The following is a 110933-nucleotide window of genomic DNA, read 5'->3' as shown; positions in this document are numbered from 1 at the left end:
ACACCTGGAGAAGACATGCCCGCGATCGCGATCATCGGTGCCCAGTGGGGCGATGAGGGCAAGGGCAAGGCGACGGACCTGCTCGGGAGCAAGGTCGACTACGTCGTGAAGTTCAACGGCGGCAACAACGCCGGCCACACCGTGGTGATCGGTGAGGAGAAGTACGCCCTGCACCTCCTGCCCAGCGGCATCCTCACCCCCGGGTGCACGCCGGTGATCGGCAACGGCGTCGTCGTCGATCTCGCCGTGCTCTTCCACGAGATCGACGGGCTCGAGGCCCGTGGCGTCGACACCTCGACCCTCAAGGTCAGCGCCAACGCCCACGTCATCGCCGACTACAACCGCTCGCTGGACAAGGTGACCGAGCGCTTCCTCGGCTCGCGTCGGATCGGCACCACCGGCCGCGGCATCGGTCCCACCTACGCCGACAAGATGAACCGCATCGGCATCCGCGTCCAGGACCTCTTCGACGAGAACATCCTGCGTCAGAAGGTCGAGGGCGCCCTGGAGCTGAAGAACCAGATCCTCACCAAGGTCTACAACCGTCGCGCGGTCACCGTCGACGCGACGGTCGAGGAGCTGCTCGCCTTCGCCGATCGACTCGCGCCGATGGTCTGCGACACCAGCCTGCTGCTCGGCGAGGCCCTGGACCGCGGCGACGTCGTGCTGCTCGAGGCCGGTCAGGCCACGCTCCTCGACGTCGATCACGGCACCTACCCCTTCGTGACGTCGTCCTCGGCGACCGCGGGCGGCGCCTGCACCGGGTCGGGCATCCCGCCGACGCGGCTGAGCCAGGTCATCGCGATCGTGAAGGCCTACACGACCCGGGTGGGCGAGGGGCCGTTCCCGACCGAGCTGTTCGACGACGCCGGCGAGCACCTGCGCTCGGTCGGCGCCGAGTACGGCACCACGACGGGCCGTCCGCGCCGCTGCGGCTGGTACGACGCCGTCATCGCCCGCTACGCCGCACGGATCAACGGCGTCACCGACTTCGTGCTCACCAAGCTCGACGTGCTCAGCGGACTCGAGCAGATCCCGGTCTGCGTGGCCTACGACGTCGACGGCGTGCGGCACGACGAGATGCCGGCCAACCAGAGCGACTTCCACCACGCGAAGCCGATCTTCGAGTACCTCCCCGGCTGGACCGAGGACATCTCCGGCGCGCGCACCTTCGAGGACCTCCCGGCCAACGCCCGCGCCTACGTGGAGCGGGTCGAGGAGCTGTCGGGCGCGCGGATGTCGGTCATCGGTGTCGGTCCCTCGCGGGCGGCGACGATCGTGCGGCACGCGCTGATCTGAGGTAGCGAGTCCCGACCATCCCGGTGGTCGAGGAGGTCGCTCTGCGACCGTCTCGAGACCTGGCGAGGGGCGGCGGTCTGTCGTCGGGCGGGGTTTCGAGACGCTCGCTGGCGCTCGCTCCTCAACCACCGGCTGACGCCTGCTGCGCTCGCTCCTCGACCACCGTCGTCAGAGGCGGCTGTTGCCGACGTACTCCAGTCGATCGGTGTTGCCGTACCGGTTGAAGCGCGTGCCCCACGCGCCGACGTCGCGGGTCCGGAAGCCGTCGCCGCGTGCGAACGCGACCCGCACGCTGCCCTCGGCGAGCGAGCTCGTCGGTCCGACGATCACGATGTCGTCGCGCCCGTCGCCGTCGACGTCGGACACCCCGACGGCCGGCTCGACCTGCGCCGAGACCGCGAGGCCGTCGGTCCACACGGGCCGCTTGAGGGTGCCGGCGTCGAGGTCGATCACGCCGAGTCGGAGACGGTCGTCGGCGAGAGCGTCCACGACGACGATCTCCTCGCGGCCGTCGCCATCGACGTCGGCCAGGCGCAGCGGGGGAGTAGCCGCCGTGATGATCGGTCGGCTGACACGACGACTCAGCGTGCCGTCGTCGTCGAAGGAGTGCACGGCCAGACGCGAGGAGATCTGCCGTCCGCGGCTGCCCGGGTCGTCGAGGTGCTGCAGCGTGACGACGTCGTCGCGGCCGTCGCCGTCGACGTCGCCGGAGCCGAGCGTGGTGCGATCGGCGTTGGGGGGCCACGACGCCGCCTCGCGCAGCGGTGCGAACTCCGCGCCGTCGAAGCGCGCGACCAGCACCTGGATGCCGCCGGTGTCGAACGCGGCGAGCGAGGTGAAGGCCAGATCGTCGCGACCGTCGCCGTCGGAGTCGACGACGTGGGCGAACAGGTTGCGTCTCCCCGGGTGCGCCAGGGTGGCGCTCAACGAGGCGCCTGAGCTGAGGGTGCCGCGCACCTGGATCGCGCTCCGGTCGGACGGCGTTCGCACCTCGAGGACGTCGAGCGCTCCGTCGTCGTCGAAGTGGCCCGCCACGCGCTGGACGTAGGTGTCGGCGTCGTCGTCGAGCATCGCCGTGCTGGGTGCGGCCAGCGATCGCCCGGTGGAGAGCCAGGTCGTGCTCTCCACGATCTCGCGCTCGGCACCGCCTCGGCGCAGCACCCGGCCGTGGTCGACGCTCACGTCACCGAGTCCGTCGCCGTCGAGGTCGCCGGTGACGCCGGTGGGCGCGGGGGCCGGGTCGGTCGGCGTCTCGGTCGGCGACGCAGGAGCCTCCCCGCTCCCGGCGGTCGGCGACGCAGGAGCCTTCGGGTCGTCGTCGCCGGCGAACGCCCACCATGCGATCAGCGCGACGACGAGCAGCGCCAGCGCCGTGGCGAGGGCGACGGCGAGCGTGGGGACGCCTCGGGAAGGCCACTCCCGAGGTCGGGAGCGTTCAGCGGGCGGCACCTCTGCGCTGGCGGTGGGCGCGAGCGGTGCGCGAGAAGCGGGTGGCGAGGTCGTCTCCGGTGTCGGCGTCGACGCAGGTTCGGAGTTCGGCACCTCGGCCGGGAGGTTCGCGACGGCGGGCGCCGAGGGCACCGCGGCGGCGTCGGCCAGATCGGCGAGCAGGGCGCCGGCGTCGGGGTACCGCCCGGCGGGGTCCTTGGCGAGCGAGCGTTGGAGCACCTGGTTGACCCGTGCCGTGAACTCGTCGCCGCCGAGCAGCTGAGGTACCCGGCCGGTGCGATGGCCCTCGGAGATCTGCGCGTCGGTGCCGCGGTACGGCGGCGCACCACTCAGGCAGGCCCACAGCAGGCAGCCCAGTGCGTACACGTCGGACGCCGGGGTGCCGGCGGCCCCGCCGTCGAGCTCGGGCGCCAGGTAGCTCCACGTGCCGACGATGGCGGTCTGGTGGCCGGCCGGGACCTGGCCGATGCGGTGCGCCAGACCGAAGTCGCACAGGTAGGCGTGGGGCGTGGTCGCGTCGGCGTCCTCCAGGAGGACGTTGGTGGGCTTGACATCGCGGTGCACCACGCCGGCGTCGTGGGCCAGGGCGAGCGCGGAGGCGACCTGCACGCACACGTCGACGGCCAGCCGCGCCGGCATGGGACCGCGCGCATGGATGAGCGCACCCAGGTCGCCGCCGGCGACGTGCGCCGTCGCGACGTAGGTGTAGTCGGTGCCGCCGATGCGCGTGGTGCCATGCGCCAGCAACGGCACGATGTGGGGCGAGTCGAACGCGCCGAGCGTCTGGGCCTCGCCGGCGTGCGGGTGGGCCACGGGCAGGAGCTTCACCGCGGCGTGGGACTGGTCGAGCGTCGAGGCGGCCAAGAAGACCACGCCGGTGCCGCCGTGGCCCAGCGGCGCGAGAAGACGGAAGTCGCCGACGATGTCGCCGACCCGAGGAAGTGCAGTTGCCACGGGCCGCATCCTTCCCCGTGCCCGCGGGATGAATCGCAACGCCCGCGGGCGATTGCGCCCCGCTCGATCTCTACGATGCTGCCGTGAAGACCCTCGTGATCGGAACCGGCGGGCGCGAGCACGCCCTGGCTCTCGCGCTCTCCCGCGATCCCGCGGTGAGCGAGGTGCACGCGGCGCCCGGCAATCCCGGGATCGGTGCGATCGCCACGGTGCACGAGGTCGACCCCGGCGACGGTGCGGCGGTGGCCGACCTCGCGGAGTCGCTCGACGTCGACCTGGTGGTGGTGGGCCCGGAGGCACCTCTCGTGGCGGGTGTCGCCGATCCGATCCGAGCCCGCGGCATCGCGGTGTTCGGTCCGTCGCAGGCCGCCGCGATGCTGGAGGGTTCCAAGGCCTTCGCCAAGGAGGTCATGGCCGTCGCCGGCGTTCCCACGGCGGGTTCCCGCACGTGTACGACGTCCGCCGAGGTCGAGGCGGCCCTGGATGCGTTCGGCGCCCCCTACGTGGTGAAGGACGATGCGCTCGCGGCCGGCAAGGGCGTCGTGGTGACGCGCGATCGTGCCGAGGCTCTGGCGCATGCGGCCGGATGCGACCGGGTGGTGATCGAGGAGTTCCTCGACGGTCCGGAGTGCTCGCTGTTCGCCGTCTGCGACGGGACGACGGCGTACGCACTACAGCCCGCGCAGGACTTCAAGCGGATCTTCGACGGCGGTCTGGGCCCGAACACCGGCGGGATGGGGTCGTACAGCCCGCTGACGTGGGCGCCGTCCGACCTCGCCGAGCGGGTACTCGCCGACGTCGTGCGGCCCACCCTGGCCGAGATGGCCGACCGCGGGTCGCCGTTCGTGGGATGCCTCTACGTCGGGCTCGCGCTCACCGCGGCCGGGCCCCGTGTCATCGAGTTCAACGTGCGCTTCGGAGACCCCGACATCCAGCCGGTGCTGGCCCTGCTCGACTCCTCGTTGGGCGAGTTGCTGCTCGCCGCCGCGCGGGGGCGGCTCTCGTCCGTGGCAGCACCGGTCTTCCGCGACGGTGCCGCGGTCAGCGTCGTCCTGGCCTCGGCCGGGTATCCCGAGTCGTCCTCGAAGGGGGACGTGATCCGTGGGGCGGGCAACGCCGACGGCGTCAACGACGTGGACGTGATCCACGCCGGCACGGCGATCGTCGCCGCGCCCGAGGAGGGCGACCCCGGTCACCGTCATCTGGTCACCGCCGGCGGCCGCGTGCTGGCCGTGCGCGCCGTGGGCTACGACGTCGCCGACGCGCGGTCGCGCGCCTACGCCGCCGCCGACCTGATCTCCTTCGACGGTCTCCAGCGCCGCAGCGACATCGCGGCCGAGCCCCTCGGCGTCGTCGAGGGCGCCTCGATGCTCTGAGGCGCTCACCGGGCCTCCTCGGCGTCCCACTCCTGGTCCGCGGGTTCGCAAGCTCACTCGCGGGGGTGGGTTTCGAGACGTCCTGGCGACTTCGTTCCTCAGTCGCCGGGCTTCCTCAACCTCCCACCCCTGGTCCGCGAGTTCGCACGCTCACTCGCGGGGGTGGGTTTCGAGACGTCCTGGCGACTTCGTTCCTCAGTCGCCGGGCCTCCTCAACCTCCCACCCCTGGTCCGCGAGTTCGCACGCTCACTCGCGGGGGTGGGAGAATGGGCGCTCGTGACCGTCCCGAACGTCCTGGCCACCCGCTACGCCGGCGCCGATCTCGCCCAGATCTGGTCGGCCGAGCACAAGATCGTGCTGGAGCGACAGCTCTGGATCGCGGTCATGAAAGGCCAGCGTGACCTCGGGATCGACATCCCCGACGGCGTCGTGGAGGCCTACGAGGCCGTCGTCGACCAGGTCGATCTCGCCTCCATCGCCGACCGCGAGCGGATCACGCGTCACGACGTCAAGGCCCGCATCGAGGAGTTCTGCGCACTCGCGGGGCACGAGCACATCCACAAGGGGATGACCAGCCGCGACCTCACCGAGAATGTCGAGCAGCTGCAGGTCAAGCAGTCGCTCGAGCTGCTGCGGGACCGCGCCGTCGCGACGCTGGCCCGTCTGGCCCGGCTGGCCACCGAGCACGAGACCACGGTGATGGCCGGTCGCAGCCACAACGTCGCGGCCCAGGCCACCACGCTGGGCAAGCGCTTCGCCACCGCCGCCGACGAGCTGCTGATCGGCGTCGAGCGCATCGAGGAGCTGCTCGCCCGCTACCCCCTGCGTGGGATCAAGGGCCCGATGGGTACCGCGCAGGACATGCTCGACCTCCTCGACGGCGACGCCGACAAGCTCGCGACGCTGGAGCAGCGGGTCGCCGGGCACCTCGGCTTCGAGCGGGTGCTCACCAGCGTCGGTCAGGTGTACCCGCGCAGCCTCGACTTCGACGTACTCGCGGCCGTCGTGCAACTCGTCGCCGCGCCGTCGAACCTGGCCACCACGATCCGGCTCATGGCCGGCAACGAGATCGTCACGGAGGGTTTCAAGGAGGGTCAGGTCGGCTCCTCGGCGATGCCGCACAAGATGAACACCCGCTCCTGCGAGCGGGTGAACGGCCTCGCCGTCGTCACTCGCGGCTACCTCTCGATGGTCGGGGAGCTCGCCGGCGACCAGTGGAACGAGGGCGACGTCTCCTGCTCCGTCGTCCGCCGGGTGGCTCTGCCGGATGCGTTCTTCGCCTCCGACGGGCTCTTCCAGACCTTCCTCACCGTGCTCGACGAGTTCGGCGCCTTCCCTGCGGTGATCCAGCGTGAGCTCGACCGCTACCTGCCCTACCTGGCGACGACCAAGGTGCTGATGAGCGCCGTGCGCAACGGCGTCGGCCGCGAGAGCGCCCACGAGGCGATCAAGGAGGCGGCGGTCGGTACCGCGCTGGCGGTGCGCCAGGGTCAGGCGGAGAACGACGTCTTCGCCAAGCTCGCCGCCGACGAACGGCTCGGCCTCACGCAGGCGCAGCTGGATGCGCTCGTTGCGGAGCCGATCACGTTCACGGGGGCGGCACTGGCCCAGACGCAGGCCGTCGTCCGGGCGGTCGAGGCTCTCGCCGCGCGCCACCCCGACGCCGCCACCTACACCCCCGGCGCCATCCTGTAGCCCTGCGCGTTGACCCGTCTTTACCTGAAGACGGGTCACCCGCCCCGGCTGCGTTGACCCGTCTTCAGGTAAAGACGGGTCAACCTGCAACGGCCGGCCCGGAGCCGGACATGATCAGGGCATGACGACGTCCTCGGGTGACCGCGAGCGCGATTTCGGCGTTCTCTACGCCGAGCACTTCGACGCCGTGCTCGGCTTCGCGCTGCGCCGCACCGATCGCCCCGAGGACGCCGCCGACGTCGTCGCGGACACCTTCCTCGTCGCGTGGCGCCGGTTGGCGCACGTGCCGCCGGGCCACGAGGCCAGGCCGTGGCTCTACGGCGTCGCCCGCCGGGTGCTGGCCAACCAGCGTCGCGGCGGTCTGCGACGAGCCGCGCTCGGGTCGCGGTTGCGCCATGAGCTGGTCCGGATCGTCCCCGATCGCACGGCGGAGTCCGACGGACGGCTCGACGTCGCTGCGGCCCTGCGACGGCTGAGTGCCCGCGACCAGGAGGTGCTCGAGCTGCACCTGTGGGAGCAGCTGGAGCCGCGGGAGATCGCCGAGGTGCTCGGGTTGACGACGGTCGTCGTCCGGCCCCGCCTCTCGCGAGCCAGGGCGCGGTTGCGTTCATTGCTCGAGTCGGACGGCAACGATCCGCCGTCGGGCGGACATCTCTCCTCACGTCAGCCCCACCCAGTCCGGAAGGAGTCGTGATGGGCCACCCCTGGTCGGACGACGAGATCGCCCGCCTCCCCGTCGGCTCGGCCCGGGCCGAACTCCTGGAGGAGATCATGAACAGCACCGATTCCGCAGACCGTTCGGGCCGTCGTGCGGACGTCGAGGCGGACGCGACGTCGCGCCGAGCCACGCGGTGGCTGGTACCGCTCGCCGCGGCCGCCGTCGTCGCCGCCCTCGCCACGGCGCCGGTCTGGTGGCCAGACGGCGACGGAGGACGCGACGGCGAGGTCGCCGCCACGCCGCCCTCCCCCTCGGCGCCCACGGGGGTGGCCTACCGCGCCGTGCTCGTCGACGCGTCGGGATGGACGCTCAACGGCGTCGCCGACGACGCCGACGGCGGCGAGATCGACTACGAACGTGGCCAGGAGAGCCTCGAGGTGCACTGGCGTGAGGCCGGCGACTACACCGGCTACGTCGAGGACCGCAGCGACATCGGCCCCGCGACCGACACCGAGTTGGCGGGTCTGCCGGCGCTGCAGTGGTCCTACGACGCCCGCGACCACACCACGATCCGCGACGTCCAGGACGGGTTCTTCCTCGAGGTGCGCGGCAGCGGCATGGACCTCGGGTCCTACACCGAGCTGCTCGGGCAGCTCAGGATGGCGACCGCCGAGGAGTTCCAGGCCTCGCTCCCCGAGGAGTACGTCACCGACGCCGAGCGCGCCGACGTCGTCGCCGAGATGCTCCAGGGCATCGCGGATGCCGCCGCGCCCAACCCGGTCCGTCCGACTCCGGCGGACGGTTCCGAGCCCGCGCCCATCACCTCGACCGAGGTCGAGCGCTACAACCTCGGCGCGGACGTCGCCGGCACGGTGGCGTGCGAGTGGATCGCGGCCTACGAGTCGGCGCGCGAATCAGGTACGTCGGAGACCCTCTCCCAGGCCCAGCAGGTGCTCAGCACCAGTCGCCAGTGGCCGGTCCTCCAGGAGATGGCCGGCGAGGGCGACTACCCGCGCGTGATCTGGCAGATCTCTCGCCGGGCCCAGACGGGGCAGCCGATCGGGGAGTACGCGCAGGGCGTCTGCTGACCAGCGGCCCCCGGACCGTCCTCGCGGTCGTGAAGCGGCGTCGATCGCGAGGGCCGGGTCGTGGGCCTGAGGACGGAGTCGGGACCGTTCTCGGGCACACGACCCGTGACCGGTGCGGTGCAGCCGGGTGGGCCACCGGATCGCCCGGATCAGGCTCGCGCTTCGCCACCCCAGTTCGCGAGCTTGGCGGCGACGGTGCTGAGGTCGGCGCGCCAGAGATCCTCGGGGCCGGGCGGGATCATGTCGTCCCACTCGATCGCGCCGGAGCCGAGCACGTTGGTCAGCCGCGCGGTGCGGGCGGTGAACCACACGTGCAGGTGCGAGCCGCCGTCACCGATGCGCTGGACGTGGACCCGCGCGATGTGCGGCAGGTTCTCGATGATGCGCACCAGGCGGTTGCTGATCCGGCCCAGCTGCGAGGCGAGCTCGTCGTCCAGACTGCCCATGTCGAGGTGCTCACGAGGGTGCAACTGCAGGACCAACGGCAGTCCCGACGGTGCGCCGCCGTGGGTCAGCACCCACACCTCGTCCTCCCACACGACGGTGGCGGGGTCGAAGCCGGCACACGAGCCGCAGGGCTTCTCGGCGATCTCACCCCACCGGGCGGGCTCGTCAGCCGGTGGTGGGAGCACCTTCGGCGCGATGGCGCCGTCGACGACCTCCCACGGGAAGATGTCCCAGTCGCCGTAGGCCGACATCGGCAGGCGCCCGTCGGGGCCGGCGGCGGCGGTGATGCGGGCGTAGACCTCTTCGGCGGACTCCGGCATGCACCAAACTGTGCCACCCGGCGGACGGCTCAGAACGCGCGGGGTGCGGGCGGCCCGGCACGCCTCGGTCCCGTCGGTCCTGTGCCTGACCGCGACCCTTCAGGACGGCGTGAGGAACACGACCCCCGCGACGGCCGGCGAGCGGCCCGAGCGCCGGTCAGCGTGCCCCCGCGGCCGACCGACCTCCGGGGCCCGGACACGACCGTCACTAGGCTGGCCCCGTGTTGAACATCCCCGCTGCGCCGGTCATCGACGGAGCGCGTCATCTCCACTCCGGCAAGGTGCGCGACCTCTACGAGCTGACGGCGGGCCCACACGCCGGCAACCTGCTGATGGTGGCGAGCGACCGCCTCTCGATCTTCGACTTCGTACTGGAGACGACGATCCCCGACAAGGGCGAGATCCTCACCCGGATGTCGCTGTGGTGGTTCGACCAGCTCGCCGACCTGGTGCCGAACCACATCGTGTCCACCGACGTCCCCGACGTCGTGCGTGGCCGCGCCGTCATCTGCGACAAGCTCGCGATGTTCCCTGTCGAGTGCGTCGCCCGCGGATACCTCACCGGCTCGGGACTTCTCGACTACACCGCGACCGGCGAGGTCTGCGGAGTCGCACTGCCAGCCGGCCTGGTCGACGGCAGCCGGCTGCCCTCGCCGATCTTCACCCCGGCCACCAAGGCCGAGCTCGGTGACCACGACGAGAACGTCTCCTACGAGACGATCGTCGGAACGGTCGGCGCCGAGGGCGCCGCGCAGCTCCGCGACCTCACCTTGGCCGTCTACGGCCGCGCCGAGCAGATCGCCCGGGAGCAGGGGATCATCCTGGCCGACACCAAGTTCGAGTTCGGCGTCTCGACCCGCGGCGACACCGAGACGATCGTGCTCGGCGACGAGGTCCTGACGCCGGACTCCTCGCGGTTCTGGCCGGCCGCGGAGTGGGAGCCGGGCCGTACCCAGCCCTCCTACGACAAGCAGATCGTGCGCAACTGGGCCCTCTCCCCGGAGTCGGGGTGGGATCGCGCCAGTGGCGAGGCACCACCGCCCCTTCCCGAGGCCGTCGTCGAGCGCACCCGCGCGCGCTACCTCGAGGCCTATGAGCTGCTCACCGGCGAGCGGTGGTGACCCTGATGTCGCTCACCCGCCCGACCGTGCGCTTCCCGGTGACAGCGGAGAAGGCCTACGACTACCTGATCGCTCCGGCCAACCGCGCTGCCTGGCAGTCGAGCCTGCGCCGCGTGGAGGACGTCCGCGGCGAGGACGGCGTCGTCGGGCAGAGCTGGACCGACATCACCTCCGCCGGCGTCCGGCCGCGCATGGAGCTCACCGACGCAGACCGCCCGCGCCGCTGGACCGAACGCGGCACGTGGCGCGGCATCGACGCCACCCTCACCCTGCATTTCCAGCCCGTCGACGCGACGTCGTGCGACGTGACCGCGACGATGGCCCTGCGCGGCTACGGCCCGGTCGGCTACCTGCTGGGTCGCGTCGCGCCGCACGCCGTCCGGGTCGACCTGCGCTCGGCCGCCGCGATCCTCGCGGGGTAGTCGGCGTCCGCCTCTGCTCGACGGCGGATGCGGTCGACGCGCAGCCTCACTCCCCGCGTGGACGCCGTCGGGTCGCGCCCCACAGGCCCACGGCGATCCCGACCAGCGCACCCCCGACGCCGACGTGGCGTTGCGACGCCGTCATCTGGTCGTGCACGGCCCATCCGCCGAGGAGATCGGCGGCATCGGCTCCTCCCGAGGCCAGGAACCATCCGCGGGTGTCGGCACCCCGCAGCGCCGAGCCGACCAACAGGCCGCCGATGAGGGCGTCGCGATAGCCCATCGAGCGCAGCAACGTGAGGTGCCCGGTGGCGGTCGGGACCTCGGTCTCTCCCCACCACCGGTTCGCCTGCAGCGGCGCGACCAGGAACGAGATTCCGGATGCGAGCCGGATACCGCCTACGGCGAGGGCAGCGTGATCGATCGGCCTCAGAGATCGCGCGCGCATGGACCGAACCGTAGGCGAAGGCGTGGCGCGCGTCACGCCTCGCTGAGTACGTTGTGCGCGTGACGACCTACAACCTCGCCAGCCTCCTCGAGGGCACCGCTGCCCAGCACCCGGACCGGACGGCCATCGTGTTCGGCAACACCCGCCTGAGCTACGCCCAGGTCGACGGCGCCGCGAACCAGATCGCCAACCTTCTGGTCGAGCGCGGCATCCGGCCCGGTGACAAGGTCGCGCTGAGCTGCCCGAACCTGCCCTACTTCTCGATCGTCTACTACGGCATCCTCAAGGCCGGCGGCACCGTGGTCCCGCTCAACGTGCTGCTCAAGGGCCGCGAGGTGGCCTACCACCTGGCCGACTCCGGGGCGAAGGCGTACTTCTGCTTCCAAGGGACGCCGGAGCTGCCGATCGGGGCCGAGGGGCACGCCGGCTTCACCGAGACCGAGGGTTGCGAGACGTTCTTCGTCATCACCGCCGACCCGGCCGCGGAGTCTCCGATCGAGGGCGCCGAGACGATGGGTCGTGCGATGGCCGGCCAGGCGCCCACCTTCGACGCCGTCGCCACCGACGAGGACGACACCGCCGTCATCCTCTACACGTCCGGGACGACCGGGCAGCCCAAGGGTGCTGAGCTGCGCCACCGCAACATGCGCGACAACGCGCTGGCCGGCGCGGACCTCTTCGGTGCCAGCGTGGAGAAGCCCGACACCTTCCTCTGCGTCCTCCCGCTGTTCCACTCCTTCGGCCAGACCGTGATCCAGAACGGCGGCTTCGCCTTCGGCGGCACCGTGGTGATGCTGCCGCGCTTCGAGGCAGGGCCGGCGCTCGACCTGATGCTGGGTGAGAAGGTCACCTTCTTCGCCGGCGTCCCGACGATGTACTGGGGTCTGCTCGGCGCGCTCGCCGACGACCCGTCGGTCGACGTCTCGACCCTGAAGGAGAACCTGCGCGTCGCCGTCGCGGGCGGTGCGAGTCTCCCCGTCGAGGTGCATAAGTCCTTCGAGGCCAAGTTCGGCGTCACGATCCTGGAGGGCTACGGCCTGTCCGAGACCTCGCCGGTCGCCTCCTTCTCGCGCCACGGCGAGCCGGTGCGTGTGGGCTCCATCGGGACGCCGATCCCCGGCGTGGAGATGAAGCTGCTCGAGCCCGAGACGTGGGACGAGATCGAGTGGAGTGCCGACGCCGTCGGCGAGATCGCGATCAAGGGCCACAACATCATGAAGGGCTACCACGGTCGCCCCGACGCCACCGACGAGGCGATCCAGGACGGCTGGTTCCGATCGGGCGATCTCGGACGCCGGGACGAGGACGGCTGGTACTACATCGTCGACCGCTCCAAGGACATGATCATCCGCGGTGGCTACAACGTGTACCCGCGCGAGATCGAGGAAGTCTTGATGACCCATCCTGCGGTCTCGCTCGCCGCCGTCATCGGCGTGCCGCACGAGAGCCACGGCGAGGAGGTCAAGGCCGTGGTGATCCTGGAGAAGGACGCGGAGATCACCCCCGACGAGCTGGTCGCCTGGGGCAAGGAGCAGATGGCCTCCTACAAGTACCCGCGCATCGTGGAGACGGTGGAGGCCCTGCCGATGACCGCCACCGGCAAGATCCTCAAGCGCGAACTCTCGTGACCCGAGGCCGACTGCTGGCCCTGGCGCTCGCCGTCCTGCTGTTCGCTCTCGGAGCGGTCTGGACGGCGTACGGCCAGGGTTGGCTCGGGGAGGGTGAGAACGAGTCGTGGGCGGTGATCGGGCCGATCTTCGCCGGTCTCGGCGTCGCCCTGGCCATCGTCGTGGTGCAGAACCGCAACCAGCACCGCTAGTGGCACGTCCGGGAAGTTCTGATGCGCTTCGCGCACCCCCGGCACGCACCCCGCGGCGTTGCCGACGCTTGCAAGACAACCCGGTATGGCTGCGCGCCGGCGCCTTGCGCTGCACGCACCGGGAGCACGCCAACCGTTTCACAACTTCTCGGACGCACCACGAGCTCCGAGGCGCTCAGGCGAACGGGTTCGGCAGCGCGCCGGGCAGGCCCGCGAGCAGCTCCCGTGCCTGGCCCGCCACCTTGTGCTCGACGAGCACCTCGTAGCGGGTCGCGACCACCTGGGTGACGGACTGGAAGTCGCGACGGCCCCGGGTCATCGCGTACCCCAGGAGTGCCCAGATCAGGCCGAACAGTGCTCCGACGAGCATCGTCGACAGCAGGGTGGCGAACGCGCTCTCATCGGAGAAGATCACGAAGATCAGACCGACGAAGAGCCCCAGCCACGCGCCCGAGGCCAGGCCGCCGACGGCGACGCGACCGGTGGTGAGGCGGCCGGTGATGCGTTCGATCCGTTTCAGATCGGTGCCGACGATGAGGCAGTTCTGCACCGGGAACTCGTGGTCGGCGAGGTAGTCGACGGTGCGCTGGGCGGCGGCGTAGTCGTCGTAGACGGCCAGCGACTGGGGGAACTGCAGGCTCAGCAGCGATGCGGGGTCCGTCGCCCCAGCGCCGCCACGGGGGCCGGATGTCATGCTCATGTCCTCCAGTGTGCCCGCGCCCCGGTCGCGTCACGCGGCCCCGGAGGGTGATCGCCGTGACACGGAGCGAGGCGGCCGTCGACGGGGCCGGACCCGGCGGCGTCCCAGGCCGTCGAAGGTCACTAGAATGACGCCGTGCCCAAGGTCGTCGTCGACGTCATGCCCAAGCCCGAGATCCTGGACCCGCAGGGGAAGGCGGTGCTCGGAGCCCTGCCCCGCCTGGGGTTCAGTGGCATCACCGACGTCCGCCAGGGCAAGCGCTTCGAGCTCGAGGTCGCCGGCGAGGTGACCGACGAGCTGCTCGCCGACGTCGAGAAGATGGCCGAGACGCTGCTGAGCAACCCGGTCATCGAGAACTTCACGGTGCGGGTCGAGTCGTGAGGGTCGGCGTCGTCACCTTCCCGGGGTCGCTCGACGACGTCGACGCGCTGCGCGCCGTCCGCATCGGCGGCAACGTGGGTGTGCCGCTGTGGCACGGTGACCACGACCTCAAGGACGTGGACGCCGTCGTGCTGCCCGGAGGCTTCTCCTACGGCGACTACCTGCGCTGTGGTGCGATCGCCCGCTTCGCGCCGGTGATGACCGAGGTCATCGAGGCCGCCGGCAAGGGCATGCCCGTGCTCGGGATCTGCAACGGTTTCCAGATCCTGTGCGAGTCGCACCTGTTGCCCGGTGCGCTGATCCGCAACGACCACCAGAAGTTCGTCTGCCGCGACCAGGTGCTGCGCATCGAGAACGCCGCGACCCCCTGGACCTCCGCGTACGCGCAGGGCCAGGAGGTCACCATCGTCCTCAAGAACGGCGAGGGCGGCTTCATCGCCGACGAGGAGACGCTCGACCGCCTCGAGGGCGAGGGCCAGGTCGTGGCGCGCTACCTCGGCACCAACCCCAACGGCTCGCTGCGCGACATCGCCGGGATCAGCAACGAGCGTGGCAACGTCGTCGGGCTGATGCCGCACCCCGAGCACGCCGTCGAGGAGCTGACCGGGGCCGGCACCGACGGCCTCGGCTTCTTCACCTCGCTGGCCGCCGCCACCTTCGTGTGAGACGGGCAGCATGAAGGTCACGCCGCAGAGACTGTTCCGCCGGGTCGCGGTCGCCGAGGCGATCACCTGGGCGCTCCTGCTGACCGGCATGTTCCTCAAGTACGTCACGGAGACCACCGACCTCGGGGTTCGGGTCTTCGGCATGGTGCACGGCGTCGTCTTCATCGCCTACTGCCTGGCCGTCGTCGTGGTGGCCATCGACCAGCGCTGGACGGTGCTCCGTTCGTTCGTCGGTCTGGCTGCAGCGGTGCCCCCCTTCGCCACCGTGCCGTTCGACCTCGCGATGGAGAAGCGGGGGGCCTTCGGCGACTGGCGGCTCCTCGACGGCGAGTCGTCGGCACCGCTGGACCGCCCGGTGTCCTGGCTGCTGCGCAAACCCGCCCAGGGAGCGCTCGCGGCGGTGGTCGTGGTGGCGGCCCTCACCGGCCTCGCGCTGCTGGTCGGGCCGCCCGTCGGGGGCTGAGCCCCGCGACCTTCTCGATGGTCGCAGTCTTCGGTGGCCGAGGGGAGGTCGCTCTCGCCTCCGGTGGTCGAGGAGGTCGCTCTGCGACCGTCTCGAGACCTGTTGGGTCGGACGCCTGCCTTGACCGGCGGGGGTTTCGAGACGCCGTCCCTCGTTCCTCGGGACGGCTCCTCAACCACCGGGGTGGCCTGGCGATCCGGCGATCGGGACGGCTCCTCGACCACCGGGGTGGTCCGGAGATCCGGCGATCGGCACGGTGCCTGGTCAGCGGGCGCGGGCCTGAGCGTTGCCCGGGCGCGCCCCGATGGCCAGCTTGTTCCACGTCTCGCTGTTCACGATGCCGGACGGCGCGAGACCGAGGCGGGACTGGTAGCGCTTGACCAGTGCGATGGTCGGGGCGTCGTAGAGACCGTTCGCCCGCACCGTCGAGCCGACGGCGGCGGCGTTCAGACTGCGCTGCACCCGGCGCACGTAGAGACCGGCGGATCCGACCTTGAGCACCGGGCGGTAGCCGTAGTTGAGCAGCATCATCCAGTCGCGCTTGAACCACCGACCGGCGGCGTCGGGAGCGATGCCGCGCTTCTTCTGCCACTGCCGCACCGCCGCCATGACGTCGGCGTCGTACACGCCGTCGAGTGCCCCGGTGTAGATCGCCTGGGACTGCAGCAGGCACTGCAGCGCCTTGACGTGTTTGGGTGCGGGGCGCGTGGTCGCGGTCGGTCGGGCCAGGGCCGGGTAGTCGGTGAAGGAGATCGTCACGCCGCCGCAGTGTCGCTCGGGCTTGGCGACTGAGCCGGCACCGAAGTCGAGCCAGTTGGAGTCGATGTTGATCCGGACGCCTCCCCACACCTCGTCGTGCCCGCCGCGGTACTGCTTCATCCGGTTGCCGGGCAACCAGCCGTCGGCGCGGATGTAGGACGTCGAGGTGTTGGCGACGCCGTCCCAGCGTGCGATCCAGATCCGGTCGGGGAAGGTGAAGGCCGTGGGGCGGTTGACCCGCGCGTCGTCCAGGGCCTTGATGCCCGATCCGGCGCTGGAATAGACGCCGGCGACGTATCCCTGGGCCTTGACGGTGCTCACCCACGCGCTGACGAACGCCAGCGCGGACTCGCGACAGTTCTTGTTGCCGAGGTTGAAGCCTTCGAGGTCGTACCAGAGGGTGCTGCCCGGCACGATGCCGAGCGCCTGGGCGTCGATGACGCTCTGGTTCGCGTTCGTCTGTCCCTGCGTCCGCGCCTGGGAGTACTTGCCGTTGGCGCCCGGCGTCGGGGAGATCTTGAAGTCGTCCGCGTAGCGCGGGAACCGCGGCTGGCAGGAGGCCTGGGGCCCGAGGATGATGGGCAGCAGCCGCCAGCCGTTGGCCAGCTGGGTGCTCACCCACTGCGGCGTCAGATTCGGCTGGTTGCGACAGGCGCGGGAGTCGCCGGAGATGTAGATGCCCACGGCGAGGAACGGCGAATGCTGCAGCCAGGTGTCCATCGCCGCCTGGGTCGGCGTCAGGCACTGGTCGAAGCCGTAGCCGGTGAAGTCTCCCGGTGTGACCGGGTTCGTGCCCGTGGCCTTGCGGCCCACCGTGACGGCGCGGTCGCGCCCGTCGTCACCGGGGTCGACGGCAAACAGCAGGCCGGCGATCGCGACGAGCGCCGTCGCGAGGATGGCGAGCCGCCACCGGACGTCGGCACCTGCGGAGGCGGTGCTCTCGGTGTCGTCGGTGGAACGGGTGGATGTGCGCGTGCGCGACTGCATGGCGGGCCCCAGGGGAAGGTGGACGAGTCCGTCGGGCCGTCACTCTAACCCGCAGATGTCACTCTGGTCACAGAATGCGGTGCGCCGGTTCGGCTGGACACCCGCGCGCGACACCACCGCCCGCCCCGGTGAGCCGGAGCGGGCGGTGAGGGTCGGTCGCCGTCAGGCCGGTGGCGGGGGCGGGGGCGGGGGTGCCCAGCCCGGAGGCGGCGGAGGCGGGGGCGGCTGCTGTCCCGGCTGGTCGGGGGCCTGCCATTGACCCGGCGCTGCCGGCGGTGCCTGAGGCGGGGCCGGGGGCGCAGGCGGCTGGGCCTGGCCCGGGTACGTCTGACCGGGATGGGTCTGACCCGGGTAGGGCGGCTGCGGCGCGGCAGGCGCCGCCGGGCTCGCCGTCACCAGGGGGCCGAAGGTCTGGCGCACCGGAGGCGGCACGGTGAGGCCGTAGATCGCCAGCGCGGGCAGTGTGACCCAGGCGGCGACGGCCCAGCCGGTGTCGACACCGGCGGCCGCATCGGAGCTGTTGATGATGCCGAAGAGCACCAGCCCCACCACGATCAGCCCACCCCAGAGGCCGAGGAGCATGACGCGGGACTGCGCGGGCCTGCTCAGCAGGGTCAGCGAGAAGCCGGCGATGCCGGCGGCCGCCAGGCTGAGGATCATCGCGGTCACGCTGCTGCCGCTGAAGTCGAAGGAGATCTGGGCGAACAGCAGACCGACCACGGTCAGCGCCGAGAGAGCGGCCGAGACGAGCATCGCCGAGGACGCCGTGCGCACCCAGTTGCCGATCGGGTCGGCGTCGGGCTGCCGCAGTCGGGCCCGGGAGACGGCCAGGGCGCCTGCGGCTCCGAGCAACAGGGTGTAGGTGGGCGGAGCGCCGACGAAGCCGTACCACTTGTCGCCGGGGCTGGAGAAGAACCAGCCGCCGTCGTTATCGGTGCCGGCGAAGAGTGCGATCACCGGCAGCGTGAAGGCCACGGTGACGAACACCCGGCGCCATGAGGGAGCGCCACCGAGCTGGGAGAACGCCGGCCACATCGCGCCGACGGCGGCCGTGAGCACCAGCCCGAACAGCAGCGCCAGGAAGCGGGTGAAGTCGTCGAAGAGGTCGATCTCGTCGGCGATCGCGCCGTAGAGGATCCAGGTCACCGTCATCACCGCGCTCAGGCCGAGCAGCGCGTAGGTCAGATAGCTCGACAGGCTCAGCCACAGCCGATCGTCGCTGTGGTCGGCGGTCTCCTCGGCCGCACGCGGTTGGATCGCCAGCGCCATGCCGGCCAGCGCCATGCCGACGCCCGTGCCCAGCAGCCCCTCCTGGAGATCACCGACGTGGATGAGCTCGTTGATCACGGCTGCGAGCACGCCGGCCGCGAGCGGGATGTTCAGGCCGAGCTTCAGCAGGTGGTAGTGCTTGCCGGTCCACGCCGGGACGGCGCCGGACTTGGCGAGGTACGGCACGGCGAGCGAGAGCACCGCGAGCAGGACGCCGATGATCACCCACCACTGGTCGCCGCCCTTCTTCAGCTCGGCGACGGACCCGCCGAACTCGAAGTCACGCGTGCCGATGCTCCACGACATCCCCAGGACGGCGAAGAGGCAGAACGCCGCCGCGGCGTCGCGGATGTAGTCGCTGATCGGCCAGCCGTGGAAGGGATTCACCTTCGGCGCGAACGGCGCGGGCGCCCCGTACTGGGGTGGCACGGGGTATCCGGGAGCCGGGTGGCCGGGCTGCTGGCCGGACGCGGGGGGTGACCACGTCGGTGGCATCTGCTGGGTCGCCTGGGGGTCGGCCGGCGGCGCGGGTGCGGCCGGAGGCGGAGGAGTGGGCGCCGACGCAGGAGCCGGGGGCGCCGGTGGGGTCCAGGTCTCCTGGGGTGCCGCGGGTCGCGCGACGGTCTGCGCGGACGCCGCAGGAGGAGCCGGAGGTGCCGGCGGAGGCGGGGGCGGCGTAGCCGCGGCTGGCTGGCCGCAGCGCGAGCAGAACGCTGCGCCGTCGGCGAGAGCAGAGCCGCACGAGGTGCAGGCAGTGGACAAGGCGGTCAACCTCCGTGGTGCGTCGAGCGCGCTGTCGCGCCGGATCGGCCCCGTCGCTGGGGTCCGCCGCTAGCGTTCCACTCGCGGACCCTCCGCGGAAGGGTGGGTGCGGGTGAGCGGGGTCGATCGGACAGCGCCGGGCCCGGGGTCATACGGCGGATCCGGCCCCGCGACGAGGGCGGTACGTCGGGTGGCGGCCGGTGCCTGGGCGGTCGCCGGCGGATGCTGGACGATGCAGTTCCTCCTGCCGTGGACGACGTCCGGGCTGCTCTCGCGCTCCTCCCTCGCCGACGCCCACGCTCTGGTCGGCACCGGCCTGCTGGACGGCGTCGTCCCCGCCGCGCTGGTGTGGCTCGCGGCGACGGTGCCGGTGTTCGGAGTCGCGGTCGTCCTCGGAGCCGGCTTCGTCGGAGCCCGCGCCACCGTCGTGCGCGACGGTGTGGGCACGCTCGTCGCGCTGCTGTGCGTCGTCATGGCGGCGACGTTGCCCGGCTCCGCCGGTGGCGTCGATACGGGGCTGGGGCCCGGCGGCGTGGTGGCCGTCGTCGGTGCACTCGCGGCGGTCACCGCACTGACCCTCGACGTCGCGCGTCTGCGTGCCGCGCGCGGCGCACGTGCCGCCTCCGATCCGGGGGTGGTCGTCGCTGCTGTGTTGCTCGGTCTGGTCGCGGCGGGAATCGCCCACCACGGACTGATCCGTCACGAGGTGGGCGCCTCCAGCCCCACCGATGCCGCGCGGCGTCTCGTCGAGGGGGTGCAGGCTCGCGACGGTGTCGCCGTTCTCGCGGTGCTCGCGCCGGCCGAGGCGGCTGCCGTGGTGGATCTCTATCGCGCGAACCGCGACGTGTTGGGTGAGCGCCTGACCCTGGCCGAGCGGCTCGACGTCGAGGTGCGCGACGTCGAGTACGCGACGCCACCCGACCCTGCCGACGGCGATGGGGCGCGAGCCGTCGTCCGTCTGACCGGGGGTACCTACACGGTGCGTGTGGACACCACGGGCCTGCGGGGATTTGTGGAACTCTTCGTCGCGGCCTCGGGCGGGCCGACCTGGACCGGCGAGCTCGCCGACCCCGACCTCGGGTTCCTCGGTCTGTTCGTCGACACCGACCTCGCCGTGACCGCCGTCCGCGACGACGATCGTTGGTACGCCTCGGGCGTCTGGACCGCTCTCGACAGCGTGCTGAGCCTCCTCCCCGGCCGTTGACCCGTCTTTACCTGGAGACGGCTCAACGCCCTGATCGCGGTTGACCCGTCTTCAGGTAAAGACGGGTCAACGCGGAGGCGTCGGGGACGGGCACTAGATTTGCCCCCGGGCTTCGCTCGACACGGTCGCCGTGGCAGCCCAGGACCCCGACCGCGAGCAGCCGTGGGCCGATCTCGGCCTCAAGGCCGACGAGTACGAGCGGATCCGCGAGATCCTCGGACGTCGGCCCACCAGCTCGGAGCTGGCGATGTACTCGGTGATGTGGAGCGAGCACTGCTCCTACAAGTCCACCAAGGTGCACCTCAAGCAGTTCGGCGAGATCCCCCAGGAGACGCCGGCCGGCAAGATGCTCGCGGGCATCGGCGAGAACGCCGGCGTGATCGACATCGGACAGGGCTACGCGGTCACGTTCAAGGTCGAGTCCCACAACCACCCGAGCTTCGTGGAGCCCTACCAGGGCGCGGCCACCGGCATCGGCGGCATCGTGCGCGACATCCTCGCGATGGGTGCCCGCCCGGTCGCGGTGATGGACCCGCTCCGCTTCGGCCCGCTCGACGCCCCCGACACCCGCCGCGTGCTGCCCGGGATCGTCGCCGGCGTCGGCGGCTACGGCAACTGCCTCGGCCTGCCCAACATCGGCGGCGAGGCCGTCTTCGACGAGACCTATCTCGGCAACCCGTTGGTCAACGCGCTCTGCGTCGGCGTGCTGCGGCACGAGGACCTCCACCTGGCCAAGGCCTCCGGCGTCGGCAACCAGGTGATCCTCTACGGCGCCCGCACCGGAGGCGACGGCATCGGCGGCGTCTCGGTGCTCGCCTCGGAGACCTTCGACGCCGACGGCCCGGCCAAGCGTCCCGCCGTCCAGGTCGGCGACCCGTTCATGGAGAAGCTGCTCATCGAGTGCACCCTCGAGCTCTTCGCGGCGGGGGTCGTGGCCGGTATCCAGGACCTCGGCGGCGCCGGTCTCTCCTGCGCCACCTCCGAGCTCGCCAGCGCCGGCGACGGCGGGATGCACGTCGAGCTCGACCGCGTCCCGCTGCGTGACTCCACGCTGGCGCCCGAAGAGATCCTGATGAGCGAGAGCCAGGAGCGGATGATGGCGGTCGTCGAGCCCGACGACGTCGCCACGTTCCTCGGCATCTGCGCCAAGTGGGACGTCGAGGCCGTCGTCGTCGGCGAGGTGACCGACACCGGTCGCCTGCACATCGACTGGCACGGGGAGCGCGTCGTCGACGTCCCGCCCCGCTCGGTCGCCCACGACGGGCCGACGTACGAGCGCCCCTACGCCCGCCCGGACTGGCAGGACGCGCTGCAGGCCGACGGCGCCGAGACGCTGGCCCGTCCGGCCTCGGGAGAGGAGCTGCGCGCCACCCTGCTGCAGCTCGCCGCCAGTCCGAACCTGTGCGACAAGTCCTGGATCACCGACCAGTACGACCGCTACGTGCGGGGCAACACCGTGCTCTCCCAGCCCAGCGACTCCGGCATGGTCCGCGTCGACGAGGAGACCAACCTCGGTGTCGCCGTCTCCACCGACTGCAACGGCCGCTTCGCCAAGCTCGACCCCTACGCCGGTGCGCAGCTCGCACTCGCCGAGAGCTACCGGAACGTCGCCACCGGCGGTGCGCGGCCGCTGGCCATCTCCGACTGCCTCAACTTCGGCTCGCCCGAGGACACCGGCGTCATGTGGCAGTTCGCCGAGGCCTGCCGTGGCCTCAAGGACGCCTGTCTCGAGCTCGGTATCCCGGTCACCGGCGGCAACGTGAGCCTCTACAACCAGACCGGCGAGACGGCGATCCTCCCCACCCCGGTGGTCGCCGTGCTCGGCGTGATCGACGACGTCACCCGACGCACGCCGTCCGCGTGGGCCTCGGTCGAGGGCGACGACGTGGGCGACCGCGTGCTCCTGCTCGGCACCACCCGCGAGGAGCTCAGCGGCTCGGAGTGGGCGCACGTCGTGCACGGCCACCTCGGCGGTCGGCCGCCGGCGGTCGACCTGGCCCACGAGAGCCGGCTCGCCGAGCTGCTCCGCGAGGGTGTCGGCCTGCTGACCTCGGCCCACGACCTGGCCGACGGCGGCCTGGCCCAGGCGCTCGTCGAAGGTGCGCTGCGCAACCTCTGCGGTGTCCGGGTCGACCTCGCCGGCGTGCATGAGGATCCCTTCGTCGCGCTCTTCTCCGAGTCGGCCGGACGCGTGCTCGTCACGGTCGCCGAGGGCGACGTCGAACGCCTCACCGCACTCGCGGACCGGCACGCCGTCCCCGTGGTCGAGCTCGGCACCACCGGTGGCGATGCCCTCGGGGTCGCCGGCCTGTTCGACGTCAACCTGCTCGAGCTTCGCTCGGCGTGGATGGCGACGATCCCCGTCGCGATGGCCTGAACCGCCGCGGCGGGTACCGAAGCCCCTGCGGATCGGGGTTGCGGGCCACTAGCGGCACGTCCGGGAGGTTCTGATGCGCTTCGCGCACCCCCGACACGCACCCCGCGGCGTTGCCAGCGCTTGCGAGACGACCCGGTATGGCTGCGCGCCGGCGCCTTGCGCTTGCACGCACCGGGAGCACGCCAACCGTTTCAGAACTTCCCGGACGCACCACTAGGGTCCGCGTCATGGCCGACCCGGAGCCGACGTACGCGCCCTACGTGCCGCCACCGCAAGCGGGGTACGAGAAGTGGCCGAAGCCGCGTGCGGAGGCCTGGCCCGAGCGTCACGTCGCGCTGCCGACGCCGGAGACCGTCGCGCCTCTGGCCGCGCCACCGCGGGCGGTGCCGCTCGCCTACCGGGCCAGCCTGATCGCGTTGACGCCGGGTGGGCTCTTCGCGCTGGTGATCGCGATGGTCGCCCCGATGGTGATCTGGGTCAGTCACCCGCCCCTCCTGGCCGCCGGCTCGGCCCTCGCCATCGCCGTCGTGCTCGGTCTCGCCGACGCGCGCATGCGCCTCGTCGTCCCCGTGTTGCGCGAGGGCGTGGTCGCGACCGTCACCGGATTCACCGAACGAGCCAGTAGCACCAGCTACGAGAACGTGCCTCTGCGCACAGCGGCCGGGTGGCGCACCCGGTGGTTCAGCTTCAGCGGCCAGGGGCGCATCACCGAGCTGCAGTTCGTCGTCGACGGCCGCGAGGGCGCGCTGCTGGTCAAGGGCGCGCCGTACCAGGGCGGCGTCGTCCTCGCCGACCCGGAGAACCTCGATCGCGCCGTGTGCGTGAGCCAGTTGATGATGGACGTCGAGCCGCGCCCGGACGGTTCGTTCAGCGGACGCGTGCCACCCGCCGGTTGGGTGCTCACCTTCATGACGCTGGATGCGATCGGCGTGCTCCTCGGCCTGATCGTGTGGCAGGTCCTCGCCTGAGAGGTCAGGCGATCGCCAAGCCGATGAGGTCTCCGTGCCGAATGCGGAGCATGCGACGTCGCAGCGTGCTCCGGCTCCCGTTCCTCGCCGCCGGCGGGACGGCGGTGATGACACTGAGCGGCTGCGGCGAGTATGGGAATGTGGCACCTGTGCCGATCTCCGATGCCGGCTCCGGCGCGGATCTGCCCGACGTCCGGCGGGTCACCTACGGCGAGGACGCCAGTCAGTTCGCCGACCTCCACCTGCCCGATGCCTCCATCGGCGACCCGCGCGGCGTCGTCGTGGTGATCCACGGAGGCTTCTGGTCGTCCAGGTACGACCTCTCGCTGGGGACGCCGCTGGCCGTGAGCCTCGCGGAGCAGGGCTGGGCCGCGTGGAACCTGGAGTACCGCCGGGTCGGCGGGGGCGGCGGCGCACCCGCCACCTTCGACGACGTCGCAGCAGGCATCGACGCCCTCGCCGAGGCGGGCCTCCCGCCGTCGACGCTGGAGACCGTGGTGACCCTGGGCCACTCGGCCGGTGGCCACCTCGCTGTCTGGGCCGCCGGGCGCGGGCGCTACGGATGGGCCGACCGGGTTCGACTCACGCACGCGATCTCCCAGGCGGGCGTGCTCGACCTCGTGGCCGGTGCGCGGCTGGGTGGCGGCGCCGTCAGCGCACTGCTGGGCCACGCGCCGTCGTCGGCCGACGAGCGGTACGACCCCGCCCAGCAGGTGCCGCTCGACATCCCGGTGTGGTGCGTGCACGCCCGCGACGACGTCCTGGTGCCGCTGGAGCAGTCCGTCGACTACGTGGCGCGTGCCACGGCGGCAGGGGCCCAGGCCGAGCTGATCGAGGTCGAGGGCGACCACTTCGTCGTCATCGACCCCGGCAGTCGAGCCTGGCGGCAGACCCTCGACCTCCTCGACACGATCGACGGCGGCTGAGGGCCTCGAAACCCCCGCCACCGGTGGTCGAGCTTGTCGAGACCCGGTGAGGCGGGCGCTGGCCTCGACCGACGGGTGGTCAGTCGGGTAGCAACGAGATCTTCTGCCAGATCGAGCGGCTCATGCTGGTGGTCAGCGTCTCCAGGTTGCTGACGGCGTCCAGCACGACGGCGTCCTGCGACTGCTCGGCGACGAGCGCCGCCGTCTTGCCGACGAGGCTGAGCAGCTCGGTGCAGTAGTCGAGGTAGCTCTCCATCTCGTTGCGGTCCAGGCCCGGGTCGGCGCTGCGCGGGGTCGGTCGGAAGTCCACGCGCAGCCGCTCGGGATCCTTGGTGAGCTGGTGCATGTCGACGACGTGCGCGAGTGAGCGCAGCCGGTGCAGCAGCGCGAGCAGCGAACTGCGATGCACCCGTTCAGGCAGCGACCACAGGAACCACAGCGCGATCGCGGCGAAGACCAGGTCGTTGATGCCGCTCTCCAACAGCGGCAGCCAGTCGAGCGAGCTCGTCACGGCGCGGTCGTCGAGGGCCGACCGGACGGCGAGCCAGAAGATCGTCGCGGTGACGGCGAGGATCGCGACCACTCCCAGCCGGGAGAGCAACCGGGTGTGCCGGATACGGCGGCGGACGTCCGCGGCGCCGTCGGCCACCTCCTCGACCAGTGCGGCGAGATCGCGGACGACGTCGAGCAGGTCGCGGTCGGGGAACCGCGCTCCGACGCGCTCCTCCAGACGTCGCACCGTGGCCAGCACGGGTTGTGCGTGCAGACGATCTGAGGGCCAACGCGACACGGCGCTCACCCTAGGGCTTGGTCCCGTCGGTGGCCCCGGCCTCGGAGCGACTTCAGCCGGCAGGTCTCGTAGGGTCGGGGCGTGCCTGCCCGTCTGCGTGCTCTCGATCCCGAAGCGCTCCGGGCGGCGCAGGAGGCTGGTGACACCCGGGCCCTGGTCAAGCACTACCTCGCCGTGCTGGAGACCCGGGCACCGGGACGATCGGTCGAGGTGCGGGTGCCGCCCTACGCCGCCGTCCAGTGCGTCGACGGCGTCCGGCACACCCGCGGCACGCCGCCCGCCGTCGTCGAGACCGATGCTGCGACCTTCCTCGCGCTGGCGACCGGGGGGCTCTCCTGGGCGGAGGCGCTCGCAGACGGGGCGATCAACGCATCGGGCGAACGTGCGGACCTCGCGCCCTGGCTCCCGCTGACCTGAGTGTGCCGGCCGCCGGGACGCGGGGCTAGCGTGGGAGACATGAGCGACGCGACGCAGGCCGGGACGACCGAGCAGATCAAGGCCGCCGTGGCCGACCTGATGCCGGCCCTGCGCGGCGACCTCGAGGATCTCGTGCGCATCGAGTCCGTCAGCGCCGACCCGGCGCGGGCCGCGGAGGTGCAGCGCAGCGCGGAGGCCGTCGCCGCGCTCTTCGAGGCCGAGGGCTGCACCGCCCGCATCGTCAGCGCGGACGGCGGCGCGCCTGCGGTGATCGCGCACAAGGCCGGCCCGGCGGGTGCGCCGACCGTGCTGCTGTACGCCCACCACGACGTCCAGCCGGAGAACGACCACGCCGACTGGGACTCCCCGCCGTTCGAGCCCTCCGAGCGCGACACCCCCCACGGTCCACGTCTCTACGCCCGCGGCGCGGCCGACGACAAGGCCGGTATCGCCGCCCATCTCGGTGCGCTCCGCGTCTTCGGTGCGCTGGGCGGCGGCGAGCCGCCCGTCAACGTCACGATGTTCATCGAGGGCGAGGAGGAGGTCGGCTCCGACACCCTCCCCGCCCTGCTGGCGGAGCATCAGGAGTCCCTGCGCGCCGACGTCATCGTCATCGCCGACTCCGGCAACTGGGACGTCGGCGAGCCCGCGTTGACCACCAGCCTGCGCGGCCTGGTGCGGGTCGACGTCGAGGTGCGCACGCTCACCCATGCCGTCCACTCCGGCATGTGGGGTGGGCTGGTGCCCGACGCGATCATGGCGCTGGTGCGCCTGCTCGACACCCTCTACGACGCCGACGGTGGGATCGCGATCGAGGGCCTGCACCGTGGCCCGGCCGCCGACGTCGCCTACCCGGAGGATCGGCTGCGTGCCGAGTCCGGCGCCGCGCCCGGCGTCGAGTGGGTCGGTCAGGGACCCGTCGTCGAGCGCCTGTGGACCCAGCCGGCGCTGACCATCACCGGACTCGACGCCCCGAAGGTCGACGGCGCCAGCAACACTCTGACGCCGTCGGCGCGCGCGAAGCTGAGTCTGCGGATCGCCCCCGGCGACACCGCGGCCAACGCGCTGGCCTGCCTGACCCGGCACCTGGAGGCGAAGGTGCCGTGGGGAGCGCAGCTCACCGTCACCCACGTCGACTCCGGCGAGCCGACCCAGATCGATGCGACCGGCCCGGCCTACGACGCCGCGCGTGAGGCGTTCACCGAGGCCTGGGACGGCACGGCGCCGGTCGACATGGGGGTCGGCGGCTCGATCCCGTTCATCGCGGAGTTCCTCGAGGCCTTCCCGGAGGCGAGCGTGCTCGTCACCGGCGTCGAGGATCCCGACACCCGCGCGCACGGCGCCAACGAGGGCCTGCTGCTGGAGGAGTTCGAGCGGGTCGTCGTCGCCGAAGCGCTGCTGCTCGCCAAGCTCGGTCGTCTCTGAGAGGTCGCCTGTCGGCTCACGGGGTTTCATGACGCTCGCTGCACTCGCTCCTCGACCACCGGGGGACACCTCAACCACGGTGTCGGGGGAGGGACACCGTGAAGGTGCTCCCCACGCCCAGCGTGGACTCGACCGCGACCGATCCGCTGTGCCGTTCGGCGATGCGGGCGACGATGGCCAACCCCAGGCCCGTCCCCTCCAACCTCGACGCGTCGGGGTCGGCGGAGCGGAAGAACTCCTGGAACAGCGATCGCTGGTCGACCTCGGAGATGCCGAGGCCCGTGTCGGCCACGGCGAGTGTCGCGACCGCCTCTGCGGTTGTGAGGGTGACGGTGACGGCTCCCCCCGCATTCGTGTACTTCAAGGCGTTGCCGACCAGATTCGCGAGCATCCGCTCCAGCTCGCCGCCATCGCCGAGCACCCAGACCGGGGTGTCGGGTCCGGTGTAGGTCAGGTCGATCTCCGCGATGGCGGCCGTCACGGCGTTGAGCTCGACGCCGTCCCGGGCGATCGCTGCGAGGTCGACATCGCGGTGGGGGCGCGCCGGCGAGCCGCCGTCATAGGTCAGGGCGCCCATCGCGGACACGATGTCGGCCAGGCGGTCCGCCGCTCGCGTCATGCTGCGCAGAGCGAGCGCGGTGCCGGCGGCGGGGGTATCTCCCGCCATCTCGTTGAGGGCGGCGAGGTGGGTGCGCGTGGCCCGGATGGGGCGCGCCAGCTCACGCGCGGCCCCGGCCACGAGTTGCTGCTTGTAGGCGGAGGCCTCCTTCTCGCGGCTCAGCGCTCGCGCCGTGAGGACGGCGCGCCCGAGGTCGCGACCGATCTCCAGGGCCGCGTCGGTCTCCGCGTCGCTCCAGTCGCGGTCGCCCGCGCCGCGCCACATGACGATGCGGCCCAGGCACTCGGGGCCGGCGCCGACCGGGACGAGCATCATCGACGCATCACCTCGCCGGGCGACCTCGTCGGTGAGCAGCCGGTGCTGGTCGGGATCGAGCATGGGACCGACCCCGCGGCGCCGTGAGACCACCGCGGCGCGGCGCTCGGCCCAGCATCGCAGCGCGAGAGTCGTGCCCAGCCGCTGGAGCGGGGTGGCGGCGGTCGTCGCGTCGTGGAGCACGATGCTCGGTTCCTCGGCCCCGAACGCCGTGGCGAGGAGACGCTGCGTCTCCCTGAGCATCTGCTCCACAGGCACGTCGGAGGTGAGGTCGGCGAGGACGTCTCGCGTCGACTGCAGCACGCGCTCGCGCTCCTCGATCAGGACCCGGTCCAGATCCATCGCGATGGAGCGAGCGATCTCCCGGCTGGCGACGGCGATCGCCGTGCGGGCATCGCCGGCTACCGGCCGCAACCCGTCGAGAGGAAGGTCCAGCCAGATCACGCCGAGCATCGAGTCACCGGCCACCACCGGGACCATCAGCAGGTCGTAGGGGTGCCATCGAGCAGGGTCGCTCGGCACGTCCGGGTCGGCCGTCCAGAGATCCTCGGCGTAGGCGAGCGCCAGCTGATGATCGAGGAAGCGCGGCCCGCCCCAGTTCTCGGCAGCGGCGAGCATCGCTGCGACGTCGGCACTGGGGACCATCTCGCCCAGGACCTCCTCGGCCACGTGGGACGGGTCGGACACCGCGATCACCTCGATCTCGGCGGTCGCGCGCAGCACACCGAGCGAGGCGACCTGGAACCCCGTGCTGTCGCCCAGCGAGCGCAGCTTCGCGCGGAGCTGCTCCTGCGCGTCACCGCTCGCCACCAACTCGCCCAGGTCGCCCACGGTGGGGAGCGCCCATCGGTGGTTCGGCTGTGCGTCGGAGGCGATCATCGGTCCGCACCCTCCGAGATCCCGGCGAGTCGGACGGCGACCGTGGTGCCGCGGCCGACGCGGGAGTCGATGTCGAGAGTGCCGCCGGAACGCTCGGTGATGCGTCGCGCGATCGAGAGTCCGAGTCCGGGACCGTCGGGCTCGGGGCGGGTGGTCCGACGCGGAACCACGTAGAACTCGTCGGTGATGCGGCCGAGGTGTTCAGCGGCGATGCCGATCCCCGTGTCCTCGACGGTCAGGACGTAGGCCGTCGTGGACACGCCGGCGGGCTCTGCGGGTCCGGCCCGCACGCCGCGTGGGTCGTCGATGACCGCATCCGGCTGTCGTCGCACGGTGAGTGTCACGGTTCCGCCGTCGACGTGGGCACCGATCGCGTTCTGGAGCAGTCGTGCGACCAGTTCCCGCAGCTCGAGTTCGGTTCCCCGCACCCGCGCGGTCGGCGGGTCTTCGACGACGAGCGTCACACCTCGCTCCGCTGCCGCAGCGCTCAGGTCGGCGACGGTGGCCCGAACGGCGGAGGACAGGTCGGCGGAAGCGTCGTCCGCCAGGTCCGTCGCCTGGAGCTGGGCCAGGAGCAAGAGCGCGTCGATGGTGGTCGTCAGGTATCCGGTGGCACGCGCGACCCGGTCGAGCAGCTGCGCTTCGGGAGTTCCGGGATCGAGCGTCTCGGCCAGCAGCTCCTGGTACCCCCGCAGGGCGGTGAGCGGATTCTTCAGATCGTGGGCGAGTGTCGCGAGCACCCGCTGCTTCTCCGCCGCAGAGGACTGCTCCCGGGCGAAGAGATGGCAGGTCTGGACGGCCCGCCCCAGCGCACCGCCGAGCTCGATCGCCGCCTCGAGCTCCAGATGCTGCCACTCCAGATCGGCGTCGTGCCGGGTCAGCAGCACCGTGCCGACGACGGTGTCGCGGACGCCGAGGGGCACGAGCATCACCGACGCGGCGCCAGCTCGGTCCATCACCTCGGGAAGGTGGCGGGCGATGTCTCCCAGGGGCCCCGGCGCCACGACCCGGTGAGCACCGACCACCACGGCGCGCCGGTGCTCCCAGCCGGAGACCGTCGGCGCCACGGCGAGGCGGGCCAGTTCGATGAGGGTCGACTCCTGTGCCTCCGCGTCGCCCGCGGGCACTCCGTTCGGCAGGGGGTGCATCTGCCCGGTCACGAGGTCGTGCCAGACGATGTCGTCGGCCCCGAAGAGGTCCAGGAGCGGGGCGGAGCACGCCGCGACGAGGTCCTCGACGCTCCGCTGCTCGGCTGCGATGCGGCTGATCTGTCGCTCCCGGGCGGCGCTGTCGATGCGCTCACGCGCGGACAGCTGCCGGTCGAGGAAGCGGATGAGCGCCTGCGCGTGCCCCGCGTACGTCGCCAGTCGCTCACGCGCTGCGGGCCCGGGTCTGCGGCCGTCGACCGGATCGTCGACGAACAGCAGTGCCGAAGGCGTTGCACGATCCTCGCCGGTCACCAGCGGCACGAACAGGATGTCGTCGGCGTGCCACTGCTCGTGGTCGTCCCCCGGTGCGCGCGGCGCCGGGAGATACCGGAGTCCGCCCCACTGCTCCGCGTTCTCGATCTCGGCGAGCATCGCCGACAGCGACACGTGGCCGCCCAGCAGCTCCGTCCGCGTCCGGCCGTCTGCCGAGACGGCGACGTACTCGTACTCGTCCGTGGTGCGGAGGAGGGCGAGGGCCGCGGCGCGGAAGCCGGATGCCTCGCACGCGCCGCGCGTGATGAGCTCGAACGTCTCTCGCGTCGGGACGTCGGAGATGAGCGCGTCGCGCGCCCGTGCCAGGAAGGGAAGGCCTCCATGAGGAGGCGCGCTGACAGCGGTCTCCATGCCAACCCCCGGCGCTCCTGATGCCTGAATCCGTCAGGCGCGGCCCCGTTCGGAAAGATAGCGCGCCCCTGGCAGCCTGGACCTGAGTTCGGCCAGCCGCCGGTGAGTGTGAGGAGTTCGCCGCTCCTCGCGATGCGCGTCCCGCCGTACGCCACCCGTACGATGAGCCCGTGCCCGACGCGTCCCGCCCGGTCCTCCCGGTCGCCTCGGTGGCCTCCCGTCGCGGTGACGGCCGCCTGACCGCCGCCCTGGACCCCCATGACCAGGGCCCGCAGGACCAGTGCGGCGTCTTCGGTGTCTGGGCGCCGGGGGAGGACGTCGCGAAACTGACCTACTTCGGGCTCTACTCGCTGCAGCACCGGGGTCAGGAGTCGGCCGGCATCGCCGTCAGCAACGGCCGCCAGATCCTGGTGTTCAAGGAGATGGGTCTGGTCTCCCAGGCCTTCGACGAGCCGACCCTGGCCTCGTTGCACGGCCACCTGGCGGTAGGGCACTGCCGCTACTCCACGACAGGCGCGAGCACCTGGGAGAACGCGCAGCCGACCTTCCGCCCGACCGCCGAGGGCTCGATCGCGCTGGGCCACAACGGCAACCTGATCAACACCCACGAGCTCGCCGAGCTCGTGCGCGACCTGCCGAGCGACTCCGGTGAGCTCGACATCCATGCCCGCAACCTGGAGATGTCGACCAACGACACGAACCTGGTGACGGCGCTGCTCGCCCACCACCCCGACACGACGCTGGAGCAACGGGCGCTCGAGGTCCTCCCGCAGGTGCGAGGGGCGTTCTGCTTCGTCTGGATGAACGAGAACACCCTCTACGCCGCGCGCGACCCTCAGGGCATCCGCCCGCTGGTGCTGGGCCGGCTGGAGCGCGGCTGGGTGGTGGCCTCCGAGGACGCCGCGCTCGCCACGATCGGAGCCAGCGTCGTTCGCGAGATCGAGCCCGGCGAGATGCTGGTCATCGACGAGAACGGCCTGCGTTCGCACACCTTCGCCCCGCCGGAGCCGAAGGGCTGCGTCTTCGAGTACGTCTACCTCGCCCGGCCCGACGCGACGATCAGCGGTCGGAGCGTGCACGAGGCGCGGGTCGAGATGGGCCGCGAGCTGGCGCGCCAGTTCCCCGTCGACGCGGACCTGGTGATGCCCGTGCCCGAGTCGGGGACGCCGGCCGCTGCCGGATACGCCGAGGAGAGCGGGATCCCGTTCGGGCAGGGCTTCGTGAAGAACGCCTACGTCGGCCGCACCTTCATCCAGCCCAGTCAGACCCTGCGCCAGCTCGGCATCCGGCTCAAGCTGAACGCGCTGGAGCACATGATCCGGGGCAAGCGGATCGTCGTCGTCGACGACTCGATCGTCCGCGGGAACACCCAGCGCGCCCAGGTGCGGATGCTGCGTGAGGCCGGCGCGCTCGAGGTGCACGTGCGCATCTCCTCGCCGCCGGTGAAATGGCCCTGCTTCTACGGCATCGACTTCGCCACCCGCGCGGAGCTGATCGCCAACGGTCTCGACGTCGACGAGATCGCGGCGAGCGTCGGAGCCGACAGCCTCGGCTACATCTCGCTCGAGGGCATGATCGGCGCGACCGGCCAGTCCTCCGACCGGCTCTGCCAGGCCTGCTTCACCGGCGAGTACCCGGTCGAGCTGCCCGATGAGAGCCTCTTGGGCAAGCACCTGCTGGAGACCTCGATCAACACGCCGACGCACGGCAAGGCGCTGCCCGTGCTGAACAACCCCTGAGTCCGCGCACCGGCTCCGAGCCGGTGGCCCGCAGCAGATCAGCGCCGACCGGCGCCGAGTAGTAGGAGAACCATGACCACCGAGAACGCCTACGCCGCGGCCGGCGTCGACATCGAGGCGGCCGACAAGGCCATCGAGTTGATGAAGGCCTGGGTCGAGAAGGCTCGTCGCCCCGAGATGGTCGGCGGTCTCGGTGGCTTCGCCGGTCTCTTCGACGCGTCCGCGCTGACCAAGTACCGCCGTCCCCTGCTCGCCACCTCCACCGACGGCGTCGGCACCAAGGTCGCGATCGCTCAGCGGATGGACGTGCACGACACGATCGGGTTCGACCTCGTCGGCATGGTCGTCGACGACCTGGTCGTCTGCGGCGCCGAGCCGCTCTTCATGACCGACTACATCGCCACCGGCCGCGTCGTCCCCGAGCGCATCGCCGCCATCGTCAAGGGCATCGCCGAGGCGTGCGCCGAGGCCGGTTGCGCTCTGATCGGCGGCGAGACGGCTGAGCACCCGGGCCTGCTCGCTCCCGACGAGTACGACGTCGCCGGCGCGACCACGGGTGTCGTCGAGGCCGACGACCTGCTCGGCCCCGGACGGGTGCGGCCAGGTGACGCCGTCATCGCGATGAAGGCCTCGGGTCTGCACTCCAACGGCTATTCGCTCGTCCGTCATGTGCTGCTCAACGGAACCGACGGTCGGGCCGGTTGGGAGCTGGACCGCCACGTCGACGAGCTCGGTCGCACCGTGGGCGAGGAGCTGCTGGAGCCGACCCGGATCTACGCCAAGGCCTGTCTCGCGCTGGCTGCCCAGACCGAGGTGCACGCGATGTCGCACGTCACCGGCGGCGGGTTGGCTGCCAACTTGCAGCGGGTGATGCCGGTCGAGCTTCGTGCGACGATCGAGCGCGGCACCTGGACCCCGCAGCCGATCTTCGACCTCGTCCGTCAGGTCGGCTCGATCTCCCAGCCCGACCTCGAGGCGACGCTCAACTGCGGCGTCGGCATGGTCGCCCTGAGTGCGCCGGAGTCGGTGGACGCCGCTCTGTCGCTGCTCGAGGGATTCGGGATCACGGCGTGGGTCGCCGGCGAGGTCGACGTCGATCCCGAGCAGGTCGGCACCGTGCGCCTGACCGGGCAGCACCCCGGCTGGTAGTCCACCCGCGCGACTCTCGGCCGACGACGGAGCGCGTGGAGGCGCCCCGAGGCGCTGGTGCACGCGTTCGCCCCGTACCGGATTCGACGAATGTGGCGGTCACTACGCGAACCGAGGTGCCGGAACACCCGGGCAGCAGGTAGCGTTACGCCCACGAGATCCTGTCGAGAAAGCCCGGGCCCGCCACGAGCCCGGCCAAGTGTGCGAGGGGGCTGGACCCTATGGGCCGCGGCCGAGCGAAAGCCAAGCAGACCAAAGTCGCCCGCGAGTTGAAGTATCGCTCGCATGAGACCGACTTCGGAGCCCTTGCCCGGGAGCTCCATGGTGACCCCGGGGAAAGCGCCGAGCAGGACTCGGCGGTCGACGACCACGACGAGTGGTCCGACTACGCCGAGCGCGCGCGCGACTGATCGGCGGGGCTTCCTCGACGGTGGTCGAGGAGGTCCGAGGAACGAGGACCGTCTCGAGACCGAGTGAGGGTCTCGACGAGCTCGACCACCGGTGTCGGGGGTCTCGACGAGTTCGACCACCCCTGGTCAGGTCGGGCGGACGACGCTCGCCAGCGCTCGCACGCCGGCGTCCATCTCGGCGCGCAGCAGGTCCAGGAGCGTCGCGAGCTCGGCACCGCGGCCCTCCTCGGCCGCGGTCTCGATCGCCGCGGCGGCTCCGCCGGCTCGCATCAGTCCGATGTTGGTGCAGCTCCCCTTGAGTGCGTGGGCGTGGGTACGCGCGTGCTCGAGGTCGCCGTCGGCGATGGAGATGCTGAGGCGGGCCAGTGAGCTGTCGACTCGGGAGAGGAACGACATCCGCGTCCGCTCGAAGAAGTTCACGCCGTCCTTGACCAGCTCCGACAGCATCTCGATCCGCTCGTCGTCGAGCACCGGGACCGCGATCTCGGCCTCGATGGGGCCCGCGGTGGGGTCGACGACGGGTACCCAGCCATCGTCGATCGGGCGTCCGGCGCCCCATCGCTTGAGCACCTGCGCGAGCGCGGCGGGTTCCACCGGCTTGGTGAGGAAGTCGTCCATGCCGGCCGCGAGGCAGCGATCGCGCTCGCCGGGGAGCGCCGAGGCGGTCATCGCGATGATCGGGACGCGTCCGGAGTCCTCCTGTGCCCGGATGGCGCGGGTGGCGTCGTAGCCGTCCAGACGCGGCATCCGGCAGTCCATCAGGACCAGGTCGTAGCCGTGCCCGCCGGCGAGCGCCTCGACGGCCTCCATCCCGTCGGCGGCGATCCCGACGCGGCAGCCCATCGTCTCCAGCAGCCCGGTCGCGACCATCTGGTTGACGGGGTTGTCCTCCACGATCAGGACGTCGAGGCCGAGCGCGGTGGGCAGAGCGCGGACGCTGCGGTCACCCGCGCCGGGTCGTGCCGACGGCTCGCGTCGTGCCAGGGCGTCGTAGAGCGCCGAGGGACGCACGGGCTTGCTCAGCTGCGCTCGGAAGGTCGCCTGCCGCGACTCCGACGGCGCGATCACCGCTGTGTCGGCGAGCAGCAGCAGGTCCAGTCCGTCGGCACCCGGGAGTGCGCGGACCTGGGCGGCGAGCCTCAGACCGTCGATGTCGGGCAGGTCGCGATCGATGATCGCGACGTCGTACGGCGTTCCTGCGGCGATGCCCGCCGCGATCGCGAGCAGCGCAGCCGCACCGCTGGACGCGGTGTCGACGGTCAGTGACCAGCCGGTCAACTGGCGAGCCAGATAGCCGGCCGCCGTCGCGTTGTCATCGACGACCAGCACCCGGCGTGTGTCGAGCCGTCCCCGCGTCGAGCGGCTGGCGACCGCCGCGGCCGCGTCGGAGCTCGGCACGCCCAGACGCACCGTGAACCAGAACGCGCTTCCGGCGCCGGGCGCGGTGCGGACACCGATCTCGCCGTCCATGGCCTCCACGAGACGGCGGCTGATCGCGAGGCCGAGGCCCGTGCCGCCGTGCTCCCGCGTGGTGGAGCGATCGGCCTGGGTGAAGGCGTCGAAGAGTCGCTCGACCTGGTCCGCGGCGATGCCGACGCCGGTGTCGCGCACCTCGCCGCGCACCACGATCCACGGCTTGGTGGCGTCGTCCTCGGGATCGGATGCCAGCTCATCGCTCGCGGCCGCCGCGGTGGTCGAGCGGGCGTCGACGCTGAGCACGATCACGACCTCGCCGACGTCGGTGAACTTGACGGCGTTCGAGGCCAGGTTGGTCAGCACCTGTGCCACGCGCACCGGATCGCCGACGACGGCCGGTGGCACCGACTCGTCGCAGTCGATGACGAGCTCGATGCCCTTCTCCGCCGCGGTACCGGCGATCACGGTGATGGTGTCGTCGAGCACGCTGCGCAGATCGAACGTGGTGGCCTCGAGGTCGAGTCGACCGGACTCGATCTTGGACAGGTCGAGGATGTCGTTGATCAGTCCGAGCAACATCAGTCCGGCCGCGCGCAGCTCGGTGCCGAGTCGCTGCTGCCGCTCGTCGAGGCCGGTCCGCAGTAGGAGGTCGGTCAGTCCGATCACGCCGTTGAGCGGCGTACGGATCTCGTGGCTCATCGTGGCCAGGAACTCCGACTTGTGCTGCGAGGCGGCCATCGCCTCGTCGCGGGCCTCGGCGAGCTGGGTCCGTGCGCGGTCGCGCTCGGCGACGCGGCCCAGGTGGGCGCCGACCTGGCGGATCAGACTCCACTCGGCCTCGGTGAGTGGTCGTCTCGGTGCGAACGCCTGGATGACACAGACCGTGCCGGTGTCGTTGCGCACCGGCAGCGTGGCGATCATCGTGCCGGGCAGGTCCTCGGCATCGTCGATCCTGGGTTCGCGGGACCTCCAGGCGGACTCGGCCGCACCCCGATGGGGCGTCGGCATGACCCGGGCCGCCGGCTCGGGCATCGCCAGCGGAGTCAGGGAGTCGTCGCTCTGCCGCACCCACACCGCGAGCGGCAGCCATTCGCCCGACGCGGTGAAGGAGGCCGCAGAGCGCATGATGGCGTCGCTGATCGACTCCGACCTGTTGGCGTCGTCGGCCAGTTGCTGGAGCAAGGAGAGTCGTCGGTTCGCGGCATCGGCGGCGTCGGCTGCGAGCCGGGTGTCGGTGATGTCCTGCGCGGTCCCGCTGATCCTGGCGGGTGCGCCGCTCTCGTCGCACTCCACCAGGCCCAGGCCACGCACCCAGCGCACGTCGCCGTTGGGCCGCACGATGCGTGCCTCCCAGGCGAGGTCGGGTCCCTCGATGAAGGCCTGTTCCACGCTGGCGTGGACCAGCGCCCGGTCGTCGGGGTGCACGCAGGCGAGGAAGCCCTCGTAGGTGGGCTCGAACTCTCCGGCCGACAACCCGTAGATTCGGTACAGCTCGTCGGACCACCAGACGACGTCGTTCCCGACCTCCCACCACCAGCTGCCGATGTGCGCGATCGTCTGCGCCTGGATCAACTGGTGCTCACGGTCGCGGAGCGCCTCGTGGAGAGCGCGGCGCTCGGTGTGCTCGGTGAGGCGGTGCAGATAGCCGAGGACGTGGTCGTCCTCGTCGCGCAGCGGGAGCCAGCTGCACAGGGTCCAGACCCGTTCGCCGTTCGGCAGCACCACCAGGACGTCGTCGTTGTGTCCACCCGGGTGTCCGCCGCGCATCAGTGCCAGATGCTCGGCGAAGTCGGAGGCGCCCTGCTCGTCCGCGACGAGGGCCCCGTTCATCGCGTAGATCTCGTCGAGCGGCCGACGCAGGATCTCGGCCAGGCGTTCGTTGGCATAGAGGGTGTTGCCGTCGAGATCCATCACCCACAGACCGTCGGGGGTGGCGTCGACGATGCGCGCGGCCATCCCGGCCGGGTCGATCGTGGTCATCCTGCCGCCTGTCCGTCGCACCGGGGTGCGTCGTCGTGTCGTGCTCGTACGTCGGGGATCCCACCATTGTGGTGCGCCGACGGCCGGAGGGCTCCATCTGCACCGTCGGGGGGACGACGACGGCGCCGGCAGGCCCAGCCGGTCGACCCGGACGGCGGGGCGGAGCGAGACGAGCGGGTCATCGACGCGTCAGAGTACGAGCGCGCGGGTCCGGCGCAGCATGGACTCCGGAACCGGGCGCTGCACGACCAACGAGCCGTGGCTCCCATAGGGCAGCAGCGCCCCTCCCGCCGGTTCGCCGTCGAAGCCGAGGAGTAGTGCCGAGGCCTCGGCGCCGCCACCGTAGGGGGCGAGCGTGGGCCACGGGATGTTCGTCGGATAGTGCGCTCCGAGCCGACCCCGTTCGACGAGGTCGAGGTCGAAGACGGGGTAGCGCTCGCGGTGCTCCCGGGGATTGTCGCGGCCGTCGGAGGCCAGCAACCACCATGCGCCGTCGGCGCGGATCAGGGTCGGCCCCTCCGTCGCGTGTCGCCCGGTCGCGGCGGCGCGGAAGGAGAGTCGGTCCAGCGCGGGCCCCTCGGCGAGCATCGGGTGGAACCGGAAGAACCGGGAGGCGCCGACGAACGCGACCAGCCATCGCTCGCCGTCGCGCACCAGGTGCGGGTCCCACACGCCCACGACCTGCCCCGGGCCGGTGGGCAGGGGCAGCGGGACGGCGTCGAGCACGTGCGTGCCGCGCATCAGGTCGGCGTCGGTCTCGGCCAGGACGACGTCGACCTGTGGATGACGCCGACGGTCGAAGTCGCCCCAGGTGCTGGTCGCGACCAGCCAACGTCCGCCGTCGCGCACCAGGTGGGTGGCGTGGTCGCCGTAGACACCGGGCCGTCCGTCGGCGCCGGGACGACGGACGAACAGGTCGCCGCGGTGCTCCAACGCCAACGTGGCCGGGTCGAGCGACCACACCGAGGTGTGCCCGGTGCGGAAGCCGCCCGGACCGGCGCTGGTGGCGGTGAACAGCACCTGCTCCGAGGCGCCCGGCTCGCGGTAGGAGGACCCGTCGACCTCGGTCACGACGCGGGCGTCGCGCAGCCCGAGCTGGCCGAACGCACCCCACGACGGGCCGTGCGCCACCACGTCGGCCAGCCAGTCCGCGTCATGCACGGGTGGGGCCGTCCTCCCCGCCAGCACCGCCTCGTCGGCGAGGTCGACCTGGGCACGCGCTCTCCAGTCGCGGCCCTCGCGCACCCACGCGGTGGCGACAGGTCCGGTCAAGGACAGCGCCAGCTCGACGGCGTGCCTGCTGCGTCCGTGACGACGGCTGCGGTGCTGCGTGGCGACGCCGTCGAGGTCGACGCCGAGCGCGACGCGACCCTCGTCCCAGGTGGCGGAGATCCGGGTCGTGTCGGCCGTCAGGGCGACCTCGGCGCCGTCGCCGTCGATCGGCTGGGCTGCCGCGATGAACGGTGCGCGCGGCACCGAGGTGCCGGGCTGGACGACGTCGACGGGGCGGAGCCGTGCGACGGGGGCGAACACCGGGAACAGCGGCCCGCCCTTGCCCTCCTCGCTCACGCCTCGACCTTAGAGGTCCCGATGGGCCGATTCTCGGTCGGTCGGCCGAGGGCAGTACGGAGGCTTTCGCCGCGATCTGACCCCGCTGAGGGTCCGGACTCCTTCGAAGACGTCCGTACTATCCACGAGACGGCGGATGGAGACGCAGATGGCACGCGCACACGGGTTCACCGCAGCGATCGCGGGAGCGACGGCGGCGGTGATGGCGGGCGTGCCCGCCGTCTCCTCGGCGGAGGTCTCGCCTCCCTCCAGCGCGGGCGCGCAGCATCCCGACGTCGTCCGGGCACCGCAGTGGGTGGCGGTGCGCGACCCGAAGGTCGCCGTCGTCGGCTCGTCCGTCGACCTGGTCGGCTCCGGCTTCACCGTGGTCGACGGCACCGGCACCCCGGTCCTTGCGGGAACCTTGAGCGCGGTGCCGAGCGGCCTGGACGGCGAAGCGGTCGACACCGAGGGCTGGGCCCGGATGGCGCTCGCAGACTTCTCGGCGTTGGTCACCCCCGGCACCTACCGGGTGCGTGCCGGGAATGCGGTCGAGGCGACGGTGACGGTGGCGCAGGAGCCCTACGCGGGCGTGCTGAGCAGTCTGCTGAGTATCTACAACGTCAATGCCGACGGGCGGGAGTCGACCTTCCATCGTCCGAGCCACCTGCGCGATGCGCATTCGGCGATCGCCAACGGGCCGCGCCGCGGTACGCGGGTCGATGTCGCGGGCGGCTGGATGGACTCCGGCGACCAGCTCAAGTTCACGGTCACGATCGCCTATGCCACCTCGATGCTCCAGCTGGCCGCCCGGAGCTACCCGGCCGGTGCCTCCTCGCTGCGGAAGATCGCCGACATCGGCGTGCGGTGGCTGCTCAAGGCGCACCCGCGGCGCGACGTGTTCGTCTCCCAGGTGGGCAATGCGGACGTCGATCACAACAGCGGCTTCCGCGATCCCGTGCGGGACGACGCTTCGTCGACCCCGGCGCTGCGCAACCGTCCGTCGTCGGTGCTCACGCCCGCGACTGGTGGCGCCGACGTCGCGGCGGCGGCATCGGCCGCGCTCGCGATCGCCGCGCAACGGGCCGGCGGCGACCGGCGCGCCGTCCTGATCAGGGCGGCGCGCGCGTGGCTCGTGCAGGCGCTGGCCCTCGGACGGCCCTGGCGCAACGACTTCTACGGGCAGACGAGCTGGCGCGACGACGTCGCGATGGCGCGCGTCGAGCTCGGCGCTGCCGCCGGCGTGACGTCGCAGTTCGACCAGGCACTGGTGGATCTCGAGGCCACCCTGACCGACGGCGGGCCGGGCGGAACGGTCCAGGGCTGGGAGGTGCTCGCCGACGGGTTCGAGATGGCCGCGATGCCGCTCGCCCGACTGTGCGGCGTGCTCGGCGGCCCGCTCGCGGTGCGTGCCGTCGTCCGCGACCGGGCGTGCGAGCTGCTGCGCCTCGGCGCCGCCGACGTCGAGTACAAGGCCCGGCTCAACGCGTTCGGGCGTCCCGCGCCTTACTCCTGGGGTACGACGCGCGGAGTGGCGGCCGGCTCGCTGACGGCGCTCCTCGGCGGTCGCGCCGGCGCGGGCCCGGGCGAGGCGATGGCGGTGCGCGGCGTGGGCTGGTTGCTCGGTGCGAACCCGTGGGGTCGGCGTTGGCAAGCCGGCTTCGGAGTCCAGCGGCCCTACCACTGGGCGCAGATCACCCGCGGTGGAGCCGCGCCGGTCGGCGCGCTGGTCGGCGGCCCGGCACCGGTCGCGGACATCACCGCGAACGCGCTGCCGGGCAATCCGTACGCGCCGGGTCTCTTCGACACCGCGGCCGTCGGGTACCGCGACTCCGGCCGCGACTACGTCACCAACGAGGTGGGCATCCCCTACTCCGCGCCCGCCGTCCTGCTGTCGGCGTTGCTGGCCAGTCGGTAGTCGTTGCTGACCCGGGTCGGTGGGCCGGGCGGGCAGGACCGGGCGGGCAGGACCGGGCGGGCAGGACCGGGCGGGCAGAACTGCCAGGTGATGGGCAGACCTTCACCCGTCAAGCACAGGTTCTGCCTGCTGACCGGGGAAACCCGCACCGGCCGGCCACAGGTTTCACCGGTCGACCGGTGAAACCTGCACAGGACGGGCAGAACCCGCAGCCAGGTTCAGGCAGCACGACCCAACCGTCTTAACCACCCACGATCGGTGGCGCGGGCGGGCGAGGTGGAGGTGTGGTCGAGGAGGTCGGCCGCGGCACGGCGGCCCAGGGCGAGGTGCTCGGCGGTGCGGCTGAAGTCGCGCATGCGGGTGCCGAGATCGGACGTCGTCAGGTGGTGGACGACCACGGACGGCCCGAGGTCGGGCATCGGGCGCACGCGGGTCGCGACGCCGAGGCTCGCGACCACGATCTCGATCGGCGTGCGCGCACGGGGAACGCGAGCAGGCACGGTCGCGTCGAGCACGTAGATCTCCGCGGCGCGCATCGAACCGGACGACCCGACGAGGGGAACCAGGTCGCGGGCCCCGGCGACGGGGACCAGGTCGGCGACGCCGCCGTCGACGTGTGGCACCGAGGCGCCCTCGGCGTCGGCCAACGACACGGCGGGGAAGACCCCGGGCACGGCAGCCGAAGCCAGCAGCAGGGACACCAGGTCGCCGGAGTCGTGATAGCTGGCCGTCGCGCTCCCGAGCGGGGTCGTGACGACGCGCACCGGTACCGCGAGCCTCTCGAGACGTGGCTCGGGCACCCAGCCTTCGATGAGGCGTCCCAGCGGTCCGGGGTCGCAGAGGTAGGGGTGCCCGCGCAGCAGGTGCCCGGCCATCCGCAGCGGACCGTCGGGGAAGATCTCGCGGCCCGAGAGCCGCACCCAGCGTTCGGCGAGCTCGCGCACGCGCGCGGCGTCGGGTCGGAAACCGACGAAGGCGGCGTTGAGCGCGCCGACCGACGTCCCGACCAGGGCGTCGGGAACGACGCCGGCCTCGATGAGCGTCTGCATCATGCCGACCTCGACAGCGCCCCGGGCGGCGCCGCCGCTGAGCACGAAGATCCGGCGGGGGGAGCAGGGCGGTTCGGATCGGCGCAGGGAGATCGACATCGGGACACCTCCTCGGTGAACAGCGGTCGGTGGGTGCGCTGCGGCGCGGAGAATGCGCCGTCGGTGATACGTGTTCTTCGGCGACGGCGGCCCGGTTCTGAGCGTGTTCGGACCCGTGACGACGTCCTCGCCCGTTCGGTCACGCGGGGATCGCACTGCGTGACCACCCCGCTCCGCTGGTCGGTGATCGGTCAGCGGAGGGCCCGAGGCCGACCCGGCCGCATCGCCACCGGCGAGCGTCTCGACACCCGGTCAGCCAGACGCCTACCGCAGGCGACGGTCCGGTCCGTCGTCCCGCACGCTGCGGGAGGGCCAGGTGGTGTCGCGTGAGGTGAGCAGAGGCGCGGTGGTGCGCCGGGTCGGCGTCCAGGTGCGCGTGGTCCACGCCGGTGCGGTGAAGAGGAAGCCGGCACCGATCCGCTGCAGCAGGTGGTGCAGGCCGAAGCAGGCCAGCACGATGAGCACCGTCAGCGCGACGGGGTAGGCGAGTGCCACCCAGGGCGACCAGCGGTGTCCGACCCAGAGCTGGTGGGGGATCTGCACAAACGCGGCGAGCACGATCAGATGAAGCACGTACACGCGCAAGGTGCGCCGTCCGAGCCAGGCCAGGCCGCGCCCGAGATCGGTGTCGGCGGCTCGGACGGCGAGCGCGATGCCGAGGGGGATGCCGACGCAACTGGCCAGGAACATGCCGACGCTGCGCGGCAATGGGCCCATCGTCGCCATCGCGGCCACGGCGAGGTAGGTCACCAGGAGACGCCCGAGCGCCGGCCGCATCGCCGCGATCCGACTGACCAGGTGCGGGAACAGCGCGCCGGCGAGGTAGAACACGGCGTTCGCGAGCACGGCCACGCGGTTGGTCTCGTCGAGCGGCAGGGCCGAGACCGCCATCGACACCCCGGCCGCGACGGCGACGACGACCCGGGGGTCGAAGCGGGCGGTGAGACGGGCGAGGAGGTGGTAGAGCACGAGTGCGTAGAGGAACCAGAGGCTCGAGGCCGCCCAGAGGAGTTCGCCGACGAAGTCTGCGGGGGACTCGATCCGGTTCGCGGGCAGCCGTGTCTCCCAGGCATAGACGCCGATCATGACCGTCAGCCACACGACGTAGAGGTAGTAGCCCGACTGCATGCGCGCACGGGCCCAGGGCCAGGGCCGGCGAAGCGCGGTGGCCATGAAGAAGCCGCTGACGACGAAGAAGAGGGGCATCCGCACCGGCTTGAGGAGCCAGGTGATGCTGCTCCACACATCGCCGACCGGCGCGAGCGGCTCGGAGACCAGGGCCGTGAACTCCTTGGTCACGACGTGGTGCAGCACCACGAGCAGGATGCAGGCGCCCTTCGCGACGTCGGGCCAGGCGAGCCGCGGACGCGCTGCGGAGGCACCGCTCGGCTCGTCGATGGGCTCCGAGATGGTCACGGTGGCAAGTATGCGGAGCCCGGCGGTCGTTCAACCCCGCCTGCGACGCACCGTGATGGAAGCGTGATCGGTCGGCGAATGAGGACGACCCCCACCGGAAGCCGGAGGGGGTCGTCACGCAGGTCGTGGACCTGCGGTGCTTGTGGGCAGGGGCGGGGTCGAACCGCCGACCTTCCACTTTTCAGGCGGACGCTCGTACCAACTGAGCTACCTGCCCAAGCGCTGGGAAGCATACATGCCAGACCTCCCGGTCGACGAAGCGGCAGCCGTCCCCGACGCCGGCCGGCGTCACCGGTGCATTAGGCTGGCCGATGCCCTAGCCCCCATCGTCTAGCGGCCTAGGACGTCGCCCTTTCACGGCGGTAGCACGGGTTCGAATCCCGTTGGGGGTGCCCGAAAATGTGGCCCCTGACCTGCGAAAATGCGGGTCAGGGGCCGCGTTCATTTCTTCCCGTCAACATCCAGTCAACAATTCCGGGCAGAATCGCCGTCGTGGCGAGCATTCGAGAGCGCACCTACGCCTCTGGCGAGAAGTCGTTCGCCGTCCTCTATCGGCACGGGACGAAGCAGACCTCGAAGTCGTTCGGCACCCGTAAGGACGCGGAGGCGTTCGCCACGCTGGTCGACCTGCTCGGCCCGGACCGCGCGATCAAGGCCGCGGCCGGCGACGCCCGACCGGCGTCCCCCACCGTCGCTGAGATCGCCTCCAGGTTCTTCGACTGGAAGGCCCGCGACGTCACCGAGCGCACGATGGCTGAGTACCGCCGTGACTACCGCAACTACATCGAGCCGTGGTTCGGCCACCGCGAGGCCGAGACCATCGACGAGGCCGACGTGCAGCGCTGGGTCGACCACATGGCCTCGCCGCGCGGATCCGACCTGGCGCCGAAGTCGGTCGCCGACCGGCACATGCTGCTGCACTCGATCTTCAAGTTCGGCAAGGCCCGTTCCCGCGGCTTCGTTTCGCACAACCCGTGCCGAGAGACCGAGCTCCCGCGCCGCACCCGCAAGCGCGTGAAGGGCACCACCACCGCCGAGTGGCGCCGGCTGATCAGCACCGCCGAGAACGAGAAGGCGAACCCCGATCTCGCCGACCTGGTGCTCTTCCTCGGCAGCCTCGGATGGCGGTTCTCAGAGGCGACCGCGCTCCCGCCCGAGGCGGTCGAAGACGACGGCAAGCACGTGTGGGTCGACGTGACCCAGGTGTTCAGGCTCGTCGAGAACAAGCAGGTCCTGGTCCGCGACGCCGCCAAGTCGTGGGCTGCGTTCCGACGCACGCGCGTCCCGACCGAGACCGCCGAGATGCTCCGCCGTCGTCTCGCGGCGCTAGGCCCGGCCGACCGGTTCGTGTTCACCAACAAGCTCGGCAACCACTGGAACCAGAACACCTTCCTCCGCAGCACCTGGCCCGGGCTGATCAAGGCAGCCGGTCTCGACGTCGACCCCGACCGTCGACCGACACCCCACTGGCTGCGACACATGGCCGTCGCGAACATGACCGACGCCGGGATCCCAATGCACGAGGTGCAGCGGATCATCGGCCACGAGTCGCTCGAGACGACGAACAACACCTACGGCGGGATGGTCGCCACGCTCTCGCCGGCTGGCGTGAAGGCACTTGACAAGGTGATAGCGAGGAAGCGCTGAGATCGTCTACCGAGGTAACGCTCGGTGGGCCGGCCAGCAGAGGTGATCCGTTTCGGGTCGAGCGCGGATCAAGAGGACGCGGGCTCTCCGCCACCTGAAGATCGATGCTCCATGCCGAGTGGTGCCGACTCAGGGAGTTCCTTGCCGGGGTCGTGATCATCCTTGAGCACAGTTTCAGCTCCGGTTAGTTCCATCGCGTGAGCACGTGCATCGGCGAGGCTGTCAGCAGGCTCCATTCGCACTGCTTCAACGCCTGAGTCAGGTAGATAGATCGCAGACACCCACCCTGACGATGTGACGCATTCGCGACACATCTTCTCTGCGTGCTCGCGGTTCAAGTCACCGTCGACCAACTTCTTGATCGACTGATTCACTGGGTCGTCGTGTCTGCGGTCGATCGCAAAGAGGGGGTAGTCACGGCCCTTCCAGACGCCCTTGAGTTCGCGAGGCTTCAGGAACGTGAGGTCGTCGAGCAGCATCTCGCTCTCGTCGCGGCTCGCCAGCAACAGCGCCCACGCTACTTCTACCGATATCGTGAAATATCGCGGTGTGCATTCGGAGGTGACCCGGAATCCGGTATCGATGCTCGGGCCGAAGAAGTCATACAAGTACCTGCTGTGTTTGCGCTGCCCTTTGAGGGCGTCGTCGTTGAGCAGAACGGGGTGCCGATCTGATGTCTCGGAGTCGGGATCTCGAGGGATCGAGGACTCGCTGTCCGGGCCTGGGAAGGTCGCGACGAACGCACCACCCTTGGTGCTCATCGACGTGTCTTTTGCGAGGGTCACCTCGTAGCGCTTCATTGCTTCTAGCCATACGCGTACCGCGTGGTAGATGTCATGTTCGTGTCGAACGCTGACAGTGAAGATGAGCTCATCGCCAATTGGCTTCCAGAGATCGAAATCGACCTGAACGCCATGTTCGCCCTTAACGTCAGCCACTTTTTGGGGGAACTGTCGATAGAAGGCGAGGAAGGCCTCCTGCCATCCAGGTCCACGCTCCTGCTTATAGCTCGTTGAGCCCACCAGGTCACAAGCTAGAAAGAGCTCGGAGCGTTTCTTGCCGCTCACCGCTCCAGTCCAAGAACCTGACACCGAACGTCCGCTGCTGCAGGGGAGACGTCGAAGCGCCGGGCGAGGGCGTTAACGTCAGCCCCGAGTTCCGCGTGCGCATCCCGAAATGGATCCTCCGGCATGAGTAACGATGACGCGAAGACGTTAGCCTCAGTCTCGGACCGACTCCTGCCGCCCCGGCCAAACGTGGCACGGCCCTTCTTCTCGAGGTACAGGTAGTGCAAGAAGTAGTGCCCAAGTTCATGGGCCACCGTGAACCGGTCTCGGCGAGAAGAGGTGGTGGGCGGGACGTAGATAACGAAGTCGCCCTCATCGACGACGTGAAGGGATTCGTCTTCGTGCGCGACCTCGATTGTCCCTCCAAGGTCCTCGACCAAGGCCTCGATGTCGGCACTTCCAGAGCCGTCGTAGATCTGGTGGTGCTCACCGATGCGCTCCGCATAACTGCGGATCGCGCCGTAGGACAAACCAGAAGCGGAAGTCATGTCACCCCTTCATCTTTCCACCTAACTCGGGCAGGGTAGCGCTCGCCACACATTCCTGCGACTCATCTCACACGGCCCGTCGGCAGGGACAATTGTACCGTCCCAAGGCGATCATCGAACAGATGTTCGATGTTCGATGCGACACGCATCCTCCTCGTCGTGACACCGCGCCAGGCCGCCGCCGGGGACGGCTGGACGGTCAGACCCACCGGCGAGTAGCCCGGTGGGGTGCCGCGCCCGCAGTAAGTCGCACCTCGATTGACCGACTCGCGTCGGCCAGCGCGGCTAGTCTCCGGTGACTCGCACTACCGAAGGAGACTTTTATGGTGCGTCCCGCTGCGCGCACGACTGCCGCTACGTCTGTTCTTGCGCTCGCCCTGATTGCGGCTGGTGGCGCTGGCGCCGCTGCTGACCGATTGATGACGGGCAGGGACATCAAGGACGGCTCGATCAAGAATCAGGACATCGCCAGGGGTGACCTGAAGCTTGACCGGTTCAGGCCCGCGGCGCTGGAGGCTCTGCTCCAGTCGATTGAGAGCCAGGTCGGCCCTCAGGGGCCCGCTGGCCAGCCCGGTCCCGCTGGAGTGCAAGGACCAAAGGGCGACACGGGTCCCGCGGGGGCTCAAGGACCGCAGGGGCCAGCGGGTACCTCGGGTGGAGCCTCCGTTCCGCCTGTCTACACATGGACCGTGTCATACACCGGCGACGGTGTGAACAACGGCCTCGCAGGCGATGTGCTCGACATGGCACCACTTAAGTTCTCGAATTCAACACTCCCTGTGAGGAGCAGGGTGACGGCCCTTTCGCTTGAGTTGCTGAGTGGCGACTTCTCGTCCTGTACGGATGGCGCCGAGGTTCGACTTTTTCCTGGATTCGGATCCTTGAACGGAATTGGACAGTCCAATGAGCGCCTCGGGCTAGGGCAGTTCATCCCGTCGGTGCCGACACGTCTATCTATCGGAGCGGAGTGCATCGGGCCGCTTTCTCTACCGTTTCCCGAGCGGTTCCTGCCCATCCCATCGTTTACTGCTCGCGTGACCTTCACCGTTGAACAACTCGGCACTGCCGCCCCGACTCCCTTTAACTGAAAGCTAGTGCGGGACGCCCGCGGGGAGGAACTAGGCAGGGCCAGTCCTGCATTGAACTCAATTGAGTTCAATGTCAACGCCGCCCGATGACGGTGCCCCCGACTCCGAGTACATCTCGACGTGCAGCGTCCCGCCCAGGCTCGCCCCAGAGAAGGTCAGTGCGTAGGTGGCACGCGAGCCAGGCATCAGCGCAGTGGGGCCGTAGGAGCCCGCCACGTTGGCCTGCCGGCCGTTGGCGGCGATGTACGCAGTTCGAGACTCGAACGAGATCGGGGATGAGGCGACGTTGCGAACGTCGAGAGTGGCGAAGAGATCGCCGGAACGCGCTCGATAGGCACTGATCAAGCGAGCCTTTGCTAGGCCACCAACGGAGTAAGTTCGCGGCCGACCCGGCAGCAGGCGACCCTCGATCGATTTTCCCTGCACTGTGAATGCGGAAAGCTTGTCCCCCTCAGACTCGATGTTGCCATAGCGTGCGCAGTCATCTTCGGTCGCAGCGCAGCTGACGAACACGCCGTCCCTCTCGCTCAACTCGTCAGGCTCTGACGGCGAGCCGGCGTCCGTCAGCGCCTGTTCCAGCGCCGCCTGGTGGGTGATGTAGAGCGCGGCGGGAGAGCCAGGCTCGGTAACCTTCAGCGCCGCACGGACCTTGGGACGCACTGGGTGTGCAACCGCCTGGAAGTAGGTCAGCAAGTCCTCGTCCGATGCCCCCGTGGACTCGCGCGCAGCGCTCGGACTCGCCGCAGCCGAGGTCGCGCTCTCGTTGGAATCCGCTGGAGCCTCCCGATCAGAAGAGGAGCAGGAGGAGAGCACCATCGCGGCGGCCACGGCGACTCCGGAGACGTGAAGGCGAGTGATCATGGCCGAAGGTTAGGGCGAAGCGGCGAGCTCGGGGGCAGGTTCACCCGACGTCGCGGCAGACGGTCGCGCTGTCCCAGCGGCCGGTGTTGCGCCACCAGCGTCGCCATGCTTCGACGAGCACGCCGGTGAGGTCGAGCTCGACGGCGATGGCGTTGACGCTCGGGCCGACGGCGGCCTCGGCGGCCGCGTACTCGTCGGGGGTGATGAGGAGCCGTGCGGCGTACTCCCAGGCACGGCGCTCCGCGCGGGCGGTGGAGCAGCCGTCGTCGTGCGCGTAGTGCGCGAACTCGTGGGCGAGTCCGGCGACGAGCTGGCGGAGGGTGAGGTTGCGGTTCAGCTCGATGAGACGCCGGCGGCGTAGGTACTGGCCGTGCCGGATCGGGCCCAGGTCGGCCCACTCGACGGCGATGTGGTGTTCGGCGCAGAGGTCGATGAGCTCGGCGAAGCGCTGCTCGTTCACCGGGTCGTCATGGCCGCCTGGCATCCCCATTCTCCGGCGCCCGCCGTGCCCGAGTGACGCGACGATGACGCGCCGCAAGTTGTACAGGCCGCCACCGACAGACGCGCCGGCGACCGCTCCCGCGACGAGGGTGGCCGTGCTCACGGGAAGTCCGGTGCTTCCTGCTCTTCCTCGATCGTGCCCTCGGAGTCGTGAGCCGCGACCGGCTCAGATTCACCGGCGGCCATACCCATCGCATCTTCCGTGCGGCGCACCAGGTCAGAGAATTGGAGGCCGAGCGCCGCGGCGATACGCCACACGTCGGGAGTCGGTGCCGCGGAGTCGATGCTTCCACGCTCGATACGGCCCAGCGTGGTCGCAGAGATGTCGACCCGCGCGGCCAGTTGGTCGCGAGACAGGCCGCGAACTCTCCGCCAGTAGGCGATCTCCGCTCCGAGCGCGGAGACAAAGTCGCGCGCGTCCTGTTCGGTCATGGCACGAAAGAGTACTGCTTCGGCACGAAACGCGCCATATCTGACATGTGATGATCTTGACCGTGCCAGATTTGGCACGTAGCGTTCCGGGCATGACAACGCAGATCGACCGGGAGGCCGTGGCAATCGGCCGGGCGGTGCACGGGGCGGTGACCGCTGCGGGGCTCTCGCTTGCAGAGGCCGCCGAGCAGTCGGCTATCCCGCTCACGACGTTCTCGCGTCGCGTGAACGGGCGGCTCCCGTTCACGTTCCCGGAGTTGGTTCGCGTCGCTCGGATCTCGGGCGTCTCAGTGACAGAACTGGCTACCTCAGCCGAACGGATCCTTCAGTCCAACGCGGGACCAGCTTCGGAAGACCGGGTGCCGGCGTGAGCGCCCGGCGGGGGAGCGCGGCGGTGGAGCCGCTCCTGACCGAGAAGGACCTCGCGGAGATCCTCCAGACGTCGGCGGCGCAGGTCGCGAAGTGGCGTCGCGCGAAGAACTGGCCGCACGTCCGGCTCGGCCGCGATGTGCGGTACCGACCGGAGCAAGTGCGCGACATCATCGACGGCCAGACCGTCGCAGGCGGCATGACGTCGCCGACGTCGGCGCCCGTCCAGGGACACGGTGCGCTGCCGGGTCAGAACGCCCGCAGCGTGGCGAGGTCCCGATGAGCGCCCCGATGGCTCGGCGGGAGTTCGGTCCGTCGTGGTGGGAGGTCCTGCGGGGTCTCGCGGTGATGGCTGCCGCGGTGCTCATCGGCTGGGTCGTGGTGCTCGGGTTCGCCGTGCTGGTGTGGTTCGTGCTGCTCCGGGGCGGTGCCTGATGCCGACAGCGCACGTGATCGCGGCGTCGAAGGCCGAGCGACTCCGCAGGGAGCAGCGGTTCTACGGGCCTGAGGACCTGGGCCCGACGTGCCCGGAGTGCCAGTCGAAGGTTCCGACCGCGATCGGGGAGACGACGCACCCGACGTGCGGCCCGGAGTTCCGTGCCCTGTTCGCGATGGCCGGCTCTCAGGCCGCCCGCGCAGCTCTGACTCTGGTGAAGGGAGGGAAGGCAGCATGAGGTTCGACGGCAGAGAGATCGGCCACGGGTGGCTCGCGGTCGCTGTCGCGTGCGGCACGAACAAGTCGGACGCGATCGTCTACAAGACGGTCGCGATCGAGGAGTACGACGGCCGCGGCGTGCTGCTCTCCACCACTGACCGGCGCATGCTGTTGAAGGTCTGGGTGCCTGACCTGGACTTCGCGGCCCCGCCCTCGATCGACGAAGCACCGGACCGTGTCGTGGTCGTCCGCGACGCCGACGGCCGCGGTCGTGGCCTGCTCGGCTACGTCTGCTCGCTCGTGGCCCGGGAGGGCGACGACTACATCCCCGGCACCGTGCAGGTCCGCATCGACTTCGACCAGCGGCTGCCCGCCGGCTCGGACCCGGCGATGTTGGAAGGGATGGAGCCGACCTACGTCGTGCTCACCGTCCCCGACGTGGAGAAGGTCTACCTCGAGGTCGCCTCGGGTGACTTCCCCGACTGGCGCCCCGCTGCCGACGGGTTCGTCTCCGACCTCACCGCTGAGCACGTCTCCGACCCCGAGTTGTTGGAGCGTCTCGCGAAGGTCGGGAAGCACGCGCACGGCCCGGTGCGGATCCAGTTCGCGGGTGAGGGCGAGACCGCCCGCATCGACTACCCGAAGTCAGACCCGCACGTGTCGGGCTTCCTCGCCCCGGTCAACTACCTGGTCGACGACGCCAGCACCGACGACGACGTCGACCCGCCGGAGGCGCCTGAGCTCACCGACGAGGAGATCGACGACACCCTGATCGCCGCGGCCGAGCTCGTCGTCGAGCACCAGTTCCCGTCGAGGTCGATGCTCCAGCGCAAGCTCCGCATCAGCTACGCCCGCGCGGTCGGCGTGATGTACGCCCTCGAAGCGCTCGCCGTCATCGGCCCGGAGAAGCCCGACGGTCAGATGCGCGACGTCCTGATCCCGGCCGAGGGCGCCGACCTGATCGGCGCCTCGATCCGCGAGCAGTTCGCCCGCCAGGACAGCGAGACCGCGACCGACTCCGATTCGGATCCGCCGGACACGACCTGACCTCACGGGTTCTGCCCGCCTCACCCATCCCCGTCTCTCCCGCGTCCTCGCGACGTCGGGTGATCCCGTCACGCCTCAGGAGCAGTCATGTCCAACCCCGAACACACCCCCGACCCCGATCCGCTCCTGCACGCAGTCCACCCGACGGAGTGGGCGCTAATCCTCCGAGACTGGCAACGCGCCGATGCGTGGGTGACAGTCCACCTCCGCGGCGTCTCGCTGGGGCCGGGGAAGGTGACCCGCCTCCCTGGCCCCGGGCTGGACTCGGCGCAGCTGCACGACCCGCAGCAGGTCACGGTCAACGGGCGGCGCGAGGTCAAGTGGACCTTCGATCTCAACGACGTCATGGCGGTCACCGCGGAGGCGTCCCGATGACCGGCCCCGACGTGGCGCAGGCGCTGCTTATCGGCGCGGCGGTCGTCGCAATGGCGTGGGGTCTCACGCACCTGGTCCCGACGCTGCGTGACGCGTTCGCGGCACCGACGCTCGCCGAGCGTGAGGACGCTCGCTACACGCTGCTCGGCGTTGCGTTCCTCGGCGGCGTGCTCGTGATGCTGGTCCTCGAGGTGACGTCCCGATGAGCGCCCGCGTGAGCGTGTACGTCCACCCGACCGACCCGCCGGTGGTCGAGCTCAGTGGCGTCGACGCGAGCATCCCGGTGATCCGGTTCGTCGGCGCGCTCGGCTCGGACCTCACGATCTCGGTCGGCGGGCACGAGCAGCCGGCGCAGTGGCTCCGCGACACCGCGGACCGGCTCGCCGCGCTGGCTGACCTGGTCGACGCTCGCGCGCGCCGCGAGAGCGGAGGCGACGATGCCTAGGCCGCCGGACGTGCAGCGTCACGAGGGCGTCTACGTGGAGGTGTTCGTCCGCTCGGGCGACTCGCTCGGTCTGCACCTGGGCGATCTCCGCGAGCTCGTGGCCCGCGCCGAGGGCGTGCCGGACAACGTGCTGGTCGAGTTCGAGGAGATCGAGCGCTCCTACATCCACGTGGACGAGTACCGCGCGAAGGTCGCCCGCGTCCGGAGCCACCGCACCGAGACGACCGCCACGAACAGGGCGGTGACCTGATGGTCGGGGTGCGTGTGGGCGCGTCCGCGTCGGTCGACCCCGACGGCGACCTGCTGGCGCTGATCGCAGACCCGTGGACCGCGCGGGGTGTCGCGTTCGGCAACGCCTTCCGCGAGGCGTGCCGCCACGTCGCGAAGAACAACGCCGGCGTGGTCAACCCGAACCGGGTCCGCGCGCTGCTGCTCGACCACCCCGACTACGACCCGCGCCGCCTCGCGGCGATGTGGTCCCACGCCTCGACCTGCCGAGACGCGTACCTCAAGACCACCAAACGGTGGGTGCCCATCACGGGTGAGGGATCGCGCGGCAACCGCAACAAGCAGGTCCGCCTGCGCATCTGGATCGGAGAGACCGCCGCATGAAGCCCTTCCCTCTCGCTCACCCGTGCCCGCCCGCGATCGCTGACGCTGTCGCTGCTGCCCGGGACGCCGACCTCGACTTCCCGGCCGACCGAGACATCGAGAGCCTCATCCGTCGTATCCACCAGTGCGCCTCGGCCGCGCGCAAGCTCGCCGAGCAGGACGTCGCCATGGCCGTCTCGTTCACCGGCGCCGAGGTGATCGACCTGTCTGAGTACCTCACCACGCTCGCCGGGACCAGCGAGGCTCCGGCGTGAGCAGCGCTCTCGCCCTGGTCGAGCCCCGAACCGTCTATCGGCTCGGTAAGCGTCGCGTCCAGCACGACTGGTCGGTGCACGTCGTCGGGGACGACACGGTCGGGTACAGCGTGCAGGTCCGTACTCGGTGCGGAGTCGTGTTGAGCAAGAACGCCGATGCCCAGCGGGTCATGGGGTTCGTCACGTGCCCGAGCTGCGAGGTGGAGGCATGACGCTGTCGGTGACGGACCTGTTCTGTGGTGGTGGCGGCTCGTCGACGGGCATGACGCAGATCCCGGGTGTCGAGATCCGCATGGCCGCGAACCACTGGCCGTTGGCGGTGGAGGTCCACAACTCCAACCACCCCGACGCCGACCACGCGGCGGCCGACCTGCACGAGGAGGACCCGCGGTTCTTCCCCCGCACCGACATCCTCTGGGCGTCGCCGGAGTGCACGAAGTGGTCGCAGGCCTCAGGTGGGAAGTACTCCTCGGTCTCGGTCGAGACGAACCTCCTGGACCTGCTCGACCCCGACCTGGTCGAGGAGGACCCCGAGACCGCGATCGTGCAGCGCTCGCGGCTGCTGATGTTCGACGTGCTCCGCTTCGCCGAGCACCACCGCTACCGCGCGATGGTGATCGAGAACGTCGTCGACATCGCGACCAACCCGAAGTACGCCGAGGCGTGGACGCTGTGGCGCAAGGGCCTGCGGAACCTCGGCTACGAGCACCGCATCGTCTCGCTCAACTCGATGCACGCCCAGGCGCACGGCGACCCGGCGCCGCAGTCGCGTGACCGGCTCTACATCGTGTGCTGGCGCCGCGGCGACCGGGCGCCGAACATCGACGCGGTGCTGCGCCCGCTGGCGTGGTGCCCGATGTGCCAGGGCGTCGTGGAGTCGCGGCAGGCGTGGAAGAACGGCCGCACGGTCGGGAAGTACCGCAGCCAGTACGTCTACGTGCACGACGGCTGTGGCACCACCGTCGAGCCGGGCTACCTTCCGGCCGCTGCGGCGATCGACTGGACGCTGGCGGGGAAGCGGATCGGTGACCGCACCAAGCCGCTCGCGGACAAGACCCGACGTCGCATCGCGGCCGGGATCGCCCGCTACTGGCGCCCGTTCCACATCGAGAAGGGCGGCAACCAGTACGACGCGGCCGACCCCAAGCACCCCTCGCACGGCGACCCGAACGCCTACTACCGCGCGTGGGCCGCCGACGACGTCCTCCGGACCCTCCACACCGTCGAGTCGAAGGCGCTCGTCGTCCCGCTCGAAGGCCGCGCCGGCGACCGGGTGAAGACCGACCAGGACCCGCTGCGCACCCAGACCAGCCGTCACCTCGACGCTTTGGTCGGGCCACCGATCGTGACCCGCCACTACGGCATCCCCGGTGGTGACGCCGCACGGCACAGCAAGCCCGCCGACGAGGCGCTGCGCACGATCACCGCGTCCGGCGGGAACATGTCGCTCCTCGAGCCGCCGTTCCTGCTCGACCGTCGGTTCGAGTACCGCACCCGCGAGGTCGACGAGCCGCTTTCGACGGTGACGGCCAACGACACGAGCAAGGCCCTGGTCCAGCCGTTCATCGCCGAGCTCCGTGGCGGCGGGTCGACGGCCCGGTCGGTCGAGCAGCCCGCGGCGACGTTCACCGCCTCGGGTACCCACCACGGCCTCGTGTGCCCGGCCGGCGGGACGTGGAACGACGACGCACACCCGACGAGCGACCCGCACCGCACAATGACGACCCGCGAGACGTCGGCGCTGGTGATGCCGTACTACTCCGGCAGCCCCTCGGCCCGCCCGGCGTCGGAGCCCCTCGGCACCGTCACCACCGTCGAGAAGCACGCGCTGATCCACCGGCTGAACGGCACCACCGGAAACGACGCGTGGGCGACCACCCCGGTGAGCGAGGAGCTGCGGACCCTCACCACGAAGGGCACGACGGCGATCCTCACGCCCGGCGACATCGAGGCCGCCGCTGCCCAGGTCGACGACTGCCTGTTCCGTATGCTCGAGCCTCACGAGATCGCCGCCGGCATGGCGTTCCCCGCCGACTACCAGTGGGCCGGGACCCGCCGCGAGCGCGTGAAGCTCGCCGGCAACGCCGTCACCCCGCCCGCCGCGCGCGACCTCATCGCCGCCGTGGCCGAAGCCTTGGTCGGTGCCGCATGACGCTCGCAGCGTTCGACGAGATGGTCGACGCGGTCGTGCCCGCGTGGCACGCCGTCGCGGCGTGCAGGAAGTCCGACCCAGCGGCGTGGTTCCCACGGTCCTCGGACCCGAACCATCCGCAGCGCCTCCGCGCGCTCGCGGTCTGCGGCGAGTGCCCGGTCCGGGCGGCGTGCCTCGCGGCTGCCGTCGAGCGGCGTGAGCAATGGGGCATCTGGGGCGGCCACGACTTCGGCCGCCACGGCGCGCCGGTCTCGCCTGAGGCGGCGAGTGGCCCGTGAACACGCAGCTCGAGCAGCTCCGCGACCACTCCCGACACATGGCCGGACGTCGTCACGCAGCCACCTGCCCGCCGAAGCGCGAGCGCCCGTCTGGCGTGATCGTCGGCCGCGCAAGGTGGTGCGGCAGCGGCGAGCCGCACGACCGGCACGACTGGGAAGGTCCTGACTCCATCACCTGGGAGTGCGCGGGGATCTGCGGCGGATGTATGCCTGTTCGTGAGCGGGCGCTGTGGGTGCAGATCGCCGACGAGATCGACGCCCACCTGACCCGCGACGTCGCTGCCGCTGAGGCCGACCCTGACCTCAGTCTGTTCGGTCTCCTCGCCGAGGAGGCGGTGTCGTGAGGCTCGCGATCGCGGATCCGCCGTACCCGCCGCATGTCACGGAGCGGTTCGACCTGGCCGACGGATCGGCCCGAATCGTGAGTCGCTCGAGGGCGAGCCGCTACTACGGCGACGGCCCGCACGACCAGAAGCGGCGCCGCGCTGACTTCCACCCGGCCGCCGGCGCGTGGGATGACCCTGACCGTCACCGTGCCCTGCTGGAGCAGCTCCACGAGCACTACGACGGGTGGGCGATCGCGACCAGCCTCGACGGCCTGGACTGCTACCGGCCGTTGCCACCAGGTGCGCGGGTCCTGATCTGGCGCAAGCTCACCTCCACCCGTGGAGGCGGTCGGGTCGCGAACACGATGGAAGCGGTCATCGTGATGACCCACCACTCCCGCCGCGGCCGAATCGACGGCCTGGGGCAGGTGTCGGACTTCCTGCAGTGCGAGCCACCCAAGGCGCGGTTCCCGGGCGCGAAGCCGCCCCGCTGGACCCGCTGGGTGCTCGACGCCCTGGCCTACGACGCCGCGACCGACACCGTCGACGACCTGTTCCCCGGCTCGGGGCTGGTCACTTCTGAGATCAACCAAGGAGTGCTGTTGTGAGCATCCAGTCCGCGCCGGCGTTGTCGGTCCGTCAGCCCTGGGCTGGCGCGATCCTCACGCTCGGCAAGACCATCGAGAACCGAGGCTGGGACACCAGCCACCGCAGCCACCTCCTGATCCACGCCTCGAAGGGCCTGGAACTGGGCGCGGTGCCGCTGGTGGAGGACACCGCCGACCGTGCGGTGCCGCCGTTCGACAACCCGAAGTCGGGCACGGCGTGGGCCACCGCCGCGCTCGTCGGTGTCGTGTCGCTCCGCGCCACCCACCACGCCTCCGACTGCCGGGGGAAGTGCTCGCCCTGGGCGATGCCGGACCAGTGGCACTGGGAACTCACCAACCCCCGCACGTTCGACGAGCCGATCCCCGCGGTCGGTCGGCTGAAGCTGTGGCGTCCGGACTACGACGCCCGCCGTGCACTGCGCAAGCAGCTCCAGAAGGCGGTGGAGCTCTGATGGCCACCACTCCTGAGCAGGTCGCCGTGCAGGCGGACCCGGACGCGTCGATCGACGTCGTCGTGCCGGCCGCGCGCGCGCTGGTCCGCGCGGTCGGCGACCGTGACGGCGAGAAGATCGCTGAGGCTCTCGGCGGGCTGACCGGCGACGGTCTGCGCGCGCTGGTGTTGCTGCTGGCCGACGAGGTCAGCACGACCTCCGAGCTGCGGCGGCCCCCTCTGAGCGCGACGGCGGCGGCGATCCTGGCCGAGACCGCGCGCCGCTTCCGTGTGCACCCTGACGTGCTGGTCTCCCAGGACCGTCGCCGTGAGCCGACGGTCGCGCGGCAGGTCGGGATGGCAGCCGCAAGGCTGGCCGGCCTGGCATCGACCGACATCGGCGGCGCGTTCCACCGCGACCACTCCACGGTGCTGTACGCGGCGTCGCGGGTCGGTGAGGACGCACGCCTGCAGCGCATCGCGCGCGAGATCGCCGAGCCGTACCGAATCCGCGGCGTGCTCGGCGACGCCCCCGAAGACCACGGCTCCCGTGCCCGCTTCCTTGAGGCGGTGTCGGCATGAGCACTCCAGTAGGCGACCCGCTGGCCCCGTTCGAGGCGCTGCTCCAGGGGTGGACGACGGCGACCTGCCAGACCGACGGCGCGCCGTGCTCGTGGCATCGAGTTTCGGCAGAGTGCGCGGCAGAGCTCCGCGCCGCTCTCGCCGAGGCCCGCGCGCTCCTCGCCCAGCAGCGGCCCGAACCAGGCCTGTGCTGGAACGACTCGGGGGTGACGTGGCCGGATGGCTTCAACCCGCGCTGCGAACTCCGAGCGGGCCACGCCGGCGCCCACGAGTCGAACCGCAACGGCCGAGGTGGGCAGACGGTCTGGCTGGACGACGAGCAGCGATCTGTAGCGGTGTTGGACGAGATCGAGTCTCGGATCATGGATCAGGAGTCATGCGACTCGCCGCGCGCCTCGCGCTCTGAGCATCGCGGGTGCTTTGTCGGGAACTCGCTCCAGATCGTGCGAGACGTTCGCAACCGGGTCGCCCAGCAGAAGCCCGAGCCAACCCCGCCCGCGCCGGACGACCTGCGGGAGCGGGTGGTCGAGGCCCTGTTGGCGTCGTGGACTCGACAGGGCGCGCTAGATCCGCCGTTCGACTCCGATCGGGAAGACGCGCTGCAAGACGCTGACGCCGTGCTGGTGGCGCTCGGGGCGAAGGTCAAGTACTCCGTGCTCGCAGATGGCCGCAGCGAGCCCTTCGCCGGACGAACCTCGGACCTGAACACGGCTCGTTCTTGGTCGCAACTCAGCGGCGACCGTGTCGTGTCTGCGCTGGTTATCCCCGAGCAGAACACCGAGTGGGTGGAGGTGAGCGACCGATGATGCGCGACGCAACGCTGTCCGACGACGGCCTGTACCGCTACGTCCTCCACCGCTGGTGGAGCGGTGGCCCGGTGCTCACGTTCATCATGTTGAACCCGTCCACGGCCGACGCCGAGGTCGACGACCCGACGATCCGGCGGTGCATCGGCTTCTCCCGTGATCTCGGCTACGACGGGATCCGGGTCGTGAACCTCTACTCGCTCCGGGCGACGAACCCGGCCGAGCTGTGGAAGGCGGCCGACCCGACCGGCGGCGAGGTCAACGACATCTACCTGATCGAGCAGCTCCGGGTGGCGAGCCACCAGCCGGTGATCGCGGCGTGGGGTGCGAACGCCCGCCCCGACCGGGTCGACTGGCTCAAGTCCCTCCCGGGCGCCGAGCACCTGCAGTGCCTCGGCGTCACGAAGGCCGGCGCGCCCCGTCACCCGCTCTATCTCCCTGCCTCGACCAGGCCGACGCCGTGGCCACCACCCGAGGCTGCAGCCGCGGAGTTCAACGCGAAGCACCCGGTCGGCACCCGGGTCCGCTATTGGCCTGGCGCCAGGGAGGGCGAGGGCATCGTCAGCACGACCCGCACCACGGCGTGGGTCGTCGGTGGCCAGCCCGTCGTCTCCGTCCTCGGATACGCCGGCGGGATCGCGCTCACCCACATCCAGCCGATCACGGAGGCCACCGATGGCCGGTGAGACGAAGACCCTGCTGGCCCTGCTCCGCACGAAGTACGTCGGGAAGGAGCAGTCCGAGGAGTACGCGGGCGGGGTGTTCCTCGAGGAGTGCGGCATCAACGGCGGTGGCGCGTCGTCCCGCTGCGACGCGCTCTACGTGGGGTTCACCTCGGCGTCTGGCCGGCTGCTCGTGGGCCACGAGGTGAAGGTGTCCCGCGCGGACTGGCGGCGCGAGCTCGCGAAGGTCGGCAAGGCCGACTTCTGGCACGACAACACCCACCAGTGGTGGATCGTCGCACCAGGCCCGGAGGTGGTCCCGGCTGAGGAACTCCCGGAGGGCTGGGGCCTGCTCTACCCGGGTGGCCGTGGTCTCCGTGTGGTGGTGAAGGCCCACACTCGTGACGTCGTCCCGGGGTGGACCGCGGTGCGGTCGGTCATGGCCAGGCTCGACACGTTGCAGCGGCAGCAGATGCTCGACTTCCGCAGAGACGTCCGCGACCAACTCCACAGGGGGTCGGAGCAGCGGATCGCTGCGGAGGTCGAGCGTCGTGCGGGCGGGCGCGTGCTGACCTCCTCCCACGAGCAGCGGCTCGACATGCTCGCCCGCATCGAGAGCGCGTTCGGCGTCGAGATGGCGAACTACTTCACCGACGGCGACCACCAGGCCACGCCCGAGGAGCTCGCCGCGGCCCTGACCGTCGTCCGAGGTGCGCGTACCGCCACAGGGCGCTGGCGCTCTCTCTATGCCGACGAGCTGCGCGACACCGCGACGAGGTTCCTCGAAGCCCTGACCGACTTCGACGCCGCCCGCCAGGCGCTCGTCGACATCAGCGGGGAGCGTCGCCGATGAGCGACCTCAAGGCTGGGGACCACGTCAAGGTCTTCCACACGTGCACGACCGTGTTCGGCACCGTAGATCACGAAGCCGACGTGCTCGTCACCTCGGTGCGACCTGACGCTGTCGTCCCTCACGCACGCGGGGTTCGCTGCGACGGATCGCTGATCGAGTGGTCGCTCCGCGAGGACGCTGCCGAAGGCGGTGGCGAGTGAGCCTGACAAAGAAGCAGCTGCTCGCCGGCCGTTGGCGGGTGGCGTGCATCAACTGGACGCACCCCGACGCGCCGCACGCTGTCGCGTACCTCGCGATCGACCACCCCGACGGGACGAAGACGGCCGAGTACTCGGCCTACTTCACGACCTGGACGGAGGCGCTGGGCTACGCCGTCACGCGCGCACGCAAGTACGCCGAGATCAGGGAGCGTGCCCGCCTGGGGCTGGGCGGTGATCGCCGATGACCGGCGCCTCCCGGCAGTCTCGGTCGCTGACGATCGACGTGCCCGACATCTGGTGGCTCTCGCTGAACGACCGTCTCCACCACATGAAGCGCGCGACCTACACCCGCGCGCTGCGGGGCTTGGGGTTCGTCTCGGCTCGCAACGCCCGGATCCGGGACCTCGGGACCACGCACGTCGTGGCGTACATCGGCTACCCGAAGCTCGGCCGCGCGGACCCGATGAACGCTGCACCGACGACGAAGGCGCTGATCGACGGGTTCGTCGACGCCGGCGTGTGGCCCGACGACGACAGCCGCACCGTGCTCGGCCCCACCCACCTGCGCGACCCCAAGCCCGACAAGACCGGGATCTACCGGATCCGGTTCCTGCTCATCGACCAGGACCCGTCCTGGCTCGACGAGATCCCCACCACCCGAGAGGACGGCTGACGTGCCATGGTTGCGCGTAGGCGACCAGGCCTCGACGTACCCGACGATGATGCAGATCGCTGGGTACCCGGGCGCGGACGAGCGCGCGGTGCGCGAGGTGTTCGGGTGGTTGATGGCGTGCGCGATCCAGTCGGCCGCGCACCTGACGGACTACCGGATCGACCCGGGCACCGCGGCGATGTTCGGTGGCGCCCGCACACCGAAGCTCGTCGAGTGGTGTCTCCGCGCTGGCCTGCTGAAGGTGTGCCCGGTCGACGGGATCGACCACTGGGAGATCGTCAAGGACGACGAGTTCATCCACATCCGCACCAAGGCCGAAGTCGAGTGGGACCGGCAGCGGAACCGGGACATCCGCGAGCTCGCGCTCACGGTGCCCGTGCGCCGGCGCGACGGCGACAACTGCCGCTACTGCGGGGTGCTCGTGCAGTGGCTCGGACGCAAGTCCAACCGCTCAGCCGAGCTCGACCACCGCGAGCCGGGCAAGGCCGCCACCGTCGACACCTTCGTCGTCGCATGCCGGCGCTGCAACGGCGCCCGGAGGAACAACCCGCAGTGGGACGAGGACCACCCGCTGCGGCCCGTGCCCGCCGTCCCCAACTACAGCACGAAGACCGCCGACTTCCTCACCGAGAACGGCTACCCGACGCGACCGAACATCACCCCCGACAGCCGTGGAGCCAGCAGCGCGGACACCGCGAGCACCTCGCGACCCGCAGCGCGGCCCACCACCGTCGACGGCGATGCTTCGACACCGCACCGGGAGCCAGCGCCACCCACCCGACCCGACCCGGACGCCACCGGCCACCAGGCTGACGCGACCGCGGACACCGCGCCCACTGGCGCGACCCGCGACCCCGCATCGCCCCACGGCCGGCCAGGCGACCCGGCAGACGCCGCGGAAAATGTGCCGCGAAATATGCCGGGGAACTCGATATCGGACTCTCTCGGAATGGGTTCTGCCGGGTCGGGTCGGGACGGGACGGGTTCTGGTCAGGTAGGGCAGGACAGGGACGGTGCGGGTAGCGGCTGCACCGCCCACAGCCCACCTGCAGCTCACAGCCCACCGGCACCCGACGGACCTGCCCAACCCGCAGATCCCAACCCAGGGAGGTCTGGACGTCGTCGCGCCCGCAGAGGACGACGAGCAGGTTCCCGCCCCACCGCACCGGTCTCGACGAGCGACCCCGATCCGACGTCGGCCAGCAGCGCGGACACCGCGAGCACCTCGCGACCCGCAGCGCGGCCTCCGTCGTCGATCGACCGCCCCGTCGAGACGACCGACCGACCCGAGGACCCGTGATGAGCAGACGGCGATGCCCCACCCCGACGAAACGAGCCCACGCGACCCACCAGGCCGCGATGGATCACCTGCACCAGCTCCGCCGTGCCGAGGGCCGAGCGGGGACCTGGGCCCAGCACGTCTACCAGCGCCGCTGCGGCGCCTGGCACGTCGGCGGGACCAGGAAGAAGACCGGACGACGAGGGAGCAAGAAGTGGTGACCGAGGTGTGCGACCGCTGTCGGGTCGTCCGACGTGGCGACGGGCCGTGCGAGTGGTGCGGCCACGACCCTGCCGCCCCTCCGCCGCCGGCGACCTCCCCGCCGTCATCGACGTCGACGTCGACGCCGCGGTCGATCAGCGAGATCGTCGTCGAGCGTCGGATGGTGCGCACCGCCGCGACACCGGGCGCGTTCCGTGACGTCGACCGAGCGATCCGCGACATCGGGAAGTGCGAGCGACCAGGCCGTGACGGCGCGAACGTGTGCGACCACTGCCTCGACGCGCTCGCGCTGATCCTGCGGACGGTGCCGTTCATCGTGGTGCAGCTCCACCAGGCCCGCACCGGTCTCGGCGGCATGGACTACTCCACCGCCGGCGGCGGCAAGGGCGGGAAGAAGTCACAGCCGCTCGTGATCCGCCCGGGTGTCATCGCCGCGCGCGACGAACTCCGCAAGGTCCTGCGGCACGCCGTGCTCGCCTGCCTCCAGGCCGACCTCACCCACTCCAGCCCGCACGTCGGCCGCCCCCATCCCGGCGACGTGCCGGCGATGGCGGACTGGCTGACCTGGCGAGTCGACGCTATGGCCACCTCACCGCTCACCGAGGACATCCCGACCGAGGTCGCGACCGCCGTCGACATGGCCCTGCACCGCCTCGAGCCCGAGCCGCGTCTCATCGAGCTCGGCGACTGCCCACTCGGCGACTGTGAGCAGGGGGTGCTGACCGCGCGCCGTGGCGCATTCTGGGCACGCTGCCGGGCCTGCGGATCCAAGGTCGAGGCGGCGCCCGTGCGGGAGCGGCTGCTCGCCGAGCTCGACGACCGACGCTGCACCGCGGCCGAGATCGCACACCTGTGCGGCTACCTCTCATCTGACCAGGTCACCGGCACCGCAGAGGTGATCCGCAAGCGCATCAACCAGTGGGCCGCTCGTGGCGAGATCAGCCCCGACGTCGCGGGCCGCTACCGGTTCGGCGCCGTCTACACGCGGCTCCTGGCGCACACCGCTCGGCACCAGCACGCCTGGTCGAAGTGGAAGCCCCAGGCCGCCCAGCCCGACACCGACGTCGTCCACCTCATCCGCTCATGCGAGTACGAGGGCTGCGACCAGACCCAGACCCGCACCCGACGCGCCACCACCAAGCGAGGAGCCTGACCATGACCCGACCCATGACCGTCGAGGAGTTCATCGAGGAGCTGCGCGCCATGCCCAGCCACCACTTCGTGATGCTCTCCGCCACCCAGGCCGTCACCGGCCTGACACAACGCACCAGCCTCGAGGGCGGCGCGGCGGTGATCGTCCGTTAGCGAACGTGTCTGACGATCCGCCTAATAGGTCAGGGGATGCGAACCCGAGGCGACTTATCCGTGTGCTCGAAGATTAAGCGGGCGTCCCTAAGGATCGGATTGGCTGGGAGTCGACTGCTCAGCGTGCTCATGACGTTCAGGCTGAGCGGAGAGGGCAATTCGACGATAGCGGTCCAAGTCGAACCACCTTCGGGCTTACGTGATCGCCTGACCTTGATGGCGAAGTCTTCGACGTCGAGATCCCGTAGCTCCTCTTCAAGGGCATCACTCACCGCTCGATAGGGCGTGAACGACTCTCCTCGTAGATGATCTCGGAGTGCCGAGAAGGTTTCATCTTCCGCCGGCCTGGCCCGGGCCTGGTTGCGGGTGAGAGCCAGCAACTCCTGCACCATGTCTTCAAGCGTTCGATCTTCAACAGGCTCTTGCGCTAGGTGCTCGCGCGACTCATCGAGGAGGAGTGAGAACTCCGCCCATGCGCCAGCCCAGCGGCCATCAACCGCCTCCGGTCGAGCGCTGACGACGTCGCCAATCTGGTTGACCAGGCGACGTACTCCGGCTTCGGTGGCGGCGTGAGACTGGAGTCCTGACATCGGGCCCCGGAGCTGTGAGGGGTCCGACATATCGATGAGCAGTGGAACGACGCTCGTCGTGCCGTCAGTCACTGTCTTTGCGAGTGCGCCGGCTTCGAAGTTGAGCCAAGGTTCGGCCTGGTTCTGGCGCGTAACGACGATGATCCCGAACGATGTTTGAGCGAGCTGGTTCTGAATCTCCGCTGCTCCTAGTGCCCCGAGGCTGATGTCATCCCTGGACACGAAGGGTTCGACGTTGTCGAACATGTGCCTCAAGAGTCTGCTCAGGGCACTCGCGATCGTGTCTGTCGGTGGCTTGGACCAACTGATGAATACCTTGAGCGGAAGTACGTCGGGCACACGGCGGAACATAGGGCACTGCCACGAGCGTCCGCACGGTTTCGAATGGATAGCGGCCGAGGGGTTTGACTTGTCCGCGCCGCCTCTGTCACCATCGTTTGCAGACGGACGAGGTGTCTCTTCATCACGGTGAAGGCCTCGTCCGCGAGTGATTTCAGGAGGGACCGTGCCCTCGCGAATTCTCGGTCCATGTCGCTCGCCTGGCTGCCCGAACCGCAGCGACTGCGCGGTGCACCGGCGTGCTCGGGAGGAGCAGCGCGGGAGCAGGCAGCAGCGTGGCTACGGCGCCCGCCACGAGCGTCTGAGGGCCAAGCATCAGGCCAGGATGGATGCTGGCGAGACCTACCGATGCTGGCGATGCGACCGGCCGATCGACTCGGACAACTGGACGCTCGGCCACTGCGACAACGACCGCCGCGTCTACCACGGTCCCGAGTGCCCGCCCTGCAACTACGCCACCGCGAAGCGCCGAGCGGCGCCGGGTGAGCGTCGCTGCCCGCATCGTGTCCACCGTCGAGGGGTGGGGGCGACCCCCTAGGGCCCCTCGGCCGTGAGGACCGCGGGGGAGGCTATTTCGTACACCCGCAGCAAACCCGATTTTGGTCCCGGCTAGGGGGTGGTCTCGATGGGCTCTGGAGGCCACAACCGCAAGCCGCACCTGGCTGCCGTGCGTGAGGGCAACCCTGGGAAGCGCTCGCTGAAGGACTCGGTGGTGATGCCGCCGAGCGAGCTCCGGGAGCCGTCGTGGACGAGCATGCTGGACCGGGCCGAGGCCGATCGTGCGCGTGCGTTGTGGCGCAAGCTGGCGCCGTCGCTCTCGCGCAGTGTCGGTCTGGTCGGTGAGCAGCAGGAGACGCTCGTCGACTTCTGCGTCACCTGGGCGCGCATCGTGCAGAACGAGAAGGCGCTGACCAAGGAGGGCATGCTCATCGAGGGTGCCAAGGGCGGCCTGGTGAAGAACCCCCGCACGACGGTCCTCAACCAGTACCGGTCGCACTTCCGGTCGCTCGTCGGCGAGCTCGGGCTCTCGCCGCGGGCCGCCGCTGGGCTCTCGCGTCCGGACGGTCCGGATGACGACGACCCGTTCGACGACTGACGACACTCTCCCGGTCCCGCGCGAGGCGCTGCTCGAACTCGGGCTGACCGAGGAGGACATCGAGGCGGCTCTCGCCCGCCGGCCGCTCGTCGTTGCATTCCAAGCCGACCAGCACCCCGACGCCTACTACGACGTCGATCGGGCGCGGAAGGCGTTGCGCGCGATCGGCGCGTTCCGGCACACCAAGGGCCGCTGGGCGGGCGTCCGCATGCGGGTCGGCGAAGGCCTCGACCCGTGGCAGATCGTGTGGGTTCTCGCACCGATCTTCGGCTGGGTCTACTACGACGCCGAGGTCGACCGCGTCGTGCGCGTGATCCGCCAGGTGTGGATCGAGATCCCACGCAAGAACGGCAAGAGCACCTTCGCATCAGGCATCTCGGGCGTGCTGCTTCTCGCCGATGGCGAGGCCGGCGCCGAGGTGTACAACGCGGCCGGCTCGACGCTGCAGGCCGGGCGGGTGTTCGAGGACGCCAAGCGGATGCTGATGACCGCGCCCTCGGCCCGCAAGCGGATCGAGCCGCTGAAGGAAGTCGTGCGGGTGCCGCGCAACGGCAGCATCCTGCGGGTCCTCTCGCGCGTCGCTGAGACCGCTCACGGCCTCAACGTCTCCGGCGCGGTGATCGACGAGGTGCACACGTTGCGTCTGCGTCGGGCGCTCGTCGAGGCGATCGAGACCGGTGTCGGTGCTCGTGACCAGCCGTTGATCATCTTCATCACCACGGCCGACGAGGCCGAGGAAGACACGATCTACGACGAGAAGCACACCTACACCCGCAACGTCGCCAACAGCGTCATCGAGGACCCGACGCACTACGGCGTGATCTGGGCCGCCGAGGAGAGCGACGACCCGTTCTCCGAGGCAACGATGGCCAAGGCCAACCCGGGCGCGGGGAAGTCGCCGACGTGGACCTATCTGCGTGGCGAGGCGAACAAGGCCAAGAACACCCCGACGTACCTGCCGACCTACCTGCGGTTGTCGCTGAATCTGCGCACGCGCGACCAGATGAAGTGGCTCGACCTGGCCAAGTGGGACGAGGAGCACGCTTCCGCACCGGTCAGTCGCCCGCGCCTGCGGGGCCGCCGAGCGTGGGGAGGGCTCGACCTCTCGGCGGTCTCGGACTTCTCGGCCTGGGCGGTGTGGGTCGAGGCCGAGCGCGCCGGCGAGTACGACCTGCTCACCCGGTTCTGGGTGCCCGGCGACCGCGTCGAGGTTCTCCAGGCCAAGCTGCAGGTCCCCCTGCAACGGTGGATCGACGAAGGCTTCGTGACCGCCACCGACGGCGACGTCATCGACTACTCGGCGATCAAGTCCACGGTGATCAGCGACTGCCGCCACTTCGACATGCAGCGCGTCTCCTACGACCGCATGTTCGCCGGCCAGATGGTTCAAGAGCTCGACGCCGAGATGGAGGGTCTGGACGTCGTGCCCGTCGCGCAGACGTTCATGGGCCTCTCGCCGGCGTGCAAGGAGCTGGAGCGGCTGCTGGGGTCGGCGAAGTTCCGCCACGGCGCGAACCCGGTGCTGCGGTGGATGGCATCTGTGGTGGAGATCAAGAACGACGGCTACGACAACATCCGGCCGGTCAAGCCCGACCGCAAGAAGTCCAGCACGCGGATCGACGGCATCCAGGCCGCGGTGACCGCGCTCGACGGTGTGGTTCGTGGCGGAGCACGGGAGCAGGAGCTCCCGCAGCTGAACTTCTCGATGTGAGCGGGGGTGCGCGGTGCCGACGATCATCCAGTGGGTCAAGCGCCTCGAAGCGAAGATCGAGGAGCAGCAGACCTACGCCAAGCCGTTCGAGCAGCGCTACGCCAACGAGTACGTGCTGCCGTTCATCGCGCAGGAGTACCGCGAGGTCTACGGCGCCTCGGCCGACAACCTGCTCAAGGCAACGCTCGAAGCACCCCGCACCGGCTCGGCCGCGATCGGCGTCGACGCGCTCGCCGAGCGCCTGACCCTCCTCGGATGCACCTCCGACGACAAGGACACCGAGAAGGCAGTCAACGATGCGTGGGAGGACAACGACCTCGACGTGATGCACCGCCACGGGCATCTGGAGGCGCTGATCCGCTCCGCTGCGTTCGGGGTGCTCAGCCGTGCCACTGACGGCCGGCGGGCGATCCTCACGATCGAGTCCACCGAGCAGGCCGCTGTGCACCGCATGCAGGGTCCGCCCTACGACGTCGACGCCTACTTCAAGCGGTGGGCCGACGAGTGGACGGGGAAGTGGCACGGCGAGCTTCGGCTGCCGGGCCGAGTGATCCCGATGGTGCGTTCCGACATCGTCGCGCCGGACCCGGAGGGCTCCGAGGAGTGGAGCAACTGGACCGTCGCCGGCGACGAGCGCCCCAGCGATCAGCAGGTGCAGGTGGTGGCGTTCGAGCACCAGCCGCGGCTGCTGAAGCCCCCGGCGAGCGAGATCGAGCGGGTCACCACGCTGGTCGACCTGGTCGACCTGATCGAGGGTCTGATGGTCTTCGCGGGCCACTTCGGAGCGGTCCCGATCCGCTACGCCGAAGGCTGGAAGCAGCAGCGGGACCCCAAGGACCCGACGATGCCGCTGCTGGACCCGAAGACCGGCAAGCCATACGTCGGCTTCAACCCCCGCGCGGACCACATGTGGTTCGGAGGCGAGGGCGTGAAGTTCGGCCAGCTCACGCCGGCCACCCTCGACACCTTCGTCACCTGGGCCAACCACGCGCGCGCCAACCTGCGCACCGCGACGAAGGTCGCCTCGACCTACTACGCGTTGGACCTGAAGTCGCACATGTCGGCCGAGCTGCTCAAGGTCGACGAGGCACCGATGGTGCGCCGCATCTCTGGCATCGGGCGCAAGGGGACCTTCAACCAGGCGTGGCGGCGTTGGCTCACCCAGGCCGCCCGCATGGAGGGCCACTCCGGTCGTGTGAAGCCGCTGTGGGAGGACGAGAACACCCGCCTGGAGGCTCAGGCGGTCGACGCCTTCCAGAAGGCCGTCGCCTCAGGGATCGGGGTCGTCACCGCCGCCGAGAAGTTCCTCGGCTGGTCCCGAACCGACGCCCAGGCGGCGGTGGAGGAGGCTCGCGAGGAGCAGCGCGCGGCGGCCGAAGCGATCGCCGCCCAAGCCACGGACCCCTTCGAGCTGCTCGACCCGGCGACGCGGGCCACGTTGAAGGCCCTGCCCGGTGGCCTCGAGCCGTCAGCGACAGGCTCGTAGCTACCACGCCCGGCAGGCCGCGATCGCCGCGGCCGGTGCGCGGGCGGTAGCCGCGAAGATCGAGCAGCAGGCTCCGTGGGCCGAGGTCGTCAGCTCGTGGGCGGCCTACCAGCTCGCGGCGGCCACGGCGTCCTCGCGGACGATCACGCAGGTGCTCGGCGCGCCGCCCTCGGGTGCGGTCGAACTGCTCGCGGGAGTCTCCTCGCTCGGCTTCGACCTGGCCGAGCCGCTGATCGCGACGATCGACGCGCGCGTTCCCGCGCCGGCCGAGGCGATGCCGTCGCCGTGGTGGGACGACGACACGTCCTCGTTCTTGCGCTCGGTCGAGTTGCTGGTGGCTTCGGAGATCCAGGACGCCTCACGTGCCGCGGCGCAGCTGGAGATGCTCGCCCAGCCTCGCCCGCAGGAGTTCATCCGGCTCCTTGTGCCGCCGTCGTGCAAGCGGTGCGCGGTCCTGGCGGGGCGGATCTACCGCGACATGGAGCCCTTCGACCGGCACCCGGGGTGCGACTGCGAGCACTGGCCGGTGGCCTCCCTGGACGAGGCGCTGGCCGATGGGCTCGTGGTCGACCCGATGGTGCTCGTCGAGCAGGGACTGATCCGCGACCTGTCGCAGTCGGATCGCCAGGCGCTGCTCGAGGGCGCCGACCTGAGCCAGATCGTGAACGCCACTCGCGGCACCTCACAGCCGGGCATCACCAACGCGCTCACCACGACGCTGTATGGGCGCCGCGTGAAGGCGACGACCTTCGGCACCACCAAGCGAGCCCAGTGGCGGAGGAACAACCCATCCCGTCCGGTGCGACTTCGGCCAGAGGCGATCTACCGGATCGTCGACGCGGAGTTCGGCGGCGATCGCGAACAGGCGCGGCGACTGCTCGGCCTGTACGGCTGGCTCCCATCCGCCGGTGCTCCTGGGCGTGGCCGGTCGCTCGCAGCAGGTCGAGGGAACGCTGGCCGAGGCGGCGGACCAGGCGCACCGCGCCCGGTCAACGCCGGAGGCGCCGATGACGACGCTCGGGCAGCCGCACGTGAGTTGCTGCGCCTCGCCGAGAGTGTGGAACCCGCGACGACGGAGATGGTGCGAGCGACCGCGGCAACCGTCGGCGGTGACCTGGTGCGGCTCGACTCGAGGCTGAAGAGCCTCGACTCACTGACCAGGAAACTGATCACCCAGATCGGGACCAGCGGTATGACAGCAGCCGATCGTGCAGCGGAGATCAAGGACGCGCTCCGCTACACGATGGTGGCGCCCAATGAGCGCTACTGGCAGATCGTCGACCAGACCGTCGCGGTCTTGAGCGCCGCGGGATACCGGCCGGTGAAGGTCCCGGCCGGTTGGCGGCGCGAGGGCTATCGCGGCATGAACCTGGCGCTCCGGTCGCCGTCGGGTGTCACCTTCGAGTTGCAGGTCCATACCGCCGCGAGCCTGGCTGTCGCGGAGGCGAGCCACTTGATCTACGAGGAGGCGCGGGCCGACGGCATCGCGCCCGCGCGCAGGGCCGAGCTCGAGCGGAAGATCATTGAGATGTACCTCGCTGTCGCTATGCCGGACCCTCCGCGCTGGCTACCATGATGAGCGTGGAGTACTGGCTGAACGGCACCTCAATGGTGGCGCGTATCGCGCCCGGGGAGAACGCCGTCGCCGAGTGCTTCAACTGGGCTGAGAGCCGGTGGATCACCCACGATGGGCTGGGTCTGGAGATCCGGTTCACCGGTGAGTGGGACCTCATCGATGAGGCCCGTGCGATGGAGATCCTCGGCGCTGCAGCCGCCTCCTAGCCCCAACTCCACCCTTCGCTAGACGCCTCGCGGCCTTCGGGCCCCGGGGCGTTCGTCATTTCGGCTTCCCGTCTCGCGATGAGCGGAAGGCGCGCGGCGCCGCGCATCAAGAGCGCCACCAGCCCACCCAGGAGACGCGATGTCCCGCAACCCGTTCGAGCACGCTCCCGCGAAGCCGGCCGTGCTGACCCTCGACACCCTCCCGCAGCTCTTCGCCCACCACCGCGCGGTGTTCGGCGGCTTCAAGATGACCGCCGGCCCCGCTGCGCCCGACAACGGACCCGCACGGCCCGAGGACATCACCGAGGACGTCTGGGACTCTCTCGGCGACCCCGGCCGTGCCGCCATCGTCCGCGAGCGCGAGGCCCGCGTCGAAGCCGAGCGGAAGCTCGCTGCGACACGCGCCCGGCCGACGCCCCCGAAGCCCACCCCCACGCCGGGACCGACGTCGACCCCGCCCGCGCCCACCCCGACGCCGGCGGCAACCGGAGATGCGCCGGACCTGGCGAAGCTGGTGGCAGACGCCGTCGCCGCCGCGGTGAAGCCCTTCGAGGAGCGCGAGACCCAGCGCACCGCGACGGAGGCAGCGGAGAAGATCCGCGCCGCCGTCGTCACCGCGGCCGGCGAGAGGTTCCACTCCGCCGAGGACGTGCTCGCACACATCGACCTGACCACCGTCACCGACGGCAACGGCAAGGCCGACGGCGCCAAGATCACCGCCGCGATCGACAAGGTCATCGAGGACAAGCCCTACCTGGCCAAGCCGATCGACCCGCGTCGCCACGCACAGCCCGGCGCAGGAGCCGGCGGTGCCGCACCAGCCCAGGCCACGGACTCGCAGGTGCAGGCGATCCTCGCGCAGATGAACACCCACCAGCGCATCCGGCCCCCGGCCACCACCAGCTGATCCATCGCTTCAACGAGCAGTCCCCGGACGTAGCCGCGACGGCGCGACCCGGACCCATCGGACACCTACGACGACAAGGAGTTCATCGTGTCCAACTTCGCGCCCGAGCGCACCGAGTACGGCAACGACGACACCCGCTGGCTGCGTGACGCCCTGCGGGCCGGCACCCACGGAATCACCATCGACGGGTCGCTGTTCACCAGCAACCCCGCCGGCGTGCTGATCCCCTCCGGCACCCACATCAGCGAGCTCGGTGGCCCGTACAACGCCACCACCGAGGAGGTCCAGACCCTCACCGAGGGCGGGTCCGGCCTGACCTCGTTCACGATCACCTTCGACGGCCAGACCACGGCTGCGATCGACGACGACGCCACCGCTGCGCAGGTCCAGGCCGCGCTCGAGGGCCTCTCCACCGTCGGCGAGGGCAACGTCGTGGTCACCGGTGGCCCGCTGGCCACCGGCCCGTTCACGGTGAAGTTCATCGGCGACCTGGCCAACACCAACGTGCCGCAGATGACGACCACGCCCACCGGCGGCACGGGCAGCGTCACGGTCGCGACCACGACCGCCGGCGGCTCGGCCATCGACTCCCCGTCCGGGTCGGGAAAGACCGAGGGCCACCTGCGCAACCGCCTCCGGGTCAAGCCCGGCGCGCGCTACCTGGTGGCTGTCGTGGACAGCGGCCAGATCGATCGCCGGTACCTCCCGGCGGGCGACCACGACGCCGCGGCCGAGTCCCAGCTGACCGCGATCGCCTACATCAACTGAGCCGAGAGGACATCACCACATGAACATGCAGATGATCGAACTCGTCCCGAGTCTGCGCCCGTTTATCCTCGCGGCCCGCCAGATGCGCGACTCGCGGAACAGCCTGGAGCCGCTCCTGCCGAACGTGGCGAAGCAGGCCGTGTCCTACCGACTCGGCCGCAAGAAGCGCCTGGACCAGATCGTCCCGATCCGCGCGATCGACGCCCCCGCGATCCCGATCCGCAAGCCCGGAGTCGTGGAGGTCCGCGGCGACCTGCCCGCCATCACGCCCATCGTGGACTTCTCCGAGATGGACCTCACCCAGGAGTTCGTGATGGCCCAGCAGCTCGCGGGCATCCAGGTCGACTGGTCGCCGTGGGTCACCCAGGGCGCCGCGCTGTGCGCAGCGACCACCGACAACACCCTGGAGCAGATGCGCGGCCAGGTGCTCTCCAAGGGCGTCATCACCCTCGAGACCGAGGACGGCGCCACGCACGAGGCCGACTTCGAGATCCCGGCCGCAAACAAGATCGAGGTCAACACCCCGTGGGACCCCACGGACCCGACCGAGGTCTTCGAGAGCGTCGTCGGCGCCCACGGCCAGTTCCTCGACTCCAGCGGCGACGCCGCCGGCGCGATGCTGACCACCCGCGCGGTCTACGACCTCATGGTCGCGGCTCTCCAGCTGCACTTCCCGCAGCAGCCGATCGGCTCTGAGCAGCTCGGCGCCTACCTGGCCTCCAAGCGGCTCCCGTCGCGGATCATCACCAACGACCGGAAGTTCACCAACGCCGACGGCACGAAGACGCGGGTCTACCCCGAGGGGCACCTGACGTTCCTGCCGTCGGCCGACGGACCGGTCGGTGAGACCGAGCTGGGTGTCACCCAGGAGGCCATCCAGCAGATGCAGAAGCAGGTCCTCACGCCCCAGGAGGTCCCCGGGATGACGCTGGTGACCCTCGGGAACGAGAACCCGGTCCAGCGCGCCGTCAAGGGCGCCACGATCGGGATGCCCGTCCTGCGTGACAACGAGGACATCGTCATCATGTCGGGCCTCATCGACGAGGAGGCCTGATCGTGGGTCAGGCACTCAGCAAGACGGTCGTGGCCGGCGGGGTCGTGTACCCCGTCGGCACGCCGGCCACCAAGGAGCTGCTCCGCAAGATCGACGCCCGCCACTGGGAGGGTGAGCCGGACCGCCGCTCGCGCGGCGGCTCGACGGGATCTGAGAGCAGCGACCTCAAGGAGGCTCTCGCCGCGCTCGAGCGGCGCGACCAGGAGCTCGCCGAGCTCCGCGCCAACGCCGAGGGCGCTCTCGTCACGCTGCGGGACGAGCTCGTGGCGGTCACCGCTGAGCGGGACGCGTTCGCCGTCCGCATCGCCGAGCTCGAGGTGCAGGTCGCTGCGTCGCAGGCGGCCGGGGGCAGCCCCGACGGGGGCCCCACCGGCTCGGATGCGTCCGCGACGGGTGAGGGCTCCGGCGAGCCGTCGACCGGCGACGGTTCGGATGAGTCGGTGAAGGCCGGTCCGGTGGACCCCTACGACGACACGGCCCAGGCCGCGCCGGCGAAGAAGTCAGCCTCGTCCCGGGCTCGCACCGCAGCGAAGGACTGACCTCGCGATGAGCAACCCCGCCACGCCCACCGACCTCACGAACCGCGGCTACACCGTCGACGACGACAACGTCGCGCAGACGTGGCTCGATGTGGCGTGGCGGGCGCTCGTCCGCGAGGTTCCCTCGATCCCTGCCCGGGTCGCTTCCGGCGAGCTCACCGACGGCGACGTCGTCGACGTCGTGTGTGCCGCCACGATGCGGGTCCTCCGCAACCCCGAAGGCTACGAGTCCGAGTCCGGCGGGGTCGACGACTACCAGGAGTCCATCAAGCGCGCCGACGCATCGATGGACGTCTACTTCACCGCCGCCGAGATCCGGCGGCTCGCCCCGTCCTACCCGGAGACCTTCGCCGGGTCGGTCAAGTACAGCCGCTGAGCGAGGGGCAGGTCGATCATGCGCCGAGACCCCGACGCTGTGCTGGCCAGAGGCCGCGCGATGACCGAGAGGCTGATGGCCGACACGTGTCGCATCACGCGTGATGGCGCGGCCGGCACTTTCGACCGGACTTCGCTCACCAGGACGCCAACTGATCTCGTGATCGTGTACGGACCGTCAGTCCCTGCCGGGTCTGACGGACGCTGCAGGACGCGGATGCCCACGGCCGACGAGATCCGGCATCTCGGCGGCGAGGGCGCCTGGACGGTGCAGGACCGGGTCCTCTCGCTCCCTGTGCTCGCGTCGGTCGACGTGCGCCCGGGACAGGTCGTCACCTATCTGACCGCACCTGCAGATCCTTCGCTCGAAGGGCGCCAGTTCACCGTGGTCGCGGACCACTCCCAGACCCACTCCACGGCTCGACGTCTGCAGGTGCGGGAGGTGACTGGCCAGTGAGCATCGACACCAGCGAGCTGGACGCGCTCGCCCGAGATCTCGCTGGCGCGCCCCGCCGAGCCGAGTCTGAGGTTCGTCGCACGATGAAGCGGTCCGCGCTGGGCGTGAAGCGCGGCATGCAGGCCGACTTCTCCGGACACCGCTACGCCGGCGCCACTCCTGGCAGCCTGGAGTTCGAGGCAGCCGGCACGCCGCTCGACTACCGCATCGGTGAGCTCGACTCCGCCGGCCCTCAGTGGGGTCTGGCGGCGATCCTCGCGTTCGGTACGTCGAACAACGCTCCCGTGGTCGACCACACCGCGGCGCTGTACCGAGAGCTCCCGCAGGTCGAGCATCACCTCGGCAACGCGGGCGAGGACGCCGTGTTCGGCGGCGGCCGGTGAGCCTCGCTGACGACGACGTCGTCCTCGGCGTCCTGCGGTCAGCGCACGCCAACCTCGAGGTCTACGACGGCGACGTCCGGCTCAGCGACGCTGACCGTCTCGCGAAGGTCATCAGCGTTCCCCTGCCCTACCTGGTGTTCCATTCCGCGCCGGGGTCGGACCGCGCTCAGTCGCTGGCCGGAACGAGCGGCGCTCGCCTGCTGACCTTCCGCGTCACGTTCGTCGGGGGCAGCCGCGAGGAGGCCAAGGCAGCTTCCGAGATCGCTGAGGGCGTGCTGAAGGAGCAGGTCCTCAGCTTCCCCGCCGGCGAGCGCCTGGTGACGCGCACCGACAACAACCTCCCGGTGCGCCGCGACGACGCGTGGACCCGGCCTCAAGGCAAGCCGCTGTTCTACGGCGTCGACGAGTACGTCGTCCTGACCTGACCACCCTCTCGACAGGAGATACGACCATGACGCGGAACCGACCCAGCGAGATCATCCCGCCGCTCCCCCCGGGCGACGTCGCTCCCGACCTGAGGCCGGACCCCACGACGGACCCCACGACGGGCGGCGCGGCGGGCGACGAGCACACCGAGGTCCCCGACGTCCCCGACGTCCCCGACCCGGCCGAGGGGGCCGAGGCGACACCGCAGCAGCCGGCGGCGGCCCAGGTGGCGGCCCAGGCGAAGCCGATCGAGCCGGGTGGCGCGCACGTCCTGGTGCGCAACGCGGCGACGGGCGGCGAGTGGGCGTGCCCGATCCCCTACCTGCCGACCGCGCTCGAGCGCGGCTGGCACCTCGCCGAGACCGCGACCGACTCCGCGGCCGGCGCCCCCGACGGCATCTGAGCCGACCACAACACCGATCCGAGGAGAACCTTCATGTCCGACATCGTCGTTGACGGTCGCACACGCGTCGCGTGGGTGCCGACCATCGCCAACATCCAGGAGCCGACCGAGGCCGAGCTCAACGCCGGGACGCTGATCCACGACCTGCTCATCCCCACGGGGCTGGAGGGCTTCGAGGCGTCCCCCTCGAGCGTCGACAACAGCGCCTTCGGCTCGACGTTCGACACGAGCCTTCCCGGGCGCGACTCCTACTCCAACACGGCGCTGGTGCTCAAGAAGCAGGCTGGCGTCGACGCAGTCTTCGCGCTCCTCAGCGCTCGCGACACCGACGGGTTCGTCGTGATCCGAAACGAGCTGCTGCGCGGGGCTGACTGGGACTCCGACCAGCCGCTCGAGGTGTACCCGGTCCGGACCGGGACGCACTCCTTCCTCAACCGCGGGGAGAAGAACACGGTCCTGCGGTACCGCATCCCCACCCCGATCTCCTCCCAGCCCGCGCTGCACGCCGCGGTCGCCTGACCTCTCCCGTCAGGCCCGGTGGGTCGCTCGCCCCTCGTCCTGCGGGCGGCCCACCACCCTCTCTACCCCCTGTCGGCACGGCGCCGATGGGGGTTCTCACCGACGCCAAGGAGGCGGACACGTTGAACCGCTACTACCCATACCGGACGACGGCCGACAAGCTCGAGCAGGCGCACGAGGCGGTCGCATCGTCCGGTGATTCTGTGATTTCGGCTCACCACGTCGGCGGCCGGGACTGGATCCTGCTGTGCCGCTCCGGTGAGCCGAAGGTCGCGGAGCTGACGCCGACCGAGCTCGCCGCGCTCATCGAGCGGTCAGTGCGGGCCGCAGTCGGGAGCGCGACCCGATGAGCGTCCTGGACACCATGAACGCGGCGACGCCGCCGTGCGAGACGATCAAGATCGCGCTCGACGCAGCGTTGCAGGCTGAGTACGACGCCGCGGTCGCCGGACTCAACGCCGCCGTGGACCACGATGCGCGGCATGCCTCGCTCGGCGATCAGGAGCCGGCGATGACGGCCGCGGTGGATCACGCCGACGAGGTGCGGCAGCGGTGGGAGGTCTCGACGGTCACGTTCTGCTTCGGCAAGGTCGACCAGCCCGAGTACCTCGCCCTTCGAGCGAAGCATCTTCCGCGGGAGGGCGAAGCGTTCGACCGGGTGCTCGGCTACAACATCTTGACCTGGCCCTCAGCGCTGATCCGCGAGTCGTGCGTGAAGACCATCGGCTACGACGGCTCGGAGCTCACCGAGATCCCTGTGGCGACGTGGGATCACCTCCTCGGCACTGTGGATGGCGAGGGCCGCACGGTGAAGAAGGGTGTGCTCAACAGCGGAACCATCGACCGGCTGTTCGGCAAGGCGGTCCGTGCGAATGAGGGCACTTCCCAGGTCCCTCCCTCGGCTCGCTCATTGCTCAGGACCCAGGACTCCGGAGCGAGCTCGACACCGCCAAGTCCTGGGGAGTCTCACCGAAGCGATTCCGAGGGTGGGAGCCGGTCTGGGTCACCGACGTCGTCCGGTACCCCGAAGGGCACCCGCAAGAAGGGCAAGTCCAGCGGTACGTGACGCGCGCGGCCGAGCCCGAGTGGGACGACGCCACGCGCGACCTCGCACTGGCCCACGACAGCGTGAACCTCTGCTCGGCGTGCGGCGGCCCGGCCTACCTCTGCCAGGACCCCGATCTGGAGTTCGACTGGCACGCCCCGCCGCCGACGCGGTGTCACCGCCTCACCGCCCTGCGTGAGGCCCAGAAGGGCATCGACTCCGAGACCAACCCCCACCCCGACGCTCTCGTCTGGAGCACTCGGCTGCGCGCCAAGGAGGTGTGACCATGGACCGCTCTGTGGAGGTCAGGTTGAAGGCCGACATCGCCGACTACCAGCGCAAGCTGGCCATGGCCTCAGGCGACACGATGGTCCTGTCGCGATCCGTGCGGCAGGCCGACGGCGACCTCGGGAAGTTCGAGGGCACAGCGTCTCGGGCGGGCAAGGAGATCGACTCCCTGTCCGGGCGTGTGCGGGTGCTGCTCGACCTTGCGGCGATGATCGGGCCGGGGCTGCTGCCCCTCGGCGCGGTCAGCATCCCCGCTCTCACCGGCATCGCGTCCGTTGGTGGCCTCGCCGCGATCGCGGTCGGCACGCTGGTCGCGTCCGTGCAGGGTGTTGGCGACGCGATCAAGGCGGTCAGCGAGTACAAGCTCGACCCCACTGTCGAGAGCCTCGCGAAGGCCAAGGACGCCCTGAGCCAGCTGGGGCCTGAGGCGATCCAGTTCGTTGGCGCGTGGAGCGACTTCACGCCGATCTTGAAGGACCTGCGCGACGCCGGCGCGGCTGGCTGGTTCCCGGGTCTGATCGAGGCGCTGGAGGCTGGCGAGCGGATGGCGCCGCGGGTCGAGTCGCTGATGCGTTCGGTCAGCGAAGAGGGCGGTCGGATCATCGCCGACTCGGCCGACTCCCTCGCCTCGGACCGGTGGGAAGATTTCATCGCCTTCATCGAGCGTGAGGCCGCGCCGACGCTGCGGAGCACCTCGACGATCCTCGGCGACCTCACCCACGGCGCGATGGAGATGTGGGAGTCCTTCCAGCCCGGAAACCGGGCGTTCCTGGACTGGCTGGAGGACGTCGCCGACGGGTTCGACCGGTGGGCGACCTCGCCGGAGGGTCGCGAGGACGTCGAAGCATTCCTGACCTACGTCCGCGAGAACGGGCCGGAGGTCGAGGCGTTCTTCGTCTCCACGGTGGATCTGCTGACGCAGATGTCCCAGGCGGCGGCCCCGCTCGGTGGGCCGGTGCTGACGACCCTCACGAAGATGTTCGAGGTCACGGCCGCGATCGCTGACTCTGACCTCGGCACCCCGATCTTCGCAGCGATGGCGGCCTACTCGGCGCTGAACCGAGTGCTCGCTGTGACCGCCGCGCTGCAGACCCGCGCGGCCGCCGGCGGGATGGCCGGTGGTGTGTCGGGCGCGATCGCAGGCAACGTGCAGTCGCAGCTCGACGGGCTCCGCGCGCTGCCCTCGGCGTACCGCGAGGTCGCCTCGGCGCAGCAGGACCTCGCAGGGGCCCAAGAGCGGCAGCGCGCCGCCCAGGCGACCTACGTGGGCCAGATGCAGGCGCAGAACCAGATGCAGTCCCGAGGGCTTCGGACGTCGATGACCTCGCTTGACCGGCTCACTGACTCGCTGAGCCGCGTCGAGATGGCCAACCACGACGTCGCGATGGCGACCGAGCGTCATGTCCGCGCTGAGACCGAGCGCCGTCAGGTCCTCGGGCGCACCGTCAGTGAGGCCGGGAAGATGACCGGCCTCCTGGGTGGGGTCGCGCTCGCGACCTCCGGCGTCGCCGAAGAGACCGGCATGGCGAACACCGCCTCGCTCGGCCTGATGGGGACCTTCATGGGCCCGTGGGGTGCCGCGATCGGTGCCGCGATCGGTCTCACGATGGACATGGCGGCGGCGAACAACGGGCTCGAGGAGTCGTTCAACAGCGTCAACCTTGCCATCGGCGCCGGGCAGTTCGCCGAGGCCAGCAGCCAGCTCGCTCAGTACGAGCGCGACGTTGCGGACTTCACGTCGCGGGTGTCGATGACGTCGAACCCGCTCGACGGTGACTTCTGGAAGCTCAAGAGCCCGGGCGACTCGATGGCCTCGTGGAAGAACGCGATCGAGGGTGTCTTCGGAGACTCCGACATCGAGGAGCAGCAGGCCAAGCTCGCCGCGGCTCGCGCCGAGGTCGACCTGCTGTCCCAGGCTGCCGCGGGGCTTGCCGCGGCGATGGGTGAGTCCATCGGACCCGTTGACGGGTCGGCGCGGTCGCTCAACGAGCTGCAGGGGATCCTGAACGCGTCCGCGCCGGCGATGGCGGCGACGGGGATCACCGTCGACATGCTCAAGGAGTCGGTCGGGGACCTGCGGTTCGACCACCTGGTGGCACAGCTCGCCGACTACAACACGCGGGCCGACGACGCCTCGGGGCGCACGCGACTGATCATCGAGTCGCTCGACGCCCTCGACGGTGAGCTGATCGGCACCGCGCAGGCCGCAGACCAGTTCGCCGCCGCGCTCGAGGGGGCGCTTTCGCCCGGCATGAACCTCTCCGCGGCGACCGACAACTGGACGAAGTCGCTGCGTAAGTTGGCCGAGGACCTGCACGACACCAACAGGACGCTCGAAGGCAACAGCGACGCCGCGATGGAGAACCGTGCCGTCATCCGGGGCCGGGTCAGCGACATGGAGCAGCTCCTACGCGCAGAGTCCGAGGCAGGGGCCACTGGCGCAGAGCTGTCGCGGATGCTCCGAGACCAGCGCAAGGCGCTGATCGACGCCGGCGTTGCAGCCGGGGTCTCGCGGAAGGAGATGCGCGAGTACCTCAACACCCTCGGGCTCACGCCGAAGATGGTCCGCACGATCATCGAGGCGAAGACCGAGGACGCGAAGCGGAAGGTCTCGGAGTTCCAGCGGCTCCTGTCGCAGATCCACGACAAGGACGTCGCGATCAACATCACCCGCAACGTCCGCGACCTGCAGTCGATGGTCCCGGCCGGCATCCCTGGGCTTCCACCGGTGCACCTGATCCCGACTGACCCGAGCCCGAAGAAGAGCAGCGCGGACGGCAGCACCGTCCCGAAGGACGGCGGGCCATACGCCGACCGATACGCCTACCTGCTCGCGCCTGGCGAGGAGGTCGTCTCGGACCGCTTCGGCCAGGCGACGAACTACCGCCCGATCCTGAAGGCGATCAACGCCGGAGCCCCGTCGCACGTGGTGAAGGGAATGCTGGCCGACGGCGGCACGGCTGGGTTCTCGCCGTTCATGTACGACACCTACGGTCCGCTGTCCTCGACTCGGCCGTCGGTGCTCGGCTTCGGTCCGCTGTCCTCGACGCTCTCGCCCTACCCGGTGTCGGGGTACTCGACGTTGGCGGCGACGGCGTCGTCCAGCGCGGGCAGCGGTGGACGCGATGGCCGCAGTGCCGCCGCGCGTTCGCTCGACGAGCAACTCGAGGTGGTACGGCTCTCGATCCAGATCCGCGACATCCGACGCGAGTTGGCGAAGACGGGTAAAGACGCGCTGACAGGGATGGAGGAGAAGCAAGCCCGGTTGGAGTTGCGGCAGGCCGCACGTGATCTGAGGCTCGCGCGGCAGATGGATGAGAAGGCTGCGCGCGAAGAGGCGCGTGAAGCACGCCGCGAGGCGATGAACGAGCGTCGGAGTCGGATCGACTCGGTCCGCGGAGGCGTGCAGTCGTTCGATCTGAACGCGGGGATGACGCAGGCCGAGGTGCGCGAGGAGTTCGCGGATTTCGTCAGGGTGCTGAAGGAGGCCGGCGTCGAGGTGCCCAAGAGCATGTCCAGGCTCCGCGATCGTGCACTCGACCTGGCCGGGAAGCTTGAGGTCGTCAACGCGCAGATCGCCGAGACCACCCAGCAGATGGCTGAGGTCGAGGCGGCCCAGGCCGAGATGAAGCGCGCGATCGCGGGCGTGTTCTCCAACAACCCCTACGAGCGCGGCGGGTTCGCGAACGCCACCCTGCAGCTCGAGGCGGACCTCAACGACACCCTGGAGCGCTCGGGGCTGCTGGACCGGCTGATCTCTCTGGGCATGGACCCCGCCTCGGAGGCGTTCCGAGACCTCGCGATGCGCGGCGACATGCAGACCCTGCGCGACATGGACACCACCGCGGAAGTCGGGCAGTACGAGGACCTGTTCATTCGGCTGCTCTCGGCTCAGCAGTACGTCGGAGACCGCTTCTCCGAGCTCTCCTACAGCGGGGACCGCACGGCGCTGGAGTCGAAGCTCGAGGCGCTCAACGCCAACCAGGAGCGGCTCTCGAAGGCACTGGAGAACGTCGAGGACCGGATGGAGGCCGGCGCGATGCGCGGTGCGCGCGCCGGCACCAAGTCCGGCGCGAAGGAGGGCACCGCTGCCGGGATCCGCGAGACCCGAGAGGGGTCACAGCGGGCCACCGAGCGCGGTTCGCGTGATGGTGCGCGGTCTGGTGCTCGTGAGGGCGCCGAGCGGGGCGTGAAGGACGGGCTCAAGGAGACAAACCGCCTGCTCACGGCGAAGTTGGCGGTCCGCTGATGGGCGTCATCGCGGGCTTTCCGCAGATCCGGTTTTGCGAGGCGCCGGAGCGAGGTGCGGCAACTCGGCTGAACCTCGGCCGTGCCGGGATCTCGTGGAACGGTGGCACGAAGGTGCTGCGCGGCGCGCGTCTCGGCATGCCCTCGCTCTCCGGGGAGGCCGGGTCACGGTCGCGGTACTGGACCGAGCGGACCTTGGAGTTGCCGCTCCGCGTCCTCGGGTCGAAGGCCGACGCCATCAACGCGCTCGGACTCGTTGCCAGGGAGCTCGTGAGGGAGTCGAACTGGCTCGAGGTGTGGCTCGATGAGCAGACGGGCCCTCGCTGGTTCCGCACCTACGCCGCGGCGCCGGAGCAGCTCGACCTGACCCACGTCGTCCGCGACCCTGACTACGACGACATCTGGACAACGACGCTGCGATGCCCGGCCGATCCGTTCGCGCTCGGAGAGGAGCAGCCGCTCGGGTCGTGGACGGTGACCAACCACCCTTCGGCCGGCGCGAACCCGCTGCGTGTGACGTTGCCGAACGTGCTCGGCGAGGTACCCGCATCGGTGCGGGTGAAGGTCGCCAAGTCGGGGAGTGGCAGCGGCGCTGGCGGGATGCTCGGCCCGGCCGTCATCTCCTCACGAGTCGCGCCGGTCGTCGTCGGTTCACCGTCGTGGGGAGGCGCGGTCGGCGGCACGACGTCGGATGCGTCGATGGTCGCCGGGTCCCGGCGCACGACGTCTGGTGCCCTTGCTGCGTGGACGGCGGCGGCCTCGTGGACGCCCCCTTCTCTGGCGGCTGACGTGGCTCGCTGGACTCCGCTGATCCGGATCGCTGGCTCGGCCGACGGCGGAGCATTCTGGGCGCGGTGGCGGATCCAGTCTGGTGCCGGCTCGGCGAGGTACACCGAAGGGAAAGTCGTTCATGTCCGCTCACAGGCGCGGTGGCTGCACCTCGGCGACGTGTCGCGGCCCGGCATGGACGTCGAGGACGCCGCCGACCTCGGCGCGTCCGGTGCGACGACGGTGACGCTGGAGGTACGTCGTGCGACCAGCGGAGGCGAACTCTGGCTCGACGGCGTGATGGTACTGGCCCCTGCTGGCACTGACGGAGACCTGCTGTCGCTGTCTCCCGACGCCGTAGGTACCGGTGCGGTGGCAGTCGTCGTCGACGGACGGCACCGGCGTGCAGCGCTCGCGGCCGGGACATCGCCTGCACGGTCACCGGGAGTCTCCGGCCGCTGGCCCATGGTCCACCCCGGCGAAGACAACGTGCTCACGGTCCTACAGAACCTCAACCCGACCCTCACGCCCGGCTACACCGACTCCATCACCTCAACCGCGACCGTCACCGCGACCACCCGCGGCCTCTACCTCTGGGGAGTGTGAGCGATGCGGGCTGATCGTCTCGCAGGCATCGGTGCCCTGACCTGGCGCGTGGTCGACCGCAGCAACGACCTCGACGTCACGGGCGCTCTGGCGGACACCGGTGCGCCCGAGCTGACCTGGGCCGCACCTGGTGGGCCAGAGACGGCGTCCATCAGTCTCAACATGCCACTGCACGAACTGCCCTCACTCGGAGAGCAATCACGGCTGATCGTCACCGACAGCTCCGGCGTCGCGCACTGGGCAGGGTTCTGCCAGTCACCCGGAGCGGTGTCCGACGACACCCGAGAGGGCTTCGACCTGATCGCCGTCGGCGCCTCAGCAGCCGGACGGGACCGAATCGAGCCGCTGATCTACGCCGACACCGAGACCGGCTCATGGTCACGAATCGAGGGACTCGACGACCGACTCCGCGCCGACCAGGTCAACGACGACGGCGTCGTCGGCTGGCGTCTGGGCTTCCCCGAGGATTACGCGATCGGACCGGGTGCAACCACGGGCATCGAGTATCGCCGCCTCGCCGCATCCGACAGCGGGATCGGGCTGGTCGAGGTCACGCTCACGGGAGCGGCCACCGACACCGACTTCGTGACCCGCGTGGAGTGCTACGACGACGGCGCGCTCGTCTCGACCGCGACGTATCCGTTCACCAGCGCGAGCACGAACGTGACTCTCACCCCCGCTGTGGGCGTCAACCTTGTTCGGATCACGTTCGTGCACACGGGTGCGCCGACGAACAATCCCACGCCGTTCTCGGTCGTCACCCTCACCGGACTACGGGTCGCGGGTCGTCGCTTCGACACCTCAGGCGCGCCGAGCGCCGCGGCCGGGTCGGTCACCTCAGCCGCGGTCGTGGCTGACCTGATCGGCAGGGGCATGCTCGGGCCGATCGACCCCGCCGCTGTGTGGATCGAGTCCTCGGCCGTCACCCACGACGACCTCGCATGGCCCGAAGGCATCCGCGGGACCCAGGTGCTTGAGGCTCTACGCGCCGCCGACGACGAGATGACGTGGCACTACACGCCCGGCACAGCGAACGGGTTCGGGTTCGAGTGGGTCAAGTGGGCTGCGGAGGACGCCGCGGTGAGCGCACGTGGCGCGCGGTACGTGCTCGGCGATGACGTTGCGCTCAGCCGTGGCGCCGACAACGCAGTCCGCCCCACCCGCGCGACGGTCTACTACACCCCGCCTGGAACGAAGGAGCAACGTCGCGCGATCGCATCGTGGCCCACGGAACCCGGCGACCGGATCATCGACGCGGACCCGGTCAACCTCGGTGAGGCCACGGCGATGGAGGCCGAGACCGCGGCGGTCGACTCGCTGAACCGGGGGCGTCTCGCGGCCCGTGCGATGACCGCAGTCGTCGGCCGCCGGATCCTCGACCAGGTCAGCGGGCTCGACGTCGAACCCTGGGAGCTGCGCCCCGGTGTGCTGGCGATGGTGCAGGCCACCGGCGAGGTCCTACGCGTCACGCACGTGAAGTACGCCGACGGCGACATCGGCACCGCGACCCTGACGCTCGGCTCACCGGCCCTGACAGTCGAGGAACGCACGCTCGCCCTGCTGCGCGGCGAGCTCGACCCCACGGCGCCGCTCATCGTGGTGCCGCCGTCGACGACGTCGCCGGGCACGACGGAGTCGCCGGAGTTGGAGATCGAGGACGGCTCGATTGGTGAGGAGAAGTTGTCCTCGGCGCTGCAGGACTTGCTGAACGAGACCGCCGCGGCGATCGACACGATCGACGAGCTCAACGCCTCCTACCGTCAACCGACCGCACCTTCAGGTGATCTGCGCGAGGGCGACGTGTGGTTCGACTCCGACGACGGCAACCACATCTACGTGTGGAACGGCTCCGGCTGGGTCGATTCCACCAGCGCCTGGCTGCGCACCAACCCCTCCGCGTCGTTCCCGAACACCGTCGCCTCGACAGCCGGGATCGTGGGCTACAACGCAGGCGGCGGGGTGGCGTGGTCGTTCCTGAACTCCACGGGCCAGATGGTCACCACCGGTGGGATCTTCTCTGCCGGCGACATCTCCGGATCGACGCTGACCGCCAATCTCGTGCAGTCGACGGCGCTCGCGAACCGCGGCGTGAAGATCAACACCGCCGGTCTGGTGGCCTACGACTCGGTCGGATCGCCGACGGTCACGATCGACGCCAACACCGGCACGGCCACCTTCCGCGGCACGGTGCTGTCGTCGATCATCGAGGGCTCCACCGTCCGAACGTCGGCGGGCAGCACACGGATCGAGCTGCTCGCCGACAACACGCTGCGATTCGTGACCCCGTCGGGGACGATCACGATGACGGGAGCCAGCGGCAACCTGTCGATCGACCGGGTCGTCCAGATCCAGCAGGGCCTCAACATCGTCAACGGACCGATCCAGTTCGTCGGATCCGGCGCCGGGATCAACTGCTCGATCGGCCCAGTGACGGCACAGACGCTAGGCGTGGGTAGCGCCGCGACGTTCTACGGCAGCGTCACCATGACCGGCATCGGGGGCAACTCCGGTGGCTACGTCGGAATCGACGGCAGCGGCAACCTCTACCAGCGCTCGCCGTCCACTCGGGCGTCGAAGGAAGAAATCGAGCCACTCGACGACGTCGACCTGGCCGCGCTGTACGAAGTCCAGCCCTACCGGTTCCGCTACCGCGATCGAACCCACGTCGGCGATCGGATCTTCCCGGGATTCATGGCCGACGACCTGCACGCGGCTGGCTTGCGTCGCTTCGTGCTCTACGACACCGACGACCAGCCGTCCGGCATCGACTACGCCGAGTGGTCGGTCGCGCTCCAACTCATGGTGCGCGACCTTCACGCCCGGGTATCTCACCTCGAAGGAGCAGCAGCATGAGCAACCTCGGCACCGAGACCGAACCCAAGCCCCTGATTGACCCGGAGCTCCTGGCTCAGATAGACGCCAACAGCTTGCGGGCCGTGTCCTCGAGCGAGGAGACGACGCATGCGCTCAACGCGCGCCACGACCGCACCGTGATGCTGTCGATGGAGAACAAGATCCGCGCCGAGCAGATCCTTGTACTTCGCCGCCAGATCGAGGGCCTGCAAGCCGAGCGGGACCGGCTCGCCGCGCGGGTCGCTGAGTTCGAGGCGCCCGAGGTGCAGGACGCCCTGGCCGAGCCCGAACCGACGGTCACGCACGAGGTCGTTGACCAGCCGGAGCAGGCGCCGGAAATCGAGCAGCCGTGAGTGCCGGCGGCGTCGTCGCGATCGCGGCCGATAAGGCGCTGCTTCTGCGAATCGCCGCGGTCCGGGCGATTGCCGGCGGTGCCGGCGACCCGATGCAATGGGCGACGGCCAACCGGTGGCGCCTGGCAGGCACTGCCGGATGGGCGCAGGCCTACGAATCGGCGCTGGCCGCCGACATCGCGGACCCGGGCTCTGACGCGAGGGTCATCACCGACGAGCAGATCGCCGACGCCGTGACCGACCTGACCGCGGCTCTCGCGCAGGAGGCCGCCGGCGCGCAGGAGCAGCAGGCCCAAGCTCTGGCGACCGCCGTCGAGCAGGCCGCGTCTCGGGCACTGAACCAGGCTCTGGCCGAACTCGCCGCAGCGGACGCAATGCGCCGCGACGCGTTGACGACCGAGCTCCGCGGAGTCGCTGCCGACGCCGCGCGCAGCGTGGTCGATCAGGCGGTGGCCACCGCGCTGGCAGCCCAGGCTGCCCCGGCGCCCGCCACACCCACCCCGGAGCCCCAGGAGGTCTGATGCCTGCCCCGCCGTCCCAACTGCCTGAGGTATGGCTCGACATCTACCGCGGTGGGTCCTTCGAGGACGCACCGGTCGACCTGTTCGACGAGGCCGGCGTTCCTCTGACCCACGCAGCAGGATGGCGCGGGCGGTGCGAGCTGCGAGACACCGCGCTCGATGGTGACCTCGTGGTGACGTTCGCCGCCCCGGGCACGGAGGGCGCGCTCGGCGAGCTCCAAGGTTTGGAGTACGGCCACTGGGTGTGGTCGCTGTCGACAGCCGACACGCTGACTCTGGCCGCGACCGTGGACAGCCAGGGCTACATCAACCGCACGCTCGTGGGTGACCTCGAGGTGTGGCACACCTCCACGCCGGAAGACCGGCGCAAGGCGGCGCTGGTGTGGGCCACGATTCGAGCCGAGGGGACGTTGGGATGAGCCGTCGTGTGATCGTGCGTGGTCTGTCGCTGACCGGTGAGCTCGCCGCGGTCGGGCTGGCCGTCGCTGAGGCCCAGGCTGCCGCGAGTGCCGCCGGCGTCTCGGCGGGACAGGCTGCGAGTTCGGTCGACGAGCTGGTCGCGCTGATCGAGTCCGCTGCCGAAGCGGCTGCTGAACAGGCCGCCTCGCAGGTCACAGAGCAGCTCGAGGACCAGGTCGCCGCGGCCCAGGCGATCCGCACCCAGACCGAGGCTGACGCCGCCGCGGCGGGATCTGCTGCGACGTCGTCCGCGGGGTCTGCGACTGCCGCTGCCGGGTCGGCGGGCACCGCGGCCGGCCACGCGACTGCGGCTGGCAACTCGGCGATCGCGGCCGCCGGGTCGGCGACTGCTGCCGCGACGTCGCAGGGTGCAGCTGCGGACTCGGTCACGGCCGCGCAGGGAGCAGCGACGGCCGCGAGCTCCTCGGCATCGGCGGCATCCGGCTCGGCCGTGACTGCCGCTGGCGCGGCCGACACTGCTGTCGCGGGTGCGGTCTCGGCCGGATCGGCTGCGACCGCGGCGGGTGGCTTCGCGACGGATGCGAGCACCAGCGCGACCAACGCCGCCGGCTCCGCCACGGCCGCCGCGCAAGCGCTACTGGACGCCGAGGCTGCTCGCGATGCCGCGGAGGGTTGGATCACCGGTTTCGACATCGGCACCGTAACGACGCTGGCGCCCGGCGGGTCCGCGACCGCGGAGATCGTCGGCCCGGCCGGCGCGAAGCTGCTCAACCTGGCCCTGCCCCAAGGGTTGCCCGGATCGGGCAACGTCAACACCGTCAACGGCGTCCCCGGCCCCGACGTCGTACTGACCGCGGCCAACGTCGGCGCCCGGGCAGACACCTGGACGCCGTCGTGGAGCGAGGTCAGCGGCAAGCCGTCCACCTTCGCACCCTCCGCTCACCAGCACTCCGCCGACGACATCACCAGCGGCAACCTCGCCGCCGCTCGCATCGCCGACGGCTCCCTGCCGGTCGCGAAGGTCACCAACCTCGCCACGCTGCTCGCAGAGAAGCTCACCGCGTCGTCGGCGCTCAACGCGGCACTGCTGACCGGCACACTGCCGACCTCGGTTCTGCCCGCGCTGGCGATCAACGAGACCTTCACCGTCGCCAACCAGGCCGCGATGCTCGCGCTCACCGCGCAGCGCGGCGACATGGCCATCCGCGAGGACAACGGCCGCAGCTACGTCCTGTCCACCGACAGCCCGGGAACGCTGGCGGACTGGAAGCAGATCCTCGCCGCCGGCCAGGTGCAGTCGGTCAATGGCGAGACCGGTGTCGTCTCGCTCACCAAGAGCCACGTCGGGTTGTCCCTCGTCGACAACACGGCGGACCTGTCCAAGCCGATCAGCACCGCCACCCAGACCGCGCTGAACGGCAAGTCCAACACCGGGCACACGCACGCGGCCTCCGCGATCGACAGCGGAACCCTCGACATCGCCCGGATCCCGGTCGGCGCGACCACCACCACCGTCGCGCGAGGCGACCGCGGCATGCCCACCGGCGGCTCGACCGGCCAGGTGCTGCGCAAGGTCTCGGGCACCGACTACGCCGTCGAGTGGGGCAACCCCACTGCCGGCGTCGCCTCGATCGCCTCGTTCGAGATCAACCCGGGCACAGCCGGCTCAGCCTCGATCGGTACCGGCCTCTCGTGGTGGACCAACCCGAGCGCGCTCAGCGTGGTGGTGCCCGCCAACGGCATCGTCGTCGTCGCCTTCGACATGTGGGTCGAGGTCCCCTCAGGCACCTACCTCTCGCTCGTGATCAAGAAGTACTCCAACGGCGACGAGCTTGGGAACTACTGCCGCGTCGTGACCGGCCCCTACATAGGCCGCGTCTCGGTCCGCCACCGCATCACAGGTCTGACTCCCGGCAGCGACACCTGGGCGCCGCATCTCATCAGTTCGACCGGCACCAGCACCGTCCGATGGGGCGGCGCCGGGGCGTCTTCATACGGCCCCCTCATCGCACACGTCACCAGCGCCTGAACCTCTGCCGGGCGTACAAGGCAACTCCCGACGCGTCGCCCGACGACGTCGACCGCACGCGGGGGATCACGACCCGCTTCCGAGCCTCTGGAGGCCCAGTGTCCGCAGCCGATGCCGAACGTGCGATAGGTCTGGTGATCGGCGTGCTTGCGATCCTGGGCGTCATCGTCACCTGGTACCGATGGGTCAAGCCGAGGTGGCGCCGACTGGTCTCTCGCACGACCGTGGCGCTGGACTCGATCGTGGGCCGCGACCCGATCGTCGACGAGATCACCGGCCATGAGCTCGCCCCGGCGCTGCCCGGGATCGGGCAGCGGATGGCGACCGTCGAGGAAGCGGTCAAGACCCTCGCCGACCAGCACGGGCGAATCGACGACATCGACCGTCGGGTCCGCGCGCTCGAGTCCGCCTCGATCGAGCGGACCGTGACCCGCATGGAGTCCGTGCAGCACCTGGCCACCGTCGACCGCGCGCTGCAGGCCCACCCTCCGCTCGAGGGCGACGAGCAGCCCGACCTCGACTGACCCACCCCAGCGCCAGCCCGCGACCACCTGGTCGACGGGCTCCCAGCCACGCCGCCAGGAGGCCGTGATGCCTGACCGCTCTGCCGTGATCGACCAGCTCCGCGCCGCCGGCGTGGAGTGCTTCACCCGAGCCGAGTGGGGCAGCCCCCAGCAGAAGGCGGGCGCCTACGCGACGCGGGCGAGCACGCACCCGATGCCCACCGGCCCGGCCGACTTCCACTTCCTCCACATCACCGTCACCCGCGACTCCGACACCGTCGCAGAGGGCGCGGCCGGTGCCCGGCAGATCGAGACCTACGGCTACTCCAGCCCGCCGATGGTGTCCTACCAGGACCTGGTGACCAACGAGGGCCGGTACTTCCAGGGTCAGGACTACGGCACCAAGGGCACCCACACCGTCAACGACAAGCGCGTGCCCGGGTTCCCCAACGACCTCAACCTCCTCGGCTACGCCTGCGCGCTGATGCAGAACGTCGACGACGAGGTGACCGACATCCAGGTCCAGGTCGTGGCGATGGTCTTCGCGGCCCGTGAGCTCGCCGGCTGGGTGCGCCGCGGCGCTCCGATCTACCCGCACCGCAAGTTCGCCGCCAAGGCGTGCCCGGGCGATCGCGCTGTCGCGCGCCTGCGCGAGATCGAGCAACTCAAGAACGACTACGTCAAGCACGGCCTACCCGAAGAGGAGAACGACATGGAGACTAAGGCTGCGATCCAGGCGCTGGAGGCGCGCGTCGACGCGCAGAACGTGCTGCTGAGCGAGCACGGCAAGCTGCTCCGCGAAATCCGCAACGCCCAGAAGAACCAGGGCGACAAGATCCGGAAGGTGCTCAAGGCCGAGGGGGTCGAGGCGCCGAAGATCGACCGGATCCTCGCCGCTGTCGAGGCCGACTAGTGGCCCGCCGTCCGCGTCGGCTCGACCAGCTCGCCGCGGTCCCGGAGCTGGTGCTCGGTGTGATCGGGTTGGGCTGTATCGCGCTGGCGCGCTGGCTCTCCAACGGTGAGGATCCGAACGACCTCGAGCGCGCGGTGCTGATCGTCGGCGACGAGCACGGGATGCGGCCGTGAGCGGCGCAACGACCCCGTCGACTCCTCGGGCCGTGGACGACACGTGGCGCACCTCCGAGGACCTCGGCGATGGGAGGCGACTGCTCGTCTACGCCGACGGGCGCGTGGCGTTCGAGCACGTCTGCGACCGGGGAGAACGAGGCGTGATCGTGTGCGCCCCGCAGCTCCAGATCGGAGCCGGTCACACGCTCACCCGTGACGAGGTTGGCCGGCCCACAGTGCGCGCGTCGGTGATGTGCGACGACTGCGGAACGCACGGCTTCGTCACGGCCGGACGCTGGGAGCCAGCGTGAGCGGCCCGGTCCGAGGCTCGGTGTGCATGAGCACGCTCAACACGCCGCAGTCGGTCCACGGCACCAAGGTCGGGCTGCTCGGCTGGCCGGCGCGCGGCCGGGAGTTGTACCGGCTGCTCGCGCTGTACGGCGTGGCGCTGATGGCGGTGCAGGAGACCGGGCCCCGCTACCTGCGGGCGTGGCGTCGGCTCGGCCGCGGCGCGCACCTGGCGCTCTCGCTCGCGCCGGCCAACACGGTCCGCGGCTCCTGGCGCGTCGGGAACGGCGTCATCAGCGACCGGCGGGTGGTGCGGCGTCGCCACCGGAGGGTGCTGCGCGTCGCCCGCCCGGGCGTCCGTGGCCGTCTGCGGGTCCCGGTCGACCTGATGGAGATCCTCACCACGCGCGAGCGGATCGTGTTCATAGCCGGGCACGCCGACCGGAAGCGCCCCGACCCGGCAGCCAACCTGGTTGCACTGGAGGCGATCGCCGCGGCCGGTGCCCGCGTGCACGCCCAGCAGCGGCTGCCCGTGGTCGCGGCACTGGACACCAACAACGCGCCCGACGCGAACCGGACCTTCACCCGGCACGGCTGGGTCCTGCTCGCCGCGCACGGCATCGACCGGATCTACGGGATCGGTGTCACCGCCACCAACGCCCGCGTGCTGACCGGGTTCTCTGGCACCGTCACCGACCACCCCGACCCGCCCGCCGTCGACGTCATCCCCGACGTCGTCAACCTCACCGCGCGCCACCTCCGGCGCCTCGTCCCCGAGAGGACCGCAGCATGAATCCCCTGACCACCATCCCCACCTCCGTGCGGATCGCGCTCTACTGGTCCGGCTACGTCCTCGGCCTGCTCTCCCAAGGCACGGCGCTGGTGTGGGCGGCGATCGCGACCGCCTCGCCCGACGTCACGATGCCGATGTGGCTCATCGTCGGCGCCGCGATCGTCGGGTTCCTCCAGACACAGCTCAACCTGCTGGCCGGATCGAATGTGAACGCTGGAACGTCGCAGATGGTCGACGCTTAGCCGCCTCAGCGCCGGCTCGGATTTCCGCTCTTCCCGCCGCGCGGCCCGCGACCCGAGGGGCGAACCTCGGAGCCCCCGTGGGTGTCGAAGTGAGACGTTACTTCATCAATTATGAACTCCAACTGCTCGGGATCGAACTTGACGACGTCGGGCTCAGGCGAGCCCAACATCATGACGATGCTGGCGACGGACGCAGCGACCCCGGCGGCTCCGACGATGCCCTGATTGTCATTGAGCCACTGCCCAAGCCGCTTGAGAGCACTGATCTCCAGCAATTCTTCAATCGCGGCGTCCTGGTTCGCCTTCCCGCCGGTTAGGAGCGCCGAGAAGATGAATGCCAGTGCGTCTTCTTCCAGGATCGCGGGATTCGCGTTGCTCAGGATCAGGAGCTTCCCCTCGTGAACCTGCCGGTGGACGGATAGCGGCTTGCCCATGCCTCCGCAACGCGGACACGGGCCTAGTGCAAATACCGGCATCTCGGCCTGTGTCACCTCGGACGAACCGCCAAGCATCACCGTGCCCCAATATTGGAAGGGCTGCCCGCATCCAAAGCAGAGCGACCATGTGAACTCGACGTCTTCGGTGTGGAAGGGCCCGAAGCGGTTACCGAAGAAAGCTACCGTCGCCCCGATGGCGTCTAGTTGGCGTGCAAGATGCTTCGGAAGCTTCTGCGGCTTTGAATCTTCAGCCGGATTGGAGATCCTCCACGAGTTCACCTCGCGATCGTAGGGGTTTCGCCTCACCTAGAACCCGCGTTACCGTCGAGGCTCCCTTTCCCGAGGGACCGTCGGGCCCCCGGAGAGACAACCGGATGCCGGCCGACGACCAGCGCCCCACCTCCGCTCTCAGGACGGAGGTGGGGCGCTCTCGCGTTTAGTGGCTAACCGCCGGCCGGATGTGTGCCTGATCCACCCATGCGATCTCAGCGCGCCACCCGTGAGCGCCACCAGCAGCCATCACCACCAGCCCCTCCCAGCGGCCACGATCACCTCGACGCCACTCGAGGAAGACGCCCGCCCGCAGACCGTCAGGGCTCGCCGTCTGATTCACCCACACGTGACACGGGAACGAGGCACGCGATGACGGCAGACCGCCCGCCATCTTCGTGAGAGGTGCGCTGGGGTCGTCGGCCACGACAGTGCTGCTCCTGACCCGACCCTGGTGCTGAGGTGGCGATGCTACGCCGAGCGGTTGGTGCGCGCGTTGCGCCTCTCGTCGCGCAGGCGCTGGAGGCGGCGCACGATCAGCGGGGCGTGCGCCAGGGCCTCGGGGCGGTCGATCAGCGCGTTGACCACCTGGGAGTGACGGGTGGGCGACCAGCCGAAGCGATCGTGGATCGCGGCTTCCTTGGCGCCGGCGTACTTCCACCACTGGCGCTCGAAGTCGAGGACATCTCGCTCGACCTCGGTCAGGGTGGGGGAGGGGTCCTGCTCTGGCATGCGGGCGACGGTAACCGGGGCCGCCGACAGATCGCCGTGTTGACCAGTCAACACATGGCCCGATTCCCCAGGTAGCGCCAGGTAGCGAGTTGAGCGTGAATGGACGCTCTGGGAGGCACCCAGGCGGGCAGGAATCTCGTTCGAATCCCGTTGGGGGTGCCAGCATCGAACGGTCCGCTCCCAGGCGCAACGCCCGGTGCGGGCCGTTCGTCGTCGGGGCTGGGGTGCGATTGGGCGCTCCGGCTGATGGTGCGTTAGAGTTCCCTCGCTCCTGCTTCAGCAGGGGAAACCTGGCCCCGTAGCGCAGTTGGTTAGCGCGCCGCCCTGTCACGGCGGAGGCCGCGGGTTCGAGTCCCGTCGGGGTCGCACAGTGCTGAGCCGGTTCTTCGGAGCCGGCTCAGTGCCATTTGCGTTCCGATGTGCCGCTGGCGCGTGCTGGCACGATGGCCACGTGCCGATCGAGATGTCCGCCGAGCGCTTCGACGCCCTGGTCGACGAGGCGCTCGACCAGATCCCCGACGAGCTCGCCGCCTTGGTGCACAACGTCGTGGTGCTGGTGGAGGACGAACCGCCCGAGACCCAGCCCGCCGACACCCTCGGGCTCTACGACGGCATCTCCCTGACCGAGCGCAACGACATGTACGGCGGTCATCTGCCCGACCGGATCTTCATCTTCCGCAACCCCCTGCTCGACTTCTGCCGGAGCGAGGACGAGTTGCGCGACGAGGTGCGGATCACCGTCGTGCACGAGGTGGCCCACCACTTCGGTATCGACGACGATCGCCTGCACGCCCTGGGCTACGGCTGATCGAGCGCGACCCCCCGGGCCTGGCGACCAGCACCCGCCAGCTCAGGTCAACGCCCCACCGGCGACCGCTCCGATCGTCGCGGCGACGATGCAGGTGGTCAGCGTCGTGACGGCGTACGCCACCCCGCGCCGTCCGAGCCGGTGGGTCTGCACCGCGAAGGCGGAGTAGGTGGTGAAGGTGCCGCAGAAGCCGACACCGAGGAGAGCCGCGGCGGCGTCGGCGAGCGCCAGCGCCGAGAAGAGACCGAGGAGCCCCGATCCGGCGACGTTGACGGCGAGCGTGCCGCGCGGCCACCCGCGGGTCGGCGGTCGGTCGAGGAGTGCGGTCGTCCACAGCCGAGCCGGGCCGCCGAGCACCGCGCCGAGCACTACGAGCAGTGGCGTCACGGCCGCACCTCGCGAAGGCCCCCAGGCTCGGTCGGCCGACGGCGAACCATCGCGTGCACGATCGCGACGGCGAGGGCGCCCCCGAGCACCGTCGCGCCGAGGTAGCCGCCCGCGACCGCCAGACGATCCTCGGCGATCAGGGCCCGGGCCTGCTCGGCGCACGCCGACATCGTGGTGAAGCCGCCCAGCACGCCCGGTCCGAGCGCCGTCGCCCACCACGCCGAACGGCGCACCAGCGCGAGCGCCGGCAGCGCGGCCAGCAGCGCGGAGCCGCCCACGTTGATCGCGACGGTCGCCCACACCAGTGCGTCGCCGCCGCCGGCAGCGACGTCGACGCCCCAGCGGGCCAGCGCACCGATGGCCCCGCCGGCCGCGACCGCGATGCTGAGCGCCGCGGTGGGCCGCGTCGGTGCATCCCTCCGTTCCACGGCGCTCACGATGACCTCACGACGGTGAGTGAATCAGACCGAGGACCGGCGCTGCGAGGGCTCTCTCGCGGCAGAACCGCTCAGTGGGCCGAGGCGCACTCACGCCCCGACGCCGTCGACCACGCCCGCGGTCGCTCTCCGCGCAGCTGGCGCACGACCTCGCCCAGGAACCAGGTCTGGAAGTCACGTTCGTGCGGGGTACGCGCCAGCGAGAGCATCCGTTCCTGGCGGCAGAACTCGTCGGTGAGGTCGAGCAGCTCGCCGAACCGAGCCACCGCGCCGGCGACGTCGTCGGGCACCCGCAGGTGGACGTCGGTCACCTCGCGCCCGGCATCGATCGCCGCCGTGATGTCGGGATGCCCGACGCTGAGGGAGAGCTCACGGCCCAGGGTGTCGAAGTGGGCCGAGAGATCACGCGCGAGCGGGTAGTCGCCGGCGTGCGCCAGGGTGAGGAGCCCGACCTCGCGGCGCAGCTCGCGGAAGTGCCGGTGGAAAGCCAGATAGTCCGCGACCGGCACGCCGAGCAGGTGCACCTCGGCCTCGGCGTCAGGGGGTGTGGAGTCTCCGTCGGCTGCGCCCGAGAGGGTGCCGGCGGGCCCGTCGTCATCGGAGAACCCGCGAGCGGGTGCGAACCACACCGTCTTGCCGTCGTCCTCCAGCATGGTTCCCCACGCGTCGGAGGCACGCGCCACGATGCTCAGGCCCCGGCCGAACGTGAGGAGCAGGTCGTCGATCTCGTCCGAGGCCTCCGCGATCGTCATCACCGGCGGATCGATCGAGCCGTCGCGGACCTCGATGCGGGGGTGCTCGTGCGTGCCGCGCACCTGGACTCGGATGGGCGGCACGGCGTGGAGGAGCGCATTGGTGACCAGTTCGGAGACCCCCAGCTCGGCGCACTCGAGGAGATCCTCACGGCCGATCTCGGTGAAGGTCTCGACCACCCAACGCCGTGCCTCCTGCACACTGCGCGGCCCAGCGCCCAGCGACAGGGCGAGCCTGTTGAGCGGCACGGGGATCTCCGGGAGTCGAGCTGGTCGGCGGTCTCTGGTCGGCGAGCCGACCGCTGGGCGGGTGAGTCGGCGGAGCCGAATCCCCCGGCGTGTACCCATCCCCGAGTGCCGGGCAAACGCAGGCGCTTGAAAATTCTCCCACCTCGTCGTGGTCCGCGCCGGTAGGCGGCCCGCCCCGAGGCCGCGTGGCGGCCGATTGTGACGCACCAGACGCCGTCGAGGGTGTGCGCCGAGAGGTGCTGCGACGGAAGAATAGGCGCAGATGAAGGGCCCCGGCCTGAGGCCGGGCAGCGGCCCCCACGGTGACGCCGGACGGTGACGCCGAAGATCCAGGTAAGGAATGGCATGAGCTCACATCAGCCCGAGGACCGTGTGGCCGAGCGCCGCAGCGATCGGCACCACGTGGTCGTGATCGGCTCTGGATTCGGTGGCCTCTTCGGCACGTCCGCGCTCAAGCGCGCCGATGTCGACGTCACCATGATCGCCAAGACCACCCACCATCTCTTCCAGCCGTTGCTCTACCAGGTGGCGACCGGCATCCTCTCCGAAGGCGAGATCGCGCCGCCGACTCGCGAGATCCTCGCGCGGCAGAAGAACGCGCAGGTGCTGCTCGGCGAGGTCACCGGCATCGACCTCGAGGCGCAGACCGTGACCTCGCACGTGCTGGGCCGCGAGACGGTGCACTCCTACGACTCGCTGATCGTCGCCGCCGGCGCCGGCCAGTCCTACTTCGGCAACGACCACTTCGCGGTCTACGCCCCCGGGATGAAGAGCATCGACGACGCGCTGGAGCTACGCGGCCGCATCTTCGGCGCCTTCGAGCTCGCCGAGCTCGGGGCCAGCCGGGGAGAGAACGTCGACCACCTGTTGACGTTCGTCGTCGTGGGTGCCGGCCCGACCGGTGTCGAGATGGCCGGTCAGATCGCCGAGCTCGCGCACCGCACCCTCAAGCGCGACTTCCGCGCGATCAACACCCGCACGGCGCGTGTCGTCCTCGTGGACGCCGCCCCGCAGGTGCTGCCGCCGTTCGGTGCACGCCTGGGCGACTGGACCAAGCGCGGCCTGGAGCGCCTCGGTGTCGAGGTGATGCTCGGCGCGATGGTGACCGACGTCGACGAGCGCGGCCTGACGGTCAAGTTCAAGGACGACCGCGTCGAGCGCGTCGACGCCGTCACCAAGGTGTGGGCGGCGGGTGTGCAGGCCAGCCCGTTGGCGCGGACGCTCGCCGAGCAGACCGGTGCGCCGCTCGACCGCTCGGGGCGGATCGGCGTGAATCCCGACCTCACGCTCCCCGGACACCCCGAGGTGTTCGTCGTCGGCGACATGATCTCCCTCGACAACCTGCCCGGCGTCGCGCAGGTCGCCATCCAGGGCGCGAAGTACGCCGCCAAGGAGATCCAGGGTCGGCTGCACGGCAAGCCCGCCCAGAAGCCGTTCAAGTACTTCGACAAGGGCTCGATGGCCACGATCAGCCGGTTCAAGGCGGTCGCGGTGATCGGCAAGGTGCGCCTGACCGGGTTCGTTGCCTGGCTGATGTGGCTCGCCGTCCACCTCGTGTACATCACCGGCTTCAAGAACCGCGTCTCGGCGCTGGGCCACTGGTTCGTCTCGTTCCTGGGACGAGGTCGCTCCGAGCGGACGGCGACCGAGCAGCAGATCTTCGCGCGCACGGCGCTCGCGATGCTCGACCGCGGCGCGACCGACCTGGTATCGGCGCCCGGTGAGTACGACGCCGCCGCCGAGCTCGCTCGGCGTGAGGAGCTCGAGGCGAACGCCGCCGAAGAGGTCCGCCTCACCGACTCGCACGTGCGCGGCGTGAAGGTCTGAGCGTCTCGCCTGCCGTGGCCGGTGGGGTCTCGAGGCCCTCGCCGGCGCTCGGGTACCTCGACCACCGAGCGCTCAGAAGTAGTGCGGCGCGTCCGGGGAGTCGGTGCCGCCGGCCTCGCGCGCCCAGCGGGGGAGCACGAAGAGACCCTCGGCCTCGACGGTGACGCCGTCAGGCCCGCTGATCTCGCCGGCGGCCCAGGTCTTGTGACCCTCCGTGCGGGAGATCCACGCACGTGCGGAGAGGGCGCCCAACGGCGTCGGACGTCGGTAGGTGACGGTGTAGGTCGCCGTCATCCCGGGACGCCCGCCGGCGCCCGCGGCCTCGCCGAGCATCTGGTCGAGCACGAGCGCGAGGACGCCGCCGTGCACATGGCTCGGCGGCCCCTCGTAGGCCGCGCCGAGGTGGAAGTCGGCCGAGACGTTGCCCAGTGTCTCGGCGTCCTTCACGGTACGCAGCGGAGGCGCGGCCGGGTTGCGGACGCCCACCACGGTGTTGCCCCACGGCCGGCCCGTGCCGTCGCTCCCGTAGCGGACGCCGTACGCACCCGGCAGTTGCGAGCGCTGCAGGCGTGCGGCGAGGCGTTCGAGATCCTCGGTCACGGCGCGCACCTCGTCGGCGTCGACCGTGGTGCGGATCGACGCGTCGACCAACTGGCGAACGGCCTCCGCGAGAGGCTCGTACAGCGCGCGTTCCGCGGCCACCTGCTCCGGTGAGGCGTCGTCCTTGATGAATCCCGACGCGATGTCCACGGCCGCACTGTAGAACACGTTCTCGTTCGGCCGAGGGCGGCGGTCGCCGGGGAGGCCGGGAAGGTCAGTCGCGCCGGTAGCGCTGCAGCGCCTCGGTGAAGGTGCGGGGATCGACGACGGAGGAGTCGATGACGAGGGGATCGCGTCCGAAGCGGCCGAGCAGCACCTTCCAGCCGCGGCGACCCGGCGCCCCGACGACCTCGATCTGGGTGTACCTGCTGGTCAGGTCGAAGATCTCGCGCCGCGATCCGCGGCGCACTTCGAGCTGGCCGCCACGGGTCGACAACTCCATCGTCGATGCGCCGGCGCGGGCGCCGGAGATCGCGAGCGTCACGGACAGCAGGGTGCAGGCCAGCCCGATCGTCAGCGTCGTCGGCTCGTCGTAGGCGACCCATCCGGCGCCGGCGGTGGCGACCAGCGTGACCAACAACAGCACGCCGGTGACTCGGCGAGTGCCCCGGCGCGGCGAGAAGTCGACGTTCATCGACGGGCCGAGGGTCGGCGGAGGTTCGGGTGCCGGACTTGTGGGGTGCTCGGTGGCACGTCGGCCGACGGGACGGCCTGCACCGGCCTCGACTCCGCGCGGAGCGCGGGCGCTCAGCCGTCGGCCGGGTCGCCCGTCGCCGAACGGATTGTCGCCGCGTGACGACATCGGCGCGCGCGGCCGGCCACTGCCCTCCGGCTCGTCGTGAGCGGGATCAGGCCGGGCGGCGTCGACGGCGGACGGGGCGGGCGAGTTCGACGCGAGTGCGTCGTCCACCGTGGCGGCGTGCGACTCAGCGCCGGCATCGGAGGGCGCCGACCGGCTCGCAGGGGCGCGAGCGTCGCGGTCGACGGTCGAGTGCTCCGCCGACGGCGGGGGCGCGTCGGAACGGGCCGCATCGCGTGCGGCATCGCCCGGCGGCTCTCCCGTGTGGTGGGCCTGCCAGCGCGCCAGAAGGTCAGCCGCCGGGTCGTCGGCGCCTCGCGGGTCCCCCCCGGCCATGCCCGTCAACTTACTCCGCAGGCGCCGATCGCGCCGTCGGTTCCCCTCAGCGCCGGGGCAGGGCCGACGTGAGCCCTGCCATAGTGAGGCGTCCCGCGGACGCGAGCGCTCTGCGCCGACGGCGTCCTCGTGATCTCACCGTCGCCGATCACAGGAGTCTGCTGATGCCGTTCGGACCCTCCGGGATGTATCCCGCCTACGCCGCGCCGAGCGAGAAGGCGGTGCGACTCTACGAGGAGATGCTCGCCTTCATGCGCGAGGAGGTGTTCCCCGCCGAGCGGGCCTATGAGCAGTACCGGCACGACGCGCCGGCTGGTGACCACACGCTGCCCCCCGTCGTCGAGGAGCTCAAGGCCAAGGCACGCGCCCGCGGTCTGTGGAACCTCTTCCTCCCGCACGAGAGCGGCTTGACCCAGCTCGAGTACGCGCCGATCGCCGAGTTGTCGGGGTGGAGCGGAGAGCTCGCGCCGGAGGCGCTGAACTGCCAGGCGCCCGACACCGGCAACATGGAACTGCTTCACCTGGTCGGTACGGAGGACCAGAAGCGACAGTGGATGGAGCCGCTGCTGGCTGGCGAGATCCGCTCGGCGTTCGCGATGACCGAGCCCCTGGTCGCCTCGAGCGACGCCACCAACATCGAGACCCGCATCCAGCGCGACGGCGACGAGTACGTCGTGGACGGCCGCAAGTGGTGGATCTCCGGTGCGGCCGACCCGCGCTGCAAGGTGCTGATCGTGATGGGCAAGACCGATCCGGACGCCGCCACCCACCGACAGCAGTCGATGCTGATCGTCCCCGTCGACACCCCCGGGGTGGAGATCCGACGTTCGATGCCGGTCTTCGGCCGCCAGGACCAGCACGGCCACAACGAGGTCGTCTTCACCGGTGCCCGGGTCCCGGTCGGCAACCTCCTGGGCGACGAGGGCGGTGGCTTCGCGGCAGCCCAGCTGCGTCTGGGCCCCGGTCGCATCCACCACGTGATGCGTGCGCTCGGCGCAGGCGAGAGGGCGTTGGCGATGATGGTGCAGCGCGCTCAGCAGCGCCGCGCGTTCGGTGGGCCGTTGGCCGATCAGAGCGCGGTACGGGAGCGGATCGCGGAGTCGCGCGTGGAGTTGGAGCAGGCGCGGGCGCTGTGCCACCACGCCGCCCACGTCATCGACACCGAGGGCAACAAGGGTGCGCGGCACCTGATCGCGGCCGCGAAGATCGCGGTGCCGCGTGCGGTGTGCTCGGTCATCGACCGCGCGATCCAGCTGCACGGGGCGGCCGGCATCAGCGACGCGACGCCGCTCTCCGCGCTCTACGGCTGGCACCGTGCGATGCGCATCTTCGACGGCCCCGACGAGGCCCACCTGACGACGCTCGCGCGCGCCGAGCTCGGTCGCGAGCCGCTCTTCGAGCTGCCCGAGACGATCTTCAGCCAGTTCCGCGACCTGGACGGCGACCACTGATGCGCGCCGTCGTCTGTCAGAACGGCGACCTCGAGGTCCGCGACGTCGCGCCGCCCGAGCCGGGCCGCGGGCAGCTGGTGCTGGACGTTCTGGCGTGCGGCATCTGCGGCTCCGATCTCCACGCCCGCCACCATGCCGACGAGGCGGGCGAGGCGATCGCCGCGTCGGGCTATGCCGACTTCATGCGCGGCACCGACGCCGTGGTGCTGGGCCACGAGTTCTGCGGAGAGGTCGTCGAGGCCGGCCGGGGTGCGCGGATCCGACCCGGTACCCGTGTCGTCGCGATGCCGATCGCTCGCGCTCACGGCGGCGTCCACCTGACCGGACTGACGCCGAAGCTGGGCGGCGGGTACGCCGAGCAGGTGCTGGTGCAGCAGGCCCTGACGTTCCCGGTGCCCAACGGCCTCGACACCGACATCGCGGCGATGACCGAGCCGATGGCCGTGGCACTTCACGCCGTCCGGCGTGGTGCGGTGGCGCGCGGCCAGGTGGCGATCGTCATCGGCTGCGGTCCGATCGGTCTGGGCGTCATCGCGATGTTGAAGGCCCAGGGCGTGCGCACCGTCGTCGCGAGCGACTTCTCACCGGCCCGTCGCGCTCTCGCGGAGAGGATGGGCGCCGACGTCGTGGTGGATCCGTCGCTCGATTCTCCCTACGAGGTGCCCGGCGCGCGGTTCTTGGACGCCCCGGGGCTGCTGGAGCTCGCCGTCGGCAGCATGGAGAAGCTGCGCGCGGTTCCGCTCCTGCCCTGGCACCACGTGATGCGCGCGGCCGAGCGTCTCGGTGCCGGTCCGTCGGGGCCGGTGGTCTTCGAGTGCGTCGGCGTTCCCGGCATGCTGGACGGAGTGCTGGAGGCCGCCCCGCTCTACAGCCGCGTGGTGGTGGTCGGGGTGTGCATGGGTCAGGACTCGCTCCGCCCGGCGCTCGGCATCAACAAGGAGATCGAGCTGCGGTTCGTGCTCGGGTACACCCCGGTCGAGTTCGCCGAGACGCTCGGGCTGCTCGCCGACGGCACGGTGGATCCGCGTCCTCTCCTGACCGGGCGAGTCGGCCTGGACGGCGTCGCGGAGGCGTTCACGGTGCTCGGAGACCCCGAGGCCCACGCCAAGATCATGGTGCGGCCGCAGCAGGTCGGTGGCGGGGTCTCGCCCGTGTGAGGCTGCCGGCGCGCCGCGCCGCTTCGTCGTCCGACGTCGTCGCGTCGAGGTTTTCCACCGAGTTGTCCACAGATGTGGACAAGATGTCGAGGTTCTGTCTAATATCTCAACAAGACGTCGAAGTGCGACGTCGACATCGCTTCGGGAGGATCCATGGCTATGAACGCTCCGCTGCAGATCACGCTGGTCGACGACAGCGACCTGGCCCAGGCCGGATTCGCCAAGTTGCTGGAGCCCTACGCCGAGCGCGTCGTGGTCCTCGACTACCGCGACGCCATCGCGCGCCCCGCCGAGCTCGACGCCGTGCTGTACGAGCCGATGGGGCAGTCCAGTATGTCGGCCTCGCTCCTGCGCGACCTGCAGACCGCCGGTCACGCCCAGGCCGCGGTCTACACCTGGGCCGGACGCGACCAGCTCCCCGCGCAGCCGGCCAACCCCCTGCTCTCCAAGTCCCTCACCGCTTCTCAGCTCGTGGTCTCGGTGGAGAAGCTCGTCGACGGTCGTTTCGAGGAGCCTGCGCAGCGCGCCGAGGTCCCGGTGGTCGCGATGGCATCGGGCGCCGAGGCTGCGGGCGAGATCGTCGAGGCCGAGGCCGTCACGTTCGTCGATGACGCCGGGCTCACGCCGCGCGAGGCCGACATCGTGGCGTTGATCGTGGCCGGCCACAGCAATCGCGAGATCGGCGAGGAGCTGCAACTGAGCATCAACTCCGTGAAGACCTACATCCGCAGCGCCTACCGGAAGATGGGCGTCGAGCGTCGCACTCAGGCCGTGCTGTGGGGCCTTGCCCGCGGCCTCGGGGCGGACCCGAGCGCTGAGGCCCTCGTGTCCTGACGAGCGAGGTCCGCGAGAAGAGGCTGACGCCACGACCGCACCGGAGGCCGCGCACCGTCAAGGTCTAGACACGGCGTAGAAGTTGGGATGCGCAATGATGAGGATGTCATGAACGCGCTGTCGAATGCTGAGCAGAACGAGCTGCGGCCGGATGAGGCCGCCGGCCTGACCATCGGCGAGCTCGCTGATCGTACGGGTGTGTCCGCGGCGACCCTGCGCGTGTGGGAGACCCGATACGGGTTCCCTGTTCCTCATCGTCTTCCCTCCGGCCATCGCCGCTATCCGGAGTCGTTGGTCGCCACCGTTCAGACGGTGGTGGCGAACCGCGACGGCGGTGTCCGTCTCGACGTCGCGATCCGGCACGTGCTCGCCGGCACCGACGCGCCCCTCTCCGGTGGTGGCGAACCGGCTGTGTCGACAGGCGGCGCTCACGCACGCCGGGCGGAGCCGCCGTCGGTCTTCGCCCGGTTGCGTCGTAGCCACCCTCATCTCGCCGCCCAGCGCTTGCGCAAGTCCACCCTGATCGGTCTGTCGTGGGCGATCGAGGACGAGTTCTGTGCCCGGTCCCACCGGGCGCACGTGTTCGGCTCGTTCCAGTTGCAACGTCACTACGCGGCGGCCGAGCAGCGCTGGACCGATCTTGCGCGCACGACCGCCTCGACGTTCGTCTTCGCCGACTTTCCGCGGGAGCTCGCCACGACCGAACTCCCCTACCTGGTGCCGCTGGCCGCCGATCACCCCATGCGGCGGGAGTGGACGGTCGTGTGCGACAGCGCCGACCTCCCGGCGGCGCTCTCGGCGTGGGAACTCCCAGGGCAGCACGACGTCCCCGACCGGGATCGGCTCTTCGAGGCGATGTGGACCGTCGAGCCGGTCGCCGTCCGTGACGCCGCCCGGGTGTGCGCGGCGATCGCGGCGGATGCAGGGGTCCTCGGCGCCGCTGGCGTCGTCGCCGACCTCGAGTCGCCGCCCGATGCCCGACCAGACCCGATGCTCGCGACGTCGCTGTTCAACCGGGTCCTCGCCTACGTCGACCATCCTCATCGACGCTGATCGCCGACCCCACGCGTCCGAATCGAACGGAAGGTGGACCACGATGCCGCGCTTCTCAGACTTCATCACCGCCAGCGGTGCCAAGGGCACCGAGGTCGCAGTGCCCTGCGAGGTACCCGCGATCTCGATCACGCGCCGTCAGCTCGCCGACGAGCTCGTCGCTGCCGGCTGCTCCGAGCAGGTGGTGCGCAATGCCGTCGTGGTGCTGAGCGAGCTCTTGATGAACGCGATGATCCACGGCGTGCCGGACGAGGAGGACCGTGTCTGCGCGCGGTGGTGGGTCATCGACGGCGTGGTCGCCGTCTCGGTGACCGACGCCGGGGGCACCGGTCTCCCTCGTTTGGAACGTGCTTCTCTCTCAGACGCCGGTGGGCGTGGGCTCCTCGTCGTCGACGCCGTCAGCGCCTCGTGGACCGTGGACACCTCCGACGGCACCACCGTCACCGCGATCGTCCGCGACTGACGGCCGCGGCCGCGACACCAGCGTCCGCAGGTCGGTTCAGTCGCCCGACGTCGGGCGCGTCGCGGAGACCGGGAGCCCGCTGATCGTCAATGTGGTCGCTGCGTGGGTGCCGGGAGGAGCGACGAGCGTCAGGCCGTCGCCACGCTGGATCGCTCGCGACCATGCCATGGCCAGGACGCCGATCGCCGCGCTCGGCAGGAACTCCACGGCGCCGACGTCGATCGTCCCGGACGGGCATTCGGCCAGGTACTTGCTGACCTCGTCGTCGAGATCGGTGATCCGGTGCTCGTCGATCGTGCCGGCGACGACGAGGACGTCGCCGTCACGCCTGCAACTCATCGCCCGGTCGAACACGCGCTGAATGTAACGGATGGGGCGCAGAGGATGGTGCGGGTGGGGCCGCGGTGATCCTCAGGTGGCGCGTGCCCACGGCAGGCGGCGCCCGAGCCGGTCCTCGAGCGCGAGGATCTCGGGCGTCAACTCCTCGCGCAGCTGGTGCAGCTGCGCATCGTCGATCGTGATCGTCCATCGCGGTGAGCGCCGTATGCGCTCGGGCATGCGGTCCATCGCCGCGCGGCGCCATCCGTGCGCATGACGGCGGCGCATCTCGAAGTGATCGGCCCGCACGTTCACCCGGCCGGTGAGCGTGCGCGGCACGAAGTCGGGGTCGACGTCGAGATGGGTGAAGACACGGCGCAGGGCCCCGGGCTTCGCCTCGTCGGGTCGGATGTCCTCCTCGTAGACCAGGACGGCGAAACGCTCGAGCGGGTAGTGCCGCAGCCAGGCGTCGAGCTGGGTCGCGTAGCGGCTGAACTCCCGTAGTCCCGGGCGTTCGCCGATCGCCGTGCGGAGCGACGTCGTCGGCGCGATCCGACCTGCCTGCATGTTGTGGAAGTAGGCGCTGACGGCCCGATCGACCGGGTCGCGCAGGCACAGCACCAGCCGCAGATCGGGATAGGCGGCGGCGATCCGTTCCGCCGAGCCGAGCGTGTGGTCGCCCGAGCCGACGCCGGTCGTCCACCAGTAGTTGGGGGTGAACTCGCCGATCGCGCGAGCGCCGGGGGAGGCGGGGAACTGCGCCTCGTACCAGTCCAAGCCACGCGCGTACGCGGCCTCGTGGTTGAAGAAGTGAAGCTCCTTGCGGGTGCCCGTGGCGACCTGGGGGTGGCGCCGCACCATCTCCGCCAGCCACGTCGTCCCGCACTTCTGCGCGCCGATGCAGAGGAACGTCGGCGCCGGCACGGGTGCAGCCTAGTGTCGCCGGCGGCACTGGAGCCCGTACCGGCGCGACCCCGCCCCCCGCGTAGGGTGAGCACGGGCCCTTAGCTCAGTTGGTAGAGCACCGGACTTTTAATCCGAGGGTCGTCGGTTCGAGCCCGACAGGGCCTACTGACACGTTCCGAGGCTCGCTCCGGCCCCTCGCGAGCCGCGTGCGCTCGTCCGTGGTTACCGCTCCGTCGACAGAAGTTCACGGGAGCTGCCGAAATTGGATCGCCCCGGACGGTGGGCGAGAGCGAAGTTGCCGGTAGTGTCAGTACTGCAACAGGTGCAAGTTCCAGCTGGTCTGACGCCCGCGGAGTTTGTGATCCGACGGCGTTTCTGCTTTGTGGTGCTACCAATCACGGATCGGAGCGACGTGTCACCGCGCCTGCTGTGGGTCGCCGAGGTGGCGGCTCTCGCCCCGATACAAGGAGTAACGAGCACTATGGCTCAGGGCACCGTGAAGTGGTTCAACGCTGAGAAGGGCTTCGGCTTCATCGCGCAGGAGGACGGCGGCGACGACGTTTTCGTGCACTACTCGGCCATCCAGACGCAGGGCTACAAGTCCCTCGACGAGAACCAGAAGGTCGAGTTCGACGTCACCCAGGGCCCGAAGGGCCCGCAGGCGGAGAACGTCCGCGCTGTCTGATCTGCCCCTAGGTACGCCTAGCTAGATCACACACGCAACACCGGGCTGCGGCTCGTCGTCCTGCGGGGCGCCGGGCCGCAGTCCGTTGCTTTTCGGCGACCGGTTCGATCCGTCAGAACGGCGTCAGGTGGGAATGGCCCGATCTAGCCATCGGCCTGCCTCACGCGTGCGGCGTAGGGTGGTCAGCACGGCCATTCGGGGGCAGCAGAGGTGGGGAGGACCCATGTACGACCAGTTCGACGTGTCGCTGGAGGACGTCGACCTGCTCGGCGAGGTCGAGCTCACCACGAACCTGATCATCGCCGCGACCGAGTCCGAGGGCCCGTTGTCGGCCGACGAGATCGACCGCATCCTCGGCGTGGCCCCGTCGGCCTGACCGCGCACGCCTCGTGCGACGGGCGTCGGCGGTGAGGTGGAGTCCGCTGGCGCGGCCTCTCAGCAGGTCGCGAACAGCACCGGACCGGTACTGAGATCGGAGAACGCGTACGCGCCGGCGACGGCGTCCAGGTGCATCGTCACGACCGAACCGTCGGCGACGACCTCCTCGACGGCGAACCGGTCGGCGAACGTACTGCCCTGACCGGGCGCCGGGCCGGCCGCGAGCACGGCGCGTGAGTCGGCGTTCCGGCGCGCGCGCTCGTCGTCCTCGAAGGAGAGGGCTGCGGTGAGCGCGCCGGACGCCGTCAGCCCGAACCCGTAGCCGGTCATCGGATCGACGGGGCCGGCTGCGGCGACGAGCGCGTCCGCGGTGGCCTGCTCGCCGGCGTCGGCATGCCCCATCGCCAGCTCGCTGCAGGCCTGCGCGCCGGTGTACACGACGGCGGTCGCGGCGTCGCCGAGCGCGGCGAGAACGCCGTCGGGCACGGGGTGGTTGTCCTCGGCCGCTGCGGCATCGCGTGCGACGTCGACACCGGCCGCCGAGCTGCTGGCGAATACGAGCCGGCGCTCGACGTCGAGCGCGACGAACGCCAGCTCGGGCGTCACGCGGGCCGTGATGGGCGCCGTCGCCGAGTCGGTCGACCATGTGCCCTCGGCTGTCGACGGCTCGGCGTACTCCAGCGAGCGGAGGTTGTCCGTCACGTCGTCGAAGTCCACGACGTCGGTCAGGCGCAGCGTGATCGAGGAGGTCTTCTCCCCCTGGCTGAGCAGCTCCCAGTCGGCGGTCGCGGGGGAGAAGCCGAAGTCGGTCTGCATCACCGCGGCCGACTCGCCCAGCGCGGAGGTGGACACCAAGTCCGCGTCGAACCCACGGGAGAGCAGCTCCTCGACGTCGTTCGCAGGCGATGTCGCGGTCAGCTCCATGTCCGCGCTGCGCCGTACGGCCGCCCAGTCGGTCCATGCGTAGCGCTCGGCTGCCGGTGCCCCGGTGACTGCCGACTCCAGGCGGGTCGCCTCGTCTGGCCACCACCGCCACGCGAGGATGCCGGCCACGAGCGCCAGCACGACCGCGGCGCCTGCGATCGTGATCACACGTCGGTGAGACATTCGCTTGCCGGTCTCCTCGTTGTCGGATCGTCTGGGCAGACTAGCCAGGTGGTCGACGTGCTCGCGGCAGGTGTGGTCGTGTTCCGTCCTGGGCGCCAGGTGCTGCTGGTCCACCGACCGAAGTACGACGACTGGTCCTTCCCGAAGGGCAAGGTCGATCGGGGCGAGCACCCCGCTGCCGCCGCCGTCCGCGAGGTGGCGGAGGAGACCGGACTCCATGTGCGGCTCTGCCTGCCGTTGACGACGCAGCACTATCCGATCGCGCCGTTGCGCGACGGCCGCCCTCGCACCAAGAGCGTGCAGTACTGGGCGGGGCGCACGGTCGGCAGCACCGACACCTCGGTCCGTCTGCCAGACGACGAGGTCGACCAAGTGCGGTGGGTGCCTGTCGAGGAGGCCGCCGATCTCCTCACCTATCCCCACGATCGCGCGACGCTCGACGAGGCGCTGGCGCGTCGCTCGCGCACGCGAGCCGTCATCGTGCTGCGGCACGGGCGCGCTCGGTCGCGACGTACATGGCGTGCCGATGATCGCGAGCGTCCGCTCCTGAGGGCCGGTGAGGAGCAGGCGCTGCGGGCGGTGCCGCTGCTCGCCGCCTACGACGTGAGCCGGATCGTCAGCTCGCCGAGCCGTCGGTGCGAGCAGACCGTCGACCCCTACGCATCGGCCACCGGCTGGGGCGTCGAGCCCCGGCGACGGCTCTCCGAGGAGGACGTCACGGTGCGCGGCGTGGAGAAGCTGATCGCCGACATCCTCGACGACAAGCGCGGCACGGTGATCTGCACCCATCGCCCGGTGCTGCCGACGGTGATCGCCGAGCTCGGCGTCGATCCGGGCGACCTCGGATCGCCCCTGGAGCCCGGCGAGATGCTGGTGCTGCACCTCAAGGGCGTCCGGATCCGCGACATCGAGCGGCACGCTGTCCGTTGACCCGTCTTCAGGTGGAGACGGGTCAACCTGGGCGCCGTGGGCATGGCGGTGTCAAGGCCTACCCGACCTCGTTCACGTGATCGTCGTCTCGCCTACCCGGGAGAGTCGCCCACTCGGCAGATTTCGTTCACTCCTCGTTCACCGACGGCGACGCATCCGTCCACCTGCCCTCCCCAGACTCCGGTGTTGTCAGATCAGAAGACACATCAGGAGAACGCGAAGTGAAGACCTCCATCCGCCGCGGAATCGTTCCCGGCATCGCCGCTCTCGCGGTCGTCCTCTCGGCCTGCAGCGCGGGCAACAACTCCGACGCCGGCGGTAGCGACTCCGCCGGTGGCGACTACGAGGGCACCCTCAGCGGCGGCGGCGCCTCCTCCCAGGAGAAGGCCCAGAACGCCTGGCGCGCTGGCTTCCAGACCGCCAACTCCCAGGTCACGATCAACTACGACCCGGTCGGCTCGGGCGACGGTCGCGCCAACTTCATCAGCGGTGCCTACGCGTTCGCCGGCACCGACTCGGCGCTGGACGACGACGAGGGTGAGCTCACCGGCGCCCAGGAGCGCTGCGGTGGCGGAAACGTCATCCAGGTCCCGGCCTACGTCAGCCCGATCGCGGTCGTCTTCAACCTCCCGGGCATCGAGGAGCTCAGCCTCGCGCCCGACGTGATCGCCGACATCTTCGCCGGCAAGATCACGACGTGGGACGACGCGGCCATCGCCGCCACCAACGACGGCGTGGACCTGCCTGACACCACCATCTCGGTCGTGCACCGCGGTGACGACTCGGGTACCACCGAGAACTTCACCAAGTACCTCCAGGCCGCGGCCCCGGACGCGTGGACCTTCGAGCCCGACGGCGTGTGGCCGAACGAGCTCAGCGGCGCGTCGGGCGAGGGCACCTCGGGCATGATCGACCTGGTCACCCAGGGCGAGGGCTCGATCGGCTACGCCGACGCCAGCGCCACGGGCGACCTGGGCGTCGTCGCCGTCGGTGTCGGCGAGGAGTTCAACGCTCCGAGCGCCGCCGGTGCCGCTCAGGTGGTGGCGAACTCGCCGCGCACCGAGGGTGTCCCGGAGACCGACATGGCGATCGACCTCGCTCGCGACACGACCGAGGCGGGCTCCTACCCGGTGCTGCTCGTCTCCTATCTGGTCGCCTGCGAGACCTACGAGGACGCCGCTCAGGCCGAGCTCGTCAAGGGCTACCTGACCTACGTCCTCTCCGAGGACGGCCAGAAGGCCGCCGAAGGCGAGGCCGGTTCGGCCCCGCTCGACTCCGAGCTCGCCGCCGAGGCCCAGGGCCTCGTGGACGCCATCTCGGGCTGATCGCCGTCACCCACGGCCCCCGCGGGGGGGGGGGGCGGGGGCCCCCCCCCCCCCCC

General features: G+C 70.5%; 122 protein-coding genes and 4 tRNA genes. 96 read left to right on the top strand and 30 right to left on the bottom strand.

The window, feature by feature from the left end; genetic code table 11:
* The first annotated feature begins 15 nt into the window (after positions 1-15).
* Positions 16-1299 carry an adenylosuccinate synthase gene (locus KSO97_RS04565; RefSeq protein WP_232676778.1) on the top strand — a complete coding sequence of 428 codons (1284 nt, stop codon included), beginning with the start codon at positions 16-18 and terminating at the stop codon, positions 1297-1299.
* A gap of 168 nt (positions 1300-1467) precedes the next feature.
* Here KSO97_RS04565 and KSO97_RS04560 read toward each other — a convergent pair whose 3' ends face one another.
* Complete coding sequence (locus tag KSO97_RS04560) at positions 1468-3702, bottom strand: protein kinase (RefSeq protein WP_232676776.1); 2235 nt, start codon at positions 3700-3702, stop codon at positions 1468-1470.
* Positions 3703-3785: 83 nt separating this feature from the next.
* Here KSO97_RS04560 and purD point away from each other — a divergent pair, with 83 nt between their 5' ends.
* The 4 genes from purD to KSO97_RS04540 all read left to right on the top strand — a co-directional run bounded on the left by purD (position 3786) and on the right by KSO97_RS04540 (position 8520).
* A complete protein-coding gene (gene purD / locus KSO97_RS04555) occupies positions 3786-5078 on the top strand; it encodes a phosphoribosylamine--glycine ligase (protein ID WP_232676775.1) in 1293 nt (430 codons plus the stop codon).
* 277 nt (positions 5079-5355) lie between these two features.
* The gene (gene purB / locus KSO97_RS04550; protein ID WP_232676774.1) at positions 5356-6774 is read left to right on the top strand and encodes an adenylosuccinate lyase; all 1419 of its coding nucleotides are present in this window, start codon (positions 5356-5358) and stop codon (positions 6772-6774) included.
* Positions 6775-6895: 121 nt separating this feature from the next.
* Positions 6896-7468 (top strand): RNA polymerase sigma factor, encoded by a 573-nt coding sequence (locus KSO97_RS04545; RefSeq protein WP_232676773.1) that lies wholly within the window; start codon positions 6896-6898, stop codon positions 7466-7468.
* Positions 7468-8520 (top strand): hypothetical protein, encoded by a 1053-nt coding sequence (locus tag KSO97_RS04540; protein WP_232676772.1) that lies wholly within the window; start codon positions 7468-7470, stop codon positions 8518-8520. Before KSO97_RS04545 ends, KSO97_RS04540 begins: the two co-directional genes overlap by 1 nt.
* A gap of 149 nt (positions 8521-8669) precedes the next feature.
* On the opposite strand, the gene KSO97_RS04535 is transcribed toward KSO97_RS04540, so the two are convergent.
* Positions 8670-9287, bottom strand: a complete 618-nt coding sequence (locus KSO97_RS04535; RefSeq protein WP_232676771.1) for a cell wall metabolism sensor histidine kinase WalK — start codon at positions 9285-9287, stop codon at positions 8670-8672.
* Between the two features lie 221 nt (positions 9288-9508).
* On the opposite strand from KSO97_RS04535, the gene KSO97_RS04530 reads away from it, so the two are divergent.
* Both KSO97_RS04530 and KSO97_RS04525 read left to right on the top strand, forming a co-directional pair.
* Entirely contained in the window at positions 9509-10408 is a 900-nt protein-coding gene (locus tag KSO97_RS04530; RefSeq protein WP_232676770.1) for a phosphoribosylaminoimidazolesuccinocarboxamide synthase, read from the top strand.
* A gap of 5 nt (positions 10409-10413) precedes the next feature.
* Entirely contained in the window at positions 10414-10830 is a 417-nt protein-coding gene (locus tag KSO97_RS04525) for an SRPBCC family protein (RefSeq protein ID WP_232676769.1), read from the top strand.
* 46 nt (positions 10831-10876) lie between these two features.
* On the opposite strand, the gene KSO97_RS04520 is transcribed toward KSO97_RS04525, so the two are convergent.
* Positions 10877-11278, bottom strand: a complete 402-nt coding sequence (locus KSO97_RS04520; protein WP_232676768.1) for a hypothetical protein — start codon at positions 11276-11278, stop codon at positions 10877-10879.
* Positions 11279-11337: 59 nt separating this feature from the next.
* On the opposite strand from KSO97_RS04520, the gene KSO97_RS04515 reads away from it, so the two are divergent.
* Both KSO97_RS04515 and KSO97_RS04510 read left to right on the top strand, forming a co-directional pair.
* Positions 11338-12906: a long-chain fatty acid--CoA ligase gene (locus KSO97_RS04515; RefSeq protein ID WP_232676766.1), complete on the top strand. Its 1569-nt coding sequence runs from the start codon at positions 11338-11340 to the stop codon at positions 12904-12906.
* Positions 12903-13097: a hypothetical protein gene (locus KSO97_RS04510; RefSeq protein WP_232676765.1), complete on the top strand. Its 195-nt coding sequence runs from the start codon at positions 12903-12905 to the stop codon at positions 13095-13097. Before KSO97_RS04515 ends, KSO97_RS04510 begins: the two co-directional genes overlap by 4 nt.
* 175 nt (positions 13098-13272) lie before the next feature.
* Here the strand turns inward: KSO97_RS04510 and KSO97_RS04505 are convergent, their stop codons facing one another.
* Positions 13273-13797 carry a general stress protein gene (locus KSO97_RS04505; protein ID WP_232676764.1) on the bottom strand — a complete coding sequence of 175 codons (525 nt, stop codon included), beginning with the start codon at positions 13795-13797 and terminating at the stop codon, positions 13273-13275.
* Positions 13798-13932: 135 nt separating this feature from the next.
* On the opposite strand from KSO97_RS04505, the gene purS reads away from it, so the two are divergent.
* From purS to KSO97_RS04490, 3 genes are read left to right on the top strand one after another with little or no spacing between them, the layout of a single operon-like run.
* Positions 13933-14178: a phosphoribosylformylglycinamidine synthase subunit PurS gene (gene purS, locus KSO97_RS04500; protein ID WP_232676763.1), complete on the top strand. Its 246-nt coding sequence runs from the start codon at positions 13933-13935 to the stop codon at positions 14176-14178.
* Positions 14175-14843, top strand: coding sequence for a phosphoribosylformylglycinamidine synthase subunit PurQ (purQ, locus tag KSO97_RS04495; protein WP_232676762.1), 669 nt, complete (start codon positions 14175-14177; stop codon positions 14841-14843). The genes purS and purQ overlap by 4 nt, the downstream gene beginning before the upstream one ends.
* Before the next feature lie 10 nt (positions 14844-14853).
* A complete protein-coding gene (locus tag KSO97_RS04490; RefSeq protein ID WP_232676761.1) occupies positions 14854-15306 on the top strand; it encodes a DUF3817 domain-containing protein in 453 nt (150 codons plus the stop codon).
* A 264-nt stretch (positions 15307-15570) separates the two neighbouring features.
* Here the strand turns inward: KSO97_RS04490 and KSO97_RS04485 are convergent, their stop codons facing one another.
* The gene (locus KSO97_RS04485) at positions 15571-17052 is read right to left on the bottom strand and encodes a glycoside hydrolase domain-containing protein (RefSeq protein WP_232676760.1); all 1482 of its coding nucleotides are present in this window, start codon (positions 17050-17052) and stop codon (positions 15571-15573) included.
* Between the two features lie 162 nt (positions 17053-17214).
* A complete protein-coding gene (locus KSO97_RS04480) occupies positions 17215-18750 on the bottom strand; it encodes a hypothetical protein (protein WP_232676758.1) in 1536 nt (511 codons plus the stop codon).
* Positions 18751-19315: 565 nt separating this feature from the next.
* Here KSO97_RS04480 and KSO97_RS04475 point away from each other — a divergent pair.
* The 4 genes from KSO97_RS04475 (at position 19316) to KSO97_RS04460 (ending at position 24558) form a co-directional block, all read left to right on the top strand.
* Positions 19316-20287 carry a hypothetical protein gene (locus tag KSO97_RS04475; RefSeq protein WP_232676757.1) on the top strand — a complete coding sequence of 324 codons (972 nt, stop codon included), beginning with the start codon at positions 19316-19318 and terminating at the stop codon, positions 20285-20287.
* Between the two features lie 130 nt (positions 20288-20417).
* Complete coding sequence (gene purL, locus KSO97_RS04470; protein WP_308188253.1) at positions 20418-22664, top strand: phosphoribosylformylglycinamidine synthase subunit PurL; 2247 nt, start codon at positions 20418-20420, stop codon at positions 22662-22664.
* A 227-nt stretch (positions 22665-22891) separates the two neighbouring features.
* Positions 22892-23632 carry a hypothetical protein gene (locus KSO97_RS04465; RefSeq protein WP_232676755.1) on the top strand — a complete coding sequence of 247 codons (741 nt, stop codon included), beginning with the start codon at positions 22892-22894 and terminating at the stop codon, positions 23630-23632.
* Positions 23633-23682: 50 nt separating this feature from the next.
* Positions 23683-24558, top strand: a complete 876-nt coding sequence (locus KSO97_RS04460) for an alpha/beta hydrolase (RefSeq protein ID WP_232676754.1) — start codon at positions 23683-23685, stop codon at positions 24556-24558.
* 79 nt (positions 24559-24637) lie between these two features.
* Here KSO97_RS04460 and KSO97_RS04455 read toward each other — a convergent pair whose 3' ends face one another.
* The gene (locus KSO97_RS04455) at positions 24638-25348 is read right to left on the bottom strand and encodes a hypothetical protein (protein ID WP_232676753.1); all 711 of its coding nucleotides are present in this window, start codon (positions 25346-25348) and stop codon (positions 24638-24640) included.
* 81 nt (positions 25349-25429) lie between these two features.
* On the opposite strand from KSO97_RS04455, the gene KSO97_RS04450 reads away from it, so the two are divergent.
* Positions 25430-25765: a sterol carrier family protein gene (locus KSO97_RS04450; protein ID WP_232676752.1), complete on the top strand. Its 336-nt coding sequence runs from the start codon at positions 25430-25432 to the stop codon at positions 25763-25765.
* A 39-nt stretch (positions 25766-25804) separates the two neighbouring features.
* A complete protein-coding gene (locus KSO97_RS04445) occupies positions 25805-27190 on the top strand; it encodes a dipeptidase (protein WP_232676751.1) in 1386 nt (461 codons plus the stop codon).
* Between the two features lie 70 nt (positions 27191-27260).
* Here the strand turns inward: KSO97_RS04445 and KSO97_RS04440 are convergent, their stop codons facing one another.
* Positions 27261-29003 carry a cell wall metabolism sensor histidine kinase WalK gene (locus tag KSO97_RS04440; RefSeq protein ID WP_232676750.1) on the bottom strand — a complete coding sequence of 581 codons (1743 nt, stop codon included), beginning with the start codon at positions 29001-29003 and terminating at the stop codon, positions 27261-27263.
* Entirely contained in the window at positions 29000-30835 is a 1836-nt protein-coding gene (locus KSO97_RS04435) for a HAMP domain-containing sensor histidine kinase (protein WP_232676749.1), read from the bottom strand. Before KSO97_RS04435 ends, KSO97_RS04440 begins: the two co-directional genes overlap by 4 nt.
* A 170-nt stretch (positions 30836-31005) precedes the next feature.
* On the opposite strand from KSO97_RS04435, the gene purF reads away from it, so the two are divergent.
* The 3 genes from purF to KSO97_RS04420 all read left to right on the top strand — a co-directional run bounded on the left by purF (position 31006) and on the right by KSO97_RS04420 (position 34133).
* Positions 31006-32574 (top strand): amidophosphoribosyltransferase, encoded by a 1569-nt coding sequence (gene purF / locus KSO97_RS04430; protein ID WP_232676748.1) that lies wholly within the window; start codon positions 31006-31008, stop codon positions 32572-32574.
* Between the two features lie 72 nt (positions 32575-32646).
* Complete coding sequence (gene purM / locus KSO97_RS04425; protein ID WP_232676747.1) at positions 32647-33723, top strand: phosphoribosylformylglycinamidine cyclo-ligase; 1077 nt, start codon at positions 32647-32649, stop codon at positions 33721-33723.
* Positions 33724-33944: 221 nt separating this feature from the next.
* Entirely contained in the window at positions 33945-34133 is a 189-nt protein-coding gene (locus KSO97_RS04420; RefSeq protein WP_232676746.1) for a DUF3073 domain-containing protein, read from the top strand.
* A 126-nt stretch (positions 34134-34259) separates the two neighbouring features.
* Here KSO97_RS04420 and KSO97_RS04415 read toward each other — a convergent pair whose 3' ends face one another.
* A complete protein-coding gene (locus tag KSO97_RS04415) occupies positions 34260-37529 on the bottom strand; it encodes a response regulator (protein ID WP_232676745.1) in 3270 nt (1089 codons plus the stop codon).
* Positions 37530-37718: 189 nt separating this feature from the next.
* On the bottom strand, positions 37719-39098 hold the full coding sequence (locus KSO97_RS04410; RefSeq protein ID WP_232676743.1) for a hypothetical protein: 1380 nt from the start codon (positions 39096-39098) through the stop codon (positions 37719-37721).
* A gap of 148 nt (positions 39099-39246) precedes the next feature.
* Between KSO97_RS04410 and KSO97_RS04405 the strand changes: the two genes are divergently transcribed.
* Complete coding sequence (locus KSO97_RS04405) at positions 39247-40995, top strand: glycoside hydrolase family 9 protein (RefSeq protein WP_232676742.1); 1749 nt, start codon at positions 39247-39249, stop codon at positions 40993-40995.
* A gap of 218 nt (positions 40996-41213) precedes the next feature.
* Here KSO97_RS04405 and KSO97_RS04400 read toward each other — a convergent pair whose 3' ends face one another.
* From KSO97_RS04400 to KSO97_RS04390, 3 genes are all read right to left on the bottom strand, one after another.
* Entirely contained in the window at positions 41214-42143 is a 930-nt protein-coding gene (locus KSO97_RS04400) for a patatin-like phospholipase family protein (RefSeq protein WP_232676741.1), read from the bottom strand.
* A 264-nt stretch (positions 42144-42407) separates the two neighbouring features.
* Positions 42408-43559: an acyltransferase family protein gene (locus KSO97_RS04395; protein ID WP_232676740.1), complete on the bottom strand. Its 1152-nt coding sequence runs from the start codon at positions 43557-43559 to the stop codon at positions 42408-42410.
* Between the two features lie 143 nt (positions 43560-43702).
* Positions 43703-43776: transfer RNA gene (locus KSO97_RS04390), tRNA-Phe, on the bottom strand.
* 102 nt (positions 43777-43878) lie between these two features.
* Between KSO97_RS04390 and KSO97_RS04385 the strand changes: the two genes are divergently transcribed.
* Together KSO97_RS04385 and KSO97_RS04380 are read left to right on the top strand one after the other, a co-directional pair.
* Positions 43879-43951 (top strand) — tRNA-Glu (locus KSO97_RS04385).
* 100 nt (positions 43952-44051) lie between these two features.
* Positions 44052-45206 (top strand): tyrosine-type recombinase/integrase, encoded by a 1155-nt coding sequence (locus KSO97_RS04380; protein ID WP_232676739.1) that lies wholly within the window; start codon positions 44052-44054, stop codon positions 45204-45206.
* A 68-nt stretch (positions 45207-45274) separates the two neighbouring features.
* On the opposite strand, the gene KSO97_RS04375 is transcribed toward KSO97_RS04380, so the two are convergent.
* The 5 genes from KSO97_RS04375 to KSO97_RS04355 all read right to left on the bottom strand — a co-directional run bounded on the left by KSO97_RS04375 (position 45275) and on the right by KSO97_RS04355 (position 49643).
* Entirely contained in the window at positions 45275-46273 is a 999-nt protein-coding gene (locus KSO97_RS04375; RefSeq protein ID WP_232676738.1) for a hypothetical protein, read from the bottom strand.
* A complete protein-coding gene (locus KSO97_RS04370) occupies positions 46270-46743 on the bottom strand; it encodes an ImmA/IrrE family metallo-endopeptidase (RefSeq protein WP_232676736.1) in 474 nt (157 codons plus the stop codon). Before KSO97_RS04370 ends, KSO97_RS04375 begins: the two co-directional genes overlap by 4 nt.
* 1163 nt (positions 46744-47906) lie before the next feature.
* Positions 47907-48710 (bottom strand): hypothetical protein, encoded by an 804-nt coding sequence (locus KSO97_RS04365; protein ID WP_232676735.1) that lies wholly within the window; start codon positions 48708-48710, stop codon positions 47907-47909.
* Positions 48711-48750: 40 nt separating this feature from the next.
* Positions 48751-49194, bottom strand: coding sequence for an ImmA/IrrE family metallo-endopeptidase (locus KSO97_RS04360; protein ID WP_232676734.1), 444 nt, complete (start codon positions 49192-49194; stop codon positions 48751-48753).
* A gap of 116 nt (positions 49195-49310) precedes the next feature.
* Positions 49311-49643, bottom strand: a complete 333-nt coding sequence (locus KSO97_RS04355; protein ID WP_232676733.1) for a helix-turn-helix domain-containing protein — start codon at positions 49641-49643, stop codon at positions 49311-49313.
* A gap of 92 nt (positions 49644-49735) precedes the next feature.
* Between KSO97_RS04355 and KSO97_RS04350 the strand changes: the two genes are divergently transcribed.
* The 28 genes from KSO97_RS04350 (at position 49736) to KSO97_RS04215 (ending at position 63776) form a co-directional block, all read left to right on the top strand.
* Entirely contained in the window at positions 49736-50014 is a 279-nt protein-coding gene (locus KSO97_RS04350) for a helix-turn-helix transcriptional regulator (RefSeq protein ID WP_232676732.1), read from the top strand.
* Entirely contained in the window at positions 50011-50295 is a 285-nt protein-coding gene (locus tag KSO97_RS04345; protein WP_232676731.1) for a helix-turn-helix domain-containing protein, read from the top strand. The genes KSO97_RS04350 and KSO97_RS04345 overlap by 4 nt, the downstream gene beginning before the upstream one ends.
* A complete protein-coding gene (locus KSO97_RS04340) occupies positions 50292-50447 on the top strand; it encodes a hypothetical protein (RefSeq protein ID WP_232676730.1) in 156 nt (51 codons plus the stop codon). The genes KSO97_RS04345 and KSO97_RS04340 overlap by 4 nt, the downstream gene beginning before the upstream one ends.
* Positions 50447-50686: a hypothetical protein gene (locus KSO97_RS04335; RefSeq protein WP_232676729.1), complete on the top strand. Its 240-nt coding sequence runs from the start codon at positions 50447-50449 to the stop codon at positions 50684-50686. Before KSO97_RS04340 ends, KSO97_RS04335 begins: the two co-directional genes overlap by 1 nt.
* Positions 50683-51714: a DNA translocase FtsK gene (locus KSO97_RS04330; protein ID WP_232676728.1), complete on the top strand. Its 1032-nt coding sequence runs from the start codon at positions 50683-50685 to the stop codon at positions 51712-51714. The genes KSO97_RS04335 and KSO97_RS04330 overlap by 4 nt, the downstream gene beginning before the upstream one ends.
* Positions 51715-51801: 87 nt before the next feature.
* A complete protein-coding gene (locus tag KSO97_RS04325; RefSeq protein WP_232676727.1) occupies positions 51802-52089 on the top strand; it encodes a hypothetical protein in 288 nt (95 codons plus the stop codon).
* Entirely contained in the window at positions 52086-52295 is a 210-nt protein-coding gene (locus tag KSO97_RS04320) for a hypothetical protein (RefSeq protein ID WP_232676725.1), read from the top strand. The genes KSO97_RS04325 and KSO97_RS04320 overlap by 4 nt, the downstream gene beginning before the upstream one ends.
* Positions 52292-52534, top strand: a complete 243-nt coding sequence (locus KSO97_RS04315; protein ID WP_232676724.1) for a hypothetical protein — start codon at positions 52292-52294, stop codon at positions 52532-52534. Before KSO97_RS04320 ends, KSO97_RS04315 begins: the two co-directional genes overlap by 4 nt.
* On the top strand, positions 52527-52784 hold the full coding sequence (locus KSO97_RS04310; RefSeq protein WP_232676723.1) for a hypothetical protein: 258 nt from the start codon (positions 52527-52529) through the stop codon (positions 52782-52784). Before KSO97_RS04315 ends, KSO97_RS04310 begins: the two co-directional genes overlap by 8 nt.
* Positions 52784-53146, top strand: a complete 363-nt coding sequence (locus KSO97_RS04305; RefSeq protein WP_232676722.1) for a hypothetical protein — start codon at positions 52784-52786, stop codon at positions 53144-53146. The genes KSO97_RS04310 and KSO97_RS04305 overlap by 1 nt, the downstream gene beginning before the upstream one ends.
* On the top strand, positions 53143-53400 hold the full coding sequence (locus KSO97_RS04300) for a hypothetical protein (RefSeq protein ID WP_232676721.1): 258 nt from the start codon (positions 53143-53145) through the stop codon (positions 53398-53400). Before KSO97_RS04305 ends, KSO97_RS04300 begins: the two co-directional genes overlap by 4 nt.
* Positions 53397-53612: a hypothetical protein gene (locus KSO97_RS04295; protein WP_232676720.1), complete on the top strand. Its 216-nt coding sequence runs from the start codon at positions 53397-53399 to the stop codon at positions 53610-53612. The genes KSO97_RS04300 and KSO97_RS04295 overlap by 4 nt, the downstream gene beginning before the upstream one ends.
* On the top strand, positions 53609-55552 hold the full coding sequence (locus tag KSO97_RS04290; protein ID WP_232676719.1) for a DNA cytosine methyltransferase: 1944 nt from the start codon (positions 53609-53611) through the stop codon (positions 55550-55552). The genes KSO97_RS04295 and KSO97_RS04290 overlap by 4 nt, the downstream gene beginning before the upstream one ends.
* On the top strand, positions 55549-55830 hold the full coding sequence (locus tag KSO97_RS04285) for a WhiB family transcriptional regulator (RefSeq protein WP_232676718.1): 282 nt from the start codon (positions 55549-55551) through the stop codon (positions 55828-55830). Before KSO97_RS04290 ends, KSO97_RS04285 begins: the two co-directional genes overlap by 4 nt.
* Positions 55827-56174, top strand: coding sequence for a hypothetical protein (locus KSO97_RS04280; RefSeq protein ID WP_232676716.1), 348 nt, complete (start codon positions 55827-55829; stop codon positions 56172-56174). Before KSO97_RS04285 ends, KSO97_RS04280 begins: the two co-directional genes overlap by 4 nt.
* Positions 56171-56764 carry a hypothetical protein gene (locus KSO97_RS04275; RefSeq protein WP_232676714.1) on the top strand — a complete coding sequence of 198 codons (594 nt, stop codon included), beginning with the start codon at positions 56171-56173 and terminating at the stop codon, positions 56762-56764. The genes KSO97_RS04280 and KSO97_RS04275 overlap by 4 nt, the downstream gene beginning before the upstream one ends.
* Complete coding sequence (locus KSO97_RS04270) at positions 56761-57216, top strand: ASCH domain-containing protein (protein WP_232676712.1); 456 nt, start codon at positions 56761-56763, stop codon at positions 57214-57216. Before KSO97_RS04275 ends, KSO97_RS04270 begins: the two co-directional genes overlap by 4 nt.
* Positions 57216-57776 carry a helix-turn-helix domain-containing protein gene (locus KSO97_RS04265; protein ID WP_232676710.1) on the top strand — a complete coding sequence of 187 codons (561 nt, stop codon included), beginning with the start codon at positions 57216-57218 and terminating at the stop codon, positions 57774-57776. The genes KSO97_RS04270 and KSO97_RS04265 overlap by 1 nt, the downstream gene beginning before the upstream one ends.
* Positions 57773-58582: a hypothetical protein gene (locus KSO97_RS04260; RefSeq protein WP_232676709.1), complete on the top strand. Its 810-nt coding sequence runs from the start codon at positions 57773-57775 to the stop codon at positions 58580-58582. Before KSO97_RS04265 ends, KSO97_RS04260 begins: the two co-directional genes overlap by 4 nt.
* Positions 58579-59268: a DUF1643 domain-containing protein gene (locus tag KSO97_RS04255; RefSeq protein ID WP_232676708.1), complete on the top strand. Its 690-nt coding sequence runs from the start codon at positions 58579-58581 to the stop codon at positions 59266-59268. Before KSO97_RS04260 ends, KSO97_RS04255 begins: the two co-directional genes overlap by 4 nt.
* A complete protein-coding gene (locus tag KSO97_RS04250; protein WP_232676707.1) occupies positions 59258-60097 on the top strand; it encodes a hypothetical protein in 840 nt (279 codons plus the stop codon). The genes KSO97_RS04255 and KSO97_RS04250 overlap by 11 nt, the downstream gene beginning before the upstream one ends.
* Entirely contained in the window at positions 60094-60297 is a 204-nt protein-coding gene (locus KSO97_RS04245) for a hypothetical protein (RefSeq protein WP_232676706.1), read from the top strand. The genes KSO97_RS04250 and KSO97_RS04245 overlap by 4 nt, the downstream gene beginning before the upstream one ends.
* Positions 60294-60542, top strand: a complete 249-nt coding sequence (locus KSO97_RS04240) for a hypothetical protein (RefSeq protein ID WP_232676705.1) — start codon at positions 60294-60296, stop codon at positions 60540-60542. The genes KSO97_RS04245 and KSO97_RS04240 overlap by 4 nt, the downstream gene beginning before the upstream one ends.
* The gene (locus KSO97_RS04235; RefSeq protein WP_232676703.1) at positions 60539-60970 is read left to right on the top strand and encodes a hypothetical protein; all 432 of its coding nucleotides are present in this window, start codon (positions 60539-60541) and stop codon (positions 60968-60970) included. Before KSO97_RS04240 ends, KSO97_RS04235 begins: the two co-directional genes overlap by 4 nt.
* Before the next feature lies 1 nt (position 60971).
* Positions 60972-62270, top strand: a complete 1299-nt coding sequence (locus KSO97_RS04230; protein WP_232676702.1) for a hypothetical protein — start codon at positions 60972-60974, stop codon at positions 62268-62270.
* A 59-nt stretch (positions 62271-62329) separates the two neighbouring features.
* The gene (locus tag KSO97_RS04225; protein WP_232676701.1) at positions 62330-62470 is read left to right on the top strand and encodes a hypothetical protein; all 141 of its coding nucleotides are present in this window, start codon (positions 62330-62332) and stop codon (positions 62468-62470) included.
* A 161-nt stretch (positions 62471-62631) separates the two neighbouring features.
* Positions 62632-63624, top strand: a complete 993-nt coding sequence (locus tag KSO97_RS04220) for a hypothetical protein (protein WP_232676700.1) — start codon at positions 62632-62634, stop codon at positions 63622-63624.
* Between the two features lie 2 nt (positions 63625-63626).
* Positions 63627-63776, top strand: a complete 150-nt coding sequence (locus tag KSO97_RS04215) for a hypothetical protein (RefSeq protein ID WP_232676699.1) — start codon at positions 63627-63629, stop codon at positions 63774-63776.
* Between the two features lie 29 nt (positions 63777-63805).
* On the opposite strand, the gene KSO97_RS04210 is transcribed toward KSO97_RS04215, so the two are convergent.
* The gene (locus KSO97_RS04210) at positions 63806-64612 is read right to left on the bottom strand and encodes a hypothetical protein (RefSeq protein WP_374198447.1); all 807 of its coding nucleotides are present in this window, start codon (positions 64610-64612) and stop codon (positions 63806-63808) included.
* A 718-nt stretch (positions 64613-65330) separates the two neighbouring features.
* Here KSO97_RS04210 and KSO97_RS04205 point away from each other — a divergent pair.
* The 31 genes from KSO97_RS04205 (at position 65331) to KSO97_RS04055 (ending at position 92636) form a co-directional block, all read left to right on the top strand.
* A complete protein-coding gene (locus tag KSO97_RS04205) occupies positions 65331-65801 on the top strand; it encodes a phage terminase small subunit P27 family (RefSeq protein WP_232676697.1) in 471 nt (156 codons plus the stop codon).
* Positions 65776-67512 (top strand): terminase large subunit, encoded by a 1737-nt coding sequence (locus KSO97_RS04200; RefSeq protein ID WP_232676696.1) that lies wholly within the window; start codon positions 65776-65778, stop codon positions 67510-67512. Before KSO97_RS04205 ends, KSO97_RS04200 begins: the two co-directional genes overlap by 26 nt.
* Positions 67513-67525: 13 nt before the next feature.
* On the top strand, positions 67526-68998 hold the full coding sequence (locus KSO97_RS04195; protein WP_232676695.1) for a hypothetical protein: 1473 nt from the start codon (positions 67526-67528) through the stop codon (positions 68996-68998).
* Entirely contained in the window at positions 68967-70574 is a 1608-nt protein-coding gene (locus KSO97_RS04190; protein WP_232676694.1) for a hypothetical protein, read from the top strand. The genes KSO97_RS04195 and KSO97_RS04190 overlap by 32 nt, the downstream gene beginning before the upstream one ends.
* A gap of 5 nt (positions 70575-70579) precedes the next feature.
* A complete protein-coding gene (locus KSO97_RS04185) occupies positions 70580-70780 on the top strand; it encodes a hypothetical protein (RefSeq protein ID WP_232676692.1) in 201 nt (66 codons plus the stop codon).
* Positions 70781-70919: 139 nt separating this feature from the next.
* On the top strand, positions 70920-71687 hold the full coding sequence (locus tag KSO97_RS04180) for a hypothetical protein (RefSeq protein ID WP_232676690.1): 768 nt from the start codon (positions 70920-70922) through the stop codon (positions 71685-71687).
* A gap of 87 nt (positions 71688-71774) precedes the next feature.
* Positions 71775-72455: a hypothetical protein gene (locus tag KSO97_RS04175; protein WP_232676688.1), complete on the top strand. Its 681-nt coding sequence runs from the start codon at positions 71775-71777 to the stop codon at positions 72453-72455.
* A 19-nt stretch (positions 72456-72474) separates the two neighbouring features.
* Positions 72475-73509, top strand: a complete 1035-nt coding sequence (locus tag KSO97_RS04170) for a major capsid protein (protein WP_232676686.1) — start codon at positions 72475-72477, stop codon at positions 73507-73509.
* A 2-nt stretch (positions 73510-73511) separates the two neighbouring features.
* Positions 73512-74048 carry a hypothetical protein gene (locus KSO97_RS04165; RefSeq protein ID WP_232676684.1) on the top strand — a complete coding sequence of 179 codons (537 nt, stop codon included), beginning with the start codon at positions 73512-73514 and terminating at the stop codon, positions 74046-74048.
* Positions 74049-74055: 7 nt separating this feature from the next.
* Complete coding sequence (locus tag KSO97_RS04160) at positions 74056-74424, top strand: hypothetical protein (RefSeq protein ID WP_232676682.1); 369 nt, start codon at positions 74056-74058, stop codon at positions 74422-74424.
* Positions 74425-74484: 60 nt separating this feature from the next.
* Entirely contained in the window at positions 74485-74880 is a 396-nt protein-coding gene (locus KSO97_RS04155; RefSeq protein WP_232676680.1) for a DUF6093 family protein, read from the top strand.
* An 83-nt stretch (positions 74881-74963) separates the two neighbouring features.
* Positions 74964-75263, top strand: coding sequence for a hypothetical protein (locus tag KSO97_RS04150; protein ID WP_232676678.1), 300 nt, complete (start codon positions 74964-74966; stop codon positions 75261-75263).
* Positions 75260-75688 carry a hypothetical protein gene (locus tag KSO97_RS04145; RefSeq protein WP_232676676.1) on the top strand — a complete coding sequence of 143 codons (429 nt, stop codon included), beginning with the start codon at positions 75260-75262 and terminating at the stop codon, positions 75686-75688. The genes KSO97_RS04150 and KSO97_RS04145 overlap by 4 nt, the downstream gene beginning before the upstream one ends.
* Before the next feature lie 26 nt (positions 75689-75714).
* Positions 75715-76092, top strand: coding sequence for a hypothetical protein (locus KSO97_RS04140; RefSeq protein ID WP_232676675.1), 378 nt, complete (start codon positions 75715-75717; stop codon positions 76090-76092).
* 33 nt (positions 76093-76125) lie between these two features.
* Complete coding sequence (locus KSO97_RS04135; protein WP_232676674.1) at positions 76126-76611, top strand: hypothetical protein; 486 nt, start codon at positions 76126-76128, stop codon at positions 76609-76611.
* A gap of 86 nt (positions 76612-76697) precedes the next feature.
* A complete protein-coding gene (locus tag KSO97_RS04130) occupies positions 76698-76961 on the top strand; it encodes a hypothetical protein (RefSeq protein ID WP_232676673.1) in 264 nt (87 codons plus the stop codon).
* The gene (locus KSO97_RS04125) at positions 76958-77677 is read left to right on the top strand and encodes a hypothetical protein (RefSeq protein ID WP_232676672.1); all 720 of its coding nucleotides are present in this window, start codon (positions 76958-76960) and stop codon (positions 77675-77677) included. The genes KSO97_RS04130 and KSO97_RS04125 overlap by 4 nt, the downstream gene beginning before the upstream one ends.
* Entirely contained in the window at positions 77674-77940 is a 267-nt protein-coding gene (locus tag KSO97_RS04120; RefSeq protein ID WP_232676671.1) for a hypothetical protein, read from the top strand. The genes KSO97_RS04125 and KSO97_RS04120 overlap by 4 nt, the downstream gene beginning before the upstream one ends.
* A 2-nt stretch (positions 77941-77942) precedes the next feature.
* Positions 77943-82193: a hypothetical protein gene (locus KSO97_RS04115; protein WP_232676670.1), complete on the top strand. Its 4251-nt coding sequence runs from the start codon at positions 77943-77945 to the stop codon at positions 82191-82193.
* Complete coding sequence (locus tag KSO97_RS04110) at positions 82193-83566, top strand: hypothetical protein (protein WP_232676669.1); 1374 nt, start codon at positions 82193-82195, stop codon at positions 83564-83566. Before KSO97_RS04115 ends, KSO97_RS04110 begins: the two co-directional genes overlap by 1 nt.
* 3 nt (positions 83567-83569) lie before the next feature.
* Positions 83570-86419: a tail fiber domain-containing protein gene (locus KSO97_RS04105; RefSeq protein WP_232676667.1), complete on the top strand. Its 2850-nt coding sequence runs from the start codon at positions 83570-83572 to the stop codon at positions 86417-86419.
* Positions 86416-86772: a hypothetical protein gene (locus KSO97_RS04100; RefSeq protein ID WP_232676666.1), complete on the top strand. Its 357-nt coding sequence runs from the start codon at positions 86416-86418 to the stop codon at positions 86770-86772. Before KSO97_RS04105 ends, KSO97_RS04100 begins: the two co-directional genes overlap by 4 nt.
* Positions 86769-87293 (top strand): hypothetical protein, encoded by a 525-nt coding sequence (locus KSO97_RS04095; RefSeq protein ID WP_232676665.1) that lies wholly within the window; start codon positions 86769-86771, stop codon positions 87291-87293. The genes KSO97_RS04100 and KSO97_RS04095 overlap by 4 nt, the downstream gene beginning before the upstream one ends.
* Positions 87293-87712, top strand: a complete 420-nt coding sequence (locus KSO97_RS04090; protein ID WP_232676664.1) for a hypothetical protein — start codon at positions 87293-87295, stop codon at positions 87710-87712. Before KSO97_RS04095 ends, KSO97_RS04090 begins: the two co-directional genes overlap by 1 nt.
* Complete coding sequence (locus tag KSO97_RS04085; protein ID WP_232676663.1) at positions 87709-89742, top strand: hypothetical protein; 2034 nt, start codon at positions 87709-87711, stop codon at positions 89740-89742. The genes KSO97_RS04090 and KSO97_RS04085 overlap by 4 nt, the downstream gene beginning before the upstream one ends.
* Before the next feature lie 134 nt (positions 89743-89876).
* Positions 89877-90266 carry a hypothetical protein gene (locus KSO97_RS04080; protein WP_232676662.1) on the top strand — a complete coding sequence of 130 codons (390 nt, stop codon included), beginning with the start codon at positions 89877-89879 and terminating at the stop codon, positions 90264-90266.
* 67 nt (positions 90267-90333) lie between these two features.
* Positions 90334-91158 carry a hypothetical protein gene (locus tag KSO97_RS04075; protein WP_232676661.1) on the top strand — a complete coding sequence of 275 codons (825 nt, stop codon included), beginning with the start codon at positions 90334-90336 and terminating at the stop codon, positions 91156-91158.
* Positions 91158-91331: a hypothetical protein gene (locus tag KSO97_RS04070; RefSeq protein WP_232676660.1), complete on the top strand. Its 174-nt coding sequence runs from the start codon at positions 91158-91160 to the stop codon at positions 91329-91331. The genes KSO97_RS04075 and KSO97_RS04070 overlap by 1 nt, the downstream gene beginning before the upstream one ends.
* Positions 91328-91624, top strand: coding sequence for a hypothetical protein (locus KSO97_RS04065; protein ID WP_232676658.1), 297 nt, complete (start codon positions 91328-91330; stop codon positions 91622-91624). The genes KSO97_RS04070 and KSO97_RS04065 overlap by 4 nt, the downstream gene beginning before the upstream one ends.
* 26 nt (positions 91625-91650) lie before the next feature.
* Entirely contained in the window at positions 91651-92394 is a 744-nt protein-coding gene (locus KSO97_RS04060) for a hypothetical protein (RefSeq protein WP_232676657.1), read from the top strand.
* Positions 92391-92636, top strand: a complete 246-nt coding sequence (locus tag KSO97_RS04055; protein ID WP_232676656.1) for a hypothetical protein — start codon at positions 92391-92393, stop codon at positions 92634-92636. The genes KSO97_RS04060 and KSO97_RS04055 overlap by 4 nt, the downstream gene beginning before the upstream one ends.
* Before the next feature lie 5 nt (positions 92637-92641).
* Here the strand turns inward: KSO97_RS04055 and KSO97_RS04050 are convergent, their stop codons facing one another.
* Entirely contained in the window at positions 92642-93352 is a 711-nt protein-coding gene (locus tag KSO97_RS04050; protein WP_232676655.1) for a hypothetical protein, read from the bottom strand.
* A gap of 462 nt (positions 93353-93814) precedes the next feature.
* Positions 93815-94075: a DUF3263 domain-containing protein gene (locus tag KSO97_RS04045; protein ID WP_232676654.1), complete on the bottom strand. Its 261-nt coding sequence runs from the start codon at positions 94073-94075 to the stop codon at positions 93815-93817.
* Between the two features lie 292 nt (positions 94076-94367).
* On the opposite strand from KSO97_RS04045, the gene KSO97_RS04040 reads away from it, so the two are divergent.
* Both KSO97_RS04040 and KSO97_RS04035 read left to right on the top strand, forming a co-directional pair.
* Positions 94368-94441 (top strand) — tRNA-Asp (locus tag KSO97_RS04040).
* An 85-nt stretch (positions 94442-94526) separates the two neighbouring features.
* Positions 94527-94883, top strand: a complete 357-nt coding sequence (locus KSO97_RS04035; protein ID WP_232676653.1) for a metallopeptidase family protein — start codon at positions 94527-94529, stop codon at positions 94881-94883.
* Between the two features lie 42 nt (positions 94884-94925).
* Here the strand turns inward: KSO97_RS04035 and KSO97_RS04030 are convergent, their stop codons facing one another.
* The 3 genes from KSO97_RS04030 to KSO97_RS04020 all read right to left on the bottom strand — a co-directional run bounded on the left by KSO97_RS04030 (position 94926) and on the right by KSO97_RS04020 (position 96708).
* Positions 94926-95270 carry a CrcB family protein gene (locus KSO97_RS04030; RefSeq protein ID WP_232676650.1) on the bottom strand — a complete coding sequence of 115 codons (345 nt, stop codon included), beginning with the start codon at positions 95268-95270 and terminating at the stop codon, positions 94926-94928.
* Entirely contained in the window at positions 95267-95698 is a 432-nt protein-coding gene (locus KSO97_RS04025) for a CrcB family protein (RefSeq protein ID WP_232676648.1), read from the bottom strand. Before KSO97_RS04025 ends, KSO97_RS04030 begins: the two co-directional genes overlap by 4 nt.
* Before the next feature lie 80 nt (positions 95699-95778).
* The gene (locus KSO97_RS04020) at positions 95779-96708 is read right to left on the bottom strand and encodes an ATP-binding protein (RefSeq protein ID WP_232676646.1); all 930 of its coding nucleotides are present in this window, start codon (positions 96706-96708) and stop codon (positions 95779-95781) included.
* Positions 96709-97053: 345 nt separating this feature from the next.
* On the opposite strand from KSO97_RS04020, the gene KSO97_RS04015 reads away from it, so the two are divergent.
* Positions 97054-98535 (top strand): NAD(P)/FAD-dependent oxidoreductase, encoded by a 1482-nt coding sequence (locus KSO97_RS04015; protein WP_232676644.1) that lies wholly within the window; start codon positions 97054-97056, stop codon positions 98533-98535.
* Between the two features lie 72 nt (positions 98536-98607).
* On the opposite strand, the gene KSO97_RS04010 is transcribed toward KSO97_RS04015, so the two are convergent.
* Together KSO97_RS04010 and KSO97_RS04005 are read right to left on the bottom strand one after the other, a co-directional pair.
* Complete coding sequence (locus tag KSO97_RS04010) at positions 98608-99285, bottom strand: PaaI family thioesterase (RefSeq protein WP_232676643.1); 678 nt, start codon at positions 99283-99285, stop codon at positions 98608-98610.
* Positions 99286-99349: 64 nt separating this feature from the next.
* Positions 99350-100270 carry a hypothetical protein gene (locus KSO97_RS04005; RefSeq protein WP_232676641.1) on the bottom strand — a complete coding sequence of 307 codons (921 nt, stop codon included), beginning with the start codon at positions 100268-100270 and terminating at the stop codon, positions 99350-99352.
* A 164-nt stretch (positions 100271-100434) separates the two neighbouring features.
* On the opposite strand from KSO97_RS04005, the gene KSO97_RS04000 reads away from it, so the two are divergent.
* The 5 genes from KSO97_RS04000 (at position 100435) to KSO97_RS03980 (ending at position 105228) form a co-directional block, all read left to right on the top strand.
* The gene (locus KSO97_RS04000; RefSeq protein WP_232676639.1) at positions 100435-101721 is read left to right on the top strand and encodes an acyl-CoA dehydrogenase family protein; all 1287 of its coding nucleotides are present in this window, start codon (positions 100435-100437) and stop codon (positions 101719-101721) included.
* The gene (locus KSO97_RS03995) at positions 101721-102878 is read left to right on the top strand and encodes a zinc-binding dehydrogenase (RefSeq protein WP_232676638.1); all 1158 of its coding nucleotides are present in this window, start codon (positions 101721-101723) and stop codon (positions 102876-102878) included. Before KSO97_RS04000 ends, KSO97_RS03995 begins: the two co-directional genes overlap by 1 nt.
* Before the next feature lie 159 nt (positions 102879-103037).
* Positions 103038-103712 carry a response regulator transcription factor gene (locus KSO97_RS03990; RefSeq protein ID WP_232676637.1) on the top strand — a complete coding sequence of 225 codons (675 nt, stop codon included), beginning with the start codon at positions 103038-103040 and terminating at the stop codon, positions 103710-103712.
* Positions 103713-103820: 108 nt separating this feature from the next.
* A complete protein-coding gene (locus KSO97_RS03985; protein WP_232676636.1) occupies positions 103821-104765 on the top strand; it encodes a DICT sensory domain-containing protein in 945 nt (314 codons plus the stop codon).
* A 43-nt stretch (positions 104766-104808) separates the two neighbouring features.
* Positions 104809-105228, top strand: a complete 420-nt coding sequence (locus KSO97_RS03980; protein WP_232676635.1) for an ATP-binding protein — start codon at positions 104809-104811, stop codon at positions 105226-105228.
* A 36-nt stretch (positions 105229-105264) separates the two neighbouring features.
* On the opposite strand, the gene KSO97_RS03975 is transcribed toward KSO97_RS03980, so the two are convergent.
* Both KSO97_RS03975 and KSO97_RS03970 read right to left on the bottom strand, forming a co-directional pair.
* Complete coding sequence (locus KSO97_RS03975) at positions 105265-105582, bottom strand: STAS domain-containing protein (protein WP_232676634.1); 318 nt, start codon at positions 105580-105582, stop codon at positions 105265-105267.
* A gap of 57 nt (positions 105583-105639) precedes the next feature.
* Entirely contained in the window at positions 105640-106470 is an 831-nt protein-coding gene (locus KSO97_RS03970) for a sulfotransferase (RefSeq protein WP_232676633.1), read from the bottom strand.
* Positions 106471-106544: 74 nt separating this feature from the next.
* Between KSO97_RS03970 and KSO97_RS03965 the strand changes: the two genes are divergently transcribed.
* From KSO97_RS03965 to KSO97_RS03955, 3 genes are all read left to right on the top strand, one after another.
* A tRNA-Lys gene (locus KSO97_RS03965) sits at positions 106545-106617 on the top strand.
* A gap of 316 nt (positions 106618-106933) precedes the next feature.
* A complete protein-coding gene (locus KSO97_RS03960) occupies positions 106934-107137 on the top strand; it encodes a cold-shock protein (RefSeq protein WP_068108172.1) in 204 nt (67 codons plus the stop codon).
* Positions 107138-107360: 223 nt separating this feature from the next.
* A complete protein-coding gene (locus KSO97_RS03955) occupies positions 107361-107513 on the top strand; it encodes a hypothetical protein (protein WP_232676632.1) in 153 nt (50 codons plus the stop codon).
* Between the two features lie 59 nt (positions 107514-107572).
* Here the strand turns inward: KSO97_RS03955 and KSO97_RS03950 are convergent, their stop codons facing one another.
* The gene (locus KSO97_RS03950) at positions 107573-108622 is read right to left on the bottom strand and encodes a hypothetical protein (RefSeq protein WP_232676631.1); all 1050 of its coding nucleotides are present in this window, start codon (positions 108620-108622) and stop codon (positions 107573-107575) included.
* Between the two features lie 48 nt (positions 108623-108670).
* Here KSO97_RS03950 and KSO97_RS18185 point away from each other — a divergent pair, with 48 nt between their 5' ends.
* Both KSO97_RS18185 and KSO97_RS03940 read left to right on the top strand, forming a co-directional pair.
* Positions 108671-109552 carry an NUDIX hydrolase gene (locus KSO97_RS18185; RefSeq protein WP_232676630.1) on the top strand — a complete coding sequence of 294 codons (882 nt, stop codon included), beginning with the start codon at positions 108671-108673 and terminating at the stop codon, positions 109550-109552.
* A gap of 221 nt (positions 109553-109773) precedes the next feature.
* The gene (locus KSO97_RS03940; protein WP_232676629.1) at positions 109774-110877 is read left to right on the top strand and encodes a phosphate ABC transporter substrate-binding protein PstS; all 1104 of its coding nucleotides are present in this window, start codon (positions 109774-109776) and stop codon (positions 110875-110877) included.
* Positions 110878-110933: the final 56 nt, after the last annotated feature.

This window comes from Nocardioides sp. R-C-SC26 (genome assembly GCF_021246465.1).
In the GTDB taxonomy this organism is placed as follows: domain Bacteria; phylum Actinomycetota; class Actinomycetes; order Propionibacteriales; family Nocardioidaceae; genus Nocardioides.
The sequence above is the reverse complement of the archived record's forward strand: the minus strand, read 5'-3'. Positions and strand labels throughout refer to the sequence as shown.

Coding starts and splice junctions, on each gene's coding strand:
- KSO97_RS04565 (WP_232676778.1), top strand. CDS start 16: ATGCCCGCGATCGCGATCATCGGTGCCCAGTGGGGCGATGAGGGCAAG.
- KSO97_RS04545 (WP_232676773.1), top strand. CDS start 6,896: ATGACGACGTCCTCGGGTGACCGCGAGCGCGATTTCGGCGTTCTCTAC.
- KSO97_RS04540 (WP_232676772.1), top strand. CDS start 7,468: ATGGGCCACCCCTGGTCGGACGACGAGATCGCCCGCCTCCCCGTCGGC.
- KSO97_RS04535 (WP_232676771.1), bottom strand. CDS start 9,287: ATGCCGGAGTCCGCCGAAGAGGTCTACGCCCGCATCACCGCCGCCGCC.
- KSO97_RS04525 (WP_232676769.1), top strand. CDS start 10,414: ATGTCGCTCACCCGCCCGACCGTGCGCTTCCCGGTGACAGCGGAGAAG.
- KSO97_RS04520 (WP_232676768.1), bottom strand. CDS start 11,278: ATGCGCGCGCGATCTCTGAGGCCGATCGATCACGCTGCCCTCGCCGTA.
- KSO97_RS04505 (WP_232676764.1), bottom strand. CDS start 13,797: ATGAGCATGACATCCGGCCCCCGTGGCGGCGCTGGGGCGACGGACCCC.
- KSO97_RS04490 (WP_232676761.1), top strand. CDS start 14,854: ATGAAGGTCACGCCGCAGAGACTGTTCCGCCGGGTCGCGGTCGCCGAG.
- KSO97_RS04485 (WP_232676760.1), bottom strand. CDS start 17,052: ATGCAGTCGCGCACGCGCACATCCACCCGTTCCACCGACGACACCGAG.
- KSO97_RS04475 (WP_232676757.1), top strand. CDS start 19,316: ATGCAGTTCCTCCTGCCGTGGACGACGTCCGGGCTGCTCTCGCGCTCC.
- KSO97_RS04465 (WP_232676755.1), top strand. CDS start 22,892: ATGGCCGACCCGGAGCCGACGTACGCGCCCTACGTGCCGCCACCGCAA.
- KSO97_RS04460 (WP_232676754.1), top strand. CDS start 23,683: ATGCGACGTCGCAGCGTGCTCCGGCTCCCGTTCCTCGCCGCCGGCGGG.
- KSO97_RS04445 (WP_232676751.1), top strand. CDS start 25,805: ATGAGCGACGCGACGCAGGCCGGGACGACCGAGCAGATCAAGGCCGCC.
- KSO97_RS04440 (WP_232676750.1), bottom strand. CDS start 29,003: ATGATCGCCTCCGACGCACAGCCGAACCACCGATGGGCGCTCCCCACC.
- KSO97_RS04435 (WP_232676749.1), bottom strand. CDS start 30,835: ATGGAGACCGCTGTCAGCGCGCCTCCTCATGGAGGCCTTCCCTTCCTG.
- purM (WP_232676747.1), top strand. CDS start 32,647: ATGACCACCGAGAACGCCTACGCCGCGGCCGGCGTCGACATCGAGGCG.
- KSO97_RS04420 (WP_232676746.1), top strand. CDS start 33,945: ATGGGCCGCGGCCGAGCGAAAGCCAAGCAGACCAAAGTCGCCCGCGAG.
- KSO97_RS04415 (WP_232676745.1), bottom strand. CDS start 37,529: ATGACCACGATCGACCCGGCCGGGATGGCCGCGCGCATCGTCGACGCC.
- KSO97_RS04405 (WP_232676742.1), top strand. CDS start 39,247: ATGGCACGCGCACACGGGTTCACCGCAGCGATCGCGGGAGCGACGGCG.
- KSO97_RS04400 (WP_232676741.1), bottom strand. CDS start 42,143: ATGTCGATCTCCCTGCGCCGATCCGAACCGCCCTGCTCCCCCCGCCGG.
- KSO97_RS04365 (WP_232676735.1), bottom strand. CDS start 48,710: ATGATCACTCGCCTTCACGTCTCCGGAGTCGCCGTGGCCGCCGCGATG.
- KSO97_RS04360 (WP_232676734.1), bottom strand. CDS start 49,194: ATGCCAGGCGGCCATGACGACCCGGTGAACGAGCAGCGCTTCGCCGAG.
- KSO97_RS04355 (WP_232676733.1), bottom strand. CDS start 49,643: ATGACCGAACAGGACGCGCGCGACTTTGTCTCCGCGCTCGGAGCGGAG.
- KSO97_RS04350 (WP_232676732.1), top strand. CDS start 49,736: ATGACAACGCAGATCGACCGGGAGGCCGTGGCAATCGGCCGGGCGGTG.
- KSO97_RS04340 (WP_232676730.1), top strand. CDS start 50,292: ATGAGCGCCCCGATGGCTCGGCGGGAGTTCGGTCCGTCGTGGTGGGAG.
- KSO97_RS04335 (WP_232676729.1), top strand. CDS start 50,447: ATGCCGACAGCGCACGTGATCGCGGCGTCGAAGGCCGAGCGACTCCGC.
- KSO97_RS04330 (WP_232676728.1), top strand. CDS start 50,683: ATGAGGTTCGACGGCAGAGAGATCGGCCACGGGTGGCTCGCGGTCGCT.
- KSO97_RS04325 (WP_232676727.1), top strand. CDS start 51,802: ATGTCCAACCCCGAACACACCCCCGACCCCGATCCGCTCCTGCACGCA.
- KSO97_RS04320 (WP_232676725.1), top strand. CDS start 52,086: ATGACCGGCCCCGACGTGGCGCAGGCGCTGCTTATCGGCGCGGCGGTC.
- KSO97_RS04315 (WP_232676724.1), top strand. CDS start 52,292: ATGAGCGCCCGCGTGAGCGTGTACGTCCACCCGACCGACCCGCCGGTG.
- KSO97_RS04310 (WP_232676723.1), top strand. CDS start 52,527: ATGCCTAGGCCGCCGGACGTGCAGCGTCACGAGGGCGTCTACGTGGAG.
- KSO97_RS04305 (WP_232676722.1), top strand. CDS start 52,784: ATGGTCGGGGTGCGTGTGGGCGCGTCCGCGTCGGTCGACCCCGACGGC.
- KSO97_RS04300 (WP_232676721.1), top strand. CDS start 53,143: ATGAAGCCCTTCCCTCTCGCTCACCCGTGCCCGCCCGCGATCGCTGAC.
- KSO97_RS04290 (WP_232676719.1), top strand. CDS start 53,609: ATGACGCTGTCGGTGACGGACCTGTTCTGTGGTGGTGGCGGCTCGTCG.
- KSO97_RS04285 (WP_232676718.1), top strand. CDS start 55,549: ATGACGCTCGCAGCGTTCGACGAGATGGTCGACGCGGTCGTGCCCGCG.
- KSO97_RS04265 (WP_232676710.1), top strand. CDS start 57,216: ATGGCCACCACTCCTGAGCAGGTCGCCGTGCAGGCGGACCCGGACGCG.
- KSO97_RS04260 (WP_232676709.1), top strand. CDS start 57,773: ATGAGCACTCCAGTAGGCGACCCGCTGGCCCCGTTCGAGGCGCTGCTC.
- KSO97_RS04255 (WP_232676708.1), top strand. CDS start 58,579: ATGATGCGCGACGCAACGCTGTCCGACGACGGCCTGTACCGCTACGTC.
- KSO97_RS04250 (WP_232676707.1), top strand. CDS start 59,258: ATGGCCGGTGAGACGAAGACCCTGCTGGCCCTGCTCCGCACGAAGTAC.
- KSO97_RS04245 (WP_232676706.1), top strand. CDS start 60,094: ATGAGCGACCTCAAGGCTGGGGACCACGTCAAGGTCTTCCACACGTGC.
- KSO97_RS04235 (WP_232676703.1), top strand. CDS start 60,539: ATGACCGGCGCCTCCCGGCAGTCTCGGTCGCTGACGATCGACGTGCCC.
- KSO97_RS04225 (WP_232676701.1), top strand. CDS start 62,330: ATGGATCACCTGCACCAGCTCCGCCGTGCCGAGGGCCGAGCGGGGACC.
- KSO97_RS04220 (WP_232676700.1), top strand. CDS start 62,632: ATGGTGCGCACCGCCGCGACACCGGGCGCGTTCCGTGACGTCGACCGA.
- KSO97_RS04215 (WP_232676699.1), top strand. CDS start 63,627: ATGACCCGACCCATGACCGTCGAGGAGTTCATCGAGGAGCTGCGCGCC.
- KSO97_RS04210 (WP_374198447.1), bottom strand. CDS start 64,612: ATGTTCGACAACGTCGAACCCTTCGTGTCCAGGGATGACATCAGCCTC.
- KSO97_RS04205 (WP_232676697.1), top strand. CDS start 65,331: ATGGGCTCTGGAGGCCACAACCGCAAGCCGCACCTGGCTGCCGTGCGT.
- KSO97_RS04200 (WP_232676696.1), top strand. CDS start 65,776: ATGACGACGACCCGTTCGACGACTGACGACACTCTCCCGGTCCCGCGC.
- KSO97_RS04180 (WP_232676690.1), top strand. CDS start 70,920: ATGTCCCGCAACCCGTTCGAGCACGCTCCCGCGAAGCCGGCCGTGCTG.
- KSO97_RS04170 (WP_232676686.1), top strand. CDS start 72,475: ATGAACATGCAGATGATCGAACTCGTCCCGAGTCTGCGCCCGTTTATC.
- KSO97_RS04160 (WP_232676682.1), top strand. CDS start 74,056: ATGAGCAACCCCGCCACGCCCACCGACCTCACGAACCGCGGCTACACC.
- KSO97_RS04155 (WP_232676680.1), top strand. CDS start 74,485: ATGACCGAGAGGCTGATGGCCGACACGTGTCGCATCACGCGTGATGGC.
- KSO97_RS04150 (WP_232676678.1), top strand. CDS start 74,964: ATGAAGCGGTCCGCGCTGGGCGTGAAGCGCGGCATGCAGGCCGACTTC.
- KSO97_RS04140 (WP_232676675.1), top strand. CDS start 75,715: ATGACGCGGAACCGACCCAGCGAGATCATCCCGCCGCTCCCCCCGGGC.
- KSO97_RS04135 (WP_232676674.1), top strand. CDS start 76,126: ATGTCCGACATCGTCGTTGACGGTCGCACACGCGTCGCGTGGGTGCCG.
- KSO97_RS04130 (WP_232676673.1), top strand. CDS start 76,698: ATGGGGGTTCTCACCGACGCCAAGGAGGCGGACACGTTGAACCGCTAC.
- KSO97_RS04125 (WP_232676672.1), top strand. CDS start 76,958: ATGAGCGTCCTGGACACCATGAACGCGGCGACGCCGCCGTGCGAGACG.
- KSO97_RS04115 (WP_232676670.1), top strand. CDS start 77,943: ATGGACCGCTCTGTGGAGGTCAGGTTGAAGGCCGACATCGCCGACTAC.
- KSO97_RS04110 (WP_232676669.1), top strand. CDS start 82,193: ATGGGCGTCATCGCGGGCTTTCCGCAGATCCGGTTTTGCGAGGCGCCG.
- KSO97_RS04105 (WP_232676667.1), top strand. CDS start 83,570: ATGCGGGCTGATCGTCTCGCAGGCATCGGTGCCCTGACCTGGCGCGTG.
- KSO97_RS04100 (WP_232676666.1), top strand. CDS start 86,416: ATGAGCAACCTCGGCACCGAGACCGAACCCAAGCCCCTGATTGACCCG.
- KSO97_RS04090 (WP_232676664.1), top strand. CDS start 87,293: ATGCCTGCCCCGCCGTCCCAACTGCCTGAGGTATGGCTCGACATCTAC.
- KSO97_RS04085 (WP_232676663.1), top strand. CDS start 87,709: ATGAGCCGTCGTGTGATCGTGCGTGGTCTGTCGCTGACCGGTGAGCTC.
- KSO97_RS04075 (WP_232676661.1), top strand. CDS start 90,334: ATGCCTGACCGCTCTGCCGTGATCGACCAGCTCCGCGCCGCCGGCGTG.
- KSO97_RS04060 (WP_232676657.1), top strand. CDS start 91,651: ATGAGCACGCTCAACACGCCGCAGTCGGTCCACGGCACCAAGGTCGGG.
- KSO97_RS04055 (WP_232676656.1), top strand. CDS start 92,391: ATGAATCCCCTGACCACCATCCCCACCTCCGTGCGGATCGCGCTCTAC.
- KSO97_RS04045 (WP_232676654.1), bottom strand. CDS start 94,075: ATGCCAGAGCAGGACCCCTCCCCCACCCTGACCGAGGTCGAGCGAGAT.
- KSO97_RS04015 (WP_232676644.1), top strand. CDS start 97,054: ATGAGCTCACATCAGCCCGAGGACCGTGTGGCCGAGCGCCGCAGCGAT.
- KSO97_RS04005 (WP_232676641.1), bottom strand. CDS start 100,270: ATGGCCGGGGGGGACCCGCGAGGCGCCGACGACCCGGCGGCTGACCTT.
- KSO97_RS04000 (WP_232676639.1), top strand. CDS start 100,435: ATGCCGTTCGGACCCTCCGGGATGTATCCCGCCTACGCCGCGCCGAGC.
- KSO97_RS03995 (WP_232676638.1), top strand. CDS start 101,721: ATGCGCGCCGTCGTCTGTCAGAACGGCGACCTCGAGGTCCGCGACGTC.
- KSO97_RS03990 (WP_232676637.1), top strand. CDS start 103,038: ATGAACGCTCCGCTGCAGATCACGCTGGTCGACGACAGCGACCTGGCC.
- KSO97_RS03985 (WP_232676636.1), top strand. CDS start 103,821: ATGAACGCGCTGTCGAATGCTGAGCAGAACGAGCTGCGGCCGGATGAG.
- KSO97_RS03980 (WP_232676635.1), top strand. CDS start 104,809: ATGCCGCGCTTCTCAGACTTCATCACCGCCAGCGGTGCCAAGGGCACC.
- KSO97_RS03960 (WP_068108172.1), top strand. CDS start 106,934: ATGGCTCAGGGCACCGTGAAGTGGTTCAACGCTGAGAAGGGCTTCGGC.
- KSO97_RS03955 (WP_232676632.1), top strand. CDS start 107,361: ATGTACGACCAGTTCGACGTGTCGCTGGAGGACGTCGACCTGCTCGGC.
- KSO97_RS03950 (WP_232676631.1), bottom strand. CDS start 108,622: ATGTCTCACCGACGTGTGATCACGATCGCAGGCGCCGCGGTCGTGCTG.